113 protein-coding genes and 1 tRNA gene (1 of these 114 running past the window's edge) are annotated in these 113,381 nt (G+C 64.7%); 71 read left to right on the top strand and 43 right to left on the bottom strand.

All coding sequences use genetic code 11. The features are described from left to right. Positions 1-18: 18 nt before the first annotated feature. From AB0366_RS01910 to AB0366_RS01890, 5 genes are all read left to right on the top strand, one after another. A complete protein-coding gene (locus tag AB0366_RS01910) occupies positions 19-579 on the top strand; it encodes a molybdenum cofactor biosysynthesis protein (RefSeq protein WP_366242489.1) in 561 nt (186 codons plus the stop codon). 146 nt (positions 580-725) lie between these two features. Next, entirely contained in the window at positions 726-2,117 is a 1,392-nt protein-coding gene (locus AB0366_RS01905) for an SLC13 family permease (RefSeq protein ID WP_366242961.1), read from the top strand. 62 nt (positions 2,118-2,179) lie between these two features. After that, entirely contained in the window at positions 2,180-3,388 is a 1,209-nt protein-coding gene (locus AB0366_RS01900) for a CoA transferase (RefSeq protein ID WP_366242488.1), read from the top strand. A gap of 1 nt (position 3,389) precedes the next feature. After that, positions 3,390-4,313 (top strand): hydroxymethylglutaryl-CoA lyase, encoded by a 924-nt coding sequence (locus AB0366_RS01895; protein WP_366242487.1) that lies wholly within the window; start codon positions 3,390-3,392, stop codon positions 4,311-4,313. Beyond that, on the top strand, positions 4,310-5,299 hold the full coding sequence (locus AB0366_RS01890) for a D-glycerate dehydrogenase (RefSeq protein WP_366242486.1): 990 nt from the start codon (positions 4,310-4,312) through the stop codon (positions 5,297-5,299). The genes AB0366_RS01895 and AB0366_RS01890 overlap by 4 nt, the downstream gene beginning before the upstream one ends. Here the strand turns inward: AB0366_RS01890 and AB0366_RS01885 are convergent. From AB0366_RS01885 to AB0366_RS01875, 3 genes are read right to left on the bottom strand one after another with little or no spacing between them, the layout of a single operon-like run. Further along, the gene (locus AB0366_RS01885) at positions 5,287-6,063 is read right to left on the bottom strand and encodes an IclR family transcriptional regulator (RefSeq protein WP_366242485.1); all 777 of its coding nucleotides are present in this window, start codon (positions 6,061-6,063) and stop codon (positions 5,287-5,289) included. The genes AB0366_RS01890 and AB0366_RS01885 overlap by 13 nt on opposite strands. A 16-nt stretch (positions 6,064-6,079) precedes the next feature. Then, positions 6,080-6,667, bottom strand: a complete 588-nt coding sequence (locus AB0366_RS01880) for a TMEM175 family protein (protein WP_366242484.1) — start codon at positions 6,665-6,667, stop codon at positions 6,080-6,082. A gap of 26 nt (positions 6,668-6,693) precedes the next feature. Further along, the gene (locus AB0366_RS01875) at positions 6,694-8,124 is read right to left on the bottom strand and encodes an NAD(P)/FAD-dependent oxidoreductase (RefSeq protein ID WP_366242483.1); all 1,431 of its coding nucleotides are present in this window, start codon (positions 8,122-8,124) and stop codon (positions 6,694-6,696) included. 29 nt (positions 8,125-8,153) lie between these two features. On the opposite strand from AB0366_RS01875, the gene AB0366_RS01870 reads away from it, so the two are divergent. Beyond that, a complete protein-coding gene (locus AB0366_RS01870; RefSeq protein WP_121870689.1) occupies positions 8,154-8,912 on the top strand; it encodes an SDR family oxidoreductase in 759 nt (252 codons plus the stop codon). A gap of 14 nt (positions 8,913-8,926) precedes the next feature. On the opposite strand, the gene AB0366_RS01865 is transcribed toward AB0366_RS01870, so the two are convergent. Genes AB0366_RS01865 through AB0366_RS01855 form a run of 3 tightly spaced genes read right to left on the bottom strand, consistent with a single transcriptional unit; the run spans position 8,927 to position 11,197 of the window. Beyond that, entirely contained in the window at positions 8,927-9,172 is a 246-nt protein-coding gene (locus AB0366_RS01865) for a DUF2630 family protein (RefSeq protein ID WP_037191897.1), read from the bottom strand. A 16-nt stretch (positions 9,173-9,188) separates the two neighbouring features. Next, entirely contained in the window at positions 9,189-10,436 is a 1,248-nt protein-coding gene (locus AB0366_RS01860; protein WP_366242482.1) for a hypothetical protein, read from the bottom strand. Then, positions 10,433-11,197 (bottom strand): crotonase/enoyl-CoA hydratase family protein, encoded by a 765-nt coding sequence (locus AB0366_RS01855; RefSeq protein ID WP_366242481.1) that lies wholly within the window; start codon positions 11,195-11,197, stop codon positions 10,433-10,435. The genes AB0366_RS01860 and AB0366_RS01855 overlap by 4 nt, the downstream gene beginning before the upstream one ends. A 61-nt stretch (positions 11,198-11,258) precedes the next feature. Here AB0366_RS01855 and AB0366_RS01850 point away from each other — a divergent pair, with 61 nt between their 5' ends. Further along, the gene (locus tag AB0366_RS01850; protein ID WP_366242480.1) at positions 11,259-11,861 is read left to right on the top strand and encodes a TetR/AcrR family transcriptional regulator; all 603 of its coding nucleotides are present in this window, start codon (positions 11,259-11,261) and stop codon (positions 11,859-11,861) included. Beyond that, entirely contained in the window at positions 11,848-13,464 is a 1,617-nt protein-coding gene (locus AB0366_RS01845) for an acyl-CoA dehydrogenase family protein (protein ID WP_366242479.1), read from the top strand. Before AB0366_RS01850 ends, AB0366_RS01845 begins: the two co-directional genes overlap by 14 nt. 66 nt (positions 13,465-13,530) lie before the next feature. Here AB0366_RS01845 and AB0366_RS01840 read toward each other — a convergent pair whose 3' ends face one another. Together AB0366_RS01840 and pgi are read right to left on the bottom strand one after the other, a co-directional pair. Continuing rightward, the gene (locus AB0366_RS01840; RefSeq protein WP_121870685.1) at positions 13,531-14,499 is read right to left on the bottom strand and encodes a type IV toxin-antitoxin system AbiEi family antitoxin domain-containing protein; all 969 of its coding nucleotides are present in this window, start codon (positions 14,497-14,499) and stop codon (positions 13,531-13,533) included. 129 nt (positions 14,500-14,628) lie between these two features. After that, positions 14,629-16,278 (bottom strand): glucose-6-phosphate isomerase, encoded by a 1,650-nt coding sequence (pgi, locus tag AB0366_RS01835; RefSeq protein WP_366242478.1) that lies wholly within the window; start codon positions 16,276-16,278, stop codon positions 14,629-14,631. Positions 16,279-16,360: 82 nt separating this feature from the next. Between pgi and AB0366_RS01830 the strand changes: the two genes are divergently transcribed. Beyond that, the gene (locus AB0366_RS01830) at positions 16,361-17,812 is read left to right on the top strand and encodes an NAD-dependent succinate-semialdehyde dehydrogenase (protein WP_366242960.1); all 1,452 of its coding nucleotides are present in this window, start codon (positions 16,361-16,363) and stop codon (positions 17,810-17,812) included. A 48-nt stretch (positions 17,813-17,860) separates the two neighbouring features. Here AB0366_RS01830 and AB0366_RS01825 read toward each other — a convergent pair whose 3' ends face one another. Then, positions 17,861-18,151 (bottom strand): chorismate mutase, encoded by a 291-nt coding sequence (locus tag AB0366_RS01825; RefSeq protein ID WP_032396247.1) that lies wholly within the window; start codon positions 18,149-18,151, stop codon positions 17,861-17,863. 294 nt (positions 18,152-18,445) lie between these two features. Between AB0366_RS01825 and AB0366_RS01820 the strand changes: the two genes are divergently transcribed. Then, positions 18,446-20,938 (top strand): UvrD-helicase domain-containing protein, encoded by a 2,493-nt coding sequence (locus tag AB0366_RS01820; protein WP_366242477.1) that lies wholly within the window; start codon positions 18,446-18,448, stop codon positions 20,936-20,938. Positions 20,939-21,008: 70 nt separating this feature from the next. Here the strand turns inward: AB0366_RS01820 and AB0366_RS01815 are convergent, their stop codons facing one another. Beyond that, complete coding sequence (locus AB0366_RS01815) at positions 21,009-22,046, bottom strand: M23 family metallopeptidase (RefSeq protein WP_366242476.1); 1,038 nt, start codon at positions 22,044-22,046, stop codon at positions 21,009-21,011. Between the two features lie 240 nt (positions 22,047-22,286). On the opposite strand from AB0366_RS01815, the gene AB0366_RS01810 reads away from it, so the two are divergent. From AB0366_RS01810 to AB0366_RS01795, 4 genes are all read left to right on the top strand, one after another. Further along, positions 22,287-24,152 carry a hypothetical protein gene (locus AB0366_RS01810; RefSeq protein WP_366242475.1) on the top strand — a complete coding sequence of 622 codons (1,866 nt, stop codon included), beginning with the start codon at positions 22,287-22,289 and terminating at the stop codon, positions 24,150-24,152. Between the two features lie 146 nt (positions 24,153-24,298). After that, positions 24,299-25,462: an ADP-forming succinate--CoA ligase subunit beta gene (gene sucC / locus AB0366_RS01805; protein ID WP_121870682.1), complete on the top strand. Its 1,164-nt coding sequence runs from the start codon at positions 24,299-24,301 to the stop codon at positions 25,460-25,462. Positions 25,463-25,470: 8 nt separating this feature from the next. Continuing rightward, a complete protein-coding gene (gene sucD / locus AB0366_RS01800) occupies positions 25,471-26,382 on the top strand; it encodes a succinate--CoA ligase subunit alpha (protein ID WP_121870681.1) in 912 nt (303 codons plus the stop codon). Positions 26,383-26,521: 139 nt separating this feature from the next. Next, entirely contained in the window at positions 26,522-26,863 is a 342-nt protein-coding gene (locus tag AB0366_RS01795) for a DUF2200 domain-containing protein (protein ID WP_366242474.1), read from the top strand. A gap of 7 nt (positions 26,864-26,870) precedes the next feature. Here AB0366_RS01795 and AB0366_RS01790 read toward each other — a convergent pair whose 3' ends face one another. From AB0366_RS01790 to AB0366_RS01780, 3 genes are read right to left on the bottom strand one after another with little or no spacing between them, the layout of a single operon-like run. Further along, complete coding sequence (locus AB0366_RS01790; RefSeq protein WP_366242473.1) at positions 26,871-27,875, bottom strand: hypothetical protein; 1,005 nt, start codon at positions 27,873-27,875, stop codon at positions 26,871-26,873. A 1-nt stretch (position 27,876) separates the two neighbouring features. Beyond that, positions 27,877-28,887, bottom strand: coding sequence for a hypothetical protein (locus tag AB0366_RS01785; RefSeq protein WP_121870677.1), 1,011 nt, complete (start codon positions 28,885-28,887; stop codon positions 27,877-27,879). Positions 28,888-28,894: 7 nt separating this feature from the next. Beyond that, positions 28,895-29,413: a hypothetical protein gene (locus tag AB0366_RS01780; protein ID WP_366242472.1), complete on the bottom strand. Its 519-nt coding sequence runs from the start codon at positions 29,411-29,413 to the stop codon at positions 28,895-28,897. Positions 29,414-29,622: 209 nt separating this feature from the next. Here AB0366_RS01780 and AB0366_RS01775 point away from each other — a divergent pair, with 209 nt between their 5' ends. The 9 genes from AB0366_RS01775 (at position 29,623) to AB0366_RS01735 (ending at position 41,598) form a co-directional block, all read left to right on the top strand. Beyond that, positions 29,623-30,846, top strand: a complete 1,224-nt coding sequence (locus tag AB0366_RS01775; RefSeq protein WP_187298558.1) for an acyl-CoA dehydrogenase family protein — start codon at positions 29,623-29,625, stop codon at positions 30,844-30,846. A 106-nt stretch (positions 30,847-30,952) separates the two neighbouring features. Continuing rightward, a complete protein-coding gene (sfnG, locus tag AB0366_RS01770; RefSeq protein WP_366242471.1) occupies positions 30,953-32,077 on the top strand; it encodes a dimethylsulfone monooxygenase SfnG in 1,125 nt (374 codons plus the stop codon). A 94-nt stretch (positions 32,078-32,171) separates the two neighbouring features. Continuing rightward, on the top strand, positions 32,172-33,359 hold the full coding sequence (locus tag AB0366_RS01765) for a DUF5336 domain-containing protein (protein ID WP_366242470.1): 1,188 nt from the start codon (positions 32,172-32,174) through the stop codon (positions 33,357-33,359). Between the two features lie 75 nt (positions 33,360-33,434). Then, positions 33,435-34,883 carry a DUF6350 family protein gene (locus AB0366_RS01760; protein ID WP_366242469.1) on the top strand — a complete coding sequence of 483 codons (1,449 nt, stop codon included), beginning with the start codon at positions 33,435-33,437 and terminating at the stop codon, positions 34,881-34,883. Between the two features lie 80 nt (positions 34,884-34,963). After that, positions 34,964-35,578: a phosphoribosylglycinamide formyltransferase gene (purN, locus tag AB0366_RS01755; protein WP_366242468.1), complete on the top strand. Its 615-nt coding sequence runs from the start codon at positions 34,964-34,966 to the stop codon at positions 35,576-35,578. Further along, the gene (gene purH, locus AB0366_RS01750) at positions 35,575-37,131 is read left to right on the top strand and encodes a bifunctional phosphoribosylaminoimidazolecarboxamide formyltransferase/IMP cyclohydrolase (protein WP_366242467.1); all 1,557 of its coding nucleotides are present in this window, start codon (positions 35,575-35,577) and stop codon (positions 37,129-37,131) included. The genes purN and purH overlap by 4 nt, the downstream gene beginning before the upstream one ends. 149 nt (positions 37,132-37,280) lie before the next feature. Then, positions 37,281-38,150, top strand: coding sequence for a hypothetical protein (locus tag AB0366_RS01745; RefSeq protein WP_366242466.1), 870 nt, complete (start codon positions 37,281-37,283; stop codon positions 38,148-38,150). 116 nt (positions 38,151-38,266) lie between these two features. Beyond that, complete coding sequence (locus AB0366_RS01740; protein WP_366242465.1) at positions 38,267-39,652, top strand: ATP-binding protein; 1,386 nt, start codon at positions 38,267-38,269, stop codon at positions 39,650-39,652. After that, on the top strand, positions 39,652-41,598 hold the full coding sequence (locus AB0366_RS01735) for a VWA domain-containing protein (protein WP_366242464.1): 1,947 nt from the start codon (positions 39,652-39,654) through the stop codon (positions 41,596-41,598). Before AB0366_RS01740 ends, AB0366_RS01735 begins: the two co-directional genes overlap by 1 nt. Position 41,599: 1 nt before the next feature. On the opposite strand, the gene AB0366_RS01730 is transcribed toward AB0366_RS01735, so the two are convergent. The 7 genes from AB0366_RS01730 to rpmB all read right to left on the bottom strand — a co-directional run bounded on the left by AB0366_RS01730 (position 41,600) and on the right by rpmB (position 44,704). After that, positions 41,600-42,172, bottom strand: coding sequence for a DUF1707 domain-containing protein (locus tag AB0366_RS01730; RefSeq protein WP_366242463.1), 573 nt, complete (start codon positions 42,170-42,172; stop codon positions 41,600-41,602). A 25-nt stretch (positions 42,173-42,197) separates the two neighbouring features. Next, positions 42,198-42,662, bottom strand: coding sequence for a hypothetical protein (locus tag AB0366_RS01725; protein WP_366242462.1), 465 nt, complete (start codon positions 42,660-42,662; stop codon positions 42,198-42,200). A gap of 46 nt (positions 42,663-42,708) precedes the next feature. Beyond that, positions 42,709-43,635, bottom strand: coding sequence for an AEC family transporter (locus AB0366_RS01720; protein ID WP_366242461.1), 927 nt, complete (start codon positions 43,633-43,635; stop codon positions 42,709-42,711). A gap of 85 nt (positions 43,636-43,720) precedes the next feature. Next, positions 43,721-43,975, bottom strand: coding sequence for a 30S ribosomal protein S18 (rpsR, locus tag AB0366_RS01715; RefSeq protein ID WP_008719028.1), 255 nt, complete (start codon positions 43,973-43,975; stop codon positions 43,721-43,723). A 16-nt stretch (positions 43,976-43,991) separates the two neighbouring features. Beyond that, positions 43,992-44,297 (bottom strand): 30S ribosomal protein S14, encoded by a 306-nt coding sequence (gene rpsN, locus AB0366_RS01710; RefSeq protein ID WP_094613813.1) that lies wholly within the window; start codon positions 44,295-44,297, stop codon positions 43,992-43,994. A 3-nt stretch (positions 44,298-44,300) separates the two neighbouring features. Next, the gene (gene rpmG / locus AB0366_RS01705; protein ID WP_170944568.1) at positions 44,301-44,471 is read right to left on the bottom strand and encodes a 50S ribosomal protein L33; all 171 of its coding nucleotides are present in this window, start codon (positions 44,469-44,471) and stop codon (positions 44,301-44,303) included. Next, the gene (gene rpmB / locus AB0366_RS01700) at positions 44,468-44,704 is read right to left on the bottom strand and encodes a 50S ribosomal protein L28 (RefSeq protein ID WP_008719020.1); all 237 of its coding nucleotides are present in this window, start codon (positions 44,702-44,704) and stop codon (positions 44,468-44,470) included. Before rpmB ends, rpmG begins: the two co-directional genes overlap by 4 nt. Positions 44,705-44,841: 137 nt before the next feature. Between rpmB and AB0366_RS01695 the strand changes: the two genes are divergently transcribed. The 6 genes from AB0366_RS01695 (at position 44,842) to AB0366_RS01670 (ending at position 50,971) form a co-directional block, all read left to right on the top strand. Then, positions 44,842-46,074, top strand: a complete 1,233-nt coding sequence (locus AB0366_RS01695) for a GTP-binding protein (protein WP_366242959.1) — start codon at positions 44,842-44,844, stop codon at positions 46,072-46,074. Then, a complete protein-coding gene (locus AB0366_RS01690) occupies positions 46,071-46,331 on the top strand; it encodes a type B 50S ribosomal protein L31 (protein WP_128645547.1) in 261 nt (86 codons plus the stop codon). Before AB0366_RS01695 ends, AB0366_RS01690 begins: the two co-directional genes overlap by 4 nt. A 3-nt stretch (positions 46,332-46,334) precedes the next feature. Further along, positions 46,335-46,502 (top strand): 50S ribosomal protein L32, encoded by a 168-nt coding sequence (gene rpmF / locus AB0366_RS01685; protein ID WP_094680038.1) that lies wholly within the window; start codon positions 46,335-46,337, stop codon positions 46,500-46,502. Between the two features lie 26 nt (positions 46,503-46,528). Then, complete coding sequence (locus tag AB0366_RS01680) at positions 46,529-47,587, top strand: VIT1/CCC1 family protein (RefSeq protein WP_128645548.1); 1,059 nt, start codon at positions 46,529-46,531, stop codon at positions 47,585-47,587. A gap of 320 nt (positions 47,588-47,907) precedes the next feature. Next, positions 47,908-49,089: an RtcB family protein gene (locus AB0366_RS01675; protein ID WP_366242460.1), complete on the top strand. Its 1,182-nt coding sequence runs from the start codon at positions 47,908-47,910 to the stop codon at positions 49,087-49,089. Positions 49,090-49,252: 163 nt separating this feature from the next. Beyond that, positions 49,253-50,971, top strand: a complete 1,719-nt coding sequence (locus AB0366_RS01670) for a metallophosphoesterase (protein ID WP_366242459.1) — start codon at positions 49,253-49,255, stop codon at positions 50,969-50,971. A 64-nt stretch (positions 50,972-51,035) separates the two neighbouring features. Here the strand turns inward: AB0366_RS01670 and corA are convergent, their stop codons facing one another. Both corA and AB0366_RS01660 read right to left on the bottom strand, forming a co-directional pair. After that, positions 51,036-52,052, bottom strand: a complete 1,017-nt coding sequence (gene corA, locus AB0366_RS01665) for a magnesium/cobalt transporter CorA (protein ID WP_366242458.1) — start codon at positions 52,050-52,052, stop codon at positions 51,036-51,038. A gap of 109 nt (positions 52,053-52,161) precedes the next feature. Then, entirely contained in the window at positions 52,162-52,533 is a 372-nt protein-coding gene (locus tag AB0366_RS01660) for a PASTA domain-containing protein (protein ID WP_366242457.1), read from the bottom strand. Positions 52,534-52,564: 31 nt separating this feature from the next. On the opposite strand from AB0366_RS01660, the gene AB0366_RS01655 reads away from it, so the two are divergent. The 10 genes from AB0366_RS01655 to AB0366_RS01610 all read left to right on the top strand — a co-directional run bounded on the left by AB0366_RS01655 (position 52,565) and on the right by AB0366_RS01610 (position 61,486). After that, positions 52,565-53,179: a trimeric intracellular cation channel family protein gene (locus tag AB0366_RS01655; RefSeq protein WP_128645551.1), complete on the top strand. Its 615-nt coding sequence runs from the start codon at positions 52,565-52,567 to the stop codon at positions 53,177-53,179. 55 nt (positions 53,180-53,234) lie between these two features. Next, positions 53,235-53,921 (top strand): response regulator transcription factor, encoded by a 687-nt coding sequence (locus AB0366_RS01650; protein WP_032395747.1) that lies wholly within the window; start codon positions 53,235-53,237, stop codon positions 53,919-53,921. Next, entirely contained in the window at positions 53,921-55,372 is a 1,452-nt protein-coding gene (locus tag AB0366_RS01645) for a HAMP domain-containing sensor histidine kinase (protein ID WP_366242958.1), read from the top strand. Before AB0366_RS01650 ends, AB0366_RS01645 begins: the two co-directional genes overlap by 1 nt. Before the next feature lie 95 nt (positions 55,373-55,467). Beyond that, positions 55,468-56,976 (top strand): trypsin-like peptidase domain-containing protein, encoded by a 1,509-nt coding sequence (locus tag AB0366_RS01640; protein ID WP_366242456.1) that lies wholly within the window; start codon positions 55,468-55,470, stop codon positions 56,974-56,976. 89 nt (positions 56,977-57,065) lie between these two features. Then, positions 57,066-57,563 carry a MogA/MoaB family molybdenum cofactor biosynthesis protein gene (locus tag AB0366_RS01635; protein WP_037191958.1) on the top strand — a complete coding sequence of 166 codons (498 nt, stop codon included), beginning with the start codon at positions 57,066-57,068 and terminating at the stop codon, positions 57,561-57,563. Between the two features lie 8 nt (positions 57,564-57,571). Next, positions 57,572-57,775, top strand: a complete 204-nt coding sequence (locus AB0366_RS01630) for a hypothetical protein (RefSeq protein WP_366242455.1) — start codon at positions 57,572-57,574, stop codon at positions 57,773-57,775. A 561-nt stretch (positions 57,776-58,336) separates the two neighbouring features. Continuing rightward, the gene (locus AB0366_RS01625; RefSeq protein WP_366242454.1) at positions 58,337-59,023 is read left to right on the top strand and encodes an MspA family porin; all 687 of its coding nucleotides are present in this window, start codon (positions 58,337-58,339) and stop codon (positions 59,021-59,023) included. A 172-nt stretch (positions 59,024-59,195) separates the two neighbouring features. Then, positions 59,196-59,624, top strand: coding sequence for a hypothetical protein (locus AB0366_RS01620; RefSeq protein ID WP_366242453.1), 429 nt, complete (start codon positions 59,196-59,198; stop codon positions 59,622-59,624). 399 nt (positions 59,625-60,023) lie between these two features. Beyond that, the gene (locus AB0366_RS01615; RefSeq protein ID WP_128646326.1) at positions 60,024-60,692 is read left to right on the top strand and encodes an MspA family porin; all 669 of its coding nucleotides are present in this window, start codon (positions 60,024-60,026) and stop codon (positions 60,690-60,692) included. 62 nt (positions 60,693-60,754) lie between these two features. Further along, positions 60,755-61,486 (top strand): MspA family porin, encoded by a 732-nt coding sequence (locus tag AB0366_RS01610; RefSeq protein ID WP_366242452.1) that lies wholly within the window; start codon positions 60,755-60,757, stop codon positions 61,484-61,486. Between the two features lie 124 nt (positions 61,487-61,610). On the opposite strand, the gene mscL is transcribed toward AB0366_RS01610, so the two are convergent. The 4 genes from mscL to AB0366_RS01590 form a co-directional block, all read right to left on the bottom strand. Then, the gene (gene mscL, locus AB0366_RS01605) at positions 61,611-62,084 is read right to left on the bottom strand and encodes a large conductance mechanosensitive channel protein MscL (RefSeq protein WP_366242451.1); all 474 of its coding nucleotides are present in this window, start codon (positions 62,082-62,084) and stop codon (positions 61,611-61,613) included. A 43-nt stretch (positions 62,085-62,127) separates the two neighbouring features. Continuing rightward, positions 62,128-62,790, bottom strand: a complete 663-nt coding sequence (locus AB0366_RS01600) for an SAF domain-containing protein (protein ID WP_366242450.1) — start codon at positions 62,788-62,790, stop codon at positions 62,128-62,130. Positions 62,791-62,879: 89 nt separating this feature from the next. Further along, a complete protein-coding gene (locus AB0366_RS01595; RefSeq protein WP_366242449.1) occupies positions 62,880-63,224 on the bottom strand; it encodes an FmdB family zinc ribbon protein in 345 nt (114 codons plus the stop codon). Between the two features lie 153 nt (positions 63,225-63,377). Next, the gene (locus AB0366_RS01590; protein ID WP_366242448.1) at positions 63,378-63,974 is read right to left on the bottom strand and encodes a 5-formyltetrahydrofolate cyclo-ligase; all 597 of its coding nucleotides are present in this window, start codon (positions 63,972-63,974) and stop codon (positions 63,378-63,380) included. 107 nt (positions 63,975-64,081) lie between these two features. On the opposite strand from AB0366_RS01590, the gene AB0366_RS01585 reads away from it, so the two are divergent. The 5 genes from AB0366_RS01585 to AB0366_RS01565 all read left to right on the top strand — a co-directional run bounded on the left by AB0366_RS01585 (position 64,082) and on the right by AB0366_RS01565 (position 68,196). Next, the gene (locus AB0366_RS01585) at positions 64,082-65,035 is read left to right on the top strand and encodes a UTP--glucose-1-phosphate uridylyltransferase (protein ID WP_366242447.1); all 954 of its coding nucleotides are present in this window, start codon (positions 64,082-64,084) and stop codon (positions 65,033-65,035) included. Between the two features lie 33 nt (positions 65,036-65,068). Next, entirely contained in the window at positions 65,069-66,328 is a 1,260-nt protein-coding gene (glp, locus tag AB0366_RS01580; RefSeq protein WP_032395737.1) for a gephyrin-like molybdotransferase Glp, read from the top strand. Between the two features lie 72 nt (positions 66,329-66,400). Further along, a complete protein-coding gene (locus tag AB0366_RS01575) occupies positions 66,401-67,048 on the top strand; it encodes a GNAT family protein (protein ID WP_037191969.1) in 648 nt (215 codons plus the stop codon). 150 nt (positions 67,049-67,198) lie between these two features. After that, positions 67,199-68,068 carry a gephyrin-like molybdotransferase receptor GlpR gene (gene glpR, locus AB0366_RS01570; RefSeq protein WP_366242446.1) on the top strand — a complete coding sequence of 290 codons (870 nt, stop codon included), beginning with the start codon at positions 67,199-67,201 and terminating at the stop codon, positions 68,066-68,068. A 55-nt stretch (positions 68,069-68,123) separates the two neighbouring features. Beyond that, positions 68,124-68,196: transfer RNA gene (locus AB0366_RS01565), tRNA-Ala, on the top strand. Between the two features lie 202 nt (positions 68,197-68,398). Here AB0366_RS01565 and AB0366_RS01560 read toward each other — a convergent pair. Continuing rightward, entirely contained in the window at positions 68,399-68,788 is a 390-nt protein-coding gene (locus AB0366_RS01560) for a hypothetical protein (RefSeq protein ID WP_366242445.1), read from the bottom strand. 113 nt (positions 68,789-68,901) lie between these two features. Here AB0366_RS01560 and AB0366_RS01555 point away from each other — a divergent pair, with 113 nt between their 5' ends. Then, on the top strand, positions 68,902-69,390 hold the full coding sequence (locus tag AB0366_RS01555; protein ID WP_366242444.1) for a hypothetical protein: 489 nt from the start codon (positions 68,902-68,904) through the stop codon (positions 69,388-69,390). 101 nt (positions 69,391-69,491) lie between these two features. After that, positions 69,492-69,683, top strand: coding sequence for a hypothetical protein (locus AB0366_RS01550; protein WP_366242443.1), 192 nt, complete (start codon positions 69,492-69,494; stop codon positions 69,681-69,683). Positions 69,684-69,998: 315 nt separating this feature from the next. On the opposite strand, the gene AB0366_RS01545 is transcribed toward AB0366_RS01550, so the two are convergent. Next, a complete protein-coding gene (locus AB0366_RS01545) occupies positions 69,999-71,837 on the bottom strand; it encodes a DUF4209 domain-containing protein (RefSeq protein WP_366242442.1) in 1,839 nt (612 codons plus the stop codon). Between the two features lie 75 nt (positions 71,838-71,912). Between AB0366_RS01545 and AB0366_RS01540 the strand changes: the two genes are divergently transcribed. From AB0366_RS01540 to AB0366_RS01500, 9 genes are all read left to right on the top strand, one after another. Next, positions 71,913-75,890 (top strand): helix-turn-helix domain-containing protein, encoded by a 3,978-nt coding sequence (locus AB0366_RS01540; RefSeq protein WP_366242441.1) that lies wholly within the window; start codon positions 71,913-71,915, stop codon positions 75,888-75,890. 787 nt (positions 75,891-76,677) lie between these two features. Further along, the gene (locus AB0366_RS01535) at positions 76,678-77,520 is read left to right on the top strand and encodes a glycosyltransferase (RefSeq protein ID WP_366242440.1); all 843 of its coding nucleotides are present in this window, start codon (positions 76,678-76,680) and stop codon (positions 77,518-77,520) included. Then, positions 77,517-78,161: an acetyltransferase gene (locus AB0366_RS01530; protein ID WP_366242439.1), complete on the top strand. Its 645-nt coding sequence runs from the start codon at positions 77,517-77,519 to the stop codon at positions 78,159-78,161. The genes AB0366_RS01535 and AB0366_RS01530 overlap by 4 nt, the downstream gene beginning before the upstream one ends. 127 nt (positions 78,162-78,288) lie before the next feature. Then, entirely contained in the window at positions 78,289-79,191 is a 903-nt protein-coding gene (locus AB0366_RS01525) for a glycosyltransferase family 2 protein (protein WP_366242438.1), read from the top strand. Positions 79,192-79,562: 371 nt separating this feature from the next. Further along, complete coding sequence (locus AB0366_RS01520; protein ID WP_128645210.1) at positions 79,563-80,015, top strand: effector binding domain-containing protein; 453 nt, start codon at positions 79,563-79,565, stop codon at positions 80,013-80,015. After that, positions 80,015-80,449 carry an effector binding domain-containing protein gene (locus tag AB0366_RS01515; RefSeq protein ID WP_128645211.1) on the top strand — a complete coding sequence of 145 codons (435 nt, stop codon included), beginning with the start codon at positions 80,015-80,017 and terminating at the stop codon, positions 80,447-80,449. The genes AB0366_RS01520 and AB0366_RS01515 overlap by 1 nt, the downstream gene beginning before the upstream one ends. Before the next feature lie 190 nt (positions 80,450-80,639). Beyond that, entirely contained in the window at positions 80,640-81,314 is a 675-nt protein-coding gene (locus AB0366_RS01510; protein WP_187298403.1) for a ScbR family autoregulator-binding transcription factor, read from the top strand. A 58-nt stretch (positions 81,315-81,372) separates the two neighbouring features. Further along, a complete protein-coding gene (locus tag AB0366_RS01505; protein WP_366242437.1) occupies positions 81,373-81,543 on the top strand; it encodes a hypothetical protein in 171 nt (56 codons plus the stop codon). Positions 81,544-81,618: 75 nt separating this feature from the next. Next, positions 81,619-82,521, top strand: coding sequence for an SDR family oxidoreductase (locus tag AB0366_RS01500; protein WP_128645212.1), 903 nt, complete (start codon positions 81,619-81,621; stop codon positions 82,519-82,521). On the opposite strand, the gene soxR is transcribed toward AB0366_RS01500, so the two are convergent. Further along, a complete protein-coding gene (gene soxR, locus AB0366_RS01495; protein WP_317805110.1) occupies positions 82,437-82,937 on the bottom strand; it encodes a redox-sensitive transcriptional activator SoxR in 501 nt (166 codons plus the stop codon). The two genes, AB0366_RS01500 and soxR, sit on opposite strands and share 85 nt — an antisense overlap. Positions 82,938-83,001: 64 nt before the next feature. Between soxR and AB0366_RS01490 the strand changes: the two genes are divergently transcribed. After that, the gene (locus AB0366_RS01490) at positions 83,002-84,240 is read left to right on the top strand and encodes an arginine deiminase (protein WP_366242436.1); all 1,239 of its coding nucleotides are present in this window, start codon (positions 83,002-83,004) and stop codon (positions 84,238-84,240) included. A gap of 4 nt (positions 84,241-84,244) precedes the next feature. On the opposite strand, the gene arsC is transcribed toward AB0366_RS01490, so the two are convergent. Then, complete coding sequence (gene arsC, locus AB0366_RS01485; protein WP_366242435.1) at positions 84,245-84,592, bottom strand: arsenate reductase (glutaredoxin); 348 nt, start codon at positions 84,590-84,592, stop codon at positions 84,245-84,247. A 62-nt stretch (positions 84,593-84,654) separates the two neighbouring features. Between arsC and AB0366_RS01480 the strand changes: the two genes are divergently transcribed. From AB0366_RS01480 to AB0366_RS01470, 3 genes are all read left to right on the top strand, one after another. Beyond that, positions 84,655-85,323: an SDR family oxidoreductase gene (locus AB0366_RS01480; RefSeq protein ID WP_366242434.1), complete on the top strand. Its 669-nt coding sequence runs from the start codon at positions 84,655-84,657 to the stop codon at positions 85,321-85,323. Positions 85,324-85,333: 10 nt separating this feature from the next. Beyond that, complete coding sequence (locus AB0366_RS01475; RefSeq protein ID WP_128645216.1) at positions 85,334-85,702, top strand: GntR family transcriptional regulator; 369 nt, start codon at positions 85,334-85,336, stop codon at positions 85,700-85,702. A 66-nt stretch (positions 85,703-85,768) separates the two neighbouring features. Next, a complete protein-coding gene (locus AB0366_RS01470; RefSeq protein ID WP_366242433.1) occupies positions 85,769-86,191 on the top strand; it encodes a DoxX family protein in 423 nt (140 codons plus the stop codon). Position 86,192: 1 nt separating this feature from the next. On the opposite strand, the gene AB0366_RS01465 is transcribed toward AB0366_RS01470, so the two are convergent. Next, positions 86,193-87,704 carry a phospholipid carrier-dependent glycosyltransferase gene (locus AB0366_RS01465; RefSeq protein ID WP_366242957.1) on the bottom strand — a complete coding sequence of 504 codons (1,512 nt, stop codon included), beginning with the start codon at positions 87,702-87,704 and terminating at the stop codon, positions 86,193-86,195. 107 nt (positions 87,705-87,811) lie between these two features. On the opposite strand from AB0366_RS01465, the gene rsmI reads away from it, so the two are divergent. Then, entirely contained in the window at positions 87,812-88,636 is an 825-nt protein-coding gene (gene rsmI / locus AB0366_RS01460; RefSeq protein ID WP_259467995.1) for a 16S rRNA (cytidine(1402)-2'-O)-methyltransferase, read from the top strand. A 4-nt stretch (positions 88,637-88,640) separates the two neighbouring features. Here rsmI and AB0366_RS01455 read toward each other — a convergent pair whose 3' ends face one another. Further along, positions 88,641-89,069, bottom strand: coding sequence for an SRPBCC family protein (locus AB0366_RS01455; protein ID WP_121870635.1), 429 nt, complete (start codon positions 89,067-89,069; stop codon positions 88,641-88,643). 14 nt (positions 89,070-89,083) lie between these two features. Continuing rightward, positions 89,084-90,088, bottom strand: coding sequence for an alpha/beta hydrolase (locus AB0366_RS01450; protein ID WP_259467994.1), 1,005 nt, complete (start codon positions 90,086-90,088; stop codon positions 89,084-89,086). Between the two features lie 186 nt (positions 90,089-90,274). Here AB0366_RS01450 and AB0366_RS01445 point away from each other — a divergent pair, with 186 nt between their 5' ends. Beyond that, complete coding sequence (locus AB0366_RS01445) at positions 90,275-91,654, top strand: wax ester/triacylglycerol synthase family O-acyltransferase (RefSeq protein WP_366242432.1); 1,380 nt, start codon at positions 90,275-90,277, stop codon at positions 91,652-91,654. Positions 91,655-91,725: 71 nt separating this feature from the next. Here AB0366_RS01445 and metG read toward each other — a convergent pair whose 3' ends face one another. Further along, a complete protein-coding gene (gene metG / locus AB0366_RS01440; RefSeq protein ID WP_366242431.1) occupies positions 91,726-93,270 on the bottom strand; it encodes a methionine--tRNA ligase in 1,545 nt (514 codons plus the stop codon). A 21-nt stretch (positions 93,271-93,291) separates the two neighbouring features. Here metG and AB0366_RS01435 point away from each other — a divergent pair, with 21 nt between their 5' ends. From AB0366_RS01435 to rsmA, 3 genes are all read left to right on the top strand, one after another. After that, positions 93,292-94,119: a TatD family hydrolase gene (locus AB0366_RS01435; RefSeq protein ID WP_366242430.1), complete on the top strand. Its 828-nt coding sequence runs from the start codon at positions 93,292-93,294 to the stop codon at positions 94,117-94,119. A 102-nt stretch (positions 94,120-94,221) separates the two neighbouring features. Further along, on the top strand, positions 94,222-95,349 hold the full coding sequence (locus tag AB0366_RS01430; protein ID WP_366242429.1) for a transglycosylase family protein: 1,128 nt from the start codon (positions 94,222-94,224) through the stop codon (positions 95,347-95,349). Between the two features lie 18 nt (positions 95,350-95,367). Continuing rightward, positions 95,368-96,243, top strand: coding sequence for a 16S rRNA (adenine(1518)-N(6)/adenine(1519)-N(6))-dimethyltransferase RsmA (gene rsmA / locus AB0366_RS01425; protein WP_366242428.1), 876 nt, complete (start codon positions 95,368-95,370; stop codon positions 96,241-96,243). A 9-nt stretch (positions 96,244-96,252) separates the two neighbouring features. Here rsmA and AB0366_RS01420 read toward each other — a convergent pair whose 3' ends face one another. Beyond that, positions 96,253-97,068 carry a DNA/RNA non-specific endonuclease gene (locus AB0366_RS01420; protein ID WP_366242427.1) on the bottom strand — a complete coding sequence of 272 codons (816 nt, stop codon included), beginning with the start codon at positions 97,066-97,068 and terminating at the stop codon, positions 96,253-96,255. Positions 97,069-97,080: 12 nt separating this feature from the next. After that, positions 97,081-98,070, bottom strand: coding sequence for a YafY family protein (locus AB0366_RS01415; protein ID WP_366242426.1), 990 nt, complete (start codon positions 98,068-98,070; stop codon positions 97,081-97,083). 105 nt (positions 98,071-98,175) lie between these two features. On the opposite strand from AB0366_RS01415, the gene AB0366_RS01410 reads away from it, so the two are divergent. The 4 genes from AB0366_RS01410 to AB0366_RS01395 all read left to right on the top strand — a co-directional run bounded on the left by AB0366_RS01410 (position 98,176) and on the right by AB0366_RS01395 (position 102,711). Continuing rightward, a complete protein-coding gene (locus AB0366_RS01410) occupies positions 98,176-99,111 on the top strand; it encodes a 4-(cytidine 5'-diphospho)-2-C-methyl-D-erythritol kinase (protein WP_366242425.1) in 936 nt (311 codons plus the stop codon). After that, entirely contained in the window at positions 99,111-100,907 is a 1,797-nt protein-coding gene (locus tag AB0366_RS01405) for an ABC-F family ATP-binding cassette domain-containing protein (RefSeq protein WP_121870628.1), read from the top strand. The genes AB0366_RS01410 and AB0366_RS01405 overlap by 1 nt, the downstream gene beginning before the upstream one ends. Before the next feature lie 76 nt (positions 100,908-100,983). Continuing rightward, complete coding sequence (locus AB0366_RS01400; RefSeq protein ID WP_366242424.1) at positions 100,984-101,667, top strand: DUF4166 domain-containing protein; 684 nt, start codon at positions 100,984-100,986, stop codon at positions 101,665-101,667. A 45-nt stretch (positions 101,668-101,712) separates the two neighbouring features. Then, positions 101,713-102,711, top strand: coding sequence for an enoyl-CoA hydratase/isomerase family protein (locus tag AB0366_RS01395; RefSeq protein WP_128645906.1), 999 nt, complete (start codon positions 101,713-101,715; stop codon positions 102,709-102,711). A gap of 10 nt (positions 102,712-102,721) precedes the next feature. On the opposite strand, the gene AB0366_RS01390 is transcribed toward AB0366_RS01395, so the two are convergent. From AB0366_RS01390 to AB0366_RS01380, 3 genes are all read right to left on the bottom strand, one after another. After that, complete coding sequence (locus tag AB0366_RS01390) at positions 102,722-103,381, bottom strand: hypothetical protein (RefSeq protein ID WP_366242423.1); 660 nt, start codon at positions 103,379-103,381, stop codon at positions 102,722-102,724. Between the two features lie 147 nt (positions 103,382-103,528). Next, positions 103,529-104,182 (bottom strand): nicotinamide riboside transporter PnuC, encoded by a 654-nt coding sequence (gene pnuC / locus AB0366_RS01385; RefSeq protein WP_128645904.1) that lies wholly within the window; start codon positions 104,180-104,182, stop codon positions 103,529-103,531. 7 nt (positions 104,183-104,189) lie between these two features. After that, positions 104,190-105,884 (bottom strand): peptide chain release factor 3, encoded by a 1,695-nt coding sequence (locus tag AB0366_RS01380; RefSeq protein WP_366242422.1) that lies wholly within the window; start codon positions 105,882-105,884, stop codon positions 104,190-104,192. Positions 105,885-106,030: 146 nt separating this feature from the next. Between AB0366_RS01380 and AB0366_RS01375 the strand changes: the two genes are divergently transcribed. Beyond that, positions 106,031-107,665, top strand: a complete 1,635-nt coding sequence (locus AB0366_RS01375) for a fatty acyl-AMP ligase (RefSeq protein WP_366242421.1) — start codon at positions 106,031-106,033, stop codon at positions 107,663-107,665. A 91-nt stretch (positions 107,666-107,756) separates the two neighbouring features. On the opposite strand, the gene pth is transcribed toward AB0366_RS01375, so the two are convergent. From pth to AB0366_RS01360, 3 genes are all read right to left on the bottom strand, one after another. After that, a complete protein-coding gene (gene pth / locus AB0366_RS01370) occupies positions 107,757-108,344 on the bottom strand; it encodes an aminoacyl-tRNA hydrolase (RefSeq protein WP_366242420.1) in 588 nt (195 codons plus the stop codon). A gap of 90 nt (positions 108,345-108,434) precedes the next feature. Then, positions 108,435-109,097: a 50S ribosomal protein L25/general stress protein Ctc gene (locus AB0366_RS01365; RefSeq protein WP_366242419.1), complete on the bottom strand. Its 663-nt coding sequence runs from the start codon at positions 109,095-109,097 to the stop codon at positions 108,435-108,437. Between the two features lie 178 nt (positions 109,098-109,275). Further along, a complete protein-coding gene (locus tag AB0366_RS01360; RefSeq protein WP_366242418.1) occupies positions 109,276-109,884 on the bottom strand; it encodes a helix-turn-helix domain-containing protein in 609 nt (202 codons plus the stop codon). Between the two features lie 73 nt (positions 109,885-109,957). Here AB0366_RS01360 and AB0366_RS01355 point away from each other — a divergent pair, with 73 nt between their 5' ends. Then, entirely contained in the window at positions 109,958-110,893 is a 936-nt protein-coding gene (locus AB0366_RS01355) for a DMT family transporter (protein ID WP_366242417.1), read from the top strand. On the opposite strand, the gene AB0366_RS01350 is transcribed toward AB0366_RS01355, so the two are convergent. Next, positions 110,836-112,005, bottom strand: a complete 1,170-nt coding sequence (locus AB0366_RS01350; RefSeq protein WP_366242416.1) for an aminotransferase class V-fold PLP-dependent enzyme — start codon at positions 112,003-112,005, stop codon at positions 110,836-110,838. The genes AB0366_RS01355 and AB0366_RS01350 overlap by 58 nt on opposite strands. Positions 112,006-112,151: 146 nt before the next feature. On the opposite strand from AB0366_RS01350, the gene egtA reads away from it, so the two are divergent. Further along, positions 112,152-113,381 carry the 5' portion of an ergothioneine biosynthesis glutamate--cysteine ligase EgtA gene (gene egtA / locus AB0366_RS01345; RefSeq protein ID WP_366242415.1) on the top strand. 27 nt of this gene lie beyond the right edge of the window, so only the first 1,230 of its 1,257 coding nucleotides appear in the window; it begins with the start codon at positions 112,152-112,154; its stop codon lies beyond the right edge, outside the window.

Below are 113,381 nucleotides of genomic sequence, written 5' to 3'. Positions count from 1 at the left end.
CCGGGCAGACTCGAGTGCATGCCTTTCGAGTATCGCGCCGAGATCGTGCAGCTGCTGCGCTCGCCCACCCACGCCTACTTCGGTAGATCCAAGGACGGCCCTGCCGACGTGGCGACGGACCTGCCGACCAGCGTCGAGATCGCGGCACACAAAGGCATCCGTGGAGATCGCTTCTTCGGGGTGAAGGCGCACACGGAAGCGGCGGTGAGCTTTCTTGCCGTGGAGGCATGGGAGGCGGTAGGAGATGTGCTCGGCGTCGATGTGCCCGATCCGGCTGTGGCCAGGCGCAACGTGGTGGTGCGCGGTCTCGAACTCGACCCGCTGCGAGGTCTGGAATTCGAGCTCGACTCGGGCGACGGCTGGATTCGATTCCGTGGTGGCCGACCGGCTCATCCGTGCGCGTGGATGGACAGCATGGTGGTCGACGGCGCACGCAAGGCCCTGATCGGTCGCGGCGGACTGCGGGTCGAACCACTGTCCGACGGAATCCTGCGGGTCGGGGAACTCATGGTCCGCTCGCCCGTCGAACTCGACGCGTCCCGCGCTGCCCTGTCGGTCAGGCGCGCTCAGCCGATCTGACCTCGTCTTCCCTCGGCTGTCGGGGTTCCTCCCTGCCTGTCTTGCTCACGAAGCAAATCTATGCCCATAATGTGGGTACTGGTGTGACGGATCACACCGAGCCGCACGCGATGGCGTCGGTCACTCTCGATCGGAAAGAATTGCCGATGTCCGACATGTGGATCGTGATCAACACCGTCGTCGCCGTGCTGGCGGTGGTGGTCTTCATCGTTCGTTTTCACTTCAACCCGGTGATCTCGTTGGTGCTCGGGGCCGCGTACCTGGGACTGGCGACGAAGCTGGGAGTTTCGACCACCGTCGATACGATCACCGGCGGATTCGGCGAGATCATGGCCGAGGTCGGCCTGCTCATCGCGTTCGGTGTTCTGATGGGCTCGGTGCTGCAGGAGATGAATGCCATTCAGCGTCTGGTCGGCACGTTGCTCAGAACGTTCGGTCCCAAACGGCTCCCGTACGCACTGTCGCTGACCATCGCGACTCTGCTGCAGTCCATCTTCCTCGACGTGCTGTTGGTGATCTCCGCTCCGCTCGCGCGCAACCTCGCGCCCAAGATCGGCAAGTACGGCACCGCACGGATGGCCACGGCGCTGGCGATCGCGCTCGAATGCGGCATCGTGTTCATGGTCCCCGGTGTCGCGACGCTCGCACTGGCCGGACTGCTCGGGGTGCCACTGGGCAAGATGATGATCTACGGACTGATCCTGATCGTGCCCGTCGTCGTGCTGTCGGTCGCCATCATGTCGTTCGTGTTCCGACACGGATGGTGGAACGAGGAGAAGGACGAGCAGCAGATCACCGTAGTCGAGCAGCCTGTGGTCCCGGAGCCTGCCGATTCCGACGACGAGCACCTCGAAGCCGGAGGTGGTGTAGCCCAGAAGGTGCGCACCGAGAAGCAGACGTCGTTGCTGGTGCTGCTCTCGCCGCTGTTGCTCGCGCTCGTCCTCATCGCGATCGGAGCCGTTCTCGAAGTCGCCGAAATATCGTTTCCCGTAGTCGAATTCATCGCCAGCCCGGTGATCGCGCTCCTCATCGGCTTGGTGGGGACGTGCCTCATCGGCCGCTACCACGTCGGTCAGGCTCGGGTGGAGAAAGCTCTCGCCCGTGGCTTCGCCGAGAGCGGTCAGATCCTGATCCTCACCGGTGTCGGCGGATCGCTCGCGGCCGTCATCAACGAGGCAGGTCTCGGCGACATCCTCGGCCAGTACTTCACGGCCAGCACCGCAGCGCCGCTACTGATGGTGTGGGTCATTGCTGCCGCGCTGCACATCGCCGTCGGATCGGTGACGATCTCCGCCATCACCTCGGCCGGCATTCTCGCCCCGGTCGCTCCGCTGATCGGTCTCGACCCGGTGTTCATCGCGCTTGCTGCGGGTGCCGGATCACTGTTCGCCGTGCATGTCACCAGCAACACTTTTTGGCTGCTGCAGTCCTTGATGGGTCAGTCGACCCGGGGCACACTCAAGACGTGCTCGGTGGGCGTCTCGGTGGCATCGGTCATCGCCATCGCGTTGATCGTGCCGATGAGCTGGATCCTGTGAGCCCTGATTCTGTGAGCCCCGATTCTGCCAGCCCTGATTCTGCAAGTACCGAAAGGAACACGATGGCACTGCCGCTCAGCGGAGTTCGAGTTCTCGAGCTCGGCAACTACATCGCCGCCCCCACTGCGGCGCGCATGCTCGCCGACTTCGGTGCCGAGGTCATCAAGGTCGAACGGCCGGGAACCGGCGACGAGCTTCGCAACTGGCGGCTGTACTCCGGCACCACGTCGATGCTCTATCGCACGATCAACCGCAACAAGAAGTCGATCGTGCTCGACCTGCGTACCGAACAGGGCCGCAAGGACGTCGTCGACCTCGCAGCGAAGTGCGACATCGTGCTCGAGAACTTCCGGCCCGGCACACTGGAGAAATGGGGTATCTCCCCGGAAGTGCTCAGCGCAGCCAACCCCGAATTGATCATCACGCGCATCTCGGCCTTCGGCCAGACGGGCCCCATGTCGCAGCGACCCGGATTCGCTGCCGTCGCAGAGGCATACGGCGGCTTCCGCAATCTCGTGGGTGATCCGGATCGGCCGCCCGTCCGGGTAGGAGTGTCGATCGGAGACTCCATCGCCGGGCTGTACGCGGCGTTCGGATGCGTCATGGCCCTCTTCCAACGGCAGACCCAGCGCGCGGCGCAGGCACCGGACTTGTCGCTGGCGCAGCGTTCCATCGATGTGGCGCTGAACGAATCGATTCTGTCGATGATGGAATCGTTGATTCCGGATTACCTCGCCTACGGTGTCGAACGCGAGCGCACCGGCGGCCGGATGGAGGGCATCGCACCCTCGAACGCATACCCGTGCAACGACGGTCATTCGATCATCATCGCCGGCAACGGCGACGCGATCTTCCAGCGCTACATGGAGACCATCGATCGTCCCGATCTGGGAGCCGACCCGGACCTGGCGTCCAACGCCGGTCGGTGGCGTCGACGCGACGAGTTGGACGCAGCCATCTCGGCCTGGACCGGATTGCATTCTCGCGAGCAGGCTTTGAAGATTCTCGACGCCGCCGGGGTGCCGTCGGGTCCGATCTACACCGCGGCGGACATCGTCGCCGACGAACAGTACGCCGCCCGCAACATGATTCAGCACTTCCCGGTCGACACCGGAGGCGACGAGCCCACCGACGTCGGATTCGTCGGCGTCGTCCCGGTGATCGGTGACGCGTCCCTACCTATTCGTTCGGTCGGACCGGATCTCGGCGAACACACCAGGGAAGTACTGTCGACTCTGCTCGGCCGCACCGACGAAGAGATGGGCCTCTGAGATGTATCGATTCGCTCCCGCCGCAGAGCTTCGCGACGTCACGATGCGCGACGGCCTGCAGCTCACCGGCAAGATGCTCTCCACCGAACGAAAGCTCGAGATCATCAGGGCCCTCATCGAACTCGGCGTGCCTTCACTCGAAATCGGATCGATGGCGCGGGGCGACAAGGTGCCCCCGATGGCCAACACCCTCGAGGTGATCGGTGCGCTCACCGCCGCCGAACTCGCACGATGCTGGGTGTGGGTCGCCACTCCACGTCACGTCGAGAAGGCCGCCGCCGCCGGGGCTCGCAATTTCCAGTACTGCTTCTCCGCGTCGGACTCGCACAATCAGGCCAACATCGGCCGTACCACCGAGGTATCGCTGGCTGCGATGCCCGACGCCGTCGACATCGCTCGATCGGTGGGCGGTGAGATAGAGCTCTGCATCGCGACCTCCTTCACCTGCCCGTTCGAGGGGCAGGTGCCGCCGGACCGGGTCATCGAGATCGCCAACGACGAACGAGCAACCGGTGCAACGGATATCGTCATCTGCGACACCCTCGGGCAGGCAGTGCCGGTGCAGATCTCGTCGCTGATCTCGCGGGTCCGCGCGGAAACCCCCGACCGCAGAGTGGTGTTCCACGGTCACGACACCTGGGGCCTGGGCGTCGCGAACACTCTCGCCGCGATCTCTGCCGGAGCGACGATGGTTGACGGTTCGCTCGGCGGACTGGGCGGGTGCCCGTTCGCGCCCGGTGCCAGCGGAAACACCTCGTCGGAGGACATCCTCTTCGCCACCCGGCCGGACTGGTTCGAGCCGAAAACACTGGCGGCCATGGTGGACCTGTCCGAGGAACTGCTCACCGAACTGGGCGAGCCCATGCGATCGAAAACCGTTCAGGGTGCGCGGTCCGAAGCGCGTGCTTTCGAGTGGGTCGTATGAGCCGCATCCTCGTCACCACCGAGATTCCCTCGCCGGGCATGGACATCCTGCGCGCCGCGGGCGATGTCGACTTGCGGGAGGTCGATCACGAGCAGTTGGTCGACGCCTGCGCCTCGGGGGAGTACTCCGTTGTCGTATCCCAGTTGCGTGATCGGTTCGACGCGGAGCTGCTGGCCTCGGCAGCACTGGTCGGGATCTCCAACTACGCCGTCGGATTCGACAACATCGACATCGCAGCCGCAACCGAACGCGGCATCACCGTCGCCAATACGCCCGGGGTACTGACGGATTCGACCGCCGACATCGCGATGCTGCTCATCCTGTCCACGGCCCGCCGAGCCGTCGAGGCCGATGCGTTCGTGCGTTCCGGCTCGTTCACCGGGTGGGAGCCCGAACTGCTTCTCGGCAGCGATGTCTCGGGCCGGGTGCTGGGGCTGGCCGGCTTCGGCCGCATTGCCCGCGCCACCGCGCGTCGGGCACTGGGCTTCGGTATGACGGTCAAGTTCTGTCCGCGCCCACCCGGCGACCGTACGGTCTCCGAGAACGAGCTCGGCGAGTTCGCCGGTCGCGTCGAGCATGCATCCTGGGACGAGATCGTCACGACCAGCGATTTTCTGTCCCTGCATGTTCCGCTGTCGGACTCCACCCACCATCTGGTGGACGCCACCGTACTCGAGGCGATGAAACCGTCGGCGATCGTGATCAACACCGCGCGAGGACCGGTGATCGACGAGGCCGCTCTGGTGACCGCGCTTCGCGAGGGGACCGTTGCCGCAGCAGGATTGGACGTCTACGAGCGCGAGCCATCTCTCGAGCCCGGCCTGGCGGATCTGCCCAACACGGTATTGCTCCCACATGTGGGAAGCGCGACGGTGTCGGTGCGTTCGGAGATGGCGCGGCTGTGCGCTACCAACGCAGCAGCGATGTTCGGCGGTTCGATGCCTCCGCATCCGGTGAATCCCGACGCCTGGTCTCACGCGGGGTAGCGGCCGCCGAGGGTCCTCGTGATCCGCTCGGCGTGGGAGATCAGCAGATCCACCCAGTCCTCGCACTGCGACTGCGGCATCCGCAGTGTAGGTCCGCTGATGGTGACGGCACCGACGATGTCCGCGGCCGAATCGAACACCGGTGCGGACAGTCCCGACGCGCCGGTCTCGCGCTCGCCGGTGGTGATCGCGTAGCCGTCGGCTCTGGTCTGCGCCAACAGCGTTCGCATCGTCTCGGCTTCGGTCACCGTCTGCGCGGTCATCGATTCGAGTTCACGGGACAGGACACGCTCGGCCAGCTCGTCGTCCCAGGCCAGCAGGACGCGGCTGGCCGATCCCGCGCTGAGCGGGATCACCTTGCCGACGTACATGTCCCGGCGCAATGCATGGCGAGTCTCGGCGATGGCGACACACACGCGGTAGTTCTGCTCCGGCCGAAAGAAACACGCGGTCTCGGTGGTCAGATCGCGCATGTCCTTGAGCACAGGGTTGACGACCGACAGCACGTCGAGGTCCTTGGTCGCCGTCGCCGCCCAGTAGGCCATCCGCACCCCGATGCGAATGCGATCCCCGCCGCGGTCCAGAAATCCTTGCTGCACAAGGTTGGTGACGAGGCGCTGCACCGTCGAGGTGGGCAGGCCGGTGGTCTGTTGGATCTCACCGAGCGTCATCGAGGGACGGTCGAACGAGAAGGCGTCGAGAATCTCGGTGATCTTGCCCAGCACGAGAAGCGGCTGCTGCTTCGACGTGCTCTCGGTGGTCACCCGACCAATCTACTCGTCACACACGGCCGAGGAGGCGGTTGATCGGCGCTGTCAGCAACAGAACGAGCAGCGACCACAGGCCCAACGGCGTGAACGCCAGTCCGAGGGCGACCAGGATGAGAACCGAGGTGATCGCGCCGTTGCGCACGCTGCCGTGGCTCGGTGCGTCGTCGGCGACGATGTTCGGATGCCGGGAGACGATGACATCGGCAACGAACATCGCGATGACCGACACTGCGATGGTCGCGACATACAGCGGCGCCGCGCTCGCGTCGTACCCGCTCTTCTCGGCGATCAACTTGGTGGGGAACGGCAGGAACACGATCGCGAGCAACCAGACGAAGTTCACCCACATCAGACCGCGGGTGTAGCCGACCAGGTTGCGGAAGACGCGATGATGGCTGAGCCACTGCGAGAAGATGACCAGAAAGCTGAGCACGAATGCGAACAGCTCGACCCCGTGGTCACGCAGAATATCGACGAATTGTGCGCTTTCGTCCGGTTCGGCCAGTTCCACCAACGGAAGAACGAGCAGCGTCGCAGCAATCGCAACCACGGCATCGCTGAAGTTGACCAGTCTGTCGAAACCCCGCTCGTATTCCATGTCGGGAATTGTGCCTGTTCGCGGACTCAGCGACGAGATTCGAGCAGGCGAAGCCAGATCTCGCTGACCGTCGGGTACGACGGCACCGCATGCCACAGGTCGTCGAGCGAAACCTTGCCGACCACAGCCACAGTGGCCGCATGGACCAGCTCTGCGACACCCGGACCGACGAAGGTCGCGCCGACTATCGTGTCGGTGGCCCGGTCGATCACCAGCTGCGCGCGCCCCGAGTAATCGTCCTGCTGCAGAGACGAACCCGCGACGGCGATGGCCTGTGCGACGATCTCGACGTCGATGCCCGCCGCCCTGGCCTTGGCCTCGGTCAGTCCGACGGAGGCCACCTCGAGTGGAGTGAACACCACTTGGGGAACCTGGCCGTGGTCTGCACTCGCACGGAATCTCTTGCTGTCCAACGACTTTCCCTCGGCCCTGGCGGCGATGACGTCGCCGGCCACGCGGCCCTGGTACTTGCCCATGTGCGTCAGCGGCGCTCGTCCGTTGACGTCGCCCACCGCGTAGAGCCACTCGTGGCCGGGAACGTTCAGATGATCGTCGACGTCGATGTAGCGCCCCTCCTCGAGTCCGAGAGTGGACAACCCGAGGTCCGCACTCGCCGGAGTGCGGCCCGCGGCGACGAGAATTTCGTCGACCGTGATCTCGGTGCCGCCGACGACGAGACCGACCGGGCCACCGTGGATCCGGCCGATGCCGGTGTCGGCCGGGTTCTCCCGGGCCACGGACTCGAGGGAGGCGTCGAGCATGATCGTGGCGCCGCGCTTCTTCAGAGCCTCGGCGACGAGTTCGCCTGCGAACTGCTCGGAACCGGCCAGCAACGACGAGCCGCGCACGATCATCGTCACCTTCGCCCCGAGCGAGAGCAACCAGGTGGCCGCTTCCGTCGCGACGACGCCACCGCCGATGATCGCGATATGCCCCGGGGTCTCGTGAATGTTGGTGGTATCGCGGGAGATCCACGGCCGGGCGTCGCGCAGGCCCGGGGTGTTCGGCACCGATGCAGTGGTTCCGGTGGCGAGAACGACTGCGTGCCGCGCGGTCAGCGTACGGCCGTCGACCTCGACGGATTTCTCCCCGCTGAGGCGTCCGTGACCGCGGATGACGGAGATCCCTGCCGACTCTGCCCACGTCATCTGCGAGGAATCGTCGAGGCCGTGGGTGAAGGACTCCCGTCGGGCCAGGACGGCATCGGCATCGAGGGGTTGATCGCCGACCAGTTCCTTGACCCCCGGCATGTTTCGTGCGGTGTCGAGAACCTCGCCGGGGCGCAGCAGCGCCTTGCTCGGCATACACGCCCAGTACGAGCATTCGCCGCCGAGCAGTTCGTGCTCGACGATCGCGGCGGTGCGGTCGCTGCCTGCAATCGCGTACTGCGCGGCATTCTCGCCGACCGGTCCACCGCCGATGACGATGACATCGAATTCCGAGCTGTCTGAGGCCATTGCTCCACAGTGACATAGGCTCGCCGCTTATGGCGACCACTCGGAACAAGATTCTGATCACCGGAGCGAGCTCGGGGCTCGGTGAGGAAATGGCGCGACGGTTCGCAGGCATGGGCCGGGATCTGGCGCTCTGCGCCCGGCGGGTCGAGCGGTTGGACGAACTTCGCGCCGAGTTGATGCACCACAACCCGAACATCACCGTGGTGGTCCGAGCCCTCGACGTCACCGATCACGATGCGGTGGGTGAGGTGTTCGGAAAATTGCGCGACGAACTGGGCGGCCTCGATCGAGTGATCGTCAATGCCGGGCTCGGCAAGGGCGCGAAGATCGGTACCGGGCGAGCCGACGCGAACCTGCAGACCGCCCGCACGAACTTCATCGGGGCGCTCTCGCAGGCCGAGGCCGCGCTGTCGATCTTCCGTGAGCAGAAGCGCGGGCACCTGGTGTTCGTCTCGTCCATCAGCGCCGACCGGGGACTACCGGGGGCCAAGGCGACCTACTCGGCCAGCAAGGCCGCGGTGGCCTCGCTGGGTGAATCGTTGGCCACGGAGCTGTCGCGAACCGACATCGCCGTCACCACCCTGCTGCCCGGCTTCATCGCCACCGACATGTCCGCCAAAGCGGGCGACAGTGCCGCTCTCACAGCCACTCTGGACGAGGGAGTATCGGCGATGGTCGACGCGATCGAGAGCGAAACCCGCCGCGCCGCGCTACCCGGACTCAAGTGGCGGGGCATCGACGCGGCGCTGCGGTTCCTGCCGAACGTGCTGACGGATCGGATGGTCTAGCTCCAGGGCCGGGGTTACTGCAAGTACCCCTCGACCCGGTCGACGCTGTTGGCGGTTGCGGTGTCGGGGTTCTTGCCTGCGTCGATGCGAGCCCGACGCTGGCGGAGCAGGTCCCAGCACTGGTCGAGGGCGTGCTCGAGCGATGCCAGTTGGGCCTTTTCTGTGTCCGGGTCGATGTCGCCCGACTGGGCCTCGGTGCGAAGCTTGTGCTCGGTGGCGATGAGCTGCTGGATCTTGGTGTGGATATCGTGCTCGTTCATGGCGACAACGGTAGACCTACCAGGGTTTGGCGGCCAGATTCCGCGTCGCCAGGGCTCGTTGCACGGCCGCGGTGAGCTCGGCCGTCGATCCGGCCAGAGCGTCGTCGGTGCACACGAGCGAGAGTGTGTAGTTGCCGTCCAGTCGGGAGAGGTAGGTCGACATCCTGATCGTCGACAGCGCGCCCGACGGGTTCGGATGGATCGCGCGGGTCGCGAGTCCGCACGATCGGTGGGAGCCCAGTGCGGAGACGCCGTCGGGTATGTCGCCGATGTTGGAGCACAACACTTCTCCGCGCCCCGGGGTCGACGTCAGCTTCGCGGCGACGCGGTGGGGGAGCAGCTGGACGATCTCGGGTGGATAGCCTGCGGGTGCTCCGACGGGCTTGCCGAACGCTGCCTTGCACGCTGCGCGGATGGCCGCGGGCGAGGCGTCTCCGCGGACGGCGACGGTGGCCATTCCGATCGCGTTGGCATCACCGGACCCGGTGCGAAAAGGAATGTCGACGGTCACCGCGGGCGACCCGAGTTCGCTCATCGTGGCGGCGACGACGGAGACGAACAGCGAATTTGCTGATCCGCCGACGCGTCGCGCAGCCGAATCCCACTCCGCAGCATCGATATCCACGATCACCGACTGCATCCTGCGTGCGTGGTGCGGTGCGATACCGCCGCTGTCGGCGGTGGTGAACGCCCGCAATTCTGCTCGGGCCTTCTTACTGACCCACAATCTCGCCGTCGCCGCGATGGATCGTAGGAGAACCGTGACGATCATCGAGATCGCGTCCTTCACATCCGAGCCCGGTTGCAGCACCGGCACCGGTGTCGATCCGGAGAATGCCTGTGCGGCAGCGTCGATGAGCTCGCGAGCATCGGCCAGCGCGTGCGAACACACCAGAGACAGCACGGTGCCGCCGTGTGCAACGGGCGCGGCCGTCAACCGCCAGCCGGGCCCGTACTGCGGGTCGAGTCGAACGTCTGCCTGTGCATCGGCCCATCCGATGATGTCGTCGACCGCCTCGGTGCCGTAATCGAGCGGAAGCGATTCGATTGAGATGTCCCATCGAAGTCGTGCCCCGGGTGTGCGGGGCTTGCCGACTCGACGACCGAGCTGCCCGACGGCCAGTTCGTCGTGGACCCGGTGGAGTTCTTCTTCGCCCACCGTCTCGGTGGTGCGCCAGATGCCTTGCAGTGCAATGGGAATTCCGTAGCCGCGGTGGGTACGTAGAAATATCTCGTCGATCACCGACAGTCGTGTGGATTTCACGGGCTCGCGGTGCCGTGTCGTCCCGCTCCCGACGCGAACCTGCTCGCGCCGCTGAGGGCGTCGGCGTTGATGGAGATGGCACCGTGCCGGAATTCGTTCTTCAGGGCGGACTCCTCGTCGAGGCCGTCCTGTTCCAGCAGGGACAGTCGATCCTCACGCATACAGGTCTGCGGCAGCAGCGCGAGTTCGGCAGCCAACGCCTCCGCTTCCGACCGGGCTCGGCCCACCGGGACCACCCTGGTGATCAGGCCGATGTTCAACGCCTCCTCGGCGTCGACGGCACGACCGGTGAGGATCATGTCCATCGCCCGGCCGGTGCCGACGATGCGCGGCAATCGCACTGTGCCGCCGTCGATCAACGGAACGCCCCAGCGCCGGCAGAAGACGCCGAACGTGGCGTCGTCCTCGGCGATGCGTAGGTCGCACCACAGAGCGAGTTCCAGTCCGCCCGCGACGGCGTATCCCGACACTGCCGCGATGACGGGCTTGGACAACCGCATTCGCGTCGGGCCCATCGGGCCGTCCCCGTGTTCGGTCGCGTGATTCGAGCGCGGTGTGCCCAGGGCCTTGAGGTCTGCTCCCGAGCAGAAGGTGCCGCCGTCGCCCCACAGGACTGCCACCGAGGCGGATTCGTCGGCGTCGAACTCCTCGAACGCCTGGATCAACTCCTGGGCGGTGGGGCCGTCGACGGCATTGCGTGCCTCCGGGCGCGACAGGACGATGGTGGTGACGGGGCCTGATCGCTCGATCCGTACCGGCATGTCAGTGAACGTTACTCGAGTTCTCTTGCATGAAGCAATGAATCAGTGCTTCAATCCTTGCATGCCGTACCGAAGAACCCCTGCAGTGCAGGCCAGGCTCGATGCCGCACGCAAGAAACTCTTCGCCGCCGCCATCGAGGTCCTCTCGACGCAGGGGTACGCCGGCCTGTCGGTGGCGTCGGTCGCCGCTGCAGCAGGGGTGTCCTCCGGCAGCGTCTACACCCATTTCGAGGGGAAATCGGATCTTGTGGTCGCGATCTTCCGCGAGGTCTGCAGTCGGGAGGTTGCCGCAGTGGTCACCGCGTGCGAGCGCGGCAGCGCCGTCGAGCGAGTGACCGCAGTGGTGCAGACCTTCGCCGGACGCGCCCTGAAGAACCGGACGATGGCGTATGCCCTGCTGGCCGAACCGGTGGACCCGGCCGTCGACGCCGAGCGGTTGGTGTTCCGGCAGAAATTCACCGACGCCTTCGCCGACGCGATCGTGGCGGGCATCGAAGCAGGAGAGATCCCCGAGCAGGACGCGGCGATCTCGGCAGCAGCTCTGGTCGGTGCCGTCGGCGAAGTGATGGTCGGCCCGTTGTCCTCGCACGATTCGGTGGATCCAGTACCCAGTCTCGTCGCATTGTCGTTGCGCGCGTTAGGAGTTCGAGATGGACACGCATGAGGTATTCAACCAGGCAATCGACCTGACCCCCTACGACACCTCCGCGGACCCGTCTTTGCTCGACGGTGTGGCGCGGGCAGGTGCAGGCTGGGCACTCGACGAGGTCCGCCGGCTCGGGACTCTGGCCGGTGGAGTGGCGGCCCAGGAGTGGGGCAGGCTCGCCAACGAGAACCCGCCCGTGTTGAAGACCCACGATCGGTACGGGCACCGCATCGACGAGGTCGAATTCCACCCGCATTGGCACGATCTGATGACCGTTGCCGTCGAGCACGGACTGCACGCCAGTCCGTGGGCCGACGACCGCGTCGGAGCGCACGTTGCCCGCGCCGCGAAGTTCTACGTCTGGGGGCAGGCCGAGGCCGGGCACATGTGCCCCATTTCGATGACCTACGCCGTCGTTCCGGCGTTGCGGCACAATCCTTCTCTGGCTGCGCAGTACGAGCCGCTGCTGGCGTCGAGGGAGTACGATTTCGGCCTGCGGACCCCGTCGAGCAAGCGCGGACTGATCGCAGGCATGTCGATGACGGAGAAGCAAGGCGGATCCGACGTACGCGCCAACACCACCACCGCCACGCCGTCTTCGGACGGAACGTATTCGATCACCGGCCACAAGTGGTTCACCTCAGCGCCGATGTCGGACATGTTCCTCACCCTGGCGCAGGCACCGGGCGGGCTGTCGTGCTTCATGCTGCCGCGCGTGCTGCCCGACGGCACCAGCAACCGAATGATGCTGCAGCGCTTGAAGGACAAGCTCGGCAACAAGTCGAACGCATCCGGTGAGCTCGAATACCACGGGGCCACCGGCTGGCTCGTCGGCGAAGAGGGTCGCGGTGTGCGCACCATCATCGAGATGGTCAACATGACCCGGTTGGACTGCGTCATCGGGTCCGCGGCCGGAATTCGCAACGCTACCGTGCGCGCAGTCCATCATGCCCGTCATCGGTCTGCGTTCGGGGCCGCACTCGGCGATCAGCCTCTGATGCGAAACGTGCTGGCAGACTTGACCATCGAATCCGAAGCCGCCACTGCCGCCATGATCCGGCTGGCGCAGGCCACCGACGGTTCGGCCCGCGGCGACGAGCAGGAGAGCGCACTGCGTCGAATCGCGTTGGCCGTCACCAAGTACTGGGTCTGCAAACGAGCACCGGCACACGCCGCGGAAGCACTCGAATGTCTCGGTGGCAATGGCTACGTGGAGGAATCCGGGATGCCTCGGTTGTTCCGTGAATCGCCGCTGATGTCGATCTGGGAAGGTTCCGGGAATGTCGCCGCACTCGATTCCCTCCGTGCACTGGCCCGCCAACCCGACAGCGTCGAGGCGTTCTTCGGTGAGATCGGCCAGGCGTCGGGCGCGGATTCTCGCCTCGACGACGCCATCGCCCGCGTCGGCAAGGAACTCTCCGACACCTCCACCATGGAATACCGGGCCCGGCGAGTCGTCGAACTGATGGCCCTGACCTTCCAAGGCGCGCAACTGGTGATGCACGGGGATGCCGCGGTTGCCGACGCCTTCTGCGCCAGTCGACTCGACCGAGACTGGGGCATCGCCTTCGGCACCCTGCCGACAGGAGTCGATACGGCGGCAGTGTTGACGCGGGTGTGATGCGGCGGATCGGCTCTGGGGGGATCGGCTCCCCATATTTGGATTTGTGACGCTGATCGGAGTCGGTTATCCGAAACTGGGGAGCTGATTGGGCACCAGCCGCTGGTCTCCGAACCACCCGGCCGGCGTAGGAAGGCCTGCCGCGCGGGCGAATGCCTGCTCGAAGCGGCGAAGTAGTGTTCGAGGATCGTCCAGGTCCCGCCAATTCCACCGCACGATCACCCACCCCAACTCGCGGAGCCGGTCCTCTCGATACTTTTCGTCGAGCAGTACCTGCTTGGAGTCGTACTTCGATTCGCCGTCGAACTCACCGATCACTTTGAACTCCCAGAACAGAAAGTCGACCCGTCCGACGAAGCGGCCCGCACCGTCGTACACCCATTGATTGAGCAGCGGAGTCGGCAGGGGGAGCGTCTCGAAGAGCACCCGACTTCGAGATTCGCCGACGCTCTCGCTGCGCCCGCTCATCAGTGACACCGCACGTCGGGCGGCGGAGATACCGGTGCGGAACCGTGCCGACTCCACCGCCGTCGACAGTGCGTCGGAATCGGTGTGGCCGGACCTCAGCGCGCTGTCGCCTACACACACGGACCGCTCGACGGTCGTGGTGCGCGCGATGTCGACGACGGTGCGGGCTGCCGTGGTGACCGGAAAGCCGTTGACAGTCGTCCGCTCGGTGGGTTCCAGCGTGGTGCCGTGGAGAATTCGGAGCGGGCGACGCTTGCTGGCGTAGTCGAGTCCGTGCGTCATGTGCACCCTGTCCAGCGGTAGCTGCCAGATGTCGAAGCCCCATGCGATGGCCGCCGAGACGTGGCTGAGCACGTGGTCCGCGGGCGCGGATGTCAGATAAGACCGCGCCAGCAAGGAATGTCTTTCGGTCGGACTCGCTGATTGCAGAACCGCATGCGGCACGTAGAACCCCGGCCTCAGTACCGACAGTTCACCGGTGCGGCGAAGTCTCCGCAGGTCGTCGTCGGTCAAGCCGAACGCGAGCGCATCGGCCCGGGTGAACAGATCCGTCTGGGGTAAGTCCATGACTGCTTGGACGCGCCGGGTGTCGAAACGGATCCATCAGCAACGGAAAAGCTCCCCACTTTTGGATTTCCGACGCCGATCGGAGGCGCATATCCAAAAGTGGGGAGCTGATTCGCGACGGAGTGGCCCCTAGACCGAACGACCCCGCTGCGAGCGGTACCAGCGCACCAGTGCGTCGGTGGATGAATCCGATTGTGCGGCAGGAGCTTCGGTGTCGGTGAGTACCGGCGTCAGTTCGAGGGCCTGGGTCTTGCCGAGTTCGACGCCCCACTGGTCGTAGGAGTCGACGCCCCAGATGACACCTTCGACGAACACCTGGTGCTCGTACAGGGCGATCAACTGGCCGACCACCGACGGCGTGAGCTTGGGGGCGAGGATCGAGGTGGACGGGCGGTTGCCGGGCATCACCTTGTGCGGCACCACATCTGCCGGAGTGTCCTCGGCGGCGATCTCCTCGGCCGTCTTGCCGAAGGCAAGCACCTTGGTCTGGGCGAAGAAGTTGCTCATCAGCAGATCGTGCATCGAGCCGGTGCCGTCGCGGGTGGGCAGATCGTCGGTGGGTTCGGCGAATCCGATGAAGTCCGCAGGCACCAAACGTGTTCCCTGGTGCAGCAATTGGTAGAAGGCGTGCTGGCCGTTGGTGCCCGGCTCGCCCCAGAAGATCTCGCCGGTCGGCGTGGTGACGGGGGAGCCGTCGGCCTTGACGGACTTGCCGTTGGACTCCATCGTCAGCTGCTGCAGGTACGCCGCGAAACGGGAGAGGTCATTCGAATACGGCAGCACTGCACGGGTTTCCGCGCCGAAGAAGGAGCTGTACCACAGGCCGACGAGGCCGAGCAGAACCGGCGCGTTCTCGGCCAGTGGTGTGGTGCGGAAATGCTCGTCGATGCGATGGAAACCGTCGAGGAACTCGCCGAACGCTTCCTTGCCCACAACGGCCATGACCGACAACCCGATTGCCGAATCGACGGAGTAGCGTCCGCCCACCCAGTCCCAGAAACCGAACATGTTGGCGGTATCGATACCGAAATCCGCAACCCGCTCGGCGTTGGTGGACACGGCAACGAAGTGCTTGGCAACGGCGTCCTCACCGAGCGCATCGACGAGCCAGCGCCGCGCCGCGGTGGCGTTCGTCAGCGTTTCGAGGGTGGAGAACGTCTTGGACGCGATGATGAACAGCGTCGACGCGGGGTCGAGTCCGTCGAGCGCACCGACCAGATCGGCGGGGTCGACGTTCGAGACGAACTTCGCAGAGATCCCGGCGTCGGCGTAGTGGCGGAGCGCGTTGTAGACCATGACCGGTCCGAGGTCGCTGCCGCCGATACCGATGTTGACGACGGTGGCGATCTTCTCGCCGGTGGCGCCGACCCATTCGCCCGAACGCACTCGGTCGGTGAATTCGCCCATGGCCGTAAGGACTTCGTGTACATCGGCAACCACGTTCTGGCCGTCGACGGTCAGGGAAGCGTCGGTCGGCAGACGCAGCGCAGTGTGCAGAACGGCGCGGTCCTCGGAAGTGTTGATGTGCTCGCCCGCGAACATGGCGTCGCGCTTGCCTTCGACATCGGCGGTACGGGCCAGTTCGACGAGCAATGCGAGGGTCTCACTGGTGATTCGGTGCTTGCTGTAGTCGATGTGCAGGTCCGCGGCCTCGAGGGTGAACGTACGACCTCGGTCGGCGTCATCGGCGAACAGAGTTCGAAGATGAGTATCGGCAATCGCGGAATGGTGATCGGTCAGCTTCTGCCAGGCATCCGTGCCGGTGATATCGACGCTCATACGAGCCAACACTAATGCGGGGCGGCACCGCGCGCGCGTCGTTCTCGTTTGCGTCGGGCGCTGCGGAGGCATCATGGACGGTATGGACCAACGTGCATTGATCGATTCGATTCCGGCAAAACTGTGGATCGGCGGAAAGGCCGTAGACGCCGAAGGAGGTAAGACGTTCCCGGTGAACGATCCGGCCACCGGGCGGCCCCTGACGGAGGTGGCCGACGCATCGCCTGCCGACGCGATGAAGGCGCTCGACGCAGCCGCGGCGGCGCAGAAGAGCTGGGCGGCAACACCTGCCCGCGAGCGCAGTGAAATTCTTCGAGCTGCGTTCGAGAAGGTCACCGAACGCGCCGACGACATCGCGCTGCTGATGACCCTGGAGATGGGTAAGGCCCTCGCAGAATCCAAGGCCGAGGTGAAGTACGGTGCCGAGTTCTTCCGCTGGTTCGCCGAGGAGGCAGTACGCATCGGCGGTCGCTACACCCCGGCCCCGGCGGGCAATGGACGAATCCTCGTCACCAAGGCTCCGGTGGGGCCCGTACTGGCGATCACACCCTGGAACTTCCCGTTGGCGATGGGCACCAGAAAGATCGGGCCCGCTCTGGCCGCCGGCTGCACCATCGTCGTCAAGCCCGCTCGTGAGACCCCACTGACGATGCTGTTGCTGGCTCAGATCTTCGACGAGGTCGGCTTGCCCGAAGGTGTGCTCTCAGTGCTGACGACGTCGAAGTCCGGCGACGTCACCGGACCCCTCATCGAGGATCCGCGGATGCGCAAACTCACCTTCACCGGCTCGACGGGCGTCGGCAAGTCTCTCGTCCAGAAGTCCGCGACCCGGCTGCTGCGCACCTCGATGGAGCTCGGCGGCAACGCACCGTTCGTGGTGTTCGACGACGCGAACATCGACGACGCGGTGGACGGCGCGATGCTCGCCAAGATGCGCAACGGCGGCGAGGCCTGCACCGCGGCGAACCGATTGCACGTCCACAACAGCGTGCGCGAGGAGTTCACCACCAAACTCGTGGCGAAGATGGCCGAGATGAAGCTCGGCCCCGGCGTCGACCCCGATACGAAGCTCGGACCACTGATCAACGCCGATCAGCTCGAAACCGTGCAGGAACTGGTCGACGACGCGGTGGCCAAGGGGGCGACGGTGGCGCTCGGGGGCACCGCGCCGGGCGGCGACGGCTACTTCTACCCGGCGACCGTCCTCACCGAGGTGCCTGCCGAGGCGAGAATCCTGAAGGAAGAGGTGTTCGGGCCGGTGGCTCCGATCGTCGGCTTCGACACCGAGCAGGAAGGTATCGACGCAGCCAACAACACCGAGTACGGCTTGGCGTCGTACATCTACACGGAGAGTCTCGATCGTGCGCTACGGGTGGCCGACGCCATCGACAGTGGCATGGTGGGCGTCAACCGCGGAGTGATCTCGGACGCGGCGGCACCGTTCGGTGGGGTGAAGGAATCGGGATTCGGCCGCGAAGGCGGATCCGAGGGTATCGAGGAGTACCTCGAGACCAAGTACATCGCTCTGAAGTGAACGAACGCAGGTCGGGTGCGCACTCGGCGCGCCCGACCCGGGCTGGAATCAGTGGCCGAGACGACCGCGGCCGAGACGGAGCAGGAGCATGGCCAGCGTGTGGCCTTCCTGGCCCAGGCTGCTGAAACGCTCCAGAACCTTCATCTCACGGCTGTGAACCAGGCGCGGTCCGCCGGAGGCCATGCGGGTGCGCCCGATGATCTGCGAGACCTCGGAACGACGTCGCACTGCGGCGAGGATCTCGGCATCGAGGCGGTCGATTTCCTGACGCAGGTCGTTGATCTCGGCTTCGCTGGTGGGCAATGCGGTCTCTGAGTCGATCTTCGTCGTCATGGCCATCGTCTCTCCTCGGGTCACATCTTGGATCGTTGCGTCGTCCGTCACCGTTACGCCTTTCGTATTCGGAACTGCATCGCCGATCGTTCGGTTCCCGTCCGGAACCGGGCGTTGCGTCTATCGACAGGCTCCTGCACGCGCGGCCGAACAACGGCCGACCCGATGCAGGCGATGACGTACGGTTTTTTCGATCACCGATCCAGTGTGCCACGGGTCAACCCTCCTGAAAAGTCGTCGGTTCGGCCGACGACCACGGGATGTGGGTTTGTCGGTACGCGCCGGTAACCTGACCACACGATGAACACATTCCTCCAGGGCCTCCAATCCCGACAGAACACCTCGTCCGACGCACTGCTGGAAGGGCTCAATCCTCAGCAGCGTGAGGCCGTTGTGCACACCGGATCTCCGCTGCTCATCGTGGCCGGAGCCGGGTCGGGCAAGACGGCGGTGCTGACGCGTCGCATCGCGTATCTGCTGGCCGAGCGAGGAGTGTCACCCGGCCAGGTGCTGGCCATCACGTTCACCAACAAGGCCGCTGCCGAGATGCGCGAGCGAGTCGCCGGACTCGTGGGACCGCGAGCGAACGCCATGTGGGTCTCGACGTTCCACTCGAGTTGCGTGCGGATTCTGCGCGCGCAGGCTGCGCTGCTGCCCGGTCTGAACTCGAACTTCTCCATCTACGACGCGGACGACTCTCGGCGGCTGCTGACGATGATCTCCAAGGATCTGCAGATCGACACCAAGAAGTTCTCGGCGCGGCTGCTCTCGACGGCGATCTCGAACCTGAAGAACGAGCTGATCGGACCCGACAAGGCGGCGGAGGATGCCGACGGTGATCCCGCCGAGCTGCCCAGGCTGGTGGCCAAGGTCTACGGCATCTACCAACAGCGGCTGCGCGCGGCCAACGCCATGGACTTCGACGACCTCATCGGCGAGACGGTGGGCATTCTGCAGGCGTTCCCTCAGGTGGCCCAGTACTACCGACGCCGGTTCCGGCACGTTCTGGTCGACGAGTACCAGGACACCAACCACGCCCAGTACATGCTGGTCCGCGAACTGGTCGGTACCCCCGACGCCGACGGTGCACTCGAGGGCACCGTCGCGCCGGGCGAGCTCTGTGTGGTGGGCGACGCGGATCAGTCCATCTACGCCTTCCGTGGTGCCACGATCCGCAACATCGAGGAATTCGAGCGCGACTATCCCGACGCGCGGACCATCCTGCTCGAGCAGAACTACCGATCGACGCAGAACATCCTCTCGGCCGCCAACGCGGTGATCTCGCGCAACATCGGCCGACGCGAGAAGAAGCTGTGGACCGACACCGGCGAGGGCGAGTTGATCGTCGGTTACGTCGCCGACAACGAGCACGACGAGGCATCGTTCGTGGCCTCGGAGATCGACCGACTCGTCGACGGCGGAGACGTGCGCTTCGACGAGGTGGCCGTCTTCTACCGAACCAACAACTCCTCGCGTGCGCTCGAAGAGATCTTCATCCGACTCGGACTGCCGTACAAGGTCGTCGGCGGCGTCCGATTCTACGAGCGCAAGGAAGTACGTGACCTCGTCGCATACCTGCGCGTGCTGTCCAACGAGGACGACACCGTCAGCATGCGGCGCATCCTCAACACTCCCCGCCGGGGGATCGGCGACCGTGCCGAGGCCTGTGTCGCCGTGCACGCCGAGCAGCGCGACATCAGCTTCTCGCGCGCGTTGCACGACGCGGCCGCGGGCAAGGTGGCGTTGCTCAACTCGCGGCAGCAGAAGTTGATCGCGCAGTTCATGGAGTTGCTCGACGAACTACGCGCAGTGCTCACCGCGACCGACGGGGACGGCAACGACATCGCAGACATCGGCGATGTCGTCGAAGCCGTTCTCGACCGCACCGGCTACCGCGCCGAACTCGAAGCCAGCAGTGATCCGCAGGACGGTGCACGCCTCGACAACCTCAACGAACTCGTCAGCGTCGCACGGGAATTCACTTCCGAGGCGCGCAACCAGGCCGCAGTGGCGGCGGAAGCTCTCGAAACCGGGGACGACGAGAACGGCGACGAGGACGGTGGCGTCGACGGGTTGGCCGAGCCGGGGTCGCTCGCGGCGTTCCTCGAACGGGTATCGCTGGTGGCCGACACCGATCAGATCCCCGATTCGGGTACCGGCGTCGTCACCCTGATGACGCTGCACACCGCCAAGGGTCTGGAATTCCCGGTGGTCTTCGTGACGGGCTGGGAGGACGGCCAATTCCCGCACATGCGGGCGCTCGGCGACCCCAACGAACTGTCCGAGGAACGACGCCTGGCGTACGTGGGCATCACGCGGGCGCGGCAGCGGCTCTACCTCACGCGCGCCATCATGCGCTCGGCGTGGGGCCAGCCCATCGCCAACCCGGAATCGCGCTTCCTGCAAGAAGTTCCGCAGCACCTGATCGACTGGCGACGCGAGGATCCGGGCACCGGGGGAGGCCGAGCCATCGGCGGGGGCAGATCCGGCAGTTACGGCTCGGGTGGCGGATATGGCTCGAACAGTTACGGCTCGAACAACTACGGCTCGGGCAGCTACGGCGGGTCCTCGAATCGCGGTCAGAGTTCGACGCCGAGTTTCGGTGCCGCCAAGGGCCGCAACTCCAACCTCGTTCTCGCCGTGGGCGATCGAGTCAGCCACGACAAGTACGGCCTGGGCACGGTGCTGGAATCGACCGGTGCCGGAGTCAAGGCGATGGTGTTGATCGACTTCGGTTCGGCCGGCCGCGTGAAGATGATGCTCATCGGCGGCGTCCCGATGACCAAGCTCTGAGCTTTTCGGTACACGAAAAAGCCGGGCCCTGCGAAAGCGGGGTCCGGCTTGTTGTCCGATGAAGGAGAATTCAGTCCATTTCGGGTCCGAGGGAGATTCCTCGGGACGCGAGCCACGGAAGCGGGTCGATCTTGACCTCGCCCGGAAGGTGGACCTCGAAGTGCAGGTGCGGGCCGGTGGAGAAGCCGCGGTTGCCCATGGTTGCGATCTGATCGCCCGCCATGACGTCCTGACCGACAGTGACGGTCGAGGTGTCGATGTGGCCGTAGACGGTGATCGTGCCGTCGGCGTGCTGCACGCGAACCCACATACCGAAGCCTGCGGCGGGACCGGAGTCGATCACCTTGCCGTCGGCGACGGCGTAGATCGGAGTTCCGATGGCGTTGGCGACGTCTACGCCGGCGTGGAGAACGCCCCAGCGGGTGCCGAAGTTGGAGGTGTAGGTGCCCTGCGCCGGGAGTGCGAACAGCGGCCTGCGAGCAGCGGCTTCGCGTGCGGCACGCTCTTCGCTGAACCGCTGTCCCTTGGCGAGCAGGTCGTTGAACTGGCTCAGATCCACCGGTGCAGCGATGCTGAGAATCTGCGGTGCCTCCGACGGCGTCGCGCTGGACGAGTCGGCTTCGATCTCGGTGGTCTGCGGAGTGGTGGTGGCCGCGACTGCTGCAGCGGCGGGTGCTTCACCGGCGGCGAGTGCGTACTCGGAGGTGGCGACTGCGGCGGGTGAGTCGTCGTTGACGACGGCCTGGCCTGCCGCGACAACCGCACCGGCGGCGACTGCGAGAACTGCAGCCCGGCCCTTGAGTGCGGTGGGGGGAAGGGGAATGCGGTGTGCGCCGCCGCGACGGGCCACGGGGGTGGCGTCTGCGGTGGTGGCGAACGAGGTGACGACGGTCGGCGACTCGTCGGCTGCGATGTACGGAGTCTCGACGAACTCGGCCTCGGCGTACTGGGCCTCGGCGTATTGGTGCGTGGGGTAGGAGTACGCGTCGTACGCGCTGTTGTCCTCGGCAGGCTCGGAGATGGGCTCGTAGCTGTACACCGTGGTCGCGTCTTCGGCCGTTGGTCGAGAGAACCGGCTTGACGTGAAGGACGCACGGTGTTGCTGCAAGACCTACAACCTCCGTTATCCGTGACCTGGCCGTTACTGAAAGACTCGGCAGACGGTAACGAAATGATTGCGGGGCGCGCAAGTTAACAGCCCAAACCGGCGTCATATGTGAGATGGCTCACAAGTCGACCAGCGGTTATGTCGTGACGAGCCACATTCGTAATCGGACACGAGAACCCGTGGACGGCACACGGCGACAGTAACGGTTCTCGCACCGATCGAGCCGATACCGTGATCCGAGTGCCGACTCCCACCTTCGACGACTCGTCCGCCCGCGGCTCCGAGCGAGCGGAACCACAACGGATCCGACCCCAGGAAGGGGAGTTCGGCCGAGCGGACGATCCGTCGCCCACCCCGCGCATCGCGCTCGCCGTCGTACTCGCTCTGATCGCTGCGGTCGCCGCGGTGGTGGCCCAACTGATCGGCGTCGTCCGCAGCGTCGACGGTTCGCCGGTGGGTGACGGGGCAATGGTGGCCGCGATCCTGGCCGGTGCCGTCCCCGTCGTCGTGGTCATCGCAGCCGCGGTGTGCGTGGTGGGCAAACGCGTCGAGTTCGCTGCGGCGCTTCTGGCCGGATACGGCGCAGTGGCACTCGGATTCACACTGCTCGACGTCGCCCTGTTGTCCGATCCCATCGACGCGAATCGGCTCGAGCTCTTCCGCCCGCTGAGCGCCGCGATGCTCGACGCCACCCCCGGCGCCTACGTTCTGCTCGTCGGTCACGCTGTGTCGGTTCTGGCGGGTGTTGCGGGGTGGTCTGCGGTGCACCGCGCCGGGCTCGGTGACGGGTACGGCCACTCGGTGTATTCCGAGCACGTGGGGCGCGCGGCCGCGGGGCGTGTCGGGCCGATGCTCGCGGGGCTGCTCGGCGCGTTCGGTGTGCTGGCGGCGGTTGCGGCGTTCGCCTCGCTGTACCGCTCGTCCGATCCGGTGGTGATCGTGACGGCGGTGGTCGAGTCGCCGGTGTTCGTCGCGGTGGGCTCCGGAGTTGTCGGTATCGCGGCACTCGTCGTGGCCGCATCTGCGCTGGCCGCACTGTCACCGCAGGTGGCGTCGGGTGCATCCGTCGGAGCCGGGCTCGGGGTGCTCGGGTTCGCCGGGGTCGGTCTACTCGCGGGACTCGGTACCGGTGACCGGGTGGATGCCGGACTCGGTGCCTACCTGGGAACGGTCGCCGGGCTCGGACTACTGGTCTGCGGCGCAGTGCTCGCGCCCGTCGCGGCAGCGCGCGACCGTCGAGCGCTGGAGAGCGCGCAGCAGCGCGAGACGGGTACGCGAGGGGTCCGCGGCGTCGCCGGTCCCGGAACGACGAGGTGGCACGCCGCAGCCGGGACTGCAGGAGTGCTGTCCGGCGTGCTGTTCGTCGCCGGATCGTTGCTGCCGATTCTGGAGACCGACTCGGGGATCGCCGCGCCACAGATATTGGCCACTCGCGTGGTCTTGGTCGCCGGATTCGTGATGATTCTGGGTTCGGTGCCGCTGCTGTTCTCCGAGTTCGCCTCGGCTGCGCGGCCGTTCGTGTCGATGTTCTGGCTCGGCGCGGTGGCTGCTGCGGCCGCGGTTCTGCAGTCGGTGGTGCTCGCCGAGGACGTGGAGGGGGTGAGCACCGGCGTCGGCGCTCTGGCGATCATCGCGGGCGTCGTGGCGGCGGTGACGACCGGATTGCTGGCACTGTTCGCCGGATCGGCCGAGCGCGACGACGTCGACACGTCCCAGGACGCAGCGACCGACGGCGTCGTGCTCGGCACCGGATTGTTCGGTGCTGTGCTGCTGGCGGTGGGCCTGGCCCTGCCCCTGTATCGAGGCAGCGACCTGACGGCCGCGACGGTCACCGAGTTCCCGTGGGGCTGGGACACCTGGGGACAGATGCTGCTCGCCGTCGGAGTTGTTCTTGCCGCCGTCGTCGCGGCGCGAGCTCGGCCCGCGCGCGGCAGCGTCCTGCTCGGCGGGGCAGCCGTCGCCGGGATCGTGCATCTGGCGTCCTGGCCTCTGACATCTGCGCGTGCCACCGATCCGGAAATGGGCCCCGGCGTCGTGCCGTCGGTGGTCGGAATCGTCGTTCTCGCTGTCGCGGCGGCACTTTCGGCCCGCCGCACGGATCGGTGACTCCGATTGCACCGGCCCGGTAGCGGTGAGATAGGCCACATAGCATGCATGCGCCCGATGCGCCGTCGGGGCACCTGGATAAAGTCCATGCTCAGACCCGCTCACACCCCTGGAGCGGGCGTCAACGTAGACGAGACGGTGAGCTGATGGATCTCTTCGAATACCAGGCGAAGGAATTGTTCGCCAAGCATGGCGTACCCACCTCCGCAGGTCGTGTCACCGACACGGTCGCCGGAGCAACAGAGATTGCCGAAGAAATCGGCAAGCCAGTAATGGTCAAAGCGCAGGTCAAGGTCGGCGGCCGCGGCAAGGCCGGTGGCGTCAAGTACTCCAAGGACGTCGCAGCAGCCACCGAGAACGCAGAAGCGATTCTCGGACTCGACATCAAGGGCCATGTCGTCAAGAAGCTTCTCGTTGCAGAAGCCTCCGACATCGCCGAGGAGTACTACATCTCCTTCCTGCTCGATCGCACCAACCGCACCTACCTCGCAATGTGTTCGGTCGAGGGTGGCGTCGAAATCGAGGTGACGGCGGAGGAGAACCCCGACGCACTCGCACGTATCCCGGTCGACGCCGTCAAGGGCGTCGATCTTGCTTTCGCTCGTGAAATCGCCGAAAAGGGCAAGCTTCCCGCCGAGGTGCTCGACGCCGCTGCGGTGACCATCCAGAAGCTGTGGGAGGTCTTCATCAACGAAGACGCTCTCCTGGTCGAGGTCAACCCGCTGGTTCGCACCCCGGACGATCAGATCCTCGCCCTCGACGGCAAGGTCACGCTCGACGCCAACGCCGACTTCCGTCAGGCCGGCCACGCCGAGTTCGAGGACAAGGACGCAGCCGATCCCCTCGAGGCCAAGGCCAAGGAGAACGACCTCAACTACGTCAAGCTCGACGGACAGGTCGGCATCATCGGAAACGGTGCCGGACTGGTCATGTCGACCCTCGACGTCGTCGCATACGCGGGCGAGGCACACGGCGGCGTCAAGCCCGCCAACTTCCTCGACATCGGCGGCGGCGCTTCGGCCGAGGTCATGGCCGCGGGCCTCGACGTCATCCTCGGTGACGAGCAGGTCAAGAGCGTGTTCGTCAACGTCTTCGGCGGAATCACCGCATGCGACGCCGTAGCCAACGGCATCGTCGGCGCACTGCAGAAGCTGGGCGACGACGCCAACAAGCCGCTGGTCGTCCGTCTCGACGGCAACAAGGTCGAAGAGGGCCGCAAGATTCTCGCCGACGCCGCGCACCCGCTGGTGACGCTCGCCGGAACCATGGACGAGGGCGCCGACAAGGCCGCCGAGCTGGCAGCGAAGTAGAGGAAACCATGTCAATTTTTCTGAACAAGGACAACAAGGTCATCGTCCAGGGCATCACCGGCGGCGAAGGCACCAAGCACACCGCCCTGATGCTCAAGGCCGGAACCCAGGTCGTCGGTGGCGTCAACGCACGTAAGGCCGGAACCACGGTCAAGCATGTCGACGCCGACGGCAACGACATCGAACTCCCGGTCTTCGCTTCGGTTTCCGAGGCCATGGAGAAGACCGGAGCCGACGTCTCCATCGCGTTCGTGCCGCCGGCATTCTCCAAGGACGCCATCGTCGAGGCCATCGACGCGGAAATCCCGCTGCTCGTCGTCATCACCGAGGGCATCCCCGTGCAGGACTCCGCGTACGCGTGGGCCTACAACGTGGAGAAGGGCAAGAAGACCCGCATCATCGGACCGAACTGCCCCGGAATCATCACCCCCGGTGAGGCTCTCGTCGGCATCACGCCCGCGAACATCTCGGGAACCGGCCCCATCGGCCTGGTCTCCAAGAGCGGCACGCTGACCTACCAGATGATGTTCGAGCTCCGCGACTTCGGATTCTCGACGGCCATCGGCATCGGCGGCGACCCCGTCATCGGAACCACCCACATCGACGCCATCGAGGCATTCGAAGCGGACCCCGAGACCAAGATCATCGTCATGATCGGTGAGATCGGCGGCGACGCCGAAGAGCGCGCAGCCGACTACATCAAGGCCAACGTGACCAAGCCGGTCGTCGGCTACGTCGCAGGCTTCACCGCTCCGGAGGGCAAGACCATGGGCCACGCCGGCGCCATCGTCTCCGGCTCGCTGGGAACGGCGCAGGCGAAGAAGGACGCACTAGAGGCCGCAGGCGTCAAGGTCGGCAAGACGCCGTCCGAGACCGCTGCCCTCGCGCGCGAAATCCTGGAATCGCTGTCCGTCAAGTAGGACTCGCTTCTGTGAAAAGCCCGCCACCGATGTCGGTGGCGGGCTTTTTCGTGCGCCCCCGGCTTCGCGTCAATGGACCACTGCATGCGTCTGGGCGGTGCAATGTCACATTCACGCGAAGGGGTCTAGATTGATCCGCGTGCACAGGATCTTCACCACAGCCTTCAGCTCGGTCTATCCGCACTACGTGAACAAGGCCGAGCGCAAAGGCCGGACGAAAGCCGAGGTCGACGAGATCATTCGATGGCTCACCGGTTTCGACCAGTCGGCCCTCGACCATCATCTGCAGGCCGAAACGACGTTCGACGACTTCTTCGCGGCGGCGGACCTCAACTCGAACGCGGAGCTGATCACCGGAGTCGTCTGCGGCATCCGCGTCGAGAACGTCGAAGACCCCCTGATGCAGAAAATCCGCTACCTGGACAAGCTGATCGACGAACTCGCCAAGGGCAAGAAGATGGACAAGATTCTGCGCGGATGACCCTTGCTCAGTAAATCGAATGAGTGAGAGTTGCGGTATAGGTATCGGCGAGCAGATCACTGTTCGGCACCAAGATGTTCACCGTGGCCGTCCAACTGGTCAGACACGCCACGCCCCCACCGGTTTTCGCGTCGACGGCGGTAGCCGAGAGCGGCACGTTGCTGACGCCGGGGGATTTCACGAACAGAAGTAGGCAGTTGGTCTCGGGAGCGGAGTAGGACGCGACCGGCGTGACCGTCCTCCCGGTGTTTTCGCCGCGGAACGGCGACAGGCTCACCGTGGAAGTCCAGTTGCCGAGTACGTTGACCACGCTCAGGCTCATGTTCCCGGTCCATGGCACCCCAGGAGTCAACGCACCCTGCCCTGCTTGTGCGATCAGTCCGCTGTTCGCCTGAATGTTCAGCAAGCTCGCGGCGGGTGCTGCAGCCGCGCGAGCGGCAGCCTCAGGAGATGGGACGGCGCTGATCGAGGTGGTTGCGTCCGGAACCGACGTGGGCACCGCGGTTGTCGATGACGCGCCTGTCGGCTCGACGGTCGCGGTGGTCGTCGGCACTGTTGTGGTGGTCGGGACTGCCGTGGTCGTCGGGACTGTCATGGTCGTCGGGACTGTCATGGTCGTCGGGACTGCCGTGGTGGTGGGGACTGCCGTGGTCGTCGGGACTGCCGTGGTGGTGGGGGTCGGTTCCATCGTCGGCAGGGCGGCTGCGGTCTCGGTGGGGGAAATCGTCGTCGGCACAGTCGGCACGATCGGCACAGTCGGCACTTCGGTGGCTTCCGTCGGTGAGGGTGTGGTTGTGACGATCGGCTCGGAGGGTGCGCACTCGACCGTCGGCGTCGGCGTGGTTGTCGGTGCGATCGGGTCGGCTGGAACGGGGGTAGTCGTCGGTGTCGGGTCCGCCGCGCATGCTGTTGCGGTTGTGGGTATCTCGGGTGAGGGTTGTGCCGATACCGCCGGATGGGCGGTGGCCGCAAGGACCACCGCCAATCCGACTGCCATTGCCATACGTCGCATGTCAGGTGGTCCTTCGTTGCCGAATCGCCACGAGGAATGCTGCCGCGACGGCGATGATTCCCAACGCAACGGCCGCCCAGATCCACGCTGGAGTACCCGACTCGGACGAGGATCCTGCTGCGGCGACCGACCCCTGGTCGGGGAAAGTCAGTTCGACGTCCGATGTCTTGTTCACCAACCCACTGGTGATGGTGATCGCCGCCTGCCACGGCCCTGCCGGGAGAGCTGCATCGAGTGTGAAGGTCACGTTCCCCGTCTGGCCCGGCGCGATGGAACCACCCGACCCCTTGACCGGCGTACTGGAAATCCCGCCGGGACCACCGGAGAGCTCGACCGTCCCGCTCGGATCGAGGGCGCGCCCGCCGGTGTTCGTCACTTCTGCACGTACCTCCGGTGCGCCCGAGTCGCTGCGTGCCGCGGTGACGCCGCCGATCTCCAGATCGGCCGGCGGACCGTTTCCGGGACCGACCGAGAGGTAGGTGCGGATTCCGGCTCGGCTGACGTTCTGGATACCCGTCCCGGTCGGTGCCGCGGCGGTCTGCGCCCATACGACGGCGTACTGCTCACCTTCGGGGGCGTCCGGTGGAACCGCGATGGTCACCACCGCTTCGGCTGCGGCGTTGGGAGCGAGCGTGATGTCCGTCGGTGCCACGGACATCCACGTCGTCAGTTCGTTGACGGCGCGGTCGTCACCCACTTCGAAGCCGCCGTCGTCCGCTCCGATCGAGGCGGCGGCGGGGTACAGCGTCACCGGTTGTTCTTGATCGCTGCTGTTGCTGACCTCGATGCGCCTGGTGATTGTGGTGCCAGGAGGCAGGTTGTCGATGATGTACGCCATCGCTCGTGGGTCGTCCTGTAGGGCTACCGGCGCTTCGAGCAGTCGTATTCCGACGCTGCCCACCGGCGCCGGTTCGGTTGGCTGTTGAGCGACAGCCGGAGCCTGGGCGACGAGCGCTGAAGCGAACGTCAGAAGAGCCAGAACTCCGACTGCCAATCCCCGATTCGGTGACATCTACAGATCATGCAACCGAATGTGTGACGGTGCCCGTGTAGGTACCGGCTACGACCTCGGAGGGCAGATCGACCTCCACGGTGCCGGTCCAGGTGGCGGTATTGGCACCGATGACCGCGGTAGCGACGACGACTGCCGTTGTGGAGTCGATGGTCTGCGGTACCAGTACTCCGGCCACCGTCGAGATTCCCGTACGTGCAGGCAGGAGCGGTGCCGAGTAGGTGACGGCCGACGCGGGAATCGTTGCCGGGTCCGGCGAGGGCTTCTCGAAGTCACTGCTGATTGCCGACGCGGTCCAACCGTTGATACCGAGTCGCTGGTCGGAAACGACGACCGGCGTGATTCCTCCGCTTGCAACGTCCCCGGTGACCGTCAGCGCCTGGCTTGCGGGCGCGGTGATGTTGAGTGCGCCTCCGAGCACCGTGAAGGTCAGGACGGTGTCGGCGGCATTGGAGACAGCAGGGGAGATGACGGCAACAGCGAGAGCACCGGCAGCGGCGGCGGTGGCGAACAGTGACTTGCGCATAGGGGGCGTCCTAGGGGAGGGCGAGCGAATTGGCTCACCGGCTTGTGATGTGCAACACAATAAGCCTCGTCGGTAGTGACGCGTTACAAATTGCAGATAACTGTCACGGGGTCTTTTTTGGGGGTCGAAACGGACCTGAAACGTAGTTCTTAAAATCATGCTGAATCGAAGTGTGGTCATCGATCAGCCGTCGGACTTCACTGATCGTCATGACAACCACCGAGAACCGTGCCCTCACCAAGTCCTGGCCCGACGCCCCCACCACTGCAGCCGGATGGATTTCCCGCGCGGGTGAGGTGGCTCAACTGCTCGCAGTCGATGCCGTCGCTCGCGACAAGGGCCGCGAGATTCCCGCCGCCGAGGTGCAGTTGCTCAAGGACGCGGGCCTGGTCACCCTGCTCGGCCCCATCGAACATGGTGGCGCAGGCCAGGACTGGCCCACCGCGTACCAGGTCGTTCGCACGGTCTCGAAGGCCGACGGATCCATCGGCCAGCTGCTCGGCTACCACCTGCTGTGGTTCTGGGCCGCCCGACTCGTCGGCACCCCCGAGCAGATCGAGGCCGTCGAGGCAGACGCCACGAAGAACAAGTGGTTCTTCGGCGGTGCCGTCAACCCTCGGGACAACGACGTCGCCGTCACCGACGAGGGCGACACCATCGTCTTCGACGGTTCCAAGACCTTCTCCACCGGCAGCCGCGTCTCCGACGTCACCGTGCTCGAAGGGGCACTCGAAGGCAGCACCGATCACGTGTTCGCGATCGTGCCCTCGAACATCGAAGGGCTGTCCTTCCATGACGACTGGGACAACATCGGCCAGCGGCAGACCGAGAGCGGCAGCGTCACCATCGACAAGGTTCGCGTCGACTGGGCGAGCGCAGCAGGGTTCGTGGACAAAGCTTTTCAGCCGCGGGTCTACAACACCCTCAATGTCCCGACCATTCAGCTGGTGTTCGTCAACTTCTACCTCGGTATCGCCAGGGGCGCTCTCGAGGAGGCTGCGTCGTACACCAAGGACAAAACCCGCGCGTGGCTGCACAGCACCGTGGACAAGGCCGTCGACGAGCCGTACATCATCGACATCTACGGCGATCTGACCTCCAAGCTCTGGGCCGTCGAAGCCCTCGCCGACGCAGTTGCGTTGGAAGGAAAGAAGATCCACGACAACGCCTGGAACGTCACCGCCGAAGAACGCGGTGAGCACGAGGTACGCGTCGCCGCCGTCAAGGCTCGCGCCACGGAGGTCTCGCTCGAGATCACCGGGGCGGTGTTCGAGGCGCTCGGCGCACGAGCGACGGCCAGCAAGTACGGCTTCGACCGCTTCTGGCGCAACGTGCGTACGCACACCCTGCACGATCCGGTCGCATACAAGCGACGCGAGGTCGGGCGCTGGGTTCTCACGGGCGAACTGCCCGAGCCGACCTGGTACTCGTAGTCCCGACCTCTGGCCCCGATCCGACCCCCGATTTCCGGATCAATGTGACATTCACGCCATCTGAGTGCGTGGATGGCACATTCATCCGCTGAAGGATGACGCACACATGAGCACCGAAAAAATCACCGACGCAATCAAATTCGCATACTGGGTACCGAACGTCTCGGGAGGCCTGGTCACCAGCACCATCGAGCAGCGCACCAGTTGGGATTACGAGTACAACAAGAAGCTGGCGCAGACGGCAGAGAACAACGGTTTCGAGTACGCCCTGAGTCAGGTTCGTTACGAAGCCAGCTACGGGGCCGAGTTCCAGCACGAGTCGACCAGCTTCTCGCTTGCGCTGCTGCTGGCGACGGAGAGGCTGAAAGTCATTGCCGCAGTACATCCCGGGCTGTGGCAGCCGGCGGTCCTCGCCAAGCTCGGTGCCACTGCCGATCACCTCTCGAACGGCCGATTCGCCGTCAACGTCGTCAGTGGCTGGTTCAAGGACGAGTTCACCCACCTGGGTGAGCCATGGCTCGAGCACGACGAGAGATACCGTCGCAGTGCAGAATTCCTGCAGGTGCTGCGAAAGATCTGGACCGAGGACGACGTCGACTTCCGCGGTGACTTCTACCGGATCCACGACTTCACCCTCAAGCCCAAACCGCTGAACACTCCCGATCGCCCCAACCCCGAACTGTTCCAGGGCGGCAATTCGTCTGCGGCGCAGGAGAATGCCGGACGGTACTCGGACTGGTACTTCAGCAACGGCAAAGATTTCGACGGCGTCACCGAACAACTCGACAATCTCCGACGCGTTGCGCGTGATCACCGGCGTGAGGTCAAGTTCGGGCTCAACGGCTTCATCATCGCCCGAGACAGCGAGAAGGAAGCCCGAGACACATTGCGCGAGATCATCGAGAAGGCGAACAAGCCCGCTGTCGAAGGTTTCAAGGGAGCGGTGCAGCAGGCGGGCAATTCGACGGGCGACAAGAAGGGAATGTGGGCCGATTCGACGTTCGAGGACCTCGTTCAGTACAACGACGGCTTCAAGACCCAGTTGATCGGCACCCCGGAGCAGGTGGCCGAGCGAATCGTCGCCTACCGTCGCCGCGGCGTCGACCTGATTCTCGGCGGATTCCTGCACTTCCAGGAGGAGATCGAGTACTTCGGGGCGAAGGTCCTGCCGCTGGTTCGGGAGCTCGAAGCTGCCGACTCGAACGACCACGAGCTGGTTGCTTCCCGCTGACCTGGAGTTCCTCGAGCGGTCGGGTCCGTGCAGTAGCGTGAGTTCTCGGACCCGACCGACCTGGGGTACGGACAATCTCAGATGAGGAGACGCGATGACCTACTCGCCCGGCAGCCCTGAATCAGGGGGCTCCAACTCTGGTGGCTACGGCGGAGGTGGACCGTCCTACGGCCCGTCGTCCTCGCCGAATCAGCCGTCGTCCAACCCACAAGGTCATCCGGGCCAGAACCAGCCGTTTCATCAGCCGTCGGTGTCCAATCCCTTCGGCCCTCCGGTCCCCGGCACCTCGGCGCCGGGCCCGGGTTCCGCTGCACCGCAGTCGAAGTCGCCCGGATCAGCTCTGTCGAGTCTGCCGAAGATTCTCACGTTCGTGATTCTCGGGCTCGGCGTCGTCACCTTCCTGCTCGGACTGCTCGACCTCGTGACCGCCGAGGTCACGTCGTCTCAGGAACTGCCGAGCAGCATCCAGACCTCGTTCAGCACCACCTTCTTCGCGTCCGGTGGAAGCGCGGTGTCGGTTGCTCTACTGCTGGCCGCGGGCTTGATCGCCGGTGCCTCGCTGCTGCAGAAGGACGCCAGGAATCAGGCCGTGGTGGCCGCCCTGGCGATCGCCGGTTGGCTGGTGCTGGTCTTCCAGTCCTTCAGCCTGCCCAGCGCGGAGGGCAACGAGTTCGCGAGCACCACCAGCTCGCTCGGTATCGGTGCGATCCTGGTGCTCGTCCTCGGCTTCGTCCAAGCAGCCGCCGCGGTGGCTGCACTGCTGCTCGATGCGGGCATCGTCAAGGCCCCGGCTCCCAAGCCCGCGGGCTACGGCAATCAGAACCAGCAGCCCGGATACGGCCAGCAGAACCCGTACAACGCGCCGACGACATCGTTCGGTGGACCGTCGCAACCGCAGGCTTACGGCAATCCGCCGTCGTACGGTCAGCCCCAGGGAACCTCGTCGAACTTCGGTCAGGGTCTCAGCGGTCAGGCACCGAGCGGACAGTCGTCGGGGCAGCATTCCTACAACCCGGGTGGACAGCCGCCGTACGGACAGTCCGCCCCCAACACCCCGTCGCCCCAGGGCGGTTATGCACCGCCGCCGTACACCGGTCCGAGCGGCCCGGCCGCCGGGCAGGCCTACCCGCCGAACCAGTATCAGTACGGCCAGCCGTCCGGATACGGCCAGCCCCCGGCCAAGTCGGACGAGCCCGAATCGGGTGAACAGTCGACGCCGTACGGCGCGCCCACGCAGTCGTTCGGTGCCACTCCCGCCGAGGACGAGAAGAAGCGCGACTGATTCATTGCTTCATCACAGCTCGCTTCGCGGCGCGCCTGACCGGCGCGCCGCGAAGATGATGCGACTCTCGTTGCGATGAGCGATCTATTGAACCGAGAGACGCGACGCGCGGCCGCCCGGGCTCCCCGTGCGGGCACCGGACCGACGCCCGATCAGTCGCGCATGCTCGCTGCAGTGGCCTTCAAGACCTCCGGACTGGTCGTGGTCGTTGCGACGACCCTGGCTCTGGTCACCCTCGTCTCGGTCAACAGCGACCTCACCGGAACCCTCGGAGCGATCGCCGGGTCGTGGTTCGCCGTGCACCTGGTACCCCTGAGCATCGGCGGCACGTCCCTCGGCATCGCACCGCTCCTGCCGACACTCATCATCGGCTGGTCCGTCGCCCGCACCGTCCACCATGCCGTGGACTCCGACACCGAACGCCGCGTGGTTCGGTGGGTGTTCGCGGCGTCGATGGCCGGCCCGCTCGCGGTCACCGCCATTGCCCTGGCCGTCGCCAAGGACGCGTCCACCGTCATCGGACTGTCCAGCCCCAACGCACTCGTTGCCTTCTCCTGGGTCGCAGGCGTGCACGCGGCCGCGTCCGGAACCGGTCTGCTTCTCGCGCGCTGGGACTCACTGGTGGCCCGCCGCGGATTCCCGGACTGGGTGCGCGCGCTCGTTGCGCCCCTCGTGCGCGCGATATCGATCCTTGCTGCAGGCGGTGCCGCCGTCGTACTGCTCGCCCTGCTCGCCTCCTGGGAGACCGCGGGCGCACTGGTCGAGAGCGGACGCGATGTCGTCGGCATGCTCGGGCTGACCGTGCTGTCGGTGCTCTACCTTCCCAACGTCGTCATCGGTGCCCTCGCGGTGGCCACCGGTTCCACTGCCGGGTTCGGTGACGCGTCGGTCAGCTTGTTCTCGACGACGGGAGGGCCGCTCCCGCCGCTGCCGATCCTGGCCGTCCTTCCCGAAGGATCGGCCCAGACGATCTGGGTCGTGATGCTCGTCGTCCCGATCGGTGCCGGATTGTTGCTCGGCCGCGACTGCGCAATCCGCAGCGCCGACATCCAGGTCGCAGTGTCGTCCGTGTGGGTCGTGGCAGCCGCAACCGGTGTGCTCGCCGCGCTGTTCGGCTACGCCGCAGGCGGAAACCTCGGCACCTTCGGCACCGTCGAAGTCACCGTCTGGAGTTTCGGGCTGCTGACATTCGCGTGGCTGGCCGTCGCCGGGTCCGCCTCCGCGGCCCTCGTCGTGTGGCGTCGAGCAGAACCCGAGCCGGTCCAGGACGAGCCCGTTCCGACTCCCGTCGCTGCGGCCGAGTTGGCGATCGAGGCCGCCCCATCCGAGCCCGAGGGCGACGAACAGGTCGAACAGGTCGAGGAGGTCGTCGAGGCGGAGGTCGTGGACGAGGCCGTGGACGACGTCCCGGCCGAGATGCCCCCTGCCGAAGAACCGGATGCGACCGTCGAGGCCGCTACCGACGAACCGTTGGACGCCGAGATCGTCGCACCGCCCGGGGATCGGGACGGACCTGCCCGGTAGGGCTCGAGGGCGCAGCGACTAGGCTTTCCGCTGGCTCGAACGATCCGCCTCGATATTTCAGGAGTAGTGCGCTGACTGCCTTGCGTGAGACACCCGCGCGGGTCGTCGTCCTCGCATCGGGGACCGGCTCGCTCCTGCAGTCGCTCATAGCCGCGACTGCCACCGAGAACTATCCCGCCCGCATCGTCGCCGTTGGAGTCGATCGCGACTGCGATGCAGTCCGCCGTGCCGACGAGGCCGCGATCCCGCACTTCCGTATTGCCCTGCGAGACTTCGCCGATCGATCGGCCTGGGACCACGCGCTCACCGATGCCGCCTCGAGCTTCGAGCCCGACCTGGTCGTCACCGCCGGTTTCATGAAGATCCTCGGCCCGCAATTCCTCGGGGCCTACACCGGACGCATCGTCAACACCCACCCCGCGCTCCTGCCGTCGTTCCCCGGTGCACATGCCGTGCGCGACGCACTCGACCACGGCGTCAAACTGACCGGTTCGACGGTTCATCTGGTCGATTCCGGCGTCGACACCGGGCCGATCCTGGCGCAGGAAGCCGTACCGGTTCTCGACGGCGACGACGAATCCGCGTTGCACGAACGCATCAAGACTGTGGAGCGACGGTTGCTGGTCGACGTGATCGCAGCCGTGGCCGCCAAAGGTGTCACCTCCGATGGACGAAAGGCTCAGATAATCCGATGAGTGAACGTAAAGCAGTGCGCCGCGCGCTGGTCAGCGTCTACGACAAGACCGGACTGATCGAACTGGCGACCGGCTTGCACAGCGCAGGCGTCGCTCTGGTGTCCACCGGATCGACGGCCGGCAAGATCGCCGACGCCGGAATCCCGGTCACCAAGGTCGAGGACCTCACCGGATTTCCCGAGACCCTCGAGGGACGCGTCAAGACACTGCATCCTCGCGTGCATGCCGGCGTGCTCGCCGACACCCGTAAGCCCGAACATCTTGCCCAGCTCGAGGAATTGGGCATCGAGGCGTTCGAGCTCGTCGTGGTGAACCTCTACCCGTTCACCGAGACCGTCGCCAGTGGGGCGACGCCGGACGAATGCGTCGAGCAGATCGACATCGGCGGACCGTCGATGGTGCGCGCCGCGGCCAAGAACCATCCGTCGGTGGCCGTCGTCGTCGACCCGGCCCGCTACGAGGACGTGCTCACAGCCGTCTCCGGTGGCGGATTCACCCTCGCCGAGCGCACGTCGCTCGCCGCACAGGCCTTTCAGCACACGGCCGCCTACGACGTCGCGGTGGCATCGTGGATGAGCAATGTACTGACCCCCGACACCGAGACGGTGTTCCCGGAATGGATCGGCGGAACCTGGGACCGCTCGGCCGTGCTCCGCTACGGCGAGAACCCGCACCAGAAGGCGGCCCTGTACGTCGACTCGTCCGCTGCTGCAGGCATCGCGCAGGCCGAGCAGTTGCACGGTAAAGAGATGTCGTACAACAACTTCACCGATTCCGATGCAGCCTGGCGCGCGGCGTTCGATCACGCCGAACCCACCGTCGCCATCATCAAGCACGCCAATCCGTGTGGCATCGCCGTCGGCAAGGACATCGCCGAGGCGCACCGCAAGGCCCACGCCTGCGATCCGGTGAGCGCATACGGCGGCGTCATCGCAGCCAACCGTGAAGTCACCGTCGAGATGGCCGAGCAGGTAGCCGAGATCTTCACCGAGGTCATCATCGCGCCGTCCTACGCCGACGGTGCACTCGGAGTGTTGCAGCGCAAGAAGAACATTCGCGTCCTGCTCGCGGTCGCACCGCCCACTTCCGGTGCCGAACTCAAGCCCATCTCCGGCGGCGCACTGCTGCAGCAGCGAGACGTGCTCGACGCAGACGGCGACAATCCCGCCAACTGGACCCTCGCCGCCGGCGAACCTGCCGACGAGCAGACCTTGAAGGATCTCGAATTCGCTTGGCGCGCAGGTAGAGCCGTGAAGTCCAACGCGATCCTGCTCGCCCACGACGGTGCGTCGGTAGGCGTCGGAATGGGCCAGGTCAACCGCGTCGACGCCGCCCACCTCGCCGTACAGCGAGCCGGGGATCGCGTCGTCGGTTCGGTCGCGTCCTCGGATGCGTTCTTCCCGTTCCCGGACGGCCTGCAGGTCCTCATGAGCGCAGGCGTCAAAGCCGTTGTGCAGCCCGGTGGTTCGGTACGCGACAACGAAGTGATCGCCGCGGCACAGGACGCGGGAGTGACCCTGTATCTGACGGGATCGCGGCACTTCGCGCACTGAGCCCTCCTGCCGAACTCGCGGTTGTGCAGCCCAGTACCCTATTTTCTGCTGCACAACTGCGAGTTCGGTGATCTGTGGATAGGTAGAAAGTTATCCACAGATCGCTGAGCAGGCACTTTCTTTAGTGTCGACCCTGCCAGGGTTGAGCCATGGGGATTCAGATCGGGCCGTTTCGGGGTTCGCAGGCGATACGCTCGGGCGCTCTCAGCAGGTACGAGCTGGGCCGCGACTACGTGAGGGTCTTTCGCGACACCTACGTGTGCGACGGGACCACTCTCGATGCGCGGACGATGGCCGTCGCCGCATCGATCTGCGTCGGCCACGGTGCCGTCATTGCAGGTATTTCTGCAGCTGCGGTTCATGGTGCGAAATGGATCGATTCGACTGCGCCGCCGAGCGTGCTCTCAGCCGGTCGTTCCCATCAGTTGCCCGGGTTGACGATTCGCCACGACGCCTTCGACGACGATGATGTACTCGTCGTCCGGGGATTCGCCGTGACCACCGTGGAGCGCACCGCATTCGACATCGGGCGCTGGTTCACACCGACACAGTCTGTGGTGTACATCGACTCCGTGATGGCGGCAACGGGTCTGCGCGCAGAGAAGGTGCGCGACTACGCGAGCTGCCGACCGGGCACACGGGGGATCCGGCGGCTGTTCGAGGCGCTGGACCTCGCCGATGGTGGCTCGGCGTCGCCGCAGGAGACCCGAACCAGATTGCTCCTGGTCGGGGCCGGCCTGCCGAAACCCGAGACCCAGGTCGAGATCCGCGACAGTTCCGGCAGGTTCGTGGCCCGGATCGACTTGGGTTGGCCGCGATGGCGGGTAGGGGTCGAGTACGAGGGGGTTCACCATTGGCTCGACGAGCGCCAACGGACCCGCGACATCGAGAGGTTCGAGGACTTGCAGCAGTGCGATTGGCAGATCGTGCGGGTCAATTCAGAACAACTGCGCCTTCGTCCCGACGAAGTGGTCCGTCGAGTTCGGGCCAAGCTCAGTGAGGCGGGCGCACCGATATAGCGAATTCGCAGTTGTGCAGGCGAGTCTCCCTGTTCGGGCTGCACAACTGCGAACTCGGCGACACCACAACCTCGCTCTCGATGGCAGCATCGGCCAAACGCTCGTAGCGTGGAGAAGTGACCTCTACCAAACCTGGCATCTCCACTCTCGGCGAACTCAAGGCATCCGGACATCGGCAGCGGTCGATTAAGGAAGAGTTGCGGGAAAATCTTCTGAAGGCATTGCGTGACGGCACCGATCCGTGGCCGGGGATCGTGGGATTCGGCTCGACGGTGTTGCCGCAGTTCGAGCGCGCGATTCTGGCCGGTCACGACGTGGTGCTGCTCGGCGAGCGCGGGCAGGGCAAGACGCGGCTGCTGCGCACCCTGAATCTGCTCCTCGACGAGTGGGTGCCGGTGATCGCAGGCGCGGAACTCGGGGAGCACCCGTACGAGCCGATCACCCCCGCCAGCATCAGGAAAGCGAAGGAACTCGGCGACGACCTGCCCGTCGAGTGGCGGCATCGCAGCGAGCGGTACGCCGAGAAGCTCGCGACCCCGGATACCTCGGTGGCGGACCTCGTCGGCGACGTGGACCCGGTCAAGGTGGCGGAGGGGCGCAGCCTCGGCGATCCCGAGACCATCCACTTCGGACTCGTGCCCCGCAGTCATCGCGGCATCGTGGCGATCAACGAGCTCCCCGACCTCGCCGAGCGCATTCAGGTGTCGCTGCTCAACGTCATGGAGGAGCGCGACATCCAGGTCCGCGGCTACACCCTGCGTCTGCCGCTCGACGTGATGCTGGTGGCGAGCGCGAACCCCGAGGACTACACCAATCGCGGACGCATCATCACCCCGCTCAAGGACCGCTTCGGCGCGGAGATCAGGACGCACTACCCCCTCGAACTCGACGCCGAGGTGGCCGTCATCGACCAGGAAGCGGAGCTGCAGGCCACCGTTCCCACCTATCTGCTCGAGGTGCTGGCCCGATTCACCCGACTGCTGCGCGAGTCGCCGTCGGTCGATCAGCGGTCGGGCGTTTCTGCTCGTTTCGCGATCGCAGCGGCCGAAACCATCGCCGCCGCAGCCGTTCACCGAGCAGCGATACTCGGAGAGGCCGAGCCCGTGGCCCGGCCGGTGGACCTCGGCACCATCATCGAGGTGCTCCGCGGCAAGGTCGAATTCGAGTCGGGTGAGGAAGGTCGCGAAATCGAGGTCCTCGAGCACATGTTGCGCCGGGCGACTGCCGATACCGTTCGAGCCCACCTCGGCGGAATCAACCTCGCCGCTCTGGTGACGGCGATCGAGACGGGCGAGCCCATCGTCACCGGCGATCGCATCACCGCCAAAGCGTTGCTCGACGAGCTTCCCGACGTCGAGGTCATCGGCGACATCCACGAACGGCTGAACGCAGTGTCGGATGGCGAGAAAGCAGCCGCCGTCGAACTCGCACTCGAAGGTCTCTACCTGGCGCGCCGGATCTCCAAGGACCCCGACGACGACGGTCAGACGGTGTACAGCTGATGCGTCGCTCCAGATACGGGCGGTATCACGACGGGCCGGATCCCCTTGCGCCACCGGTGGATCTGCGCGAGGCGCTCGACGCCATCGGCGAGGACGTGCTCGAGGGTGCGTCGCCGCGTCGGGCGCTGCAGGAGATGCTACGACGCGGGACGAAGAACATGCGCGGGCTCGACGACCTGGCAGCTCGAGCCGCGAAGCGTCGACGAGATCTGTTGAAGAAGAACAATCTCGACGGCACGTTGCAGGAAGTGCGAGAGCTGCTGGACAAGGCGGTACTCGAGGAACGCAAGGCATTGGCACGTGCCCTCGACGACGATGCGCGATTCCAGGAGATGCAGATCGGTGACCTGTCGCCGTCCACTGCCCAAGCGGTGCAGGAGCTTTCGGACTACGACTGGCGTTCGTCGGAGGCACGCGAGAACTACGAGAAGATCAAGGATCTGCTCGGACGCGAGATGCTGGATCAGCGCTTCGCGGGCATGAAGCAGGCCCTCGAAGGTGCCACCGACGAGGACCGTCAGGCCATCAGTGAGATGTTGAAGGACCTCAACGAATTGCTCGACGCCCACAACAAGGGCGAGGACACCGATGAGCAGTTCGAGCAGTTCATGGACAAGCACGGGCAGCACTTCCCGGAGAATCCGAAGAACGTCGACGAGCTACTCGATTCCTTGGCGGAAAGGGCTGCGGCTGCGCAACGGTTGCGCAACTCTTTGACGCCCGAGCAGCGGGCCGAGTTGGATGCGTTGGCGCAGCAGGCCTTCGGTGACTCGAATCTGATGAGCCAGCTCGATCAGCTCGATCAGAATTTGCAGCAGGCCCGGCCCGGTGAGGACTGGGACGGCTCGCAGAACTTCCGCGGCGAGAACGGGATGGGCCTCGGTGACGGTACCGGTGCGCTTCAGGACATCGCGGATCTCGAGAATCTGGGCAATCAGCTCTCGCAGCAGTACAACGGCGCTGCCCTGGACGACATCGACGCAGACGCGTTGCTGAAGCAACTCGGGCCGGAGGCCGCGGCCGATGCGCGGATGCTCGCCGAGCTCGAAAAGGCCCTGCAGCAACAGGGTTTCATGGACAAGGGTGCCGACGGTCAATGGCGTCTGTCGCCGAAGGCGATGCGTCAGTTGGGGCAGTCGGCACTCAAGGATGTCGCGGGAAAGCTGTCCCGACGCGGCGGCGAGCGAGACACGCGCAAGGCAGGCGCGATGGGGGAGCCCACCGGTGCATCGCGAGCGTGGGAGTTCGGTGACACCGAGCCGTGGGACGTCACGCGCACGGTCAACAATGCGGTACTGCGATCAGCGGCAACGGGATCCGGCTTTCCCGTGCAGCTGCAGGTGACCGATGTCGAGATCAGCGAGACCGAGACTCGAACGCAGGCGGCGGTGGCGCTGCTGGTCGACACGTCGTTCTCGATGGTGATGGACGGGCGTTGGGTTCCGATGAAGCGCACAGCACTCGCGCTCAATCACCTGGTGAGCACTCGATTTCGCGGAGACGACCTGCAACTGATCGGATTCGGCAGGCACGCACAGACATTGACGGCATCCGAACTGGCCGGGCTGGACGGGGCCTACGACCAGGGCACCAATCTGCACCACGCGCTGATGCTGGCAGTGCGGCATCTGCGGCGTCATCCCAATGCGCAACCGGTGGTGCTGATCGTCACCGATGGTGAGCCGACGGCGCACCTGGAACCGGACGGCCATGCGTTCTTCGACTATCCGCCGCACCCCAAGACTCTCGGTCTCACGGTTCGCGAACTCGATACCGTCGCGAAACTCGGTGCGCAGGTGACGATCTTCCGGCTCGGCGACGATCCGGGCCTCGCGCGGGTGGTCGACAAGATGGCCGAGCGCGTGGGCGGACGCGTCATCGCGCCGGATCTCGACGGACTCGGTGCCGCGGTGGTGACCGACTACCTCAAGCGTCGGCGATCCTGAATCACTTGTCGGCGGGCTTGATCTCCACCGACACTCCGCCCCAGAAGGCGAAACCGGTGATGATCACGCGCGGCGCGCCGGGGTGCGTCGCGCTGACGTGATCGAAGCCGCCCATGATGCCCATGCCGCGGACTTCGACGCTCACTCCGGGCGGCACGGTGACTTCGATGCCGCCCATGATGGCCACGCAGTTGATGGTGGTTTCCTCGGCGGTGAACGACGCGCGGCGTAGGTCGAGTTCGATCCCGCCCCAGAATGCGAACGCGTCGATGCGTGCGGCAGGGGTCCATTCGCCTTTGCGCACGGCACCGCTCATGATCGCGATCACGCGGTCGTTCGAGGAGCCACCGGACGGTGCGGCCGCGGGCGGAGGGGACAGCACCAGGTCGCCGGTCAGTAGGTCGAGTTCGCCGTAGGTCTTCGCCTGGTACACCGCAGCGGTGCGCTCGTCATATTCGCTCACGGTCAGCTGGCCGTTCGCGAAAGCGTCGCTCAGCAACTGTGCGACGAGGTTCCTGTCCGCATCGGCCGCACGAACCTGGCTTCGATCTCGGTCGGGGAGATGATCGCTCACCGCCCGGACACTACCGGTGCCCGGGTCAGGCCGCATTCAGGATGGTGCGGCTCCCGAGCGGTGAAGCAAGCGTCATCTGCATGGTGGCGTAGACGGCAACCATGATGCAGGACTTGTCGGCGGCGTCGCGCCTGGTTCCGGTGCGCAGTTCGATGGTGACGGTGGTGTCGGTCTCGGTCACCGACGCGTCGGCTCCGTAGCACTCGGGAGTGCCGGTGACGAAGTGAACCGCGATGGTGTTGGGGGAGACCTGGCTCCAGGATTCGAACGGAGTGGTGGTGGCGCGGATGAGATCGGGTGTGGGCTCGAACATCGTGCCGACGTCGCCGACGGGCACTTCGTGGGGAACCGGAGGGGCGCTGGGTTGCTGAGCGAGACCGACCGGTGTGGTGGATCCGACCGTCGGCGTCGTCTCGTCGTCGCTGCCGGAGGCGGTGCTGCAGCCGACCAGCAGCAGGCACAACATGACTCCTGCAGCGAGAAACCTCATGTAGCCAAACTAGCGCTGTGAGCTGAGGAGAACCTTTGTGTTCGGCTCATGCGAGGAAGAGTGTCACGAGTGCGATGACGGGGATCGAGACGAGCGTGGTCACGAACGCGGTGTCTCGGGCGAGCACCACCCCGCGCTGGTAGCGGCTGGCGAACACGAACACGTTCTGGGCGGTGGGCAGTGCCGAGACGACGACGATGGCGAACAGATCGTGCCCCTCCAGACCGAAGACGAACTTGGCCATGAGGTAGCCGAGCAGGGGCTGCAGTGCCATTTTGAACACGGTCGCCAGGGCCACGTCCCGCCGTGGACTGATGCCCTTCTGCAGTACCCGGGCACCGTAGAGGGACAGGCCGAAGGCGAGCAGCGCGCCGGGGACCGACGCATTCCCGACGAGTTCGAACGGCTGCATCAAGGCCTCGGGCAGCTCGAATCCGGTGATCGACAGCACCAGGCCCGCGGCGCCGGCCAGCACGATCGGGTTCCGGAACGGCGTCGTGACGGTCTCGAGCAGGGAGACCTTGTCGACCTTCGTGGAGATGTCGAGAATCGTCACCGCGATCGGGGTGTAGATCATGATCTGGAACAGCAGCAGCGGAGCCACGAAGTTCGCGTCGCCGAGTACGAACACTGCGATGGGAATGCCCAGGTTGGCGGCATTGACGTACGAACTTGCCAGTGCACCGACGGTCGCGTCGGGCACGGTCCGTTTCAGCGCGAGCTTGGCTATGACGAAATAGATCGCTCCGACGAGCAGTGCAGTGGAACCGGCGACGGCCAATACGGGCGAGAGGATGACCGACAGGTCCGAGTTCGCCAGTGTGACGAACAGCAGCGCAGGCGTTGCGACGAAGAACACGAGTCGGCTCAGAACGAACTGGCCGTGTTCGCCGAGCACTTTCAGGTGGGCGAGGAGGTATCCCAGTGCGATGACGACGAAGATGACGGTGAAGCCCTCGAGGACGCCGGACATCTACGGACTGCTCATCTCTGGATCGGGAACGACAGAGAGGCCACGTAGCCGATGGCTACGTGGCCTCTCTGAGTGAAAGTCTGGATCAGCGGCTGGTGAACGGCAGCAATGCCATCTCACGAGCGTTCTTCACTGCGACAGCGACCTGACGCTGCTGCTGCGGGGTGAGCCCGGTGACCCGACGGCTGCGGATCTTGCCGCGGTCCGAGATGAACTGACGAAGGAGGTTGATGTCCTTGTAGTCCACCGTGGTGACCTTGGCGGCGTTCAACGGGTTCTTCTTCGGTCGACGGCCTGCCTCTGCGCGGACCTTCTTCGACGGTGCTCTCTTGACTGCCATCTGAAACCTTTTCCCTTTACCAGCTCGACTTGTGGACGCCTGGCAGCTCCCCGCGGTGAGCCATCTCGCGCATTTTCACGCGGGACAGCCCGAATTTCCGAAGGTAACCGCGCGGACGTCCATCCGCAGCGTCACGATTGCGTAATCGTACCGGACTCGAATCGCGCGGCAGACGCTGCAGTGCTGCTTGGGCCTGCGCGCGCTCGGAGTCGCTGCTCGAGGGCTTGCGGATGGTCTCCTTGAGCTCTGCTCGACGCGTTGCCCACCGGGCGACGACGATCTTGCGCTGCTCGTTCTTCGCGATCTTGGACTTCTTCGCCATCGGTCAGCGTTCCTCTCGGAAATCGACGTGCTTGCGCACGACCGGGTCGTACTTCTTCATCACCAGTCGGTCCGGATCGTTGCGACGATTCTTTCTGGTGACGTAGGTGTAGCCGGTGCCTGCGGTCGATTTGAGTTTGACGATCGGCCGAACGTCGGTGCTCTTGCCCATCAGATCTTCTCCCCGCGTGCGCGCAGTTTCGCCACCACGGCGTCGATGCCGTCGCGGTCGATGGTCTTGATGCCCTTGGCCGAGAGGGTGAGGGTGACGCGTCGGCCGAGGCTCGGTGCGTAGTAGGTCTTGCGCTGGATGTTGGGATCCCATCTCCGGCTGGTCCGCACGTGGGAGTGCGAGACCGATTTTCCGAATCCGGGGGTGCGGCCGGTGACTTGGCAGTGCGCTGACATGAGCACTCCTTTCTTGCCGTTATGACAATCGTTTTCGACAAAGCGTGTTCACGAATGTAGCGTGCATCCACAAGTAATGACAATCGTTGTCGAGAAGAAGGGTGCTCGTGAACAACTCACCGGACGATCGAACCCCGATGGTCCTCGTCTCCGGCTGGACCGGAGCCATGGACGCGGTCGTGACATCGCTGCTCGCGCCCGGGACCGTCGCAGTTCGCCACGACCTGAGCCGCGTCGCCGAGGGCGTCGTGCGTCGCACACTCTCCGTACTGGGGGAGAACCCGCGCGAGACCATTCTGGAACTGGCGCACGGCTGCGTCTCGTGCACGCTTCGGGAGGATCTACTGCCGCTGTTGCGTGCACTGTCCGCCCGCAGCAACGTCGATCGCATCGTGCTCGCCATGGACCCCGCGCTCGAGCCGGAGGCACTGTGCTGGGCGGTGGACAACGTCGTCGTGGCGGGTGTCGTCGGACAGATCGACGGCCCGGCCTCGCGTGACGTCCGCATCGAGGCCGTGGTCGACTGCCTCGACGCCGCAACCTGGCTGGCCGACGCCACCGGCGACGACGCCATGGCCGACCGAGGCATCGTCGCCAGTGGCGACGACGATCGAACCGTCGCGCAATTGGTGGTCGGGCAGGTCGACTACGCCGACGCACTCGTCGTCACCGCAGGCCCCGACGTCGACGCGTGGGAACGCGCCAGGCTCGCTGCAGTCCTGGCGCGGTTGGCTCCGAACGCTCCCGTCGTGTGGGTTTCCCAGGACACAATGGTCGACGCCCCAGCACTTCTCGCGAGTGTCCCTGCCGATGCGCGACGCGGTGCGATCGGCGATGCGCACTCACCGCTGTTGCGTGGTGAGCCGCCGTTGACCGTCGACTGTGGAGTCACGCTCGTCGAATTCACTGCAACTCGGCCGTTCCATCCCGAGCGGTTGCACGAGGCCATCGACGTGCTGCTCGACGGCGTCGTCACCGCTCGCGGACGAGCGTGGGTCGCCACCCAGCCCGACGAGGCGCTGTGGATCGAATCGGCCGGCGGTGGTCTTCGGGTGGCGAGCGCCGGAAAGTGGCTTGTCGCAATGACTCCGGAGCAGCAGGACCGCGTCGATGCCACCCGTCGGGCAATGGCGGCGCTGCGGTGGGACGAGAAGTTCGGTGACCGAGACACCTCACTGGTGGTCCTCGTCCACGAGGCCGACCCCACCGAGATCGACCGAACCTTGCAGTGGGCGTTGGTATCCGACGAAGAATTGGCAGACCCCGCGGCCTGGTCCACCTGGCAGGACCCCTTCGGTCAGTGGCACGAAGACCCATGCGAGAGCAGCGAATCCCCCTACGCAGAACAAGCACGAGAGGCAACAGAATGAAACCAGGCATCCACCCCGACTACCACCCTGTCGTGTTCCAGGACTCGAGTACCGGCAACAAGTTCCTCACCAGATCCACCGTCACGTCCGCGCGCGAGACCGAATGGGCCGACGGCAACACCTACCCGCTGATCGTCGTGGACGTCTCGTCCGAATCGCACCCCTTCTGGACCGGAGCCGCCCGCGTGATGGACACCCAGGGACGCGTCGAGAAATTCGAGAAGCGATACGGCCGACGAAGCCGAAAGGACTCCTGAATCATGGCTGTTCCGAAGAGAAAGATGTCGCGCTCGAACACCCGAAGCCGTCGGGCGCAGTGGAAGGCCGTTGCTCCTGATCTGGTGACCGTGCGTTTTCAGGGTCGAGAGTTCCGGGTGCCACGCCGGTTGGTCAAGGCAGTGCAGTCGGGGGTATACGACCCGAGCTGACCCGCGACGGGTCTATCTTCACTTCCATGGACGATGGACCCAGTGCTCGAGATGTGAAGCGGTGGCGCCAGTACCTCGCCGACGAGCGAGCCGAGGCCGCCGTCTATCGCGATCTGGCAGGCCGACGCATCGGCGAGGAGCGTGAGATTCTGCTCGCACTCGCCGATGCGGAGGGCCGCCACGAGCAGCATTGGCGAAATCTGCTCGGCGATCGCGTCGGGATGCCGCTGAGGGGTGACATCCGCACCCGCATCCTCGGGGTGTTGGCACGTCGCTTCGGTTCGGTGTTCGTGCTCGCGCTGGCCCAACGAGCCGAAACCCGTTCGCCGTACGCCACCGACGCCGACGCCACGGAGGCGATGACAGCCGACGAACAGATCCACGCCGAGGTCATCAGGGCACTGGCGGCTCGCGGCCGCAATCGTCTGTCCGGAACGTTCCGGGCCGCGGTGTTCGGTGCCAACGACGGCCTGGTGAGCAATCTGGCTCTGGTCCTCGGCATCAGCGGCTCCGGGGTGTCCAATCAGATAGTCCTGATCACCGGCCTTGCGGGGCTACTCGCCGGCGCGCTGTCGATGGGTGCGGGCGAATACGTCTCTGTGCGTTCGCAACGCGAGCTGCTCGAGGCGTCGTCCCCGGACAGTGGGGCGCGCGATGCCGTCCAACACCTCGACGTGGACGCCAACGAACTGGCACTGGTCTACCGAGCCCGGGGAATGACCCACGAGGAAGCCGACGCCAAAGCGGCGGAAGTACTGCGAGTACTACCTGCCGACGAGATGGCCCCCGACGTCGACCAGCACGAGTCCATCGGAACCGGCCTCGGGGCCGCCGGTGCCAGCTTCTGCTTCTTCGCATCCGGTGCCGTCATCCCGGTGCTGCCGTATCTGTTCGGCCTCGAAGGCTATGTGGCCCTTGCCGTTGCCGCCGTCCTCGTCGGAATCGCCTTGATCTGCACCGGACTCGTGGTAGGACTGCTCAGCGGTGGGCCGCCGGTCAAACGTGCTCTGCGACAACTGGCTATCGGTTACGGTGCGGCCGGGGCGACATATCTACTGGGACTCGCATTCGGTGGGGGAGTGTAGATCCCGACTGATGGGCGAGAATGCACACTATCGGTCCCCATCGACGGGATCCCGTCCTCACAGCTCACCTCTGTGCATTCGGTCCCATCCCCGACGTTTCCAGAAATTCGCTCGCGTGGACGACGCATCGATCGTTAGGGTTCTCATCATGCGTGCAACCGTTCTGTCTGGTGCCGCTCTCGACACGAGAGCCGGTGTGAGCCTTGTGCTGCGCGCGTATTCACCGGAGCGATGTGCCGCTCTCTGCGGCAAACAAGCTCCGCTCGTGAACCGACCCATCGAATAGCGCCCTCTCACGTGAGGGGGCAGGAAGGAACATCATGCCCCCGAACAAGGTGGGCTTGCGTTTGCTCAATTGGGCTTCACAGCTCGAGGACAAGACTCTCGAGCAGGCCCGTGAAACAGCGTCGATGCCGTTCGTGCATCCGCACGTAGCCCTGATGCCCGACGCTCACAGCGGAATGGGAAGCGCAGTGGGAACTGTGATCCCGACGTTGGGCGCGGTGATACCTGCTGCCGTCGGAGTCGACATCGGTTGCGGAATGATCGGCGTGCGAACTGAATTCACCCTCGACGACGTCGACGGCCGCAATCTGACTGACCTGCGACTCGCCATCGAGGCAAGCATCCCGCTGTCTCCGGGCAACTACAACATCGGCGTCGATCGGTGGGATTTCACCGCACCGAAGCTCCGCGAGCTCGAGGAGTTGGCGGCGAAGGACGGTGTGGAGCTGAACCATTCGCCGCAGTGGCGTGAACAGCTCGGTTCGCTAGGCGGCGGCAATCACTACATCGAACTGTGCCTGGACGAAACCGATCGAGTGTGGCTGTTTCTGCACAGTGGGTCGAGGGGCGTGGGCAACAAGATCGCGAAGAAGCACATCGCGATTGCGCAGCGTCTGTGTGCGCAGTGGTGGATCTCGTTGCCGAACAAGGACTTGGCCTACCTGCCCGAGAGCTCCCGTGAATTCGGGCAGTACCTCCGAGAATTGAAGTGGGCGCAGCGGTTCGCATACCTCAATCGGGCCGAGATGATGGACCGGTTCAGTGCGGTGTTCGCCGAGTGGATGGGAACCGACGACCATCGCGAGGTCGAGCGGATCAATTGCCATCACAACTACACGGTGAAGGAAACGCATGCTCAGAAGGATGTGTGGCTCACGCGTAAGGGCGCAGTAGACGCACACGACGGTGTCAAAGCGATCATTCCCGGGTCGATGGGAACTCGTTCGTACGTGGTCGTCGGTAAGGGCTCGCGGGCCGGGCTGTGCTCGGCTCCTCACGGTGCCGGTCGGCAGTTCTCGAGGACCGAGGCCAGGAAGCGGTTCACCCACGAGAACCTGCGTGAGCGGATGGTAGGGATCGAATTTCGCGACAGCGCCGACTTCATCGACGAGATTCCCGACGCCTACAAGCCGATCGATGTGGTGATGGAGGACGCCCGCGACCTGGTGAGCATCGAGCACGAACTGCGGCAGATCCTCAACGTCAAGGGGACCTGAATCGACCTCCCGTCGTGCATGGAAATTCGTAGTAGGTAACGAAGTTCCATGCACGACGGGATTGTCCGCGTTCGTCCCGTTGTGCATCGGTGTTCTCGTGTTGTTCACCCAACAACTTCGCTTGGTTAACTGATAGAGAGAGCGTCACCGTCACCATCGAGGCATGACGCTCAATCCCGCAGGCGAGACCGTCGCGACCGGAATCCCGGGCACGCTCGCCGACAACATGACCATGGCCGAGCAGCATGATTGGCATCGGTCGTTCCTGCGGCGGCACCCCGTCAGTCGTCGGAACTTCCTGGTGGGAGCCGCTGCAACTGCCGCCGCGGTAGGCGTCGGGAACTCGGTGTTCGCGCGTACCGCCTATGCGCAGGACGCCCCGCTGGCCGTGGCCGGACGGCACATGGGCTTCGGAAACGACCCGGCGACACAGCTGCGGTTTTCGGCGCAGCTCTCCCGCAATCCCGGGCTCATCGGTGTCTTTCTCGATCACGGCCCCACGCCCGCACTCGGCGCTACGACGTCGGCCGAGGTGCGCAACCTGATCAGTCAGGTGCCACAGACCGACGGCGGAATTCTGTCGGCGGAGCAGTACTACGTGCACGTACCCGTCGACAACCTGACGCCGAAGTTGCCGCACTACTACCGCTGGCGCACCGCCGACGGCTTCGTGAGCGATATCCGCAGCGCGTCTCCGGCCTTGCCGTCGGGCCGCATCGCACCGTTTCGGTTCACGATGATGGGCGATCAGGGCGTCGACGAAACCCCGTCGCAACCACCAGGTTTGGTCGCCGGCGACTACGACGACCAGTACTACAAGGCCGACAACGAGCCGTCGGTCAAGCACGCGCGCAACATCAATCGGCAGATCGAGGCCTCGCACCCGGACTTCCACATCCTCGCCGGCGATATCGCGTACGCGGACCCGTCCGGTGCCGGACTGCCGCCACAGTTCGCGAAGCACGGCCAGACGCCGCCGAAGGGGTTCGACAAGTTCAACCCGTTCGTCTGGGACGGCTACTTCCAGGCGATCGAAGCCAGTGCGTCGACCGCGCCGTGGTTGTTCGCCACCGGCAACCACGACATGGAAGCGCTCTACAGCCCCAACGGATACGGCGGCCACGCGGCGCGTTTGGATCAGCCGACCAACGGACCCACGGGGTGCCCGTCGGCGTACTCGTTCGTCTACGGCAACACCGCGGTGCTCTCGCTCGACGCGAACGACGTGAGCTACGAGATCAAGGCCAACACCGGGTACAGCGGAGGAGCCCAGAACACCTGGGTGGAACAGACATTGGCGAAGTACCGCGCCGATCCGAACATCGACTTCATCGTCTGCTTCTTCCATCACTGCGCGTATTCGACCACGTCGACGCATGCGAGCGACGGCGGCGTGCGCGACGCCTGGGTTGCGCTGTTCGACAAGTTCGAGGTGGATGTGGTGCTCCAGGCTCACAATCACGTCTTCGAGCGCACCGATCCCATTCGTGGCAACCGTGCGACTCGGGTCGCCGGTGACAACGCCACGGTCAACGGAAAGACCGACGGCACCGTCTATTACACCGTCGGCGGTGGTGGTCGTCCCCGATACACGTTCCAGGACGGCGAGGGCGTCAGCTACCGAGGCAACGAGTTGCCCGACACGGCAGTCCCGAACAGCTACGTGTGGGCACCGGACGGAACCAAGTCGGCTGAGTCCATCACCTGGTCTCGGGTGCGATTCCTCAACTACTCGTTCGTCAGAGTCGATGTGGTGCCGGGTATTCCGGGCATCACCGCCAGCAGGATGACGATCGGTGCCATCGACGAATACGGCAACGAGTTCGACCGTCTGACGTTCGAGCGAGACATCCCGGTGGGTCCGGTGTTCGGCTCGTCCTAGGTACCCATGTGAGCGGAACTTCGACCCCTACTACGAGGTTCCGCTCACATGCGGCGAAGCCGCTCTACAACCACTTCTGGCGCTTGAACACCACGAACAGTGCAGTCGAGCAGATCACCATGGCGATCAGTGCCATAGGATAGCCGAGTTGCCACGTCAATTCCGGCATGTCCTCGAAGTTCATGCCGTAGATGGCGGCGATCAGCGAGGGCGCGAAAAGAATTGCGCCCCAGGACGAGATGCGTTTGACCTGTTCGTTCTGCTCCAGGCTGGCCACGGTCATGTTGCGCATCTCCTCGTTCTGCTGCTGCGCAACGATGGTCGAGTGCACGGTCAACGCATTCTGCAGGTTGGACCGGAAGGACTCGATGCGGTCGGAGACGCGGATCGCGTGATCGTGCACGTCGCGCAGGTATCGCTGTAGTTCCACGTCGACGTTGTACTTGTCCGAACCGCGCTTGAGTGATTCGATCATCTCGACGAGTGGGTTTGCGGCACGGTCGAATTCGGACACTTCCCGCAACAGTGAGTAGATACGACGCGATACCGACGGGTCGCCGGTGAACAGCTGATCCTCGATCTCGTCGATGTCGTTCTGCAGTCCCGTCACCACCGGGACGTACTCGTCGACCACTTGATCGAGGATGCCGTAGAGAATCGCCTCGGGACCGAGTTCGATCAGTTCGGGAGATCCTTCGAGCCGCTTGCGCACCATTGCCAGATCGGGGGATTCGGCATGGCGGATGGTGACGACGAAATCGGGTCCGAGAAAAATGTGCAATTCGCCGAATTCGACCTTTTCGGTCTCGTCGACGTATCGAGCGGGCCGCAGAACGACGAACAGCTGCTCCGCGTACCGTTCCAGCTTCGGCCGCTGGTGGGCTGCAATGGCATCCTCGACAGCGAGGCGGTGCAGACCGAACTCGTCTGCCACAGCCATGATTTCGGCGACCTCCGGGCGGTACAGCCCGATCCACGCCATTCCGTGCCGCTCGCGCATCAGCTCGAAAGTGATGTCGAGGCTCTCGGGATTGGCAGTACGTTTCCCGTCGACGTAGACGGCATTGTCGATGATCGGCACGTGTTCGTTCACCTCGGCTCTGCGAAATTCTGCTGCGCACCGAGACTATCGCCTGTGGCAACAACGCCGACAGTCCAGCCGCCGTCGACGACTGGACCGTGCGTCCGGGCTAGTGAACAGTTCCGGTGATCACGAGAATTGCGGCGTTCTTGTCGACTTCGACCCCCTTCTGGTAGTTGGTTCCGATTGCTGTTCCGTCGGTGTCGGATCCCTTGATGTTGACGGTCGTGAATCCGAGATCCTCGAGGGTCTGTTCGGCCGCGGTCGCTGTCATGTCGTAGACATCCGGGATCTCGAGCAGGTTGTTGGAGGTCGACGCGTTGGCGACGGCTCCACCGCCCAGCGTGAGTGCTGCGGCAGCTGCGACGGCTGCGATCGACTTCTTGAATCCACTGCGCATGATGTGCTCCTCGTTGTTGTGATCGGTGATGTCTCGAAGTTGCTCGCCGATGCTGTGGCGGACCTCGGATGTTGCTGTCAAATCCCTGTCAGCACCGTGACATGCTGGTCCGATGCTTCTCGACGTGCTCGGATTGATCGGTATCGCGGCCTTCGCGGCCTCCGGTGCATTGATCGGAGTGCATCGCCGGTTGGATCTGTTCGGGGTCTGCGTCGTCGGAATCACGACGGGCATCGGCGGCGGAATCATTCGCGATCTGCTGCTCGGCATCCACCCACCGACATCCCTGGACACGTGGCCGAACCTCACCGTCGGCTTCGTCGCCTCGCTGGTCGTGTTCGTTGCGCACCGGCAGATGGGCAAGGTCCGGCGCGGAGTCCTGGTGCTCGACGCCTTCGGGATGGGGCTGTTCGCATCGACCGGTGCGACCATCGCCTTGGCTGCCGGCGGTAGCGCGTTGGCGGGAGCTCTCATCGGTACCACGACGGCGGTGGCAGGCGGCGTGATCCGAGACGTGCTGGTCAACGAAGTTCCCCTGCTACTGCATCGGGATCTGTACGCCCTGCCGGCCCTGCTCGGTGCGACGGTCGTCGTGTTCGCCGATGTTCTGGCTCTCCCGGAAAACGTCGGTCTGATCGTGGGAACTCTGCTTGCGACGGGGTTGCGTCTGCTCGCGCTGTGGCGAAAGTGGAACCTCCCGCTGGCGAAGCACCTACCTACGCTCTAGTCGCTATCGGCACCCCTCTCAGACATATCTCAGTCGACCAGGACAAACTGTATGGATGCGGATATTGGTGGTCGACGACGATCGAGCAGTGCGTGAGTCGCTGCGCAGGTCGCTGACGTTCAACGGGTACACCGTGGACCTGGCGGTCGACGGTCTCGACGCGCTCGAGCAGGTTGCGGCGGCGCGTCCCGACGCCCTGGTGCTCGACGTGATGATGCCTCGCCTCGACGGCCTCGAGGTGTGTCGTCGATTGCGCAGCGTCGGCGACGACCTGCCCATCCTCGTATTGACGGCACGCGACTCGGTGTCCGAGCGCGTCGCCGGCCTCGATGCCGGTGCCGACGACTACCTGCCCAAGCCGTTCGCGCTCGAGGAACTGCTGGCCCGCCTGCGCGCGCTGCTACGGCGTACCGCGATGGAAGCGGGCATCGACTCGGAGACCATGACGTTCGCGGACCTGTCGTTGGACCCGGTCACCCGTGAGGTCTCGCGCGCCGAACGTTCCATCAGCCTCACCCGGACCGAATTCTCGTTGCTCGAGATGCTGATGACCAATCCGCGCCGAGTGCTCACCAGAAGCCGCATCCTCGAGGAAGTCTGGGGTTACGACTTCCCGACGTCGGGCAACGCGCTCGAGGTGTACGTCGGTTACCTGCGGCGCAAGACCGAGGCGGAGGGGGAGTCGCGGCTGATCCACACCGTTCGCGGTGTCGGGTACGTCCTGCGCGAGACGCCTCCGTGATGGTCGCGTCGTTCGGGCGCAAATCGGCCGACAGTGTCGGCTCGTCGCCGACGGGGATGCGACCACCGATGCCCCTGACGCGGTCGGTGTCGCTGCGGTGGCGGGTGACGTTGCTCGCGGCCTCCGTCGTCGCGATTGCGGTGGCGGTCATGGCCATTGCCGCGTACACGGTGGTCTCGCGAGCGCTGTACGGCGATGTGGACACTCAATTGCGCTCCCGCGCTTCGGCTTTGGCGGAGTCCAGTCTGGTGTCCTATGACCCGCGGTTCGTTGCCGGAGCCACGTTGTACAGCACCGATGTCAGTGTTGCGCTGATCTATCCGGACATGTCCAGTTACAACCCTCCCGGTCCCAAGGTGCCGATCGGCGACGCCGAACTCGCGGTGGTGAGCGGAGAACTGGAATCGTCGCTGCGCACGCTCGACGATCAGCGGGTGCTCGCACTACGCACCAAGGACGGCAGCACTCTCGTCGTCGCACAGAGACTGCTGCCCACCGGGGAAGTGCTCGACCGGCTGGCATGGGTGCTGTTGATCGTCGGTGCCTGCGGAGTGGTGCTGGCGGCCGGAGCAGGTATGGCCGTGGGGCGCACCGGTTTACGTCCGATCGCCCGACTGACGGCCGCAGCCGAACGGGTTGCGCGCACCGACGACCTCACGCCGATCCCCGTAACCGGCGACGACGAGTTGGCGCGTCTGACCGAGAGTTTCAACACGATGCTCCGCGCACTGGCCGAATCTCGAGGTAGGCAGAGTAGATTGGTCGCCGATGCGGGTCACGAACTTCGCACCCCGTTGACCTCGCTGCGGACCAACATGGAGTTGCTCATCGCGGCGGGACGCCCAGGGGCACCGTCCATCCCGGACGAGGACATGGCCGAGCTGCGGACCGACGTGGTGGCGCAGATTCAGGAATTGTCCACCCTGGTGGGCGATTTGGTCGACCTGGCGCGAGAGGATGCGCCGGAGACGGTATTCGAGCGAGTCGACCTGGCCGATGCCGTCGAACGCAGTCTCGAGCGAGCACGCCGCCGTCGCAACGAAATCGACTTCGATGCGACGTTGATGCCGTGGTTCGTCTACGGCGATCAAGCAGGACTGTCGAGGGCCGTGCTCAATGTGCTCGACAACGCGGCCAAATGGAGTCCGAGCGGCGGTGAGGTGCGAATCGCGATGCGGCAGATCGGCGATGGCCTGCTGGAGCTGACGGTCGACGACGCAGGCCCCGGTATCCCCGAGGAAGATCGCGAGCTGGTGTTCGAGCGCTTCTATCGCTCGACGGCGTCGCGCTCGATGCCCGGATCCGGTCTGGGACTTGCCATCGTGCGACAGGTGGTCGTCAAGCACGGCGGCACCATCGGGGTGGAGGTGTCCGAGCGGGGCGGCGCGCTGATCCGAATCGTGCTGCCCGGCGAAGGTGCTCCTGATCCCACGACACTCTCGGCAAACTGATAGCCGGATCTCAGCGCGCTCTCAGTACCGCCCTGCACAGTGAGTAGCAAGAAGGCGGGCGGACCTCTGGGTCCCTACTGAAGGAAGCAGCAACGATGAGCGACGACCGTAACGAATCCGAACAGAGCGGACAGGGTGCCGGTGGCGAGCAGCATCTGGCGGACCGGGCTTCGCGCGGCGACGAGCAGAGCTACTCGGCCCAGCAGCATCCGACGCAGCAGTTCCCGTCCCAGCAGGCGCAACCCCACAACGCAGGGTCGCAGCCGCCGCAGCAGGGCTACCCGCAGCAGTACGCCGGCTACGGACAGGGGGCCTACCAGCCCGGCTTCGGGCCGTACGGTCAGCAGGGCGATCCGCAGCACACCCAGGCTCACCACGCTCAACCCCAGCACGTTGCGCCGCAGTCGAATTCGGCACCGAGCGCGGTGAAGTCCCGCCCGGGTCGGTCGGTGCTGGTGGCCGGAGCCATCGCGCTCGTTCTGGTCGGTGGCGGAATCGGCGGCGCGGTCGGTGCGATCGCCACCAACAATGCCAACGGCAACGGCGGAGGAGTGTCCAACTCGTTGAACTCCACGGTCACTGCTGCCCAGCCCGCCGCCAACTTCCCCGACGGCTCGGTTCAGGCGGTAGCGAACAAGGTCCTGCCGAGCGTCGTGCAGATTCAGGTGAAGGGTTCTCAAGAAGAGGGTGAGGGCTCGGGCGTCATTCTCAGCAGCGACGGCTTGATCCTGACCAACAATCACGTCGCGACGGGAGCAGGTGCCAACGGCAAACTCTCCGTCGCGTTCTCCGACGGATCGGTCGCCGACGCGACGATCGTCGGTGCCGACTCGGTCTCGGACATGGCCGTCATCAAGGCCGAGGGCAAAACGAACCTGACGCCGATCGAACTGGGTTCGTCGTCGAACCTCGAAGTGGGCCAGCAGGTCGTCGCGATCGGCTCCCCGCTCGGCCTGGCGGGCACCGTCACCACGGGCATCGTGTCCTCGCTCAACCGGCCGGTGTCCACCTCGGGAGAGGCAGGCAATCAGAACTCGGTGATCGACGCCATCCAGACCGACGCTGCGATCAACCCGGGCAACTCCGGAGGTGCGCTCGTCAACACCGACGGACAACTGATCGGTATCAACACCGCGATCGCCACGCTCGGCGGCAGCCAGGGATCCGGAGCCCAGAGTGGTTCGATCGGGCTCGGGTTCGCCATCCCGGTGGATCAGGCGAAACGCATCGCCGACGAGCTGACCACCACCGGCAAAGCCACGCAGGCGATGATCGGGGTGCAGGTGCCATCGCAGGACGACGCCAACGGCGCAACCGTCGTCGAGGTCACCGAGGGGGGCCCGGCGGCAGCGGCAGGCATCCCCACGGGTGCGGTGATCACCAAGCTCGACGATCGCATCGTCTCCAGCGGTGACGCGTTGATCGCAGCGGTGCGCTCGCACGCTCCAGGAGATTCCGTCACCGTCACCTACACCGAGGGCGGCAGCGAGAAAACAGCGACGGTGACGCTCGGTACTGCGGAGCCCGTGGCGGCGCAGCCGCAGACACAGCGGCAGGAACAGCAACTGCCCTTCCAGATCCCGTCGCTTCCGGGCGGTCGCTGATGTTGCGAGAAGCAGGCAGGCGCGGCACGGTTGCAACGATTTACGCACAGCGTGAGCCGGGTAGGGGCCTTACTACTACGGTGAGCGGTATGGAACTCGACGCACCACTGGCAGGGCGCGCGTTGGTCGTCATCGTGGACGACCGAACAGCGCACAGCACCGAGAAGGACTCGAAGGGCCCGCTCGTCACGGAACTGCTGACCGAGGCAGGTTTCCTCGTCGATGGCGTCGTCGCCGTGACGGCGGACGAAGTGGACGTGCGGAATGCACTCAACACCGCGGTGATCGGCGGTGTCGATCTGGTGGTCTCCATCGGTGGCACGGGCGTCTCACCCCGCGATGTCACTCCGGACGTCACCGCTGAGGTGCTCGACCGTGAGATTCCGGGTATCAGCGAGGCGCTGCGATCGTCGGGGCTGGCGGCCGGTTCGCTGGACGCGGGTCTGTCCCGTGGGTTGGTCGGCGTGTCCGGTAGCACGCTGGTGGTCAATCTGGCCTCGTCGCGGGCTGCGATTCGCGACGGGATGGCGACGCTGACGCCACTGGCGAGTCAGGTCATCGCCGAGCTGTCGGGATTGGATGCATAGCGATACCGATGAGCGAAGAGCCGAACGACGATCGATCGGCCGAAGACGACGCGAGCCGGGCCCGAGCAGAACGGGCCCGGCTCGCTCGCATCTTCGGTGAGGTTCTGCCGGAGACCACCGGAGACGAGCGAGGAGACGGCGCAGGCCCTGAATCCGGCGGCTCGTCCTCGGACGAATGGTTGAAGCAACAGCGACCACCTCATTACTTCTGATGTGATCCACAACACATTTATTGGCTCGGAATGACAGGTCTGTTAGTTACTCGTTTACCTGCCGTTAGCGGCCGGGCGGGCCGCTGAGGCCGAGGAACGGGGCGAACGTGGGCTATCCGGACTGTCTGTAGCACCGATCGAGCGCTTTCCTCGGTAGTGCCCGAATTGCTGTCTTCCCATATCAGGGCTGTTTTACCCACAGTTTCGATGTGTAACGGTTTGGCCTCTTCGGAAGATGGTGTGACGCGGGTTACCACCAATCGTCATGTGAAAGTTGTTCACGTCGCCGAAACACATCACGAGAGAGCAACTTTCCGACGCCGATCGTAGGGATTGTCACGATCAGGCATCTCCTCTAATGTTCCCCTCAGCTTCCGACAACCGGGGTGTGGGACCAACCGGTCCCGAGCCCTGAACTCGGAACTGAACAACAGGATGCGGCCGCCACGGTCGCATTCGGCTCGGGCTCGTCTGCACTGACGCAGGCGATCCAGTTCGAGGGTGAAAGCCACAAGCTTCCCCGTGCGACACCGCGCTGGGACTGAACATGATGAGGAATAAATGACGGAGATCCAGAAGTCGCGGCGTAGCCGGGGACTCAAGTCCATGAGCGCTGCGGTTGTCGCCGGCGCGTCGGTCGTCGGTCTGGTACTCGGTACCGGAACCGCGTCCGCTGCAGTGGACAGCACCAACACGGTCGTCGATGCCAACGGCAACGTCATCACCGTGTCGCTGTCCGACACCTTCATCAACAGCGTCTCGCCGCTCGACGGCAACCCGCTCACCCGTGAGTGGTTCGCCAACGGTGTCGCAGGCTGGACCGTCACCGGTCCCGACGCCGACGACTTCGAGGGCACTGTCGCAATCGGCTACCAGGTCGGCTACCCGGCCAGCCTCGGTGGATCGGTCACCTTCGGTTACACCACCCCGAACTTCAGCCTCGGCGCTGAGATCGACAACGAGGGTGGCGGCAGCATCTCCGGCTCCACCAGCGACCTGCTCCCGTCGGTCGGCTTCTCGGCCGAGATCGCTCCCGGACCCGGCATCGTCGACGCCACCGCTGCCTCGGGCAACATCCAGGGCACCGAAGGTGACGCCGAAGGCCCCTCCGGCACCATCCAGATCGCCAACGCTCACGGCACCGCTACCGGCATCCTCGGTAACGTCCGCGTCCGTCCGTACGTCTCCGTCACCAGCTCCACCGGTGATGTTGCTGTCACGTACGGCGCACCGTGGACCTTCAACTGATCTCGATCGGTTGATCAACAGCAGCATCCTCGGCTGACCTAGCCGAAATCGATTGGGCCCGCCCGGGTATCCCGGGCGGGCCTGATTGCTGTGTACCAGTAGAACCGAACGAAATGACACCGCAGGACAATGCTTCGGTGCTGCCTGCGAGAAGGGGTCCGGGGGACCGACAATGAAAACGAAAGCTCTCTCTGCCGCCGCCTGCGCGGCATTTCTACTTCTGGCCGGATGTAGCAGCGATTCCTCGGATACAGCATCGGGGGAGAATGCCGATACCTGCACGGCCTTCGCGACGTCGCACAATGACTTTGTCGCCACCGTCGAAGCCGTTCCCACCGATCAGGCCGGTGTCGAGACGTGGACCGCGGACAAAGCCGCTTCGCTGAGTGAATTCACCACCCAATCGGAGCAGGCGACAGGCGACGTCAAGAATGCTCTGACGACACTGGTGGCCGACCTACCTGGGGATTCGCTGGAACTCTCCGAGCCGGACAGTGAATCCGGCCAGAAATTCGTCGACAATTCGAATGCCGTTGCATCGGCTTGTGAAGCGGATGGCACTGCCGTCACGCTCGACGAGTTTCCGCTGTTGAAGTTCTAGTTTCGGGGGAAATACTCGACGATGCCCTGCAATCCACGGATTGCAGGGCATCGTTGTGTCAGTCGAATGAATGGTGTGTGGAAAAGAAATCGCCGGATCATGTCGGCGTCGGTACTCGATCGGTTTGTTGCATACATTGTGCATTCGGGGTGCGTTCTCTTGCTTTGTGTCAGCACAATTCGAGCGGTCGCTCCGAATACGGACGTCGAGTTGCGAGCGCGGGCGCTGTTTAGGTACTGCAAGCAGGGACGGTATCTGTGAGCTGCTGAAACATGCATCGATATTGCGTCCGTTGTGGATGCTTCGTACCGATTTGTACAGTATTCTTCTGCGAGAAAAGATGTCTCCCGATCGGTCCGGCCATCGGATGGGGCATCGGCCGGTCATATGAGGGGAATCATGAACAATATTCGTCACTCCGTGCTGCGCAAGGTAAGTCGAATCGCTGCAGTGAGCGCGGCGTCGGCCGTTGCCATCGGAATGCTCTCGGTCGGCGCAGCCAACGCCGATACGTTCGTTCCATTGCCGAACGGTGAGAAGGTCGCGGGGCCGTACAAGATCTCGCACGTCGACGAATCGGCTGTCATCTCGCCCGCGATCGCGAACAATCCTCTCAACCGGAACGGCTGGGTCACCGGCACCGCTACCGCCGACGTTCCCGAGGGAGTGAGCGGAACCCTGAAGACGGGCTACCTCGTCGGTTGCCAGCTCGACATGGATGATCTGAGCCTCGATATGAACGCGGGCTTCGGTATCGATGGCGGCAACACCAACATCATCACGCTGTTCCCCATCCCGTTCCTCATCGGCGGCGAGGGCGAGACCACCAACAAGTTCGAGGGCGGCGTCGGAGTCAACGTCCCCATCAAGGACAAGGAAGTGGCGCAGGTCGAGCTCGGCAGCAAGGACGTCAAGGGCCCGTTCACCGCGATTCAGTACCAGGATGTCGGGATCTCCGTGGAGAACTGCGGTGGCTACGCGCAGGCTCGCTCGTACACCACACTCGAGCTCACCGGCAACTACCGCTACAAGGGCACGCTCTACGGCCAGCCGTTCAGCCTCGGCTGAGCATCCCACTACTTCACTCACCCTCGCCTAGAGCGCGTTTCACTTTCCCAAAAGGGGTAGCTATGCAGAACACCACCACCATGCGGCGTGGACTCCAGACGGCCGCGGCCGGAGCCGTCGGCGCAATCGCGATCGGGTTCCTGTCCGCCGGAGCGGCCAACGCCGACACCTTCGTTCCACTGCAGGACAACGAGATCAGCAAGACGCTGATCGACGGAACCACCGTGACCGTCAAGGGATTCGGCCAGAGCGCGCTGATCTCGCCGTCGATGGGTGCCACACCTACCCAGCGCAACGTGTGGGTCACCGGCAACTACACCGTCGAGACCTCCAACGCCAGTGGCGGATCCATCGAGCCGGGCTTCCTGGTCGGCTGCCAGGTGGATTTCAGCGCCGCGATCGGTGCCGACGGAAACGCATCCTTCGGCCAGGGCAACACCATCGGCTTGGAGCCGGGCGACCTGAGCTCACTGACGATCAACCGCACGCAGCCGAACACCTACGACATCGGTGCAGGCGTCGAGCTGGCTCTCGCCCCCGGCCAGTTCAACGACGTCAAGCTCGTGGCCGACGAGAAGTCCGCCGAGATCGACGGTGTTACGGTCGCCACCGAGGTTTCGAACGAGTTCTCGTTCGACGGCAACGGCGGTGGCTACACCTACGCCGACGAAACCCTGAGCGTCGCTGGATGTGCCGGATACGCCGAGGCCCGTTCCTACGTGAAGGTCACCATCGACAACGATGCCGTCACGGCAACGACCACACTCTGGGGACAGCCGTTCAGCATCGGCTGACGCCACGGCCGTAAGTCGGCTAGGGAGTCGGCCTCCGGCCCTCCGGCCCCCGCAACGAATGAATGCGCCATTCACGCTGTCTGACAGCGTGAATGGCGCATTCATTCGTCGAAGCAGACCGGTGTCAGTCCTTGGAGTGCTTGCCCAGGTCCGGTGTGGCGTCGTTTGCCTCGCCACTGCCGCCGGTGGTGTCGGCTGCGGTCGAAAGCTTCTGTCCCGCTGTGGTTCCCCCCGCGAGGATGTCGCGAATCTGCACCAGCACGTCGACGTCGCTCAGTTCCTTCTCCGGCTGGCTCACGAAGCGCTTCTTCGCCGTGTTCACCGGGAGAATCAGTACGAAGTAGACCACTGCCGCGATGATGACGAAATTGATGACCGCGGTGATGACTGCGCCGATGTTGACGAACGATTCCGGCGACGACGTGATCTGAAAGCCGAAGCCGTATTCGTTGCTGCCACCGAGGGCAGCGACAAGAGGGTTGATGACGTTGGTCGTGAATGCGGTGACGATCGCAGTGAATGCCGCGCCCACGACCACGGCGACGGCGAGGTCCACGACGTTGCCGCGGAGTAGAAAGTCCTTGAAGCCCTTCAGCATGAGCCCTTCTCCCAACGTTCGGTTTGTTCTGTCTCGAGAAACGTTAGTGCAGGGTGACGGTGATTGCGCTGACCAACGAGGCGGCTGCAACTGTCGTCGCGTCGTTCGTCGGTAGAGCCAGTAGTACGACGCGGTCTCGCTGCCGGCTGCCACCGGCGTCGGCGGAGACCAGCACGACCATCGCTCCCGACGCCAGCACCCGCGCCGCGGGGACGGCATTCGGGTCTTCCTGAGACTCGACCGTCAACACGTCGACGCGGTCGCCTTCCCGCAGTAGGTCGGTCACCGCGGCGTCGGCGAGATGCACCGGTACGACGCGTGCCTCGGTCCCCAGAGCGGTCGTGGCCGTTCGAGATCCGAGCAGGCGCACGTCCGTGAGCAATTCGCCCGCTCGGACCGGTCCGGTGAGTGTCCGACCGTCCACGGCCTCGGATTCGACGAGCGCGCCCTCGGGGACGTTCGCCCGGTCCCAGTCGGCCACCACCACATCGGCCGACGTCAATACGGTGCCGGGTGTCAGGTCGCGTCCCGCCGTGATCACTTGTACTCGGTCGTCGCCGGCAGCGTCGTCGACGAACAGTGCGGCGGCAACAGCGACCAGAACTCCCGCTGCGATTCGTCTGAATTTCGTGGATCCGACCCACGCCGGACGCAGGGTGATGCGATCGAGCAGCGTTGAGTCGAGTCGATTCTTACCGGCAGCCATGGCCGAAACGCTATCGCCGACCAAGGCGTCTCGGACGCCGAAAAGGCCGGGCTGTGGATAACGGCCCGGCCTGTGGATGAAGCGGAAAACTACTGGCTGGCAGCAGCTTTCGCGGTGGACGAGGAGGACGAAGAGTTCGACGACGACGAATCGGAAGATTTCTTCTCGGCGGGCTTCGAGTCGGTCTTGCTGTCCGATTTAGCGGCCGCCGCATCGGACTTCTTCTCGCCTGCGCCCTCGCTCGAGGTGCTCGAACCACCGCGGCTGTCGGTGCGGTAGAAGCCACTGCCCTTGAAGACGATGCCGACGGAATTGAACAGTTTGCGCAGCTTGCCCGAGCACGCGGGGCACACCGTCAGTGTGTCGTCGGTGAAGGACTGAACGATGTCGAAGCGGTTGTCGCACTCGGTGCATGCGTATGAGTAAGTGGGCATCGTGTTTCCTCCGCGCTGGTCACCGAGGAAATTCGCCGCTCTGCTGGCCGAGGCCGAACCACGCCGGTGTCTTGTCTGTTCGTCGAAACTGTCGAAACTGGGGAGAGCATTAGCACTCTACAGTCAGGAGTGCCAACGAATCGAATCGTAGCGTTATTCCGTACCCAAGCGTACGAGCCCGCTGCCGGGGGTCAACACGTGCGTCACCCGTCTGTCGTGCGGCTCGGCGGGTAGACGATCGACCACTTCGCTCTCGCGCACCACCGCGACCAGCATGGCGTCGGGTCTGCACAGGTCGAGGGTGCGGTCGTAGAAGCCCGCGCCTCGGCCCAACCTGGTTCCGCGCCGGTCCACGGCCAGCGCTGGAATCAGCACCAGAGAGCACGCCGACACGGCGTCGGGATCGAGCGTCGGTCCCGACGGTTCCAACAGCCCGAACGGGGCCGTCACCAACGACTCGCGTCCGGCGTACCGAGCCCAGCGCAACGGCCCCGGCTCGTGCGCACTCGGAAGCAGAACGGTCGACCCGGCCGCGGCCATCGCGTCGAGCATCCGAAAAGAACCCGGCTCCCGGCCGACGGGAACGTACGCGGCTACGACCTGGTGTTCGGCCGCCAACTCGCCGAGGACGTGACAGAGTGCAGAGGACTCCATTGCGCGTTGCGCACCGTCGAGCAGTCGGCGTTCGGCGAGAACATACTTTCGCCATCGATCCTTGGACGTGTTCTCCGTGAAATCGGGAACGGTCACAACGATTCGTCCTCCCTTCCTGTGCTGTCGTTCAACGATATGCACTCGGGGGTAAAACGCAGCACACGGCGAGCAGATCACCAGAAACCATGGATAGGGTGAGCACCATGACAGAAGCCGTTACAGCGACGACCGCCGCCACGCCCGTGCATTTCCGCACGGCCATCGTTCCCGCAGCGGGCATGGGTACCCGGTTCCTGCCGGCCACGAAAACCGTTCCGAAAGAACTGCTTCCGGTGGTCGACACTCCCGGTATCGAGCTCGTCGCCGGCGAAGCCGCAGATTCCGGCGCGCAGCGACTCGTGATCGTCACGTCCCCCGGCAAGGACGGCGTCGTCGCCCACTTCGTCGAGGACCTCGTACTCGAGAACAAGCTCGAGGCCAGCGGCAAGCTCGAGATGCTCGAGAAGGTGCGGGTTGCTCCCGGTCTGCTCGACGTCCAGTCGGTCATCCAGCGCGAGCCGCTCGGACTCGGGCATGCCGTCGCCTGTGCCGAGGAAGTCCTCGACGACGACGAGGATTCCGTTGCCGTTCTGCTTCCCGACGATCTGGTGATGCCCCGCGGTGTGCTCGACGTCATGGCCCGGGTGCGCGCCAAGCGCGGTGGCTCGGTGTTGTGCGCCATCGAGGTCCCCGACGACAAGGTGTCCTCCTACGGCGTCTTCTCCGTCGAGATCGTGCCCGACGCGGTCAACCCGAACGTCCTCAAGGTCACCGGTATGGTCGAAAAGCCCAAGCAGGAGGACGCCCCGTCCAACCTGGCTGCCGCGGGCCGCTACCTGCTCGACCGCGCGATCTTCGACGCCCTGCGCCGGATAAAGCCCGGTGCCGGCGGCGAGCTGCAGCTCACCGACGCCATTGCGCTGCTGATCGAAGAAGGCCATCCCGTGCACGTGGTGGTGCACCGCGGATCGAGACACGACCTCGGAAATCCCGGGGGATACCTGCGCGCTGCGGTTGACTTTGCTCTACAACGTGACGACTACGGCCCAGCGCTGCGCGAATGGCTGAACGAACGCTTGAGCGACAGCTGGGCACCGGAATTGACCACGTACGAATAGCATCGCGGGTCGATGCCATAGAGGAAGGGCCAGATGCGCTCGGTCGAAGATCAGCAGACCCGGGTGACCGCCGCGGCGGTGGCTCCACGGCCTGTTCGGGTCGCCATCTCGGAAGCACAGGGCCTGCTGTGTGCTGAAGAAGTGGTCACCGAGCGTCCCCTTCCCGGTTTCGACCAGGCAGCCATCGACGGCTACGCAGTGCGCAGCGTCGATGTGGCGGCCGCGGGCACCGACCTGCGCAACGAGGACGACGAACGCATCGATCTGACGCTTCCCGTCGTCGGCGAGGTGTCCGCCGGATCGCGTCAACCCATCCGGTTGCAACCGCGTCAGGCAGTACGAGTCGACACCGGCGCGCCGCTGCCGACACTGGCCGACGCGGTGTTGCCCCTGGATCGAACCGACAGCGGTCGTGCCCGGGTCAAGGTGTTCCGTCCGGTGCGCTCGGGCGACTACGTCCGCAAGATCGGCGACGACGTGCAGCCCGGTGACGTGGCGGTCCGCGCAGGCACGATCATCGGCGCAGCTCAGGTGGGACTGCTCGCAGCCGTCGGGCGCGACAAGGTGCTGGTGCATCCGCGGCCGCGGCTGTCGGTGATCTCCGTGGGCGGCGAGTTGGTCGACACCGATCGGACCCCGGGGCCCGGTCAGGTGTACGACGTCAATTCCTATGCGCTGGCCGCCGCAGCGCGCGATGCCGGGGCCGACGTCAACCGCGTCGGGATCGTCAGCACCGATCCCAAGCGACTGCGCGAGGTGGTCGAGGGTCAGCTGATTCGATCCGAGATCGTGGTCATCGCCGGAGCAGTGGGCGGCGGCGCATCGGACGGTGTGCGTGAGGCACTCGGCGAACTCGGCGACATGGAAGTGGAGCGAGTTGCCATGCACCCCGGATCCGTCCAAGGGTTCGGTCAACTCGGACGCGACGAAGTACCCACCTTTCTGTTGCCGGCCAACCCCGTCAGCGCGCTGGTGGTGTTCGAGGTCATGGTGCGTCCGCTGATTCGCATCGCACTCGGCCGACGGCAGCCGATGCGACGGACCGTCACCGCCCGAACCGTCGCGCCGATCACCTCGATCGAGGACCGCAAGGGATTCCTTCGCGGCCAGCTCATGCGCGACGAGGGGACCGGCGAATATCTGGTCCAGGCCCTCGGCGGCGCACCCGGATCGTCCTCGCATCTACTCGCGACACTCGCCGAGGCGAACTGCCTGGTCGTCATCGATCCCGAGGTCACCGAAATCCGCACCGGCGAAGAAGTGAAGGTCTCGTTCCTCGCTCAGCGAGGCTGACGCCATGTGAGCGGTAGTTCGTAGTGGGCTACGAGTTTCCGCTCACCTGCGCGTAGCGCATAACATCGACGGATGCCGCGAACGTGGTCGAGCCACCCAGGTTGGCCGGCGAAATTGGGTCCAGTGAGAGTGGCCGGCGGAACCGTCACCGTGCGGCCGGTGCGGATGCGCGACGCGGCCGCCTGGAGCCGGATTCGCACGGCGGATCGCGCCCACCTCGAACCCTGGGAGCCCAGCGGAGAAGGCAGCTGGAACTCTCGGCATCACATCTCCTCGTGGCCGAGCCTGTGCTCGGGTCTCAAATCGGAGGCACGCAAGGGACACATGCTGCCGCTGGTGATCGAGGTCGACGGCGAGTTCTGCGGCCAGATCACCACCGGAAACATCGTGCGGGGAGCACTCCGGTCGGCCTGGATCGGGTACTGGGTGTCCAAGGAGGTCAACGGCAAGGGCGTGGCGACCGCGGCTCTGGCGCTCGGGCTCGACCACTGCTTCGGTCCCGTCGGACTCCATCGCGTCGAGGCGACGGTGCGACCGGAGAACCTTGCCAGCCAGGCAGTGCTGCGCAATGTCGGTTTTCGCGAAGAGGGGCTGCTCTACAAGTACCTCGACGTCGACGGCGAATGGCGCGATCACAAGCTCGTCGCGATCACCTCGGGTGAGGTGCAGGGCACCGTCGTCGATCGGTTGGTTCGTGCGGGTCGGGCTGCGTGGGCCTGATTTTCGCTGCTGCGGCACGAGCGTTCGTGTTGTCAAAGTGACAGGAGTGTAATTCGGGTCGGCGCGTCTGCGTCGTTCTCGTTCCTCCTCCGCATAGCCTGAGGACGTCTTTCACTGTCGCCGTCGTCCAAGGGGAGGAGAACAACGCCGATGCCGAACTCGATCATCTGGATCGGTCTCGTGGCCGTCTGGCTCTTCGTTCTTCTGCCCATGCTGATGACCAAGCGTCCGCAGATCATGCAGACCACGGACGCTGCGCTCGCCACGCGCGTGCTGCATCGGGGTGGCACGAAGCGAAAGCAGCGCGGCCCCGCGACCGGTCACCGCAGTGATCCCGACTGGCGACCGGAGGACGACCTGCGAGTCTCCGCGCCGGCCCGCGAGATCTTCGGCCCCACGATTGCGACTGCTCGTCCAGACTCACCCGATCTACCCGGTACCGCGGAGGACCCGATGGACACTCACGCAGCAGACAGCGACCTCGATCGCGAGGCACCGGACACGGATGCACCGCGTGGGAGTTCGCCCGCGCACGAACCCGGTGTGGTCGACGACGATTTCGTCCCTCGCCGACGCGGCCGCGGCGGTTTCGATCCCGAGGCCGACGCGATCGCCAGGGCCGCGCGGTACGCATTTCGACAGCGCGCAGTTCTGGGGCTGGTCTTCGCGGCGATCACCACCGCATCCCTGGCCTTCATCATCTCCCCGACGGTCTGGTGGCTGTGTGGACTGTCGGTCGCCGTCCTCGTCGGTTACCTGTACTACCTGCGTCGTCAGGTACAGATCGAGGAAGAGGTGCGCAGGCGTCGGCTCACTCGGATGGGCCGATCCCGTCTCGGTGTGGAATCGGAAACCGACGACGAGCTCGAGCTCGTTCCCCAACGACTGCGTCGCCCCGGCGCAGTGGTGCTCGAGATCGACGACGAGGATCCCGAGTTCGAGCATCTCGATCACTACGAGGAGCCGTTCCAGGCACGTCGTGACGAGGACCGGGACTTGCGCAGAGCCCAGGGCGCGTAGCTATCGTCCGACGCGGCTTTGCTAGAGTTACCCAGCCGGTCGGCATGACGGCAAAGGGGCTGTGGCGCAGTTGGTAGCGCGTCTCGTTCGCATCGAGAAGGTCAGGGGTTCGATTCCCCTCAGCTCCACAATTGAAGACGTACTAGAACTCCTGACATCGGTTGATGCGGGTTCTGGTGTGAGGGCGGCGAAGGGCTCAGCGAGCCGGATCGTCGCCCTTTCGTCTTCGCTGATCTCGATTCCGTTGGTGAGTGCTTGGTTCGCGAGCCGTTTACCTTGGTCGCCTGTTCGTCGGGTCAAGAACGGCGACCGCTGGCACGTCACCCGCCGCTACGACGAGATGGCTCGCTCGCTGTTCGCCGGCTTGGGCGCGGCGACCAGTCCCACGGCAAAGCCCTCGTGCTGCCCGCGCAGTACGGTCCGTGAGGAACGCAACTCGGCTACGCCTCCACGGTTCACCGTGCTCAAGGAGCCAGCGTTGCCACCGCGCACGCGCTCGTCGACCCCGAATCCTCGTCGCTGGAGTGCTTCTACGTGGCGATGACGCGCGGCAAGCACTGCAACCACGCCTATGTGATCGTCCCCGACCCGCACGAGGTCGAGCCGCATCTCGACCAACCCGAGCCGCTGACCCTGACAGACCGGCTCGCCAATGTACTCGCACGCAGCGACGCCGACGTCTCCGCCGCCGAAACCGTGAAGCTTAAGGTCGACCGGCACGCCTCCCTGTCCACGCTGCTCGCCGAGTACGACGTACTCGCCCACGAAGCACAGACCAGCGATGGGCCGCGCTTCTCGATGTCGCACCGTTCCCCGAGAACGTGGCCGACAACATGTTCACCAGCCCTCATAACGAACGCCTCGAAGCAGCACTCGCCCGATACGAAGCAACCGGTCATCTCGCAGTGGTCGCGCTCACCGCGCTCGCGCAGAGGCTCACGCCCGGCCACGAACAGACCGACCCCGCTTCGCAGCTGGCCGCCATGCTCGACAAGGCCACCCGGAAGCTCCAGCCCAGCAAGCGAACCAGGGCACGAGTCGCTGGACTCATCCCGACGCCTGCCGAGCCGATCGCAGATGACATGCAGACCCCGCTCACCGAGCGGCAGACGCTCATCGAGACCGCCGCCGGGCGACTTGCAGATGAGGCACAGAGTGCCGGAGCAAGCTGGGCTTCGCGACTTGGCAAGCCACCGACCCAGCCGAGAGCACGAACACAGTGGCAGGCACATGCGGCCACCATTGCTCCGTACCGGTACCGCCAGCATCGCTGGGCGACCCGCATGTCGTCCGGAGCCCTGACCAAGCGGCCGAGTGACTAGTCGGACAGCTTGCACTGCGGCAAACCAAGATGAGTGTTAGACGCGATGATGAGAGCACCCCAGTCAAGCGTCCGCAGCACACCACGGCGTGGATGTGGACTTTGACGATCGGTGTCGCCAAGCGCAACGATGCGCCACGCGGAGGAATGCTCGGTGACGACGTCGTGGCAGGCGGAACGGTGCTCCGCTGGGCGGTGCACCACAGAACCGACAACGTGCGAGGACCGCATTCGCAAGGCCACGGAGTCGATCATGGCCTCGTCGCTCGGTGGGACAACCGCGGCACTCGCTGACGCCTCTGGCTCAAGTGAGCATGCGAGATCTCGGATTGCACCTGCATTTCGCCGAGTTTCCCCAATCAAACAGGCGGTGCGTCAGGGCGCGGATTGACGCGCGTCCATGGCAGCGGATCCAGTCGTCCTTAGTTGCTCGGCCGCTCAGATCGCACCGTGCGTCCTGCTCATCCCAACGTGGGTGCGCCGACACCCCAACGGACTTCTTGGCCCGACCCGACCCGACCTAGTCTTCATGGGGCTGGTCTTCCAACAACGGCACCTCGATGTAGGCTGCAGTCTGCGCTTCCGGCTCGGTGTCCGCTCCGACGGTGGCTATTGAGTCGCGCCGAACTCTGCTGCCTGCTTCTGAGCGCGGTCTATCATCTCGATGATCGGCCATGTCACCAGCCGAAGGCAGAACCACCACATGTAGAGCGCCGAGTAGCTCCACGCAGAGTTGTCATCGAGAAGTCCGTGCGCGGTGTCGTTGCGCAGGTTCGGTCCGCCTTGGACGACCAGCATCGCCTTCATCTCCATGACCATCCCTGCACCGAAGATGTCCGCGGCCTCGGTCATGTCGAGAAGCGTGTTTAAGCTCTTCTCGCTCTCCACGCCGTGCTCATCGACGAACAGCGTGTGCACGTCTTGCCCCTTCAACATGACCCGCACGACCTGCTCCAACTGTGGGACCAGAACACAGACCGCAGCGCCGTAGTTGCCGCCCAAGCCGAGCGCCAGCCCGTCGCCCCACAACCTCTCGTGCCCCTCCGGCACCATCGGCGATTCCACGCACAGCGACACCGCATACTGCCGACTGAACTTGTGCTCAGTAAGCAGTACCTCTTGCGCAGGTTGGATGATGCCCTTTCCGAGCAACTGGGAGTGAAACACGACAGTGCGGACCATCTCGGCCCAAACCGTGTCCTCATCGGCCTGACCCAGAGACCCCGGCCTCGATGCGATCTTGCGGAAGTCAGACGAAAACGTAGAAGATCCGAAGATGTGGCTGATGGAGCCCTCCAGCATCTTCTCGGCGCTCTCGCGCGTACTGGCTTCATCCAGCGGCGGTGCGAGCGTCGCAAATGCAGCGAGCGCGTCGAGCTTGTCCGCGTGACCCGAAACTCGGGACCGTGCGTAAGAAACGGCGTCAGTCAGATCGACCGGGTCCGACTGGATACGCATCATCTGCTCCATCGACGACTCCCGACTCCCACGCAGCCGAATGCGGAGGTCGTCAATGAGCTCGTCGAGCCCCGTCTCAAGCCGGTAGGAGCGCGGGATGGTTCGGAGCACTGCGATTGCCTTCTCCAGAAAATGGCCCTCGACCAGCGCGCCCGCCTTTGGGTCCGCCTGAATGCGGGAATCGGCTTCAGCGATGTATGTCCGCGCAACGCGCTCGGTCGCCGCGTTCGCCGCCGCTGCGTCCGAACCACCAAGCCATGCGAGTGCCTCACGCTCGACGTGGCGTGACAGGCGCGGCGCTGCCGACGACGCCTTTGCTGCGAGCGCGAAAAGCGCTTCACACACCTCAGCGCGCCCGGCCGCTTCGACACGACCGTGCTGGCGCAAGGTTTCCGCAAACCCCACTGTTCTGAATTTGTCTGTCACCTGCCCGGCCAAGACCTGAGCCTTCAACGCGTCCGACATGTCCTGCGTCCGGGCATGGCCGTCCGCTCCGCGCCGCGCCGCGAGCGCGAAGGCCCGAACCCACGCGTCCTTCCCGACGCTGAACCACACATCACCCTTCAGTGGTGCGGCCCGGTAGGCGTCGATGGCTCGGTCCAACATCTCGATGTCCGACCGGTCCCCGTAGACCCAGGCGACATCGGCGACCCGAGCCCGCAGATCATCGCGCTCGACCAGCTGAGCGATACGCGCCAGCAACGCCACCTGGTCAGCGTCCAAGTCCGCCGGCACTACGGTCCGCTTGCCACCGAACTGCATCGCGGGTGTGAACGGCTCCAGCCAGTCCTCAGGGTTCAACATCGCCGATGACGCCATCGCCAACACCTGCAGCACCAGTTTGTGAAGCCCTGTGACAGACGGATCGGCAGCCGCCCGCTCGAGATGCGTCGACAACAACTCTGGCGGCTCATAGGGGTCATCAAGCGACGCCGCCGCCAGCACGTCGTCCCACCACGACGGGTCGATTGCCGCGCTCGCCGTATCCATGTTCGCTCCACGTTTCTCTGCACCAAGATCGTCAACATCAAGTGCACAAAGTCTACATGTAGGTATGCTGTTGGTGTGAAAGGTGCTGCTCCTGAGTTTCTGAACGTGCGCGAAACAGCCAGGCGACTGGCCGTGCACGAGAACACCGTGCGGTCGTATGCCAAGCAGGGATTGCTCCCGGATGCCCGGGTGCCAGGGACGTCGTTCTACAGGTTCCGTGCGAGCGACGTGGAGCGCCTCAAAGCGCAGCGCGGAGCGCCGGCCGTGAGTCTGGCTGCCGAACGACGAACCGCCAGTCCCGAATATGCGACTGCGAGCCAGCTCGCGCTGTGGCCCCAGACCAACGCTCGAGAAGCCCAGGATCGGCTTCCGGAGTTGGTGCGTAGGCTGTTGTTCGAGACCCCCGGGGCTGGCCAGATCTCGATACGGACAGGCGATGGGGTTGCCCTTGCCGGCAAGGACGGGGTAGCGGCCCTTGAGTTTCCGACCCAGTTGCTGCCGGCCGGACAAATCTGGTTCGAGTTCGGCACTGACAAGGACTCCAAGCGCAAAGCCACCAAGGACTACGACGGACGAAAGGGCGAGGCATCGCAAGATGTCGCCTTCGTTTTCGTGACAGTCCGTCGATGGCAGGGCAAGGACTCGTGGGCCGCTGAGCGACGAGCCGAGAAACTCTTCAAGGATGTCTTCGTACTCGATGCGGATGACCTCGAAGCTTGGCTGCAGGTTGCGCCCGCCGCACATCTATGGGTCTCGGAAACTCTCGGTCTTCGACCCCGGGACGCGCTGACCCTGGAGACATGGTGGGACCGCTTCTCCGCTGCTACCGAACCGGCTCTTCCGCTGAATCTCTTTGTCGCCGGGCGAGCAGAGGAGGCACAGCGACTGTTCTCCCTGCTAAGTGACGAACCGAGGATTACGTCAATCCAGACCGAGTGGGTCGACGACGCCTTGGGGTTCCTGCGCGCGTGCCTCACGCCCGACGACGATAAGTCGAGTGAGCCTGGTGCCGTCACAATCGTCCGGTCAACAGGCGTCTGGGATCGAATAGTGGCACTCCCAGGGCCTGGGATCTTGGTGCCCGACTTCGACAATGCAGACGTAGCCCGCGCCCTCGCTAGCGGTAGGCATGTCGTCTCTATCGTCGACAGCGGCTCTGCTATGCGCCGCAGCGTCGACATCCGCCTGCCGAGGGTTGGCCGGAACGAGGCGGCCGAGGCATTCAGAAAAGGCGACGTCGAATGGCGTCAAGCCGATCGCCTCGCGGTACTTGCTCGTCGGAGCATGCCCGCATTGGCCCGGCGGCTTTCGCGCTCACCTCGCGTGCAGCAGCCAACGTGGTCTCGGCCGCCGCTGGCCGCCACGCTCGCCGCACTGATGCTGGCCAGTCGGTGGACCGATCGACCCGAGGACGTGCGAGTCCTGAGTGAACTGGCTGCCGTCCCCTCAGTCGACCTACAGCGCGCTATCGCCGACGCCAGTCGCGGATCCGATCCGGCGATCCGGAACGTGCGGAATGTCTTTGTATTCACTTCCCTGGAGGAGGCGTTCCTTGAGTTTGGCAACCTAGTGTCATCAGAACTGGCGTCGCGATGGGCAGAGATCGCAACCAGCGTTCTCCTGGACCCAAATCCATATGAAGGCCTCAGCTCGCACGAGCGGATCGCCGCTCAGTTGCAGGGGCAAGGGAGAACCTATTCGCCTGCTCTGCGGCACGGTATCGCCGAGAGTCTCGCCCTGGCGGGGGTGATCGAGTCAGGCCCCGGTGACACCAATCTCGCATCCTCAGTGGTTGAACGGGTTGTGAGCGACGTGTTGCGTCAGGTCGCTACCGGCTCCGAGGGGCACACTTGGGGAGCGATCGCCGACGTGCTTCCGCTTCTTGCCGAGGCTGCTCCAGGCACCTTCCTTTCGGCACTGGAGGATGACCTTGCAACCAGCGATCCGACCGTCGGCCGCATGTTCCAGACCATTGACGATCCGCTGGCACTGGGGCCTTCGGGTCAACAGCATCACCTGTTGTGGGCCTTGGAAGTGCTCTGCTGGTCGCCCGACCACCTCGTTCGCGCAACACAGATTCTGACCGAACTCTGCGACTACGAACTGCCGAAGAACTCCGGTAACAATCCCCTCGCAAGCATGTCGACCGTCCTTTGCGGATGGATTCGCAACACTGGCGCAGATCTTGCGACCCGACTCCAAGCGCTCGATGCCTGCCGGTTTGTGAGCGAGACGACAGGTTGGGCTTTACTCAAGGCCCTGTGGCCCGACAGCAATGCCTGGGCCTCGCCGCCCAATGAGCCGCGCTATCAACTCTGGAAGCCCCCCAGCGACCGGATGCCGAACAGCGAATGGTTCGCGTTCGTGAAGAGCCTGGTCGACCGTGCAATCGAATGGGCCAAGGCAGATCGCACCGCCCTGCCATGGCTTGTGGAAGCGCTGTCCACGGTCGGCCAGGACGAAGCGAATCGGATCATCGAGTTCCTCGAGGACGAGGCATCGCGCGGCGACTTGGATGAGGACGTTCGACTGGCCCTGTTCGAACAGGTCCGAGAGACTGCAGCGAGGCACGAGCGTTTCCAGGACGCGGACTGGGCAATGCCGGCGGAGCGACGCGCCCGCTTGCACAAACTGGCCGAATTGCTCCAACCTGCTGATGACCTCCGCAGGTTCGCATATCTCTTCAATTGGCACCCGGACCTGTCGGGTGCAGACCTGAACGACTACGAGCACTACCGGACAGCGCTGGAAGCCAAACGGCGCGAAGCACTTGATGTTTTGTTTGCCCGCCCCGACGCGTGGGAACAGCTCGGCGCAGTAGCGGTCCGTGCTGAGGCTCCGACACAGGTCGGCTGGACCCTGTCAACCTACGAGCCGATTGATGCTCTCGACACCATGCTGGACTGGCTGGCATCGGATAGCACAGCGCTTCAGGAAGCCGCGACGACGTGGGTCCGTAGCCACCTCGCCGTCGATGGACCAGCGGATCTCAGGCGAGCACTCGAAGGGGGCGACGTGGGGAGCGAAGCACTGAGAAGGTTGGTGCTTAACGTCCCGACGGAAAGCCGGTTCTGGGAAGTTCTCCGTGAGTTCCCAGCCGCTGAAGACCTCTTCTGGTCCGAGGCACCTTTCGAGATCGTTCCCAATGAACATCTCACCAAAGCTATCGAGGTGCTCCTTGAGCGAGCACGAGCCTGGTCGGCGATTGCGATCGCGAGCCACGGCATCTTCAATCCGACAGCAGACCAGAAAGAACATCTCCCGAGCGCAACGCTGGTCCTATCCGTCTTGCGCGCGGCGATCACTCAGGACCCGGGGCGGGCGGGGATGTCACAGATGACCGGCCACTACGTCGGGACATTGCTTGACTATCTAGCCGCAGCCGACGTGCCAGTTGCCGACCTCGCATCTCTGGAGTTCGGCTATTTCAGGCTCCTCCAGCACGACCGCGAACCACGTGCACTTAACCAGGCTCTCGCCTCGGACCCTGCCCTGTTCGTTGATCTCGTTCAACGCACGTTCCGGGGTGCAAACGAGCCTCACCGTCAGAGCAAGAGTGCGGATCCGCTAACAGAGCACGCTTGGTGGGTCCTTCGCGGTTGGCACGGCTTCCCGGGACGTCAGGAGGACGGCTCGCTTGATCAAGCTGCGATGCAGGAGTGGGTTAAGCAGGCTCGTCTGCAACTATCCGACCTTGACCGAGCGGACATCGGTGACGAATTGATTGCCCAAACATTTGCTCACGCACCGGTCGACGCTGACGGAATCTGGCCACCCGCTCCAGTTCGAGATCTCATCGAGTCGATCGGGAGTCGCGACTTAGAGAACGGCGCAATCACCGGCCGACTGAACATCCGCGGTGTCACCTGGCGTGGTGTCTACGACGGCGGCAGCCAGGAGCGAAGGCTGGCTGAGCAGTACAAACAATGGAGTCTGGCGGTCCAGGTGCGTTGGCCCCGAACTGCGCGCATCCTGCGCGCCATTGCAGAGTCCTACGAACGCGAAGCCGTCCGTGAGAACGAACGAGCCCAACTGGACCAAGATCTGGACTGAAACCGCCAGCAGCACTCGGGGTTCGGAGCCGGCCCTCCGAACGGCCGGATCGAGCCCGTAACGTTAGATTTCTTGCGGACTCTGTGCAGATGAAAGTGCCGGTGTGAATACTCCCGACGCGATCTACACGACCGTATGCCCTACGAACTCACAAGTTCACTGGTGTCGCGGGCAGTTCGCAGACCCGCCGAGGCCACGCAACGATGGCTCTCCACAAATGCGCTTTCCACCGCCCGTCCGACTGTCTGTGACTGGTGCAGGGAGCGCCAAATTGTCAGGATCGTTGGGAGCCGTCTCCTAGGGTTCGCGACGACTTCCGGCTCGTCGTCAGTGGCACCGTCCGGCTCGTCAACGAAACGAAGCTTCGCCTGATTCCATGAGGAACTCAGCCGCTCGAACCGCTGCCAGGTGTTCGGTTTGAGTCCACCCGCGTCCACCGACACGAAAACCGTCACTCACACGAGTGGCGGTTTTTTCGTTGTCCGGCGACGGCGGAGACGAACGTTACCGCGAAGTGAATTCCACACGGATTTATATCGACGGAAATAGGTCGTCGGTTCGGGATTCGTCTTTCGAAGACGCGCGTCGATGAACTCGAATTGCAGAATTGCCGTGCGAAACCTTCGATTCGAATGCTTGGAACGCCGCGAGCCAACTCGAAGAATTGTTCAGGCCGCTGAGCTGCGGATATGCAATTCGGACAGCTTTAGGCAATTTCTGGAACATGTCGTAAGTTCGAAGACGTGGCTTCGCTGTATTCAATGTCCGAATTTGTCAGGGGATCGAAATGAACACTCTCAGTGTGGTAATTCCGGTGCTCGACGAGGTCGATCATCTGGGTGAATGCCTGACGCTGCTGCTCGATCAGGGCGACGATATCGACCGCATCGTCGTCGTGGACAACGGGTCGACCGACGGAACGCTTCAGCTGGTGAACAACGTCCGCACGGTGACGAACAAGGTCGTGTTGGTGCACGAGCCCAATCGCGGCGTTGTCCATGCTCGCAATACCGGATTCGACCTGGTGGACTCGTCGATCATCGGTCGAATCGACGCCGATACCCGGGTTCGGCCCGGGTGGGCGCGCTCGATCGTCGATTTCTTCGACGAGCACGCATCCGTCGCTGCCACGGGTGGCCGGACGTTCCTGTACGAATCACCCTGGGCTCGGCCCCTGGCGTGGATGCATTCGCGCGCCGAACGACGTGAGCCGTCGGTGCGGGCGGCCCTGGCGGTATCGGGCAACAACTTCGCGATTCGCGCATCCGCCTGGCGCACGGTTCGCGGCACGGTCAGTGAGCGAACCTGCGTCCACGAAGACATCGACCTGTGCCTGTGCCTGGCCGCCGAGCACTTGTCCGTCGCTCAGAACGGTTGGATGAAGGCCTCGGTGTCCGGTAGGCGCGCGACGACATCGCCGGTGAAATACGTCCACTATGCGTTGGCGGGCTATCGCTCGTACCAGGAGCACGGTCTCGCGTCGCGCAAGCTCGGTCGCATCGTGGCCATGGACTGGCTGATGCACACGCTGCGGTGGCCGATCTCGCGACTGTTCGCAGCAGTGCCGTGCCGGGCATTGCCCGTCGACGATCGTGCCGAGTCCGACGAACGGATGCGAGCCGCCGCGTGACGGCCGGCTCGCGTATCCGCGACTGGATGCGTAACCCGTCGGACGTCCGCTGGGCCCTTGTACAGATGCGTCAGGCCACTGTCGTCTCGTTGGCGAATGCGCCGTTCTTGCCTGCCGTGCTGCGCGCGTCCGTCCTGCGGCCTGCGGGGCTGCGGACAACCGGTCCGTGCCTGATGTACGGCGGTTCCATGATTCAAGGGCGGGCATCGATTCGGCTGGGCACCGGTGTGTTCGTGAACTTCGGCTGCTACTTCGACACCGTTGCCGACATCGTGATCGGTGATCATGTCTTCATCGCCGATCACGTCCGCATTCTCACCAGTACTCACGAGACCGGACCGTCGCGTCAGCGAGCAGGCGAATTGCGGGGAGAGTCGGTGGTGATCGGCCCAGGAGTGTGGATCGGGTCCGGCGTGGTGGTGATGCCGGGCGTACACATCGGTGCCGGATGCATCATCGGGGCGAACTCGCTGGTGACGGGAGATTGTGAACCGGACGGTGTGTACGTCGGCTCTCCGGCGCGCCGCCGCCGAGAGTTGAACGACCTTCCCGCAGCGAAGGAGTGGATCGGGGAGAAGGCCGATTTTCGTGATCGGGAGGCAATGCAGAGATTGATACTTCCGCCGAATTCTGAATTCTGATCCGTAAAGTCCGATTAATTCGACGGGTTCTTTTCTTGAAGTAATGATGTAGCATCGTCAACGTCAGCGGCTCGAAATCGAATGCGTTCACCGTGTAAGGGTATCGAGCTACACGATTGCCAAAAATGTGTCAGGGGTTGGCGTTGTGAATACTCTTTCCATTGTTGTGCCTGCGTTCGACGAGTCGGCTCACATGCGCGAATGTCTGGATGCATTGCTCGTTCAGCGCGATCGCATTCACGAGATCATTGTCGTCGACAACAATTCGACCGACGACACCGCGGCCATCGTCGGAGAATACGCGCGGCGATTTCCGCAGGTGGTTCTGCTGCGGGAGTCCGAGCGAGGCGTCGTGCATGCGCGCAACACCGGTTTCGATCATGCCTGCGGATCGGTCATCGGCCGCATCGACGCCGATACCCGTATCGAGGCCGGCTGGGTGGACTCGGTGCTCGACTTCTTCGATCGCCGACTCGACTATGCCGCAGTCACCGGACCGATCTACCTCTACGACTCCCCGTGGGCGCGACCCTATCGGGCGTTCGTCAACCGTTCCGTGCGGAACAGGCCTTCTGAGCAGTGGGTTTCTGCCGCATCGGGCAACAACTTCGCTATCCGCAGGTCCGCGTGGGAAGCCGTTCGCGCTCGCACGAGCCTGCGTACCGACCTGCACGAGGACATCGATCTGTCACTGTGTCTCAACAAGGCCGGACTGCGGATCGCACAGATCGAGCCGATGCGCGTCGAGGTGTCCGGACGTCGGTTACTGACGCCACCGCTCGAGTACCGGCATTACGTCCAGAGCTCGTATCGCACGTGGGCCCATCATGAGCTGGCCAGTGGTTGGTTGCGCCGATTGCTGATTTCGGACCTGGTTCTGCACACGCTGCACTGGCCCCTGACACGAATTCTGTCGTCGTGCGAATCTCGTATTCTCCCGGTCTCGCATTCCGGAGCGGACATTACATCTGTGCGCGATCTGTCAGGTATTCGCGACGACAGTTTTGCTGCCGCGGTGCGCGGAAAGTAATTCTTCGGCATCATCCTGTGCCCGATTTTTCGGGTGAGAAATGCGGGCATAGTCACGAAAGCGGGTCGTTCGAGGGATCAGCGGTTCGTATGTCGGGTATTCGGCAAGTGTCATGGCCCGAGTGTCAGGGGGCGAGCGCGCACGATGTATGGGGCCGGGTAGGACGCAGGGACCGGTGCGAAAGCCAGGACCCGAGGTTCGCCAGGAGGAACCGTCGGCGGCAGTAGTTGCGGCGATCGAAACGGGTGCGAAGTATGGTTGATCGATTGACGATCCACCTACCAGTCGCGCCGGTAGATTGACGGGCGATATTGTGAACGGGCCGGTTCCGAGCACAGGATCTGCCCCTGCAACTTCTCTACGGAGTGTGAATGTCGTTCGAGATCGTCGACCTCGCTGAAACGTGGGTCGCGGGTCTTCCCGTTCGCAGCCCCAAACGGGCGCTCGGACGCCTCAACGACCCTGCACTCGATCAAGCGTGGTCCGCAGTTCTCAATCAGGAGACCTCCGGTCCGCTCGCTTCCATTTATACCGACTTCGCCCCCGGTATCGGCTCGTACAATACCCAGGTAGTCGGTTATCTGTGTTCTTCGCTCGGTCAAGTCGCGCGCGGACATCTGGTTGCGAAAGTGCCTGCGGCGAAATATGCACGTTTTTCTGCGGTGGGGTATTTCCCCGAGGTTCTCACCCGATTGTGGACCCAGATCGATCATGCCGAAGAGCAGGGCGAGATAGTGCGATCGTTCACCGGCGACTACGAGTGCTATCCGCACGCGTACAAGATCGATCTCTATCTGGCGATCACTGCGCCCGGCGGTTCGTGATGACCTTCCGCGTCACGGCGCGCAGCGCGGAGCTGTTCAGTGGGTTGGTGGCACCGCGAGTGGAACCCGGCGCGGAATCGAGTGGCAGCGAGTGGATGCGATTCCTACGAGATCGTGTGCGCGAGAAGCACATCGACGCAACTCAGGTGAGCACGGTGTACGTCCCGGATCCGCACGGAACGGTCAATGCGGTGGTCGCGGTCTCGGTGGACTCGCCCGGTGACGTCGCCGTGGGGGACGTGTTCGTCTCGATACCGACCGGCGTGTTCGCAGTGTTCGTGCCCACCGGAGCATTGGCGGATCCGATCGAGGACGTATGGGCTCAGGTCGACGAGTGCGTTATGTCCGGATCGATATTTCGCGCCTACAAAGAGGAAGTCGAAGTCGTTACAAATACTGGAGAAGTGGAACTTTTCATTTCAATCGTTTTGTAAACGAGCCGTTCTTCATGCAATTGTCACTTTCGAATCACAAAGTCGCCACCGAACCGGTTACTATTGGCGAGCGCTGACAGTCCGATATGGCGAAGTGAATTCCACGTTCACCTCGATCGGCCGACGGATGGGCAGCGCGCACAGAGCGTCGATGTCATGGCAAGGTCGACAGAGCAGGGGTGTTCGGAACATGGTGAGACAACTCAGGGCAGAAGCCACACGAGCGGCCGCACTGCGCGCTGCAGCAGATCTCTTTCTCGAGGTGGGGCACGCGAATGCCACGCTGAGTCAGGTGTCGGCGCAGTCCGGTGTGACCAAGGGTGCGCTGTACTTCCATTTCGCGTCCAAGGAAGAATTGGCCCGTGCCATCGTCGACGAAGGTCACGAGCGCGTGTCCACCGCGTGCGCCGGCTTGGTCGACAGTCGCAGCCCGGCTCTCGAGTCCGTCATCGGAATCTCCTACTCGGTACTCGAACTGGCGGCATCGGACCCCTTGGTTCGCGTCATGTACCGGTTGCAGATGGAGATCGACGGATCCGACACCGCTCGCGGCAGTGTGTTCGGCACCTGGGGGAACATCTTCGAGCATCTCTTCGAGCGGGCCATCGAGCACGGTGACGTGGCCGACCATCTGGACGCGGGCAACGCGGCGTTGCTGGTGTGCGAGATGCTCGCCGGAGTCCTGATGGTGTCCGAGGCGCAGTCGCGTCTCGAGGATGCTCCCTCGCGTATGGAGAAGGTCTGGAACACGGTCCTTCCATCACTGGTGCCCGCCGACAAACTCGCCTACTTCCGCGAATTCGCGGCGCGGAGTCTGTCCAGTTTCGTGCGCGAGAACATCACGTCGGGATCTGTCACCGTCTGAAAATGTCGTGATCTCGGGGTGCTTGCCGCACCCCGGTTTGCCGGGCACACTGTGTGATATGGAACACACAGTGCAGAGACCACGGATGTCGGACAACGAGCTCCGGAAAGCGATCGGCACCCTGCAGCAGCGCGCGGACGACGCACGCAAACATGGTGCCGACGACGATGCTGCTCGCATCGAGCGCACCATCGCCGACTACCGAGACGAGATGTCGCAAAGATTGTGACGACCCTCCCGGTCGTCACCGCGTAGGGTCGAAATCGAACTGACACGTGGCAACCGGTGGGGGATACAAGCTTCGATGGCTACATACGATCTGCGCGGCAAGAAGACGTTGATCACTGGAGCAGGTAGCGGAATCGGCCGGGCAACGGCCATCGCTGCTGCGGGAGTGGGAGCCGAGCTCTTTCTCACCGATATCAACGGCACCGGTTTGGCGGAGACGGTGGACCTGGTCGGTCGCGCGGGCGGTACCGTCAGCCACTCCTTGCCCTTCGATGTGTCCGATTTCGAGGCCGTCACCGCGTTCGCGGACGATATTCACGCCGAGTTCGGCAGCCTGGACGTCGTGATGAACGTTGCCGGCATCTCGGCGTGGGGAACCGTCGAGAATCTCGAGCACCGGCACTGGAAGTCGATGATCGACGTCAACCTGATGGGCCCGATTCACATCATCGAAAAGTTCCTGCCTCCGATGATCGAGGCCGGACGCGGTGGCCATCTGGTCAACGTCTCGTCTGCCGCCGGGTTGATTCCCCTGCCGTGGCACGCTGCCTACAGCGCCAGCAAGTACGGCCTGCGCGGGGTGTCCGAGGTGCTCAAGTACGACCTCAAGCGGCATGGCATCGGCGTCAGCCTGGTGGTGCCCGGCGGGGTCAAGACCGGACTGGTGCAGACGCTTCAGATCGCCGGCATCGATCGTGACGATCCGCGCGTACAGAAGTTGCAACACCGATTCGAGAAGCGTGCCGTGGAACCGTCGGTTGTCGCCGACGCCATTCTCGCCGGAATCGCCAAGCGCAAGTACCTCGTCTACTCCTCGAACGACATCAGGTTCGGGTACTGGGTCGCCCGAAAATTCGCTCCGCCCTACGAGTTCGTACTGCAGAAGGCCAACGATCAATTCTCCAAACTGCTCGAGCCGCGTCGAGTCGAGGGTTCGTCGAAATCGACGTCCAACGTGCGCGCACCCGGCCCCGAATAGGACAGCTCGTCGTGCGGATTGGCCAGTGCGCAGCCGGCCAACGACAGACAACCGCACCCGATGCACCCGGTCAGGTTGTCCCGAAGCCGGATCAATTGCTCTATCCGAGAGTCGAGTTCGCGATGCCATCGCGTCGAGAGCCTGGCCCAGTCCTCGCGCGTGGGCGTCCGCTCGTCCGGTAGCTCGCTCAATGCCTGACGTATGTTCGCCAGCGGGATCCCGACCTTCTGCGAGATCCGGATGAAGGCAACCCGTCGCAGAGTTTCGCGATGGAATCTGCGCTGGTTACCCGAGGTTCGGCGGCTGCTGATCAGCCCTTGTTTCTCGTAGAAGTGCAACGCCGAGACCGCAACTCCGCTGCGCTCGGACAGCTGGCCAGGGGTCAATTCGCGGACGTTCCACTCGGGCATCGGCACGACCTCGACAATACTTCAGGTCTTGATCCCAGCGGCGGCAGACGAATGGGTTTACCGTTCGTTCATGAGTGTCGATGTGGCTGCGGGCCCGTTGGGTGCCAACTCCGAGGTGGGGATGCTGCGCACCGTCATGCTGCACCGGCCGGGAGACGAGCTTCGACGCCTCACCCCGCGAAACAACGACCAGCTGCTGTTCGACGGCCTGCCGTGGGTCGATCGCGCACAGGACGAGCACGACGCGTTCGCCGATCTCCTGCGTGGTCGCGGGGTCACGGTACTGCTTCTCGGCGAGCTTCTCACCGAGGCCATGACGGTCAGCGGCGCAGCGCGAATGCAGGGTATCTCCGCCGCTGTCGATGCCCGACGGCTCGGCCGGTCGCTCGCCGAGGACCTCGCCCAACATCTGCGGGGTGTGCCCGCGGCCGAACTCGCGCAGATCCTGATGGCGGGCATGACATTCGACGAATTGCTCGAGGCGGAGACGGGGGAGCCGCAGCTCAGTGGGGCATCGCTGGTTAGGAGAATGCATCACGGTGGGGACTTCGTCATCGATCCGCTGCCGAACCTGCTCTTCACTCGCGACTCCTCGTTCTGGATAGCCGATCGAGTGGCGATCACCTCGCTGGCTCTGCCCGCCCGAGTGCGGGAGACATCGCTGACCGATCTGATCTACGCCTTCCATCCGATGTTCCGCGGCGTGCGGCGTGCGTACGAGTCGCGGACCGCTCCGGTCGAGGGTGGGGACGTGTTGCTGCTCGCCCCGGGTGTGGTGGCTGTCGGAGTGGGAGAGCGCACCACGCCCGCCGGTGCAGAAGCGTTGGCGCGCAGCCTGTTCGAGGACGGTCTGGCGCACAGCGTGCTGGTGGTGCCGATCGCGCAGGAGCGCGCGTCGATGCATCTGGACACGGTGTGCACCATGGTCGATACCGACGCGGTGGTGATGTACCCGGCCATTGCGGACACGTTGTCCGCGTTCACCATTCACCGCGAGGACGCAGGAGTCAGTATTCGCGGCGCCGACCCGTTTCTCGAGGCGGCCGCCGATGCGATGGGCATCGGCAAGCTGCGATTGATCGATACCGGACTCGACCACGTCACCGCCGAACGCGAACAATGGGACGACGGAAACAACACGCTGGCCATCGCGCCGGGAGTCGTCGTCGCATACGAGCGCAACGTCGAAACGAACGCACGGCTCGAGGCGTCGGGCATCGAGGTGCTGCGGATCTCCGGATCGGAACTGGGCTCGGGGCGAGGCGGTCCCCGATGCATGTCGTGCCCGGTGTCGCGCGAGAGGTTGTAGCGCTCTACAGCACGGAGAGCACCTTGTCGGCGGGGCGGGCGAGCACGGTGCCCTTGTCGGTCACCACGATCGGGCGTTCGATGAGTAACGGGTGCTGGGCCATCGCCGCGATGAGCGTGTCGGCGTCCGCGCCTGCGAGCCCCAGTTCCTTGTAGATGCTCTCGCGTGTGCGAATGGCCTGACGGGCTTCGAGTCCGGCGTCGGCGAGAAGCGTGCGGAGTTCGTCCTCGGTGGGAGGTGTCTCCAGGTACCGAATCACCCTTGGAGTCACACCTGCTTCCTCGATCAGTTTCAGCGCTGTGCGAGAGGTGTTGCACCGCGGATTGTGATAGATCGTCGCGAACGTGCTCATGTTTGCGATCCTGCCACGCGGGTAGCCCCGACGACAGATTCACGCCAGGAACGGGAGTGGTTATGACCGACAAGCGCATTGTCATTGCAGGTGGCCACGGCCAGATCGCACAACACCTGACTCAGGTGCTCACAGCGCACGGAGATCGTGCGGTGTCGCTGATTCGCAACAGCGACCACGTCGATGCCGTCACCGCGCTGGGCGCGCTGCCGCAGGTGATCGACCTCGAATCGGCTTCGGTCGAGGAATTGGCCGCAGTGTTGGCCGGTGCCGACGCGGTGGTGTTCGCGGCAGGCGCAGGCCCGAACAGCGGTCCCGAGCGCAAGGACACGGTCGATCGTGCAGGAGCGGTGCTGCTGGCCGATGCCGCAGAGAAGGCCGGCGTTCGCCGCTATGTCCTGATCAGCTCGTTCGGTGCCGGAGAGCCGGTCGCCGAGGATCTCGACGCCGGCTGGAAGGCGTACATCGAAGCCAAAACTGCTGCAGAAGAAAACGTTTCGGGCCGGAGTGGACTGGACTGGACGATTCTGCGTCCGGGAAAGTTGACCGATGACGACCCCACCGACTCGGTGGCTCTCACCGAGCCGCCGCTGGACCCGGGCGAGGTGACGCGCGCCGATGTGGCCGCGGTGATCGCACAGTTGCTCGACACCGGCTCGGCAGTGCACAAGACGCTCATGTTGACGTCCGGTCCGACCTCGATCGTCGACGCAGTCGACGCGCTCGGATAGGGAATCGACCGTGCGCGTACATATCGATTCGTCGAACACCACACCGGTGTTCGAGCAACTGCGGATGCAGATTCTGGGGCTGGTGCGATCCGGCGATCTCATTGCCGGTACCAAGATTCCGACGGTCAGGGGTCTGGCCGAGGAACTCAAGATCGCACCGAACACGGTGGCGAAGACATATCGCGAGCTCGAGCAGCAGGGGATCATCGAGACGCGGGGCCGATCCGGTTCGTTCGTTGCGTCGGGCGGCGATCCGTCGCGTGACATCGCGGCCCGAGCGGCGACGGAGTTCGTCAGGACGGTCCGGTCCATCGGCCTGGACGACGATCAGGCCCGTTCGTTCCTCGAATCTGCTCTCAAAGGTGCGAGCGGTCGCTAAGTTGACGCTTCAACTTGCTTCTGTCAGGGTAGGGCTGCCCGTATAGCCCTGTCAGAAGGATGTGTCATGAACTCCACCGTCGTCCGCGACGCCGTTGCCCTCGTAGCTCGAATCGGCCTGGGTATCGTTTTCATCGCCCACGGCTGGCAGAAGCTCAACACCTACGGACTCGACGGCACCGCCGCGAGCTTCGAGATGATGAACGTCCCGCTGCCCACGGCGTCCGCCTACTTCGCCACGTTCGTCGAACTCGTCGGCGGCGGTGCGCTCGTGCTGGGAATCTTCACTCCCATCGCCGGCCTGCTGCTGTTCCTGAACATGCTCGGTGCGGCCGTCTTCGTGCACTTCGAGAACGGTGTGTTCGCAACGGAGAACGGCTACGAACTGGTCGTCGCCCTCGGCGTCGGCGCGCTGCTGCTCGCCGCATTCGGTGCCGGACGCGTCAGCATCGACGGACTCACCAAGGGCAAGACAGCCATCCTGGCCTGAGTCAGCGCCAACTCGGCAGCCACAACTGTTCCTGCCACATCTGCGGCGTGATCGGCATAGCGGTCAGAATCGGCCACAGCCAAACGAAGTTGGCTATCACCACGGCGAGGTACAAGGACACCAGTAGTAGTCCGGTACCTCGCCGTTCTGCCGACGCGGTGGCTTTGCCGATGATGTCGCCGAGCACCAATGCGAAGCCCATCACCATGAACGGTGCCAGCGCCACTGCGTAGAAGTAGTACATCTGTCGGTCGAGAGTGGTGAACCACGGCAACAGTGCTGCGGAATACGCGACGAGCACTGTGGCGTAACGCCAGTCCCGTCGGACGAACACCGACCAGATCACCCAGGCCAGCATCGGCAGTGCCAGCCACCACATCGCAGGCGTGCCGATCAGCATGATCGCCTTCACGCACGAGGACGCCGAGCAACCGGACACGCTCTCGCCGTCGGCGAAGTAGTACAGCATCGGTCGCAGGCCCATCGGCCACGTCCACGGCTTCGATTCCCACGGGTGCCGGTTGCCGGCCGAATTGGTCAGTCCCTCATGGAATTGCAGCACACTGCCGCTGTAGAACCACAGGGAACGCAACGCGTCGGGAACGAACGAGAACGGCCCGCCGACGCCGATCCCGTCGCCGACCTCGTGCCGGTAGACGCCGGTCTCGGAGGTGAACCATGCCCACCACGTCATCAGATACACCGCGATCGGAACGACCACCAGGGCGTACAGCGCAGGCCCGATGTCGCGCAACGCTGTTCCCCGCCACGGGCGTTCGACGCCGTACGAGCGCCGCGCCGCCACATCGAATGCCACACTCAGTAAACCGAAGAACGCGATGAAATACAGCCCCGACCACTTGGTGCCGCAGGCGAGACCCAGCATCACGCCGGCCCCGAATCTCCACCACCGCACACCCATTCGCGGACCCAGCGCACTGGCATCCATTCGACCCTCGGCGCGCACTCTTGACAGTCGCTGCCGCATGTCGTCGCGGTCGACGATCAAGCAACCCAATGCAGCGGTGACGAAGAAGGCGAGGAAGATGTCCAGCATGCCTATTCGGCTGCTGACGAACGTCACGCCGTCGACGGTCAGCAGAATCCCCGCGATCGCACCGACGAGTGTCGATCGGGCGAGCCGTCGCACGATCCGAATGACCAGCAGTACCAACAGGGTTCCGGCGACCGCCGACGAGAAACGCCAACCCCACCCGTTGTAGCCGAACAACGCTTCCCCGACGGCGATCAGCTGCTTGCCGACCGGTGGATGCACCACCAGCCCGTATGCCGGATTGTCTTCGAGCCCACCTCCGGTGAGTACCTGATAGCCCTGCGGGGCGTAGTGCTTCTCGTCGAAGACAGGAGTTCCTGCGTCGGTGGGGTACCGCAACATCGTGAAGCGGGTGATCGCGCAGATGACGGTGATGACGACGGTGACGATCCAACCGCGGCGGGCATCGGTGTCGTGGAACCAGTCGCGCGCGGCAACGGTGGGCCCGGGACTGACCATCGACCGGTCGCCGGAGCGCTCAGAGGTCAGCAAGGTCACGTACCGATCGTAGGCGTTGATCGGCAGGGCCCGACAAACCGCGCCGCCGCATGCGGGACACTGGAGCCATGCTCATCCTTGCCGCCACCCCGATGGGCGACGTCGGTGATGCCTCGCAGCGCCTGCGTGATGCCCTCGGCAGTGCCGATGTCGTCGCCGCCGAGGACACCCGGCGCACCAAACAACTCGCCTCGTCTCTCGGCGTGGCGATCACGGGCAGGGTCGTCAGTTTCTACGATCAGGTCGAAACGGCCCGCCTTCCGGCTCTCGTCGAGGCCGTGGCCGAGGGCAAGACGGTCTTGCTGGTGACCGATGCTGGGATGCCGTCGGTGAGCGACCCGGGCTATCGCCTCGTGGCAGCCTGCGTCGAGGCCGATCTGCCGGTGACCTGTCTGCCCGGTCCTTCGGCAGTGACGACGGCGCTCGCGCTGTCGGGTCTGCCCGTCGAACGCTTCTGCTTCGACGGCTTCGCCCCGCGCAAGCAGGGACAGCGCCGCACCTACTTTCGGTCGGTGCTCGCCGAGCCGCGCGCCATCGTGTTCTTCGAGGCGCCGCATCGCCTCGTCGCGTGCCTGGAAGACGCCGTCCACGTCCTCGGCCCCGACCGCCGCGCCGCGGTGTGCCGTGAGCTCACCAAGACCTACGAGGAGGTCCGACGCGGCGGCCTCGGCGAGCTGCTCGAATGGTCGAGAGACGGAGTGCGCGGCGAGATCACCGTCGTACTCGAAGGAGCCGTCGCCGTCGCCGAGGAGCCGGAGGACCTCGTTGCCGACGTCGAGACGCTGGTGGCGTCGGGCATGCGGTTGAAGGACGCCTGCGCCCAGGTTGCGGTCGACGGCGTCTCCAAGCGCGAGGTCTACGAGGCCGTTCTCGCCGCGCGGAAAGAGCAGTAGCGGGTCAGCCCACCACTTGCTGACGCAGGCCCTCGGTGGCCGCTTCGAGGATCGTCTTGGTTCCCTTCTTCACCAGGAAGCCGGGTAGCGGGATCTTCGGGTCGACCGTCAGCTCGAACTCGACGTGAGTGCCGTTGCCCTTGGGCGTCAATGTGTATCGGCCGTCCTGGGCCTTCTGCTGAGTGCTCTCCACCAGCGTCCACGACACCTCGCTGTCGGTCCACGTGTACTCGACGAGCTGCTCGTCGTTGACGCCGATGATCGAGACGTGCATCTTGACGTGGTGTGGCTTGCCGTCGTCGAACCGATCGACGACCTCACACTTCTTGTGGACCGGGGACCACGAGGGAAGGCCCTCGACGTCGGCGAGAACTTCGAGGATTGCCGATGCATCTGCGTCGATGTCGACTGACTTGTTCGCTGTGACTGCCATGGGGAGAAGGTATCTCAGCTTTCTCTGCGAGGACTGACGTTCCGCGCGAACTCGCCGATGGCTCTCAGCGCGCGGCGGGCTTCGGGGATGAAGTCGGCTGCCTGGAACACGTGTACCTGATCCTCGTACACCTGTAGTTCGCACTCGACTCCGGCGACAGCGAGGCGCTGAGCCATGAGTTCTGCGTCGGGATAGACCATTTCGGTGGAACCGACCTGAATCAGGACCGGAGGCAGGTCTGTCAGATCGCCGTCGACGGGTGAGACCCGCGGGCCCCGTTCGCCGTCGACGACGATGCGCGAGTCGACGCGATCGGCCAGCGCCGTCAGTGCGGGAACTGCGGTGGACGGAAAGACCGAACACTTCGACGCGTTCTCGTGATCGAGCTTGCGGGTGGGGTCCATGTCGGTCAACGGCGACATGGTGAATATTCCTGCGGGCGCGGGCAGGCCGACGGTGCGCAGCGCCAGGGTGACCATGAACGCGAGGTATCCGCCCGCCGAGTCGCCGCCCAGGACGATCTGCTCCGGTCGGTATCCGGAATCGAGCAGGAAGCGGTACGCGTCGACGCCGTCCTCGACGGCATGGCTGATCGGATTGCGCGGCATCATGCGGTAGTTCACCGACAGCACCGAGCCGTCGACGTGTTTCGAAACCCGTGAGGTCATCCGACGATGGGTCCGCAGACCGCAGCAGACGAAGGCACCGCCGTGCAGGTAGAGCACCACGCGATCGGACCCGGTTCCCTCGGCGCGGATCCATTCGGCCTCGCACTCGGCCAGCATGACGCGACTGCGGGTGGTGCCGCTGATCTGTGGGACCAGCATCCCGGCGTAGTCGACCAAACCCATCGGCCACGGTAGCGACGGTGCCTGCGCCCAGACGGTCAGGAACGGTCGAACCGTGAACTGCAGGTATTTGGACAGAATCTGTGACTGCACGCTCGCGCCGCGGATATCGCGCCTGCGTGCGGTGGCTGTCGGGTCGGTCGATTTCACTACGGTGAGCGCCGGATTCATAGCCGTCGCCTCCATCCCCGTTGTCGTTGCGCGGCGCGTGTGCGCCGTGCGTCGGAACCCCGCTCTATTTGGAACCCCTGGTAACGGACAATAGCGGGTAGCTTTTCGTGACCCGACGTAAGGTCGTGTTCTGAGTCACATTCGGTGCCGTACCGTGACCGAAAACAAATGGAAAAGGGACAGCTCATGGCACTCATGCCCATCACCGAATCGATGTTTCTGATCGCCGAGTCACGGGAGCACCCGATGCACGTGGGCGGTCTGGAGTTGTTCGTACCGCCCGGCGATCCGCACGACTTCGCCGAGGAAGTGCACCGCAAGTTCACCACCGGGGAGGTACACGAGCTCTTCCGCCAGCGGCCTTCGCGTCCGGTGCAGATCATGGGCAATCTGGCCTGGGCCTTCGACTCGGACGTCGACTTCGAGTACCACGTTCGGCGCACCGTACTGCCTCAGCCGGGGCGGATTCGAGAGCTGTTCCAGTTCTTTTCGCTCAACCACAGCGCGCCGCTGGACCGCTACCGACCGATGTGGGAGCTGCACATCATCGAGGGTCTGGCGGACGGCCGAATCGCGTTGTACACCAAGGTGCATCACTCGTTGGTGGACGGTGTCAGCGCACTGAAGCTGATGCAGCGAACGCTCACCACCGATCCTGACGATCGAAACGGCGTCGCAACGTGGGATCCGTCGCTGTTCGGTCGGCGCAAGAAGCAGGTCGCCGTCGAGCAGCCGGGACGGCTTGCCCAGCTGGGCAGTGGGCTCTCGATGGGACGCAAGATCGTCGGAGACCTGGTCGACTTCGCGCCTGCGTCGGCGCGAATCGGGTTGCGCGCGTTGAAGAAAGAAGGGGCGCAGCTGCCGTTGCAGGCACCGCGCACCATGTTCAACGTGCCCATCGGCGGCGCGCGCCGCTTCGCTGCCGAGAGCTGGTCGATCGAGCGCATCCGTACCGTCGGTACGGCGCTGGATGCGACGCTCAACGACATGGTGCTCGCGATGTGCGCCGGGGCCTTGCGTGCGTACCTCATCGATCAGAACGCACTCCCGGAGGAGCCGCTGATCGCGATGGTGCCGGTCTCGCTGCGCAAGGAAGAAGACGACAGGGACGCTGGTAATTCGGTGACGACCATCCTCTGCAACCTGGCCACGGACGAATCCGATCCCGTTGTGCGGCTGGAGCGAATCAAGGATTCGACCGTCAAGGGCAAGCAGATGATGAGCGAACTCAATACCCTCGAAGCGCTCGCCGTCGGCGCAGTCACCATGGCCCCGTTGCTGTTCGGCCCGGTGCCGGGATTCGTCGACTACACCCCGCCGCCGTTCAACGTCATCATCTCCAACGTGCCCGGATCCAAGGAGGATCTGTACTGGAACGGTGCGAAACTCGACGGCATCTATCCGGCGTCGATCGTGGCCGACGGGCAGGCGCTCAACATCACCGTCGCCAGCAACGGTGACTCGTTGAACTTCGGTCTCATCGGATGCCGGCGCAGTGTGCCGCATCTGCAGCGCATGCTGACGCATCTGGAGAACACGTTGGAGGAGCTCGAGAAGACCTTGTGAGAGCGGCTTCGCCGCACGTGAGCGAAACCTCGTAGTGGGCTACGAAGTTTCGCTCACATGCGCGGAGCGCTCTACTCGTACTTGGGGAACACCGGCGTCGGAGTCGGCAGGGCTGTACCGGGCACCGAACGTGTTGCGATGTCGGTGAATTCGCGATTCGAGGCGCCGAGCAGGTCCAGGATGCGTGACGCGGAATCGGGCATGACGGGCTGCGTCAGGATGCCCACGATGCGTAGCACCTCGAGCGTCACGTACAGCACGGTGGCCATGCGATCGGGGTCGGTCTTGCGCAGTACCCACGGCTGCTGCAGCGAGAAGTAGCGGTTGGTCTCACCGAGCACCGACCAGATCGCTTCGAGCGCGGAATGCAGTGCCTGAACCTCGAATTCGCGTCGGCAGATCTCGAGCAGTGCATCCGCGCGAGCCAGCATCGCGTCGTCCTCGGCAGTGAATTCTCCCGGTGTCGGGAGTGCTCCGTCGAGGTTCTTGGCGACCATGGTCAGCGAACGCTGCGCGAGGTTGCCGAGTTCGTTGGACAGGTCGGCGTTGACGCGGGCGACTATGGCCTCGTGGCTGTAGCTGCCGTCCTGACCGAACGAGACCTCGCGGAGGAAGAAGAAGCGCACCGGATCGAGTCCGTAGTTCTCCACCAACGACTGCGGGTCCAGAACGTTGCCGAGAGACTTGGACATCTTCTCGCCCTTGACGTTCAGAAACCCGTGAACGAACACTCGCTTGGGCAGTTCGATGCCCGCGGACATCAGGAACGCCGGCCAGTAGACGGTGTGGAAGCGGGTGATGTCCTTGCCGATGATGTGCAGATCGGCCGGCCAGAATTTGCGGTACGACTCCGACTCGAGGTCGGGATAGCCGGCGCCGGTGAGGTAGTTGGTCAGCGCGTCGACCCACACGTACATCACGTGCGCAGGATCGCCGGGCACCGGCACGCCCCAGTCGAACGTGGTTCGGGAGATCGACAGGTCCCGCAGACCACCCTTGACGAAGTTCACGATCTCGTTGCGACGGGTGTTCGGCGCAATGAAGTCCGGCGACGCGTCGTACAGCTCGAGCAGTTTGTCCTGGTACTGCGACAGTTTGAAGAAGTACGACGGTTCCTCGGTCCACTCGACCGGAGTGTTGGTCTCCGTCGCGACGCGCGAGCCGTCCTGGGCGAGGGTGGTCTCGGCCTCGGTGTAGAACGCCTCGTCTCGCACGGAGTACCAGCCGGAGAATGCGTCGAGATAGATGTCGCCGTTCGCCTCCATCCGCTTCCACAGTTCCTGGCTGGCGGCGTGGTGATCGGCGTCGGTGGTGCGGATGAAGCGTCCGTACGAGATCTTCAGCAGGTCCTGCGCGGTCTGGAATGCATCGGAGTTGCGCGCGGCGAGCTCGCGCACGTCCACGCCCTCGGTCTGCGCGGTCTGCTGCATCTTCAGGCCGTGCTCGTCGGTGCCCGTCAGGAATCGCACGTCGTAGCCGTCGAGGCGTTTGAAGCGCGCGATGGTGTCGGTGGCGATGTACTCGTAGGCGTGTCCGATGTGCGGAGCGCCGTTGGGGTACGCGATCGCCGTGGTGACGTAGAACGGTGGCCGTGGGGCATCAGCTGGCGCAGTCATGGTGCGCCTACTCTAACCAGCGTGAGCAGAGACCGTCCCGCACCACCGTTGCCCGAGCCCGTCGGCACTCTCGTCGATGCGCACACCCACCTCGACGCGTGTGGGGCGACCGACGCGACGAGTGTGGCCGCGATCGTGGACAAGGCCGAGTCCGTCGGTGTCACGCGTGTGGTCACGATCGCCGACGATCTCGAGGCCGCGCGCTTCGCGGTCGACGCGGCGTCCTGGGATCCGCGGGTGTGGGCCGCGGTGGCCATTCATCCCACCCGCGCGAACGTGCTCGACGACGCAGCGAAGGCCGAGATCGAGCGGTTGGCGTCCGACCCGCGGGTGGTTGCCGTGGGGGAGACCGGGCTGGACTACTACTGGCCCGGCAAGCTCGACGGTTGCGCCACGGTGGCCGAGCAACACGACGGATTTCGGTGGCACATCGATCTGGCGAAGCGTCTGGGCAAGCCGTTGATGATTCACAATCGTGAGGCCGACGAGGACCTGCTGGCCGTTCTGACGGCGGAAGGTGCTCCCGAGACGGTGATCTTCCACTGCTTCTCCGGTGGTCCCGAGACCGCGAAGGCCTGCGTCGACGCCGGCTACGTTCTCAGCTTTTCCGGGACCGTCAGTTTCAAGAATGCGCACGCGTTGCGGGAGGCCGCGGTACTGGTGCCCGACGAATCGGTGCTGGTGGAGACCGACGCACCGTTCCTGACGCCGCATCCGTATCGAGGGGCACCGAACGAGCCGTACTGCCTGCCGTACACCGCGCGGGCGTTGGCCGAGGTTCGCGGGCAGGATCCGGCGGAGCTCGCTGCTCACGCCACCGCCAATGCGGAGAGGGTGTACGGCCTCTAACTGCTGAAGTTGCGGCGTGGGTACTAATTCGTTACCGTACCGTGACCGAACTCGGGCGTTTCGACGCCGAAGTCACGCTCGCAACCGCCAGGAATACGAAACTTGTCGACTATCAGACGCCTCAACTCCGCCCGCTCGACCACTCTCTACCTGGTCATCGCGGCCCTGTTGATGACGCTCGTCGCCGGCGGTGTGATGGCCGTGAGCCGTCACAAGACCGTGACCATCGACGTCGACGGCGACATGATCTCGCTGAGCACGATGAAAACCGACGTGAGCAGTGCGTTGGCCGACGCCGGCTATGCCCCGTCGGACAAGGATCTGGTGGTTCCCGCTGCCGATTCCGGCCTGAGCGACGGCGACACCGTGGTCCTGCGCCGCGCCCGCGAGATCACGCTCAACGTCGACGGCAAGCCCGAGAACATCTGGACCACCGCACTGACCGTCGACGAAGCACTGCAGCAGACCGGCCTTGCCGAGGACGTGCACGTGTCCGCCTCGCGCTCGGAGCGACTGCCGCTCGACGGCACCGAGTTGGACGTGGCGCTGCCCAAGCAGGTCTCCCTCGTCGACGGCGGAGCCCCCGCCGCGCCGGTCACCCTGGCCGCACCGACCGTGCGTGAATTTCTCGAAGCAGCAGGCGCGCCGCTCGAAGAAGCCGACACCGTCAGCCCCGATCCCGACGCCACCGTGACCGACGGCTCCGAGATCGTCGTCACGCGCGACCGCACGGTCACCAAGACCGAAACCACCGATACCGATGCCCCCGAGCAGCGCATCGAAGATCCGACGATGAACATGAGCCGTACCGTCGTCGAGAACCCGGGTGCTCCGGGCGTCTCCGACATCACCTGGAAGATCAACATGGTGAACGGCATCGAGGTCGGCCGCGAAAAGATCGACGAGACGGTTCAGGTACCCGCACAGCCGAAGACCGTTCGCGTCGGAGCCAAGCCCGGCACCGAGGTACCGCCGGTGGAGAACGGTGCGATCTGGGACGCCCTCGCGCAGTGCGAGGCGACGGGCAACTGGGCCATCAACACCGGCAACGGTTACTACGGTGGCGTGCAGTTCGACCAGAACACCTGGGAACGTCAGGGCGGCCTCAAATACGCACCGCGTGCCGACCTCGCCACCCGCGAGGAACAGATCGCGATCGCGTCGGTGACGCAGAAGTCGCAGGGCTGGGGCGCATGGCCTTCCTGCACCTCGCGCTTGGGTTACCGCTAGTCCCGTAGAGTTTCCGCCGTGTCCGAACATGTGAGGGGATCCGCGGCCCTGCTCGGTCCCGTCGAGGTCCGCTCCCTCGCCGCCGAGCTCGATGTGCGCCCCACCAAGCAGCTCGGGCAGAACTTCGTGCACGACGCCAATACTGTTCGACGCATCGTCGCCTCCGCGGGAGTTGGCCCACAGGACACGGTTCTCGAGGTCGGCCCCGGCCTCGGTTCGTTGACTCTGGCGTTGCTCGATGTGGCCGAGTCCGTCATCGCCGTCGAGATCGACCCCAAGCTCGCGAACCGCTTGCCCACGACGGTGGCAGACCGGGCCCCGACTCTGGCCGATCGGCTGACGGTGATCGAGGCCGACGCGCTTCGCGTACGAGCGGCAGACATTGCGGCGGAGCCGACTGCTCTGGTGGCCAACCTGCCCTACAACGTCGCGGTTCCCGTGCTGATTCATCTGTTCTCGGAATTGCCGAGTCTTCGCGTCGCCGTGGTGATGGTCCAGGCCGAGGTGGCCGATCGGCTCGCCGCGGTACCGGGAAGCAAGATCTACGGCATCCCCAGCGTCAAGGCCAGATTCTTCGGTGACGTCAAAAGGGCAGGCGCAGTGGGTCGTTCGGTGTTCTGGCCGGTGCCCAAGGTCGAATCGGGACTGGTGCGCATCGATCGGTACGCCGAGCCGCCGTGGCCGACCGACACCGCGCATCGCAAGGCCGTGTTCGCGGTGATCGACGCAGCATTCGCGCAGCGGCGCAAGACTCTGCGAGCTGCCCTGGCCGGTTGGGCCGGCTCCCCGGTTGCGGCCGAACGCCGATTGCGTGAGGCCGGAATCGACCCGACGGCGCGCGGCGAGACCATCGACGCCGCAGCCTTCGTCCGCTTGGCCGCCACCGAAGCCTGAGGCGCTCCCTTACAGGTGTATGTCCGCCAGGACAGTCAGCTCGGTCCATCTCGACGCGCCCTCGCGGGCCGCGGCCACCGGAGCGTAGCGATCGGCCTCGATCAGCACACCCAGCTCCAAGCCGGTCATCGACGCGATGTCGGCCACCGGAACCTGGTACGTCCGGTACGGGCCGAGGGGCGGGGGATCGGTCTCGAGTCGCAGTGGCTTGTCGAGGATCGGGTCGAGAGACGGCGACTGGTCGAGCACGTATCCGGTGCATGCAGGAGTCGAATCCTGCGACCATGCCGCGATCTTGAAGAATTGCCGCGGAATGGCGACGCCTCGGTAGACCGGATCGTCGTCGGCGAAGATGCAGCCGCTGAAGACCGAGAGCTTTCGGTCGTATTGCTCGGCGTTTCCCAGCACGTAGTCCTCGAGCCCCAACCACAGTGTCTTCGACTGGTTCAGCGTGGCCGTCTGCGGAGCACACACGGTGTAGTGGAACGTGTCCTCGTTGGCGCGCTCGGCCACCGCACGCTCACCCCACACCGGATCTCGCCGGCGAACCAGGTGCCCTCGATCGAGGTCGTTGTTCCTGTACAACTCGTTGCCTGCCTGCTGCGCAGCCGGTAGCCGATCGTCGAGTCGCCAGTTGTCTCCCCGCCCGACATCCTGCAGGCTCGCGCCGTCGATGTTGACGCCGGTGACCGCGGCGAGGCGTCGGGCAGGGTCGATGGACACCGAGAAGTGCGTGTACGGAAGTACCACCACGTCAGCGCGATCGGGGAGCGGAACGTCGATGTCGGCCAGGAACTTCGGGTCGAAACCGAGTGGTGTCGTCATCTGCCCATTGACTCACGTACCGGTTACCGGAGGGTGAACCGCCGCGAGGTATCGCTCGTTCAGCCTCGCGTGCCGCTCGGCCACGATGCGGCATTCCTCGCGCAGTTCCGGTGGATCGAGCACCGTGAAATCGGTGTCGAACGCTGCCAGCCACCGCGCGATCGAGGGCAGTGAATCTCCGGCCAACACCACCGCGCAGCTGCGCTCGTCGATGGATTCGAGTGTGCCCCATTGCTCGTCGATCATCGGGGCGATCGTCTCGATCGGGGCGTGCAACGCGATCCGCGCCTGAACCTGGGCGAACGCACGATCGATTCCCTTCGAGACGAACGCCGCCGCACCGCCCGGCGGCAACTCCCGGGGCGTGAACCGCGGACCCGTCGGAATCTTCGGCGTCAGGCGATCCACTCGAAACGACCGCCAATCCTCCCGCAGCACATCCCACCCCAGCAGATACCAGCGCGCGCCCGCCCGCACCAGGCTGTACGGCTCCACCTCGCGCCTGGACTCGGAACCGTCGTGCTTGCGGTAGTCGAACCGCAACCGCTCGTGTCCGTGACACACCGCCGCCACCGTGGACAGCACCGACGCATCCACCGCCGAACTAGGTGTCCTGTCCACGACGTCGATGCGCAACGCGTCGAGCCGATGCTGGATGCGCGAGGGCATCACCTGCCGCAACTTCGTCAACGCCCGCAACGACGCCTCCCCGATGCCCGCCACCGAGCCCCCGGCGGCGGACTGCAACCCGAACGCCACCGCCAGCGCCTCGTCGTCGTCGAGCAGTAGCGGGGGCATCTCCGCGCCGGGACCGAGCTGATAGCCGCCACCGACACCCGGCGTCGCATTGACCGGGTAACCGATATCTCGCAGCTTGTCCACGTCTCGCCGCAGCGTGCGAGGAGTGACGTCGAGCCGCTCCGCCAGTTCCGCGCCGGCCCAGTCACGACGCGTCTGCAGCAGAGACAACAGCCGCAACAACCGAGCCGATGTTTCCTTCATGACGTCACGATGCCACGCAATGCGGACAATTACAGTCCGCATTGGCCACTGGACCCCGCCCTGGTGGTGAACTCGGCCGCTGTTTCTCCACTACTGTGGTTACTCGTGCTGTCTGTCGTTCCCACACCCGTCGTCGTTCGGGCCCCGTCGAAGGTGAATCTGCATCTGTCGGTCGGTGACCTGCGTCCCGACGGCTTTCACGAGTTGACGACGGTGTTCCAGGCGCTCTCGCTCTCGGACGAACTGTCGGTGATTCCGGCCAAGACACTCTCGGTTCGGGTGCGCGGCGACGACGCGAGGGTGGTTCCCACCGATTCTCGGAATCTGGTGTGGAAGGCCGCCGAGTTGCTGGGGCATCGGGTCGGGCGAGAGCCGTCGGTGGAGATCACCATCGACAAGGGAATTCCGGTGGCCGGTGGGATGGCAGGCGGAAGTGCCGACGCTGCCGCGACCCTGGTGGCACTGAACGCGATGTGGCATCTCGATCTGTCGCGTGACGAGCTCGACGAGGTGGCGGCCCAACTCGGCAGCGACGTCCCGTTCTCGTTGCACGGCGGTACCGCGGTCGGAACCGGTCGCGGGGAGAAGCTGCTTCCGGTGCTCTCGCGCAACAGTTTTCACTGGGTGCTGGCGTTGGCGAAGGGCGGTCTGCAGACGCCTGCCGTCTACAACGAACTCGACGAGCTGCGGGCCAAGGGCGATCCGCCTCGTCTCGGCGGCACCGAGGATCTGATGCATGCGCTGGCATCCGGCGATGCGCGTGCGCTCGCGCCGTTGCTCGGCAACGACCTGCAGGCCGCTGCGGTGTCGCTGATGCCGCAGTTGCGTCGCACGCTGCGTGCGGGAGTCACCGCCGGGGCGTTGGCGGGCATCGTGTCCGGCTCGGGCCCCACCTGCGCGTTCCTGTGCGCCGACGCCGACGCGGCGGTGTCGGTGAGCGCTGAATTGTCCGGTGCCGGTGTGTGCCGCACCGTCCGTGTTGCGAGTGGACCGGTTCCCGGTGCTCGTGTTGTCACTAGCGAATCGATTGGTTTTTCCTGATGGTCAATCTCGTCAATCTCGAAAACGTCAGCAAGTCCTTCGGCGTCAAGCCGCTGCTCGACGGCGTCTCCCTCGGCGTGCAGGAGGGCGAACGCATCGGCATGGTCGGCCTCAACGGCGGCGGTAAGACCACCACCCTCGAGGTGCTCGCCGGCATCGAGCCGCCCGATTCGGGACGCGTCAGCCGGGTCAACGGCCTGCGGATGGCCGTCGTCACGCAGCGCGGCGTCTTGCCTCCCGGCTCGACCGTCGGCCAGGTGGTTCTCGATCCACTCGGAATGGCCGAGCACGAGTGGGCGGGCGACTCCCGGGTGCGAAACATCCTGACCGGCATCGGTATTGCCGACCTCGGGCCCGCAGGCAGTTCGGGACTCGACGCGCCGATCGACAACCTCTCGGGCGGCGAGCGTCGACGAGTTGCGTTGGCAGCGGCCCTGGTTCAGGATCTGGACCTGCTGGTGCTCGACGAGCCGACCAACCACCTCGACGTCGAGGGCGTGCAGTGGTTGGCCGCGCACCTGGTCAGCCGTCGCAGTGCGCTGGTGGTCGTCACCCACGATCGCTGGTTCCTCGACACCGTCGCCAATCGCACGTGGGAAGTGGTCGGCGGCGGCGTCGAGGCCTACGAGGGTGGCTACAACGACTGGGTGTTCGCCCGTGCCGAGCGGTCCCGTCAGGCCGACGCCTCCGAGGAACGTCGACGCAACCTCGCGCGCAAGGAACTGGCGTGGCTGCGCCGCGGTGCCCCGGCCCGCACATCCAAGCCGAAGTACCGCATCGAGGCGGCCGAGGCCCTGATCGCCGACGTTCCCGCCCCGCGTGACTCCGTCGCGTTGTCCTCGTTCGCTCAGCGCCGTCTCGGCAAGGTCGTCATCGAACTCGAGGATGCGCGCCTGGAGACCCCCGACGGCCGCGAGCTGGTGAAGGACTTCACCTGGCGTCTGGCTCCCGGTGAGCGCGTCGGTCTGGTCGGTGTCAACGGCTCGGGTAAGACGACGATGCTCCGGACGCTCGCCGGTGAACTGCAGCCTGCTGCAGGCAAGCGCATCCAGGGCCAGACCGTCAAGATCGGTTGGCTGAAGCAGGAATTGGACGACCTACCCAAGAAGCTGCGTGTGCTCGACGCGGTCAAGGAAGTAGCCGAGCGGATCACCCTGGGCGACCGCGAGATTTCTGCCGGGCAGCTCGCGGAGCGGCTCGGTTTCACCCCGGCGCGTCAGCGCACCCCCGTCGGCGATCTCTCCGGCGGTGAGCGTCGTCGGCTGCAGCTGACGCGCGTGTTGATGGCCGAGCCGAACGTGCTGCTGCTCGACGAGCCCACCAATGATCTGGACATCGACACCCTGCAGCAGCTCGAGGACATCCTCGACGGCTGGGCGGGCACTCTCGTCGTCATCAGTCACGATCGGTACCTGATCGAGCGCATCTGTGATTCCACCTGGGCACTGTTCGGCGATGGCAAGCTCACCAATTTGCCCGGCGGCATCGACGAGTACCTGCGTCGCCGCGCGGTTCTCGCAGCCGAGGCCACACCGGATTCGTTGACCACCGGCACGGTGCCGCGGAAGGCAACCAGGGACGCGGCCTCCGAGCGCGCAGCCCGCAAGGAACTCAGCAAGCTCGAGAAGCTCGTTCTTCGACTCTCCAAGCGTGAGATCGAGCTGCATGCCGAACTGGTCGACGCGTCGACCGAGCAGGGCAAGCTCGTCGCCCTCGACACCGAGCTCAAGCAGGTTCTCGCCGACAAGGACGTCGCCGAGGAACGATGGATGGAACTGGCCGCCGAGCTGGAGTAGAGCCTTCGGCATGTGAGCAGAAATTCGTAGCCCACTACGAAGTTTCGCTCACATGCGCGCAGCGCATACTGGAGTCATGACATCGGTCGTCGCGGAAGTACTCGGTTCGGATTTCGCCCGGCTGCATCCCAAGGTTCAGTGGCGCTTCGGATTGCAGTCCTCGGACAATCTCGCTCAGTTCGGGGTGGGCGTGATGGAGGAGATGACGCATTCTCGGCTCGTGCCGCCGCCGTTGCTGTGGGCCGGACGCAAGCGTGGTCTCTTTCCCGCCGGTGTCGGCAAGGACGTGCCGTTCACCATCGCCAACTACGCCTACGTCGACGAACTGGGCCGCGAGACACTGTCTTTCGTGCGTCGCTTCGCTTTCGCGGGTCGCCCGCAGGGGATGAATTCGGTGATGGTGTCCTCCGCCGAGTCCAACACGTATGCCTTGGACTACCTGGGTTTCTCCTCGGACATGGTGGTGCACACCAGGTGTGAGGTCGATGCCGATGGTGGCCTGGTGCTCGAGAGCGAGGTGCCGCGATTCCTGCTGGGCCCTCTTGCGCCGAAGTTGCCGAAGGTGGCGTCGGCGGTGACGATCGGCCGGGAGTGGTGGGATGCGGCAGAGGAACGGCATCGCATCGAGATCGTGGTGAAGAGCCCGGTGCTCGGACAGCTGTTTCTCTACCGCGGTTGGTTCACTGCGGAAGAGCGGCCCTGTCTCACCGCCGACATTCCCGGTGATGCGCGTCCGCGGTCGGTCGAGTCTCGCGAATAGCGCTACTGTTACGCGTCGAACGATCTGCGTGTGAAGGAGTCAACAGTGGCCGTTGTCGAAGCCGAGATCGTGGGCGGCGTAGGGCATATCGTCCTGAACCGGCCGGAGGCTCTGAACTCGTTGAACGGTGCCATGATCGACGGCATCCGAGCAGCCCTCGATGCGTGGCGAGACGATGACGCGGTCACTTCTGTTCTGGTGACGAGCAGTTCACCTCGTGCGTTCTGCGCGGGCGGCGACATCAAGGCGATTCGGCAGGCCGTCGTCGACGGTGACCACGAGGCCGGCCCGGCGTATTTCGCGGCGGAGTACGACCTCGACGAGTTGATTGCCGGCTACCCCAAGCCGTACATCGCTGTCATCGAAGCAGCGGCTTTCGGCGGTGGCCTGGGTATTTCGATTCACGGCAGCGTCCGCATCGTCACCGAGAACGCCGTGTTGGCCATGCCGGAGACGGCGATCGGTTTTGTGCCGGATGTGGGGTCGAGCTATTTTCTCTCGCGCCTGCCGGGCCATGTCGGACGGTATCTTGCGCTGACGGGAACTCGGATCACCGGATCCGATGCGCTCGCACTGGGATTGGCGACGCATTTCTGCCCGAGCGAGGTCGTGTCCGCTCTGAAGCAGGACATCCTCGCAGGCGTGGATCTGCACGAGGTGTTGGATCGATACACCACTGCGCCGTCGACGACCGAGCTGTCGTTCGACGCGGAGGCGGTGGCAGCGGTGTTCGAGAGGAACTCACTCGTCGACATCATCGATGCTCTGGTATGCGACACACCCTGGTCGCGGACCACGAAGACTCAGTTGGCGACGCTGTCGCCGACGTCCCTGATGGCCACAGACGCGCTGATCACGCGAGGGGCCGACAGCACGTTGCGTGAATGCCTCGATCGGGAGTTGCGGATGGCGACGTGGATCATCACCGAACCGGACTTCGCCGAGGGTGTTCGTGCTGTGTTGGTCGACAAGGACCGAGCGCCGCAATGGAAGCCTCTGGTACTCGAGATGGTGCGACCAGAGGCATTCCAGCAGCTGTTGTGACCGGAACGGGTCAGCGGTAGCCCTTGGCGGGGTTCTGCAGGTCCAGCACGATGGTCTGGCCGTTGGAGCGCACGTGGATCTCGGGGTTCTGCAGGCCACCGGAGACGAGGTATTCGCCGAGGAGCTGGAGCAGCTCGTCGGGGCCGACGGAGGTGTCGGGGGTGCGGATGTCGCCGGTGCGGCTGCCGAGCTCGTTCTGGGTCAAGCGGCCTGCGATGCGTACCGAGGCGACGCCCATGGCGGTGCGACGGTCGGGTCCCTGGCCGCGACCGAGCGACGGCGAGGCGCTGGAGCCGTGAGACGTGGAGCGGCCGTTGGTGGGCAGGCCGTGTTCTGAGATCTGATCGCTTGTAGTCACTTCAACCTCGTTCGATTCCGTGGCGGGCTTCTCTGGACGACGTCGATCCGCGCGGGGGGTCGTTGAATCCGTGGCGGACGACGTTGCTGGTGCAGGCGTTGTTGCGGACGCCTTCTCGGTGGACGTGACCACTGCCTCCGACTTCTCGGTGGTAGGGGCCTCGACCGCCTTCTCGGCGGGCGCAGCCGCCGAAGAATCGGTGCGGCCACCGGCGGGTGAAGCGGAATCGGACTTCGGCGGCGTCGCCAGACGATGCGCGGGAGCGCCACCGACCTTGATCCCGGCCAATGGGTAGTTCGATCCCTTAGTCATGTCGTTTTCCACTTCATCGTGATTCCCAGGTGGTTCCGCGCCGAGATGTCACGATCGGGCATCGATCAGGACGGGCTACTCGGCGTCGAGCACGCAGAAACGTACTCGAAGTTTGTTCGGACACGCTGAGAGTAGCATCACGATTGTTTACGACGCCATTTTTTGACCGAAGTTCTTGTTCTGGACTCTGAACCACACGGCAAATCCCCAGGCCACGAACGCGGCGTACACGAGGTAGAGAACCGCGGACGGATAGAACCCGGCGACGATCAGCAGCGGAACGCCCACGATGTCCACCGCTATCCAGATCAGCCAGAACTCGGTGAGCCCACGCGCCATTCCGAAGGTCGCCAGCATGGATCCGGTGAAGATCCACGCGTCGGCCCACTTGCCGAACGAGCCGAGGTAGCCGAACAGTTGCGCGAACACCACGGTGCCGACAACCGCGACGACGATCATCGCCGTCCGCTCCCGGGCTGTGCCCCACCGCGGTAGAACGGCTGCCCCCGAGCGCTTCGAATCCCGCATCCAGCGGATCAACCCGTAGACGCTCACGGCGATGAACATCAGCTGTCGTCCGGCCTGGCCGTACAGATCGAGCGCTTGCGGAGTGTGGAACACGCCGCCGAGAAAGACGGTGAACAGCAGCGCATTTCCGACGATCCCCACCGGCCACGCCCACACGACGCGTCGCATCCCGCCGATCGCCGAGAGCAGGCCGAAACCGTTGCCGACCACCTCACGCCACAGAATCGGGTGCCCGAGAACGGAGAATTCGGCGTCGAGCAGATCGATCAGCACACCGGTGCTAGTGATCACCCGCGGCGACGAGTGGTTCGAGGGTCAGCTCGGGCATTTCCTTCTGGATGTATTGCAGACGCCACTTGTCGCTCACCAGTGCCAGTAGTGCGCCGTCGGTGCGGGTGAAGACCTCGACGCCGCGTTGGCGACCCAACTCGACGGCCGAGGCCGCGTCGGTGCGTCGGGCGAGGGAGTATCCGAGTGGTTCCATTCGAGCGTCGACGCCGAACTCGGTCTTCATTCTTGCGGTGACCACCTCGAACTGCATGGGTCCGACGGCGGCGAGTACGGGGGACGCGTCGCCGCGAATGTCGTTGCGCAGCACCTGAACGACGCCCTCGGAGTCGAGTTGCTCGACGGCGCGGCGGAACTTCTTGTACTTGTCGGCGCTGTCGACGCGCAGGGCCGAGAAGTGCTCGGGTGCGAACGACGGAATGGGCGGGAACTCGACCTTCTTGTCGGTGTAGAGCGTGTGCCCCGGGGCGAGTGCGGTCGCGTTGACGAGGCCGACGATGTCGCCCGGGTAGGCGTTCTCGACGGTCGTACGGTCGCGACCGAACACCGTCAACGCGTACTTGGTGGTGAACGGCTTCTTGGTTTGCGAGTGGGTGACGACCATGCCGCGCTCGAACACGCCGGAGACCACGCGCATGAATGCCAGTCGGTCGCGGTGCGCGGTGTCCATGCCGGCCTGCACCTTGAACACGACGGCGCTGAACGGGTCGGTGACCTCGCGTACGCCGCCGGAGACGTCGTCGCGCGGGCCGGGGGGCGGCGCGAGGGCCACGAGGGTGTCGAGAATCTGCCGGACGCCGAAGTTGAGCATCGCGGAGCCGAAGATCACCGGCGACGTCTGACCGGCCAGGAACATCTCCTGATCGTGCTGCTGACCGCTCGAGATCAGCAGATCGCTCTCCTCGACGGCGGTGTCCCAGTCGACGCCCTCACGTTCGGCCGCGGCCTCGGCCGTCAAGAATTCCTCGGGCGCGATGGTCGCACCACCGGCGGTACGGGTGAAACGGATGTAGCTGCCGTCCTGGACGTCGAGCAGGCCGCGGAAGTCACCGGCGATCCCGACGGGCCAGTAGAGAGGCGTTGGCGTCAGGCCGATCCGCGACTCGATCTCGTCGAGCAGCTCGAGCGGTGACTGGCCCGGGCGGTCCCACTTGTTGATCACGGTTATGACAGGGATGCCGAACTGGCGGCACACCTGGAAGAGCTTGAGGGTCTGCGGTTCGAGGCCCTTGGCGGCGTCGATCAGCATCACGGCCGCGTCGACGGCGGTGAGCACGCGGTAGGTGTCCTCGGAGAAGTCGGCGTGGCCGGGGGTGTCGACGAGGTTGATGACGTTGGTGATCTCGGCGTCGGGGGAGGTCTGGTAATTGAACTGCAGCGCAGTCGAACTCACCGAGATACCGCGGGCCTTCTCCATCTCCATCCAGTCGGAGACGGTGGAGCGGCGGCCGGCTTTGCCGTGGATGGCACCGGCCTCGGAGATGACACGTGCATGCAGGGCGAGGGCTTCGGTGAGCGTCGACTTACCGGCGTCGGGGTGCGAGATCACCGCGAATGTTCGACGCCTCGCGACCTCGGTCTCGAGCTCTTTGGCCTGGCTTCGGGTGGTTCCGGACTCGTCGAGCGCTGCCGGTCCGGACCCTTCGAGCGTTGCGTCGACGTCGGGGGTGCTGGACGGGGTACTCACGAAGACCTCATTCTCGTAGCAAGGGCGGCACCGAAAGAGTGGCCGGGGCAAAATTCAAGGATACGCGGCCCGTTGTTCCCCTCGGTCGGGGCGGGAGTGCCTACTGTGAACGGTGGGCCGGGAGATCCCTCACGAGGAGACGTGCGTTGAGCAAGTTCACCGAAGAGATGTTCGAGACCGCGAGCACCAGCAAGCACGGTCTGGTCACCGGCGAGCCCGACGAGGCGCTTCGGCAGTCCTGGGGTGAGATCCACGAGCAGGCGCGGCGAATGGCCGGGGCTCTGGCCGACGCAGGCGTCGAACACGGGGACGCGATCGGGATCCTGGCCGGTCAGCCGGTGGACATCGCGCCCGCGTGCCAGGCGACGTGGATGCGCGGGGGATCGGTGACGATGCTGCATCAGCCGACTCCGCGAACCGACCTCGCCGTATGGGGTGAGGACACCGAGACCGTCGTGCGGATGATCGAGGCGAAGGCCGTGATTCTCGGGGCTCCGTTCGACATCGCCGCGCCCGTGCTCGAGGAGCGCGGCATCACAGTGTTGAAGATCGAGGACATGAAGACCGGTCGCGATATCGATCCGGTGCCGACGGCCGAGTCCGATATCGCGCTGCAGCAACTCACGTCCGGCTCGACCGGTTCGCCGAAGGCCGTGCGGATCACGCACGAAAACTTCTACGTCAATGCCTACGCGATGATCGACCGCATCGAATTCGATGTCGATTCCGATGTGATGGTCAGTTGGCTGCCACTGTTCCACGACATGGGGATGGTGGGCTTTCTGTCGGTGCCGATGCAGGTCGGTGCCGAGGTCGTCAGCATCACTCCACTGGACTTTCTGCGCTCCCCGCTGTTGTGGGCCAAGCTGATTCACAAGTACCGCGGAACCGTCACCGCAGCACCGAATTTCGCGTACTCGCTGCTGGCGCGGCGGTTGCGTCAGGCCGAGGACGATCTGGATCTCGATCTGTCGACTCTGCGCTACGCCTGGAACGGAGCCGAGCCGGTCGATCCGGACACCATGACCGCGCTCGCCGAGGCCGGGGCCCAGTACAAGCTGGACCCGCTGGCTCTGGCTCCGGTCTACGGAATGGCAGAAACGACTCTCGCAGTGTCGATTCCGGATCCCGATCAGGGGCAGGTGATCGACGTGGTCGACGCGGATCTGCTCGAGACCCTCGGTCGCGCCGTCCCGTCCACGCGCGGCAACACCCGATCGCTGGCGACGCTCGGCAAGTTCGTCCCCGGGTTGGAGGGACGCGTCGTCGACAAGGAGGGGCAGGTGCTCACCGCACGCGGCGTCGGCATCATCGAGGTGCGAGGCAAGGCGGTCACGCCCGGATACATCACCGTCGAGGGCCCGGTGTCGACGCTCGACGCGGACGGCTGGCTCGATACCGGCGACGTCGGCTACATCACCGAGGATGAACTGGTGGTCGTCTGCGGACGTATCAAGGACGTCATCATCATGGGCGGACGCAACATCTATCCCACCGACATCGAACGGGCAGCGGGCACTGTTGCAGGTGTGCGGCCGGGCAATGCCGTCGCCATTCGGCTCGACGCCGGCGACAAACGCGAAAGTTTTGCAGTGGCAGTGGAAACCAACGACATCGACAAGCCGGACGAGGTCAAGCGCATCGAACGCGAAGTGATCCACGCGGTGCACTCGGAGGTGGGTGTGCGACCGCGAACCGTTGCGGTGCTCGGGCCGGGCAGTATTCCGAAGACGTCGAGCGGCAAACTGCGACGGGCGAATTCGGCGTCGCTGCTGAACTGAAACCGGGGGAGACCTCACACCCTTTGTGCGGGGTGCGCGTGTGCGCTCGGAGGCGAGAAGGGGCGCGCGCCTCGTACTGGGGACGCTCGGTTCAGCGCGGGTGCACCCTGTTCTGTGCTGCTTCGAGGCCGGCCGACAGCAGGAGCTCTGCAGCGTCGGCGGCTTCCTCGACGACAACGCCGAGATCCTTGCGTTCGGCTGCGGAGAACGGCTTGAGCACGAACGACGCCGGATCCATCCGCCCCGGTGGCCGCCCGACCCCGACGCGCACCCGCAGGTAGTCCTTGGTGCTCAGGTGCTGCGAGATCGAGCGGAGGCCGTTGTGGCCGCCTTCGCCGCCGCCGAGTTTGAGTCGCAGAGCACCGAAATCGATGTCCAGCTCGTCGTGCACCACCACGACGTTCGCAGGCTCGATCGAGAAGAAACGCGCCAACGCGGCCACCGGTTGGCCCGAGAGATTCATGAAGGTGCGCGGCTTGGCGATGACCACCGAGCGAGAGCCGAGACGGGCTTGCACGATGTCGGAGTTGGACTTCTTGTGCGACGAGAACGCCGAGCCGATGCGTCCGGCAAGGGCGTCGGCCACCATGAATCCCACGTTGTGACGGGTCTTTTCGTACTGCGGGCCAGGATTTCCCAGGCCGACGATCAGGGCCGGCGCTGCGGGGTCAACACTCACGGTCGTCATTGTCTCATCACGCCTTCGAAACGAACGACGCGCTGCTCCCGGTGTGGGAACAGCGCGTCGTTCGTGGTCGGTGGAGCGAGATCAGCTGTCGCTGTCCTTGCTCTCGTCCTCGGAGGCTGCCTCTTCCTGAGTCTCGGCTTCGCCTTCCTCGGAGACCGGCTCGGTGCCTTCGCCTTCGGCCTCGAGCTCTTCCTCGGACGGTGCCTCGGTGACGTTGACGAGCAGCTGCTCGGGGTCGGACATCAAGGTGACACCGTCAGGCAGCTGGACATCGCTCGCGTAGTACTGCGTGTCGATCTGGGCGTCCTCGACGGAGATGACGAAGTTCTCCGGGATCTCGAGAGCATCGGCCTCGATCTCGATGTACGTCGAGTCGGTGACGACCAGGGTGCCCGGAGCGGCATCGCCTTCGACGATGATGTTGACCTCGACGGTGACGCGCTCGCCCTTGTTCAGGACGAGGAGGTCGGCGTGCTCGATGCTGCGACGGATCGGGTGCACGACGATCGACTTGGTCAGTGCCAGCTGCGATGCGCCGTCGATGTCGAGGGTCAGCACGGCGTTGGTGCCATCGTTACGCAGCACGGCTGCGAATGCGCGAGCGTCGAGCGCGAGGTGCTGAGGGTCGGTGCCGTGTCCGTAGAGAACCGCCGGAACCAGGCCGTCACGGCGGGTGCGGCGAGCTGCGCCCTTGCCGAATTCGGTGCGGACCTGCGCGGTGAGATTGTTTACCTTCGATGCCATGGTGCTGAATGCTCCTGATAAAAGTGGTTCGTGCGGCGTACTTCGTCGGGCGGTCAAGCTCGTCGGGGCGGACACGAACGAGCGCGGCCAACGGGGCCGAGCCGCGTCGATAACGGTGGATCCTGAGAATCTGGATCCACCCTCGCCGAGACAACCTGGGAAACAATACACGACCACGTCATGTGCGCGGAAGTTCGACCCCTGCTACGAACTTGCGCGCACCGGCGAGCGCAGCGAGCAACTCGGCGGCAACGCTCCTGGCCACCGATACCGCATCGTCCCTCGCGCCTGCCGTGCCCATCACCACCGCGCCCTCGTGCAGCAGCGACAACCGGGTTCCCAGCTGTTCGGCGTCGGGGTATCCGGCTTCGGTGGCCAGTCGCGCGAACAACGATCTCGTCCAGTTCTTCTCGGACTCGATGATCGCGAGCACCGGGCTGTCGGTGCCGCCGAACTCTGCGAAGGCATTGACGAATCCGCACCCGCGGTGGTTGTCGCGCATCCAGGCGTCGAGGGCGTCGTACACCCCGAGGATGCGGGCGTCGCCGGGTTCGAGGGATTCGACGTACTGCGTCACGTGATCGCACCACAGGCCGTATCGGCGGGTGAGGTACCGCTGCACCAGGCCGTCCTTGGAGCCGAATCGGTCGTACAGAGTCTTCTTCGTGGTGCCGGCTTCTTCCGCGATGAGGTCGACCCCGACGGCTCGGATGCCGCGGGCGTAGAACAGTTCGCTGGCGACGTTCAGGATGCGTTCTCCGGCGGGGGTGAGTGGCTTGTCGAGCATGGTTGCCTTCCGAAAGCGCTGGTGAGAAGCAGGTGCACTGCGAGTATACAGACCTGTATGTTTACATCGCTGCATGAAAGCGAATGTCGACGCCATCGCAGGTACAGCGCTGGTGGTGCTGTGGAGTTCGGGATTCATCGGAGCCGAACTCGGAACCGCCGAAGCCCCTGCCCACACGCTTCTGGCCTGGCGCTACCTGGCTGCCGTGGCTCTGCTCGTCGCCTGGTGCCGGTATCGGAAGCTCACCCCCACCTGGCATGCCATCCGAATCCACGTAGTCCTCGGCCTGTTCTGTCAGTTCCTCTACCTCGGTGCCACCATCACCGGAATCGGGATGGGCGTGCCACCCGGTGTCGCCGCGTTGATCGCCGCGCTGCAGCCGCTGGTGGTCGCGATGGCGTCGAGCAGGATCTTCGGCGAACGCGTCGGAGGACGGCAAACCCTGGGACTCGTCGTCGGGATTGCGGGCGTCTCGCTGGTGGTGGTCGGAGACCTGTCCGGTGCCGATCTCGCCTGGCCGGTCTACCTGTTACCGGCCGCGGGAATGCTGGCGCTGTCGGTGGGCACGATCGGTCAACGCATTCTGGCACCGAAGGAGCCGATCGCCCTGGCGATGGCAATCCAATGTTCCATCAGCGCAGCCGGATTCATGGCGTGGAGTGCGCTGGCCGGAGACGCCGCACCACCCATGACGACGGGATTCTGGGCGGCGGTGGCCTGGATTGTCATGCTCTCCACCTTCGGGGCATACGGCGCGTACCTGTTCGTGGTGCGTCGCAACGGTCCCACCCGCGCCAGCGTGCTGCTCTACCTCACACCGCCGACGACGATGCTGTGGGCATTCGTGATGTTCGGCGACGAGATCACGTGGCTCGGACTCGGCGGGCTGGTGGTCTCGGCGATTGGGGTCGCTGCCTATGTGAGTGGAACTTCGACCCCTGCTACGAAGTGTCACTCACGTGCGAGCGCAGCGAGCATTGTGTCCAGCTCGGCGAACGTGACGAAGTAGTGCGGAGAAGCACGGACGACGGCGTCGAGCCCCCGGCCCGTCATGTCCAACCGCGTCGAGCTGCGGTGGCTGACGGTCACCGTCACCGAGCTGTCGGCGAGTCGGTCACGCACGGCCACGGGATCTTCACCGTCGACGGTGAAGGACACGATGCCGCTCCTGCGATCGCCGAGGTCCTGCACTGTCACTCCCGGGATTTCTCCGAGCCCGGCCCGCAGGTATTCGGCACGTTCGACAACGGCCTCTTCGACGCGGTCGATGCCGAGCTCGAGTAGATAGTCGACGGCCGCCCCGAGCGCGAGCCTGGCCGCGACGTCGCATTCCCAGAACTCGAAGCGCGTGGCATCGTCGGCCATTCGATACGTTTCTCGTTCGACCCATTGGGCGCTGTGCAGGTCCAGGGCCGGTGGATGCAGCGTCGACGCCAATCCGGGACGCACGTAGAGGAAGCCGGTTCCGCGGGGTCCGCGAAGCCATTTGCGGCCGGTGGCCGAGAGGGCATCGACTCCCAGTTCCTCGACGTCGACGCGCAGCTGCCCGATGGATTGGCAGGCGTCGAGCAGGACCAGTGCGCCGTGGCGGTGGGCGAGCTCGGCGACGGCGCGGGCGGGATTGATCAAACCGCCGTTGGTGGGGGCGTGTACCACCGAGACCAGTTTCACCCGCTCGTCGAGCATCGATTCCAGTGCGTCCGCGTCGATGCGTCCCGACTCGTCGCTGGGCACGATCTCGACGGTCGCGCCGGTGACCTCGGCGCGGTGGAGGGCGGAGATGGCATTGCTGGCGTATTCGGCCTCGCACAGCAGGATTCGATCACCAGGGGAGAGTGGCACGGAGTAGAAGAAGTCGGTCCAGGCTCGTGTCGCAGAATCGCTCAGTGCGATGGTCGACGCCGGGGCTCCGATCAAGGTTCCGATCGAGGTCTTGACCGCGGCGAGGTCATCGAGTCGTTCGTTCGCGGCCCGGTAGCCACCGATTTCTGCTTCCCGGCGCAGGTGCGCGATCGCGGTATCGAGGACGACGGTCGGCGGCAACGAGGATCCGGCGCTGTCGAGAAACACGCGGCCCGACGCACCGGGGGTGTCGCGTCGAATGCGGTCGTGATCGAGCATCGGTCGTCCTTTCGGTAGCGAAGTCTCGGGCACCAGAGTTCCACAATCGGTAGCCTCGACAAGACGAGGGATCGCGGCGTTTTCGATCCTCGCAGCTGGGTACGTTCGGTAGCGAAGAACGTGTTGAGTGCGGAAAGAAGGAATGAGTGTCGTCCAACGAGAAGTCTCTCGGGCTGAGCTCGCGCCCGGCAGCAGAGGCATACGTGTCGAAGGTGTGTTTCAAACTGGGGCCACCGGCTCTCATCGGTGCCGAACTCGAGTGGCTCACCGCTCTCGACGACGGAACCCGCCCGACCCTCTCTGCTCTGGCCTCTGCGCTCGGTGTTCACTCCCCGCGCAGTATCGATCCCGAATCACCCGCCCTGACATTGCCGGGCGGCAGCATCGTCACCGTCGAACCCGGCGGTCAGGTCGAATTGTCCAGTTCGCCTTATGTATCCGTTTCCCAACTCGCACCGATGCTCGACGCCGATGCGCGGCTGCTGCGGGACATTCTCGGCAATGCCGGCATCGACATCGCATCCGTTCCGGCCGATACCGCTCGGGCACCCGAACGCCTCCTCGTCCTACCGCGGTACTGCGCGATGGAGAATCGGTTCACCACCATCGGCCCCTTCGGGAAGTTGATGATGTGCAACACCGCTGCGGCTCAGGTGAGCGTCGACGCGGGACGTGACCACGCCGAGGTCGCCGCGCGCTGGCACATGCTCCACGTCATCGGCCCTGCCTTCGTGGCCGCGTTCGCGCGCTCTCCTGAGCTCGCCGGTGCGCCTGCGGGAAACTGGGCATCGCAGCGGATGCGCACCTGGCTCGAACTCGATTCCAGCAGAACCGATTCCAGTAGAACTGCGGTTCCGAACACCGGCGACCCGATTGCCGACTACGCGCGCTGGGCACTCGACGTTCCACTGCTCTGCATCCAAGGCGTCACCCAGAACTGGGAAGCGCCTGCGGGCACCACGTTTGCTCAGTGGTTGGACGATCCCGACCTCGTCGGACGAGCGCCGACCTCCAGTGATCTCGACTATCACCTGACCACCCTGTTCCCCCAGGTGCGTGCCTGCGGGCACCTCGAGATTCGGTACCTCGACGCGCAGCCGGACGGTCAGTGGGTGACTCCGGCGGCGGCCTTCGAGGCGCTGCTGTCCACGCCGGACGTGGTGGCCCGCGCCACCGAGATCGGCGGCGGGACGGCCGGACGGTGGCTCGACGCGGCCCGCGTCGGGCTGGCAGATGGTGACCTACGCACGGCCGCAACCGAATTGCTCGACCTCGCCGCGGAGGTCGGTGGCGAGTACTCCGAGCATCTGTCGGCGGCATCTCGCCGGTGCAGTGCGGGTGAGCCCCCCAGTGAGTTCGACGCGGCGACACGGGAA

It is taken from the genome of Rhodococcus sp. NPDC076796, from assembly GCF_040702765.1.
Taxonomy (GTDB): domain Bacteria; phylum Actinomycetota; class Actinomycetes; order Mycobacteriales; family Mycobacteriaceae; genus Rhodococcoides.
Note: the sequence above shows the minus strand (reverse complement) of the source record. Positions and strands in the feature narration are given on the sequence as shown.

Coding starts and splice junctions, on each gene's coding strand:
- AB0366_RS01910 (WP_366242489.1), top strand. CDS start 19: ATGCCTTTCGAGTATCGCGCCGAGATCGTGCAGCTGCTGCGCTCGCCC.
- AB0366_RS01905 (WP_366242961.1), top strand. CDS start 726: ATGTCCGACATGTGGATCGTGATCAACACCGTCGTCGCCGTGCTGGCG.
- AB0366_RS01900 (WP_366242488.1), top strand. CDS start 2,180: ATGGCACTGCCGCTCAGCGGAGTTCGAGTTCTCGAGCTCGGCAACTAC.
- AB0366_RS01895 (WP_366242487.1), top strand. CDS start 3,390: ATGTATCGATTCGCTCCCGCCGCAGAGCTTCGCGACGTCACGATGCGC.
- AB0366_RS01890 (WP_366242486.1), top strand. CDS start 4,310: ATGAGCCGCATCCTCGTCACCACCGAGATTCCCTCGCCGGGCATGGAC.
- AB0366_RS01880 (WP_366242484.1), bottom strand. CDS start 6,667: ATGGAATACGAGCGGGGTTTCGACAGACTGGTCAACTTCAGCGATGCC.
- AB0366_RS01875 (WP_366242483.1), bottom strand. CDS start 8,124: ATGGCCTCAGACAGCTCGGAATTCGATGTCATCGTCATCGGCGGTGGA.
- AB0366_RS01870 (WP_121870689.1), top strand. CDS start 8,154: ATGGCGACCACTCGGAACAAGATTCTGATCACCGGAGCGAGCTCGGGG.
- AB0366_RS01865 (WP_037191897.1), bottom strand. CDS start 9,172: ATGAACGAGCACGATATCCACACCAAGATCCAGCAGCTCATCGCCACC.
- AB0366_RS01855 (WP_366242481.1), bottom strand. CDS start 11,197: ATGCCGGTACGGATCGAGCGATCAGGCCCCGTCACCACCATCGTCCTG.
- AB0366_RS01850 (WP_366242480.1), top strand. CDS start 11,259: ATGCCGTACCGAAGAACCCCTGCAGTGCAGGCCAGGCTCGATGCCGCA.
- AB0366_RS01845 (WP_366242479.1), top strand. CDS start 11,848: ATGGACACGCATGAGGTATTCAACCAGGCAATCGACCTGACCCCCTAC.
- AB0366_RS01840 (WP_121870685.1), bottom strand. CDS start 14,499: ATGGACTTACCCCAGACGGATCTGTTCACCCGGGCCGATGCGCTCGCG.
- pgi (WP_366242478.1), bottom strand. CDS start 16,278: ATGAGCGTCGATATCACCGGCACGGATGCCTGGCAGAAGCTGACCGAT.
- AB0366_RS01830 (WP_366242960.1), top strand. CDS start 16,361: ATGGACCAACGTGCATTGATCGATTCGATTCCGGCAAAACTGTGGATC.
- AB0366_RS01825 (WP_032396247.1), bottom strand. CDS start 18,151: ATGGCCATGACGACGAAGATCGACTCAGAGACCGCATTGCCCACCAGC.
- AB0366_RS01820 (WP_366242477.1), top strand. CDS start 18,446: ATGAACACATTCCTCCAGGGCCTCCAATCCCGACAGAACACCTCGTCC.
- sucC (WP_121870682.1), top strand. CDS start 24,299: ATGGATCTCTTCGAATACCAGGCGAAGGAATTGTTCGCCAAGCATGGC.
- sucD (WP_121870681.1), top strand. CDS start 25,471: ATGTCAATTTTTCTGAACAAGGACAACAAGGTCATCGTCCAGGGCATC.
- AB0366_RS01790 (WP_366242473.1), bottom strand. CDS start 27,875: ATGCGACGTATGGCAATGGCAGTCGGATTGGCGGTGGTCCTTGCGGCC.
- AB0366_RS01785 (WP_121870677.1), bottom strand. CDS start 28,887: ATGTCACCGAATCGGGGATTGGCAGTCGGAGTTCTGGCTCTTCTGACG.
- AB0366_RS01780 (WP_366242472.1), bottom strand. CDS start 29,413: ATGCGCAAGTCACTGTTCGCCACCGCCGCCGCTGCCGGTGCTCTCGCT.
- AB0366_RS01775 (WP_187298558.1), top strand. CDS start 29,623: ATGACAACCACCGAGAACCGTGCCCTCACCAAGTCCTGGCCCGACGCC.
- sfnG (WP_366242471.1), top strand. CDS start 30,953: ATGAGCACCGAAAAAATCACCGACGCAATCAAATTCGCATACTGGGTA.
- AB0366_RS01765 (WP_366242470.1), top strand. CDS start 32,172: ATGACCTACTCGCCCGGCAGCCCTGAATCAGGGGGCTCCAACTCTGGT.
- AB0366_RS01760 (WP_366242469.1), top strand. CDS start 33,435: ATGAGCGATCTATTGAACCGAGAGACGCGACGCGCGGCCGCCCGGGCT.
- purH (WP_366242467.1), top strand. CDS start 35,575: ATGAGTGAACGTAAAGCAGTGCGCCGCGCGCTGGTCAGCGTCTACGAC.
- AB0366_RS01745 (WP_366242466.1), top strand. CDS start 37,281: ATGGGGATTCAGATCGGGCCGTTTCGGGGTTCGCAGGCGATACGCTCG.
- AB0366_RS01735 (WP_366242464.1), top strand. CDS start 39,652: ATGCGTCGCTCCAGATACGGGCGGTATCACGACGGGCCGGATCCCCTT.
- AB0366_RS01725 (WP_366242462.1), bottom strand. CDS start 42,662: ATGAGGTTTCTCGCTGCAGGAGTCATGTTGTGCCTGCTGCTGGTCGGC.
- AB0366_RS01720 (WP_366242461.1), bottom strand. CDS start 43,635: ATGTCCGGCGTCCTCGAGGGCTTCACCGTCATCTTCGTCGTCATCGCA.
- rpsR (WP_008719028.1), bottom strand. CDS start 43,975: ATGGCAGTCAAGAGAGCACCGTCGAAGAAGGTCCGCGCAGAGGCAGGC.
- rpsN (WP_094613813.1), bottom strand. CDS start 44,297: ATGGCGAAGAAGTCCAAGATCGCGAAGAACGAGCAGCGCAAGATCGTC.
- rpmB (WP_008719020.1), bottom strand. CDS start 44,704: ATGTCAGCGCACTGCCAAGTCACCGGCCGCACCCCCGGATTCGGAAAA.
- AB0366_RS01695 (WP_366242959.1), top strand. CDS start 44,842: ATGGTCCTCGTCTCCGGCTGGACCGGAGCCATGGACGCGGTCGTGACA.
- AB0366_RS01690 (WP_128645547.1), top strand. CDS start 46,071: ATGAAACCAGGCATCCACCCCGACTACCACCCTGTCGTGTTCCAGGAC.
- rpmF (WP_094680038.1), top strand. CDS start 46,335: ATGGCTGTTCCGAAGAGAAAGATGTCGCGCTCGAACACCCGAAGCCGT.
- AB0366_RS01680 (WP_128645548.1), top strand. CDS start 46,529: ATGGACGATGGACCCAGTGCTCGAGATGTGAAGCGGTGGCGCCAGTAC.
- AB0366_RS01675 (WP_366242460.1), top strand. CDS start 47,908: ATGCCCCCGAACAAGGTGGGCTTGCGTTTGCTCAATTGGGCTTCACAG.
- AB0366_RS01670 (WP_366242459.1), top strand. CDS start 49,253: ATGACGCTCAATCCCGCAGGCGAGACCGTCGCGACCGGAATCCCGGGC.
- AB0366_RS01655 (WP_128645551.1), top strand. CDS start 52,565: ATGCTTCTCGACGTGCTCGGATTGATCGGTATCGCGGCCTTCGCGGCC.
- AB0366_RS01650 (WP_032395747.1), top strand. CDS start 53,235: ATGCGGATATTGGTGGTCGACGACGATCGAGCAGTGCGTGAGTCGCTG.
- AB0366_RS01645 (WP_366242958.1), top strand. CDS start 53,921: ATGGTCGCGTCGTTCGGGCGCAAATCGGCCGACAGTGTCGGCTCGTCG.
- AB0366_RS01640 (WP_366242456.1), top strand. CDS start 55,468: ATGAGCGACGACCGTAACGAATCCGAACAGAGCGGACAGGGTGCCGGT.
- AB0366_RS01635 (WP_037191958.1), top strand. CDS start 57,066: ATGGAACTCGACGCACCACTGGCAGGGCGCGCGTTGGTCGTCATCGTG.
- AB0366_RS01630 (WP_366242455.1), top strand. CDS start 57,572: ATGAGCGAAGAGCCGAACGACGATCGATCGGCCGAAGACGACGCGAGC.
- AB0366_RS01625 (WP_366242454.1), top strand. CDS start 58,337: ATGACGGAGATCCAGAAGTCGCGGCGTAGCCGGGGACTCAAGTCCATG.
- AB0366_RS01620 (WP_366242453.1), top strand. CDS start 59,196: ATGAAAACGAAAGCTCTCTCTGCCGCCGCCTGCGCGGCATTTCTACTT.
- AB0366_RS01615 (WP_128646326.1), top strand. CDS start 60,024: ATGAACAATATTCGTCACTCCGTGCTGCGCAAGGTAAGTCGAATCGCT.
- AB0366_RS01610 (WP_366242452.1), top strand. CDS start 60,755: ATGCAGAACACCACCACCATGCGGCGTGGACTCCAGACGGCCGCGGCC.
- mscL (WP_366242451.1), bottom strand. CDS start 62,084: ATGCTGAAGGGCTTCAAGGACTTTCTACTCCGCGGCAACGTCGTGGAC.
- AB0366_RS01600 (WP_366242450.1), bottom strand. CDS start 62,790: ATGGCTGCCGGTAAGAATCGACTCGACTCAACGCTGCTCGATCGCATC.
- AB0366_RS01595 (WP_366242449.1), bottom strand. CDS start 63,224: ATGCCCACTTACTCATACGCATGCACCGAGTGCGACAACCGCTTCGAC.
- AB0366_RS01585 (WP_366242447.1), top strand. CDS start 64,082: ATGACAGAAGCCGTTACAGCGACGACCGCCGCCACGCCCGTGCATTTC.
- glp (WP_032395737.1), top strand. CDS start 65,069: ATGCGCTCGGTCGAAGATCAGCAGACCCGGGTGACCGCCGCGGCGGTG.
- AB0366_RS01575 (WP_037191969.1), top strand. CDS start 66,401: ATGCCGCGAACGTGGTCGAGCCACCCAGGTTGGCCGGCGAAATTGGGT.
- glpR (WP_366242446.1), top strand. CDS start 67,199: ATGCCGAACTCGATCATCTGGATCGGTCTCGTGGCCGTCTGGCTCTTC.
- AB0366_RS01555 (WP_366242444.1), top strand. CDS start 68,902: ATGTTCACCAGCCCTCATAACGAACGCCTCGAAGCAGCACTCGCCCGA.
- AB0366_RS01545 (WP_366242442.1), bottom strand. CDS start 71,837: ATGGATACGGCGAGCGCGGCAATCGACCCGTCGTGGTGGGACGACGTG.
- AB0366_RS01535 (WP_366242440.1), top strand. CDS start 76,678: ATGAACACTCTCAGTGTGGTAATTCCGGTGCTCGACGAGGTCGATCAT.
- AB0366_RS01520 (WP_128645210.1), top strand. CDS start 79,563: ATGTCGTTCGAGATCGTCGACCTCGCTGAAACGTGGGTCGCGGGTCTT.
- AB0366_RS01515 (WP_128645211.1), top strand. CDS start 80,015: ATGACCTTCCGCGTCACGGCGCGCAGCGCGGAGCTGTTCAGTGGGTTG.
- AB0366_RS01510 (WP_187298403.1), top strand. CDS start 80,640: ATGGTGAGACAACTCAGGGCAGAAGCCACACGAGCGGCCGCACTGCGC.
- AB0366_RS01505 (WP_366242437.1), top strand. CDS start 81,373: ATGGAACACACAGTGCAGAGACCACGGATGTCGGACAACGAGCTCCGG.
- AB0366_RS01500 (WP_128645212.1), top strand. CDS start 81,619: ATGGCTACATACGATCTGCGCGGCAAGAAGACGTTGATCACTGGAGCA.
- AB0366_RS01490 (WP_366242436.1), top strand. CDS start 83,002: ATGAGTGTCGATGTGGCTGCGGGCCCGTTGGGTGCCAACTCCGAGGTG.
- arsC (WP_366242435.1), bottom strand. CDS start 84,592: ATGAGCACGTTCGCGACGATCTATCACAATCCGCGGTGCAACACCTCT.
- AB0366_RS01480 (WP_366242434.1), top strand. CDS start 84,655: ATGACCGACAAGCGCATTGTCATTGCAGGTGGCCACGGCCAGATCGCA.
- AB0366_RS01470 (WP_366242433.1), top strand. CDS start 85,769: ATGAACTCCACCGTCGTCCGCGACGCCGTTGCCCTCGTAGCTCGAATC.
- AB0366_RS01465 (WP_366242957.1), bottom strand. CDS start 87,704: ATGGTCAGTCCCGGGCCCACCGTTGCCGCGCGCGACTGGTTCCACGAC.
- rsmI (WP_259467995.1), top strand. CDS start 87,812: ATGCTCATCCTTGCCGCCACCCCGATGGGCGACGTCGGTGATGCCTCG.
- AB0366_RS01455 (WP_121870635.1), bottom strand. CDS start 89,069: ATGGCAGTCACAGCGAACAAGTCAGTCGACATCGACGCAGATGCATCG.
- AB0366_RS01450 (WP_259467994.1), bottom strand. CDS start 90,088: ATGAATCCGGCGCTCACCGTAGTGAAATCGACCGACCCGACAGCCACC.
- AB0366_RS01445 (WP_366242432.1), top strand. CDS start 90,275: ATGGCACTCATGCCCATCACCGAATCGATGTTTCTGATCGCCGAGTCA.
- metG (WP_366242431.1), bottom strand. CDS start 93,270: ATGACTGCGCCAGCTGATGCCCCACGGCCACCGTTCTACGTCACCACG.
- AB0366_RS01420 (WP_366242427.1), bottom strand. CDS start 97,068: ATGACGACACCACTCGGTTTCGACCCGAAGTTCCTGGCCGACATCGAC.
- AB0366_RS01415 (WP_366242426.1), bottom strand. CDS start 98,070: ATGAAGGAAACATCGGCTCGGTTGTTGCGGCTGTTGTCTCTGCTGCAG.
- AB0366_RS01405 (WP_121870628.1), top strand. CDS start 99,111: ATGGTCAATCTCGTCAATCTCGAAAACGTCAGCAAGTCCTTCGGCGTC.
- AB0366_RS01400 (WP_366242424.1), top strand. CDS start 100,984: ATGACATCGGTCGTCGCGGAAGTACTCGGTTCGGATTTCGCCCGGCTG.
- AB0366_RS01390 (WP_366242423.1), bottom strand. CDS start 103,381: ATGACTAAGGGATCGAACTACCCATTGGCCGGGATCAAGGTCGGTGGC.
- AB0366_RS01365 (WP_366242419.1), bottom strand. CDS start 109,097: ATGGCATCGAAGGTAAACAATCTCACCGCGCAGGTCCGCACCGAATTC.
- AB0366_RS01360 (WP_366242418.1), bottom strand. CDS start 109,884: ATGCTCGACAAGCCACTCACCCCCGCCGGAGAACGCATCCTGAACGTC.
- AB0366_RS01355 (WP_366242417.1), top strand. CDS start 109,958: ATGAAAGCGAATGTCGACGCCATCGCAGGTACAGCGCTGGTGGTGCTG.
- AB0366_RS01350 (WP_366242416.1), bottom strand. CDS start 112,005: ATGCTCGATCACGACCGCATTCGACGCGACACCCCCGGTGCGTCGGGC.